Below are 115,343 nucleotides of genomic sequence, written 5' to 3' on the forward strand. Positions count from 1 at the left end.
CTGGAGGCACGACACATGACCGACACGCAGCAACCAGGTGACCAGGCGGTCACCGCCACCGACCCGACGGACGCCGCCACGGGCCTCCCGGTCGACGACGTGGACTGGGGCGTCCTGCGGGACGCCGCCACGGCCGCGATGCGGCGCGCCTACGCGCCGTACTCGTCGTTCCCGGTGGGCGCCGCGGCGCTCACCGACGACGGCCGGATCGTCTCCGGCTGCAACATCGAGAACGCGAGCTACGGGGTGACGCTCTGCGCGGAGTGCTCGCTCGTGTCGCAGCTGCACATGACCGGCGGCGGCAAGCTCGTCGCGTTCACGTGCGTCGACGGCGACGGGGCGACCCTGATGCCGTGCGGCCGCTGCCGCCAGCTGCTGTTCGAGCACTCGACCGAGGGCATGCTCCTCGAGACGCTCTCCGGCATCCGCACCATCGACGAGGTCCTGCCGGACGCCTTCGGGCCGCGGACCCTCGCCACCTACCAGCAGGAGCACTGATCCACATGGCCGTCGAGCCGTTCGACACCGTCGACCTCATCCGTACGAAGCGCTCCGGCGGGGCCCTCAGCACCGCCGAGGTGGACTGGCTCGTCGACGCGTACACCCGCGGCTACGTCGAGGACCCGCAGATGGCCGCGATGGCGATGGCGATCTTCCTGAACGGGATGGAGCGGCGCGAGATCAAGGACCTCACGCTCGCGATGATCGCGTCGGGGGAGCGGATGTCGTTCTCGTCGCTCGGCAAGACGACCGTGGACAAGCACTCCACCGGTGGCGTCGGCGACAAGATCACGCTGCCGCTCGCACCCCTGGTGGCGTCGTTCGGCGTCGCCGTGCCCCAGCTGTCCGGCCGCGGGCTCGGGCACACCGGCGGCACGCTCGACAAGCTCGAGTCGATCCCCGGGTGGCAGGCGTCCATCTCGAACGACCGCATGATGCAGGTGCTGCAGGACGTCGGCGCGGTCATCTGCGCCGCCGGGTCCGGCCTGGCACCCGCGGACAAGAAGCTCTACGCGCTCCGCGACATCACCGGCACGGTCGAGTGCATCCCGCTCATCGCGTCGAGCATCATGTCGAAGAAGATCGCCGAGGGCACCGGGGCGCTCGTGCTCGACGTCAAGTTCGGGTCCGGCGCGTTCATGCCGACGTACGAGGCGTCCCGGGAGCTCGCGCAGACCATGGTCGACCTCGGCAACGACGCCGGGGTCGCGACCTCGGCGCTGCTGACCGACATGGAGGTCCCGCTCGGGCTGACGATCGGCAACGCGCTCGAGGTGCGGGAGTCGGTCGAGGTGCTCGCCGGCGGCGGCCCCGCCGACGTCGTCGAGTTGACGGTTGCGCTCGCGACCGAGATGCTCACGCTGGCCGGACTGCCCGACGCCGACCCGGCCGCGGCGCTCGCGGACGGCCGCGCCATGGACACCTGGCGTCGGATGATCGAGGCGCAGGGCGGGGACCCGTCCGCCACGTTGCCCGTGGCCCGCGAACAGCACGTCGTCACCGCTCCGACGTCGGGGGTCCTCACGCAGCAGGACGCGCTGCCGTTCGGCGTCTCGGCCTGGCGGCTCGGGGCCGGTCGTGCCCGCGCGCAGGACCCGGTGCAGGCCGGTGCGGGCATCGAGCTCCACGTCAAGCCGGGGGACACCGTGACCGAGGGCCAGCCGCTCTGGACGCTGCACTCCGACGACGCGTCGCGGATCCCGCGTGCGCTGGAGTCGCTCGAGGGCGCGTGGACCATCGGCCCGGCGGGCTCCGCTGCCGCGGCACGTGGGTCGATCGTGCGCGAGCGCATCGGGTCCTGAACCCGGCCACCCGACGAACCGGAGGCTCCCTGCACACCTGTGGGGAGCCTCCAGTGTCTTCCGTCGTGGGTTGTGCACAGGTGCCTGCGCGGCGGCGGTGACCACCGATAGCCTGGGGGCATGAGCGCCGACGCCCCGACCTACCGCCTGCCCGACGCCGGGGCGGTCATCAACGACCTGCCGAAGGTCTCGCTGCACGACCACCTCGACGGCGGCCTGCGTCCCGCGACCATCATCGAGCTCGCGGCCTCGGCGGGTGTGTCGCTCCCCACCACCGACCCGGCCGAGCTCGGGCAGTGGTTCGCCGACCAGTCGAACTCCGGCTCCCTGGTCGAGTACCTGAAGACGTTCGACGTCACCACGTCGGTGATGCAGACCGCACCGCAGCTCACCCGGATCGCCCGCGAGTTCGTCGAGGACCTGGTCGCCGACGGCGTCGTCTACGGCGAGGTCCGCTGGGCGCCGGAGCAGCACCTGCAGGGCGGACTGACCCTCGACCAGACGGTCGAGGCGGTGCAGGCCGGCATCGAGGAAGCCGTCGACGCCGCCGGTGGGCGCATCCGCGTCGGCCAGCTCGTCACCGCTATGCGGCACGCCGACCGGTCGCTCGAGATCGCCGAACTCGCCGTCCGGCACCGTGACGCCGGGGTCGTCGGCTTCGACATCGCCGGTGCCGAAGCCGGGTTCCCCGCCTCGAACCACCGTGCCGCCTTCGACTACCTGGCGTCCGAACTGTTCCCCGTCACCGTGCACGCGGGCGAGGCCGACGGACTCGCCTCCATCCGGTCCGCCCTGGTCGACGGCCGGGCGCTCCGCCTCGGGCACGGCGTCCGCATCTTCGAGGACGTCGCCCTGTCCGACGCCGGGGATGGCTCGACGCTGGCCTCCCTGGGCGAGGTCGCCTCGTGGGTCCGCGACCGCGAGATCCCGCTCGAGGTCTCGCCGTCGTCCAACCTGCAGACCGGGGCGATCGCCGCGTGGGGCGACGACCTCGCCGACCACCCGTTCGACGTGCTCTACCAGCTCGGCTTCCGCGTCACGGTGAACACCGACAACCGCCTGATGAGCGGGACCTCGCTGTCCAAGGAGCTCGCACTGCTCGCCGGCACGTTCGGGTACGACCTCGACGACCTGGCGGCGTTCCAGATCAACGCCGCGCTCGGGTCGTTCCTGCCGCTCGAGGACCGCGAGGAGATCATCGCCACCATCACGGCCGGGTACCAGGAGGCCTGACGCATGGGACTGCCACCGCTGCCGGACACCGCCGTCCTCCTCGGTGCGGACGCGCCCGCGTGGCGTGACGCGATGCGCCTGGTCGGCGGTGCGCTCGTCGCGTCGGGCGCCACCACCGACGAGTACACCGACGCCATGATCGGCATGGTCGAGGAGCACGGGCCGTACATCGTCATCTCGCCGGGGCTCGCGTTCGCGCACGCCCGGCCGGGTGGTGCCGTCGTGCGGGACGGACTCGCGATCGTGACGCTCGCGACGCCGGTGGCGTTCGGCCACCCGCACAACGACCCCGTCCGTGTGGTGCTCGGGCTCGCGGTGGCCGAGGTCGGCACCCACCTGGAGTCGATCGGCGAGATCGCGAACCTGTTCAACGACGCCACCGTCACCGGACGGATCGCGGCGGCGACCACCGCGGACGAGGTCCGCGCGATCATGGGGGTCTCCGCGTGAAGATCGTGACCATCTGCGGCGCCGGCATCGGGTCGAGCGGCATCCTCAAGGTGAACGCCGAGAAGGCGCTCGACGCCCTCGGGCTGTCGGCGTCGGTCGTCGCGGCGGACGTCGCGTCCGTGCGGGACGTCTCCGACGACGCGAACGTGATCCTGACGAGTCAGGAGTTCGTCGAGGCGATCGGTGACACCTACGCCGAGGTCATCGTCATCGCGAACCACTTCGACCAGGGCGAGATCACGGCGGCGGTGGACCGGGCGCTCGGCGAGCACTGAGGCGGGTGCGGTGGCGGCCGCGGCGGCGGGCGCTGCGGCGGCGCTGCGGCGGGCGCTGCGGCGGGCGTCCGCCCTTTAGAGTTGGGGCATGAGCACCGAGAACCCGCTGAACGACCCCGCTGCCGACCCGTTCGAGGTCGCGCGGGCCGCCGCCGCCGCCATCGCCGAACAGTCCGGCATCGAGCGGCACGACATCGCCCTGACCCTCGGCTCGGGCTGGGGCAAGGCCGCCGACATCATCGGTGAGACCGTGTCCGAGATCCCGGCCGAGCAGGTCCCCGGGTTCAGCGCCTCGGCCGTCCCCGGACACTCCGGCACGATCCGGTCGATCCGCCTCGCCGACGGCCGCCACGCGCTCGTCATCGGTGCCCGCACCCACTACTACGAGGGCCACGGGGTCCGTCGGGTCGTGCACAGCGTCCGCACCGCGGCGGCGACCGGTGCTTCGATCATGGTGCTGACCAACGGCGCCGGCGGCATCAAGGAGCACTGGACCCCGGGCACCCCGGTGCTCATCAGCGACCACATCAACCTGACCGCGGACAGCCCGCTCGAGGGCGCGACGTTCATCGACCTCACCGACCTGTACTCGGCGCGGCTGCGCGAGCTGGCCCGGACGGTCGACCCGTCGCTCGACGAGGGCGTGTACACGCAGTTCCGCGGCCCGCACTACGAGACCCCGGCCGAGGTCCAGATGGCGAAGACCATCGGCGGGCACATCGTGGGCATGTCCACGGCGCTCGAGGCCATCGCCGCCCGTCAGGCCGGCATGGAGGTCCTCGGGTTCTCGCTCATCACGAACCTCGCCGCGGGCATCCAGAAGACCCCGTTGTCGCACACCGAGGTGCTCGAGGCCGGCAAGCAGGCCGAGCCGGTGATCGCCGACCTGCTCGCACGCGTGGTCGCCGCACTCGGGCAGCCGGCGTCGTGAAGCTCGACCTCGACCAGGTGCTCGGCACCGCGCGGGCGTGGCTGGCGCAGGACCCCGACCCGGAGACCCGTGACGAGCTGGCCGCGGCGATCGACGCGGCGGCCGACGGTGACGGTCCCGCTGTCCGGGCGCTCGCCGAGCGGTTCGACGGCCGGCTGCAGTTCGGCACCGCCGGACTCCGCGCGGAGCTCGGCTGGGGCCCGCTGCGGATGAACCGGGTCGTCGTGACCCAGGCCGCTGCAGGGCTCGCACGGTTCCTCATCGACACCGGGCGCTCGCGCAGCGTCGTGATCGGGTACGACGGCCGGGTGAACTCGGACGTCTTCGCACGTGACTCGGCCGAGGTCATGCGCGGCCTCGGGCTCGAGGTCACCCTGCTGCCCTCGGCCCTGCCGACGCCGGTGCTCGCGTTCGCCGTCCGGCACCTGGACGTCGGTGCCGGCGTCATGGTCACCGCGAGCCACAACCCGCCGCGGGACAACGGGTATAAGGTCTACCTCGGTCAGGACGACGACGGCTCGCAGATCGTGCCGCCCGTCGACGGTGAGATCGCGGACGCCATCGACGCCGTGGCCGCGGGCTCCGTCACCGACCTGCCGCGCGGCACGGACTACACCGTCGCGACGTCGGCCCTGGTCGACGCCTACGTGGCCGCCACGGCCGCGATCGTGCCCGCTCCGTCACTCGCGGTCGAGGAGCAGCCGAAGGTCGTCTACACGGCCATGCACGGCGTCGGGTGGGAGACCGCTCGCGCGGTGTTCGCCGCCGCCGGATTCGCGTCACCGACGGTGGTGCCGGAGCAGATCGAGCCAGACGGTGCATTCCCGACGGTCTCGTTCCCGAACCCCGAAGAGCCCGGCGCCATGGACCTGGCGATCGCCCGTGGTCTCGCCGTCGGCGCCGACCTGGTGATCGCGAACGACCCCGACGCCGACCGGCTCGCACTCGCGATCCCGACGGCCTCGGACGCCGGTGCGCCGTCGTACCGTCGGCTGTCGGGCAACGAGGTCGGCTGGTTGCTCGGGTGGCGGGCCGCTGCACGGGCGTCCGAGTCCGGCGCGACCGGGACCCTCGCAGCCTCGATCGTCTCGTCGCCGGCGTTGGCCCGGGTGGCGGCGCGCCACGGGCTGGAGTACCGCGACACCCTGACCGGCTTCAAGTGGGTCTCGCGGGTGCCCGAGCTGCTGTTCGGCTACGAAGAGGCCCTGGGCTACCTGGTCGACCCGTCGGTCGTCCGCGACAAGGACGGCATCTCGGCTGCGCTCGAACTGCTGTCCCTCGCCGACGAGCTCGCCGCATCGGGCTCGACCATCGCCGACCACCTCGAGGCCTTCGCCGCCGAGTTCGGTGCGTTCGCGTCAGGCCAGGTGGCGACCCGCGTCGACGACCTGTCGCGCATCGGCGAGATCATGGCGTCGCTCCGGTCCACGCCGCCGTCGACGCTCGGCGGGCTCGACGTGCACACGGTGACGGACTACGTCGACGGGGTGGCGGGCTTCCCGCCCTCGGACATCCTGCGCTACGACCTGTCCGGCGACGCCCGGGTGATCGTCCGCCCGAGCGGGACCGAGCCCAAGGTGAAGGTCTACATCGACACCGTCGCGGACACTCCCGCCGAGGCCCAGCGTCTGGTCGACGCCCTCGCCGACGCGGTGCGCCCCCTGGTGTCGTAGGGCGCGGTCCGCCCGAACCAGGTTCCGGACACAGCACCGCGCATCTTCGCGGTGCTGTGTCCATTCCGCAGTGTCGCGTAAGCCCGGTACCGCTCCACAATGACAACGGGTCGGCTGGTTCTCCACAGCGACCGGGTCATCGTGCCGTGAGCGGCCGCCGGGACGCCACGCTGTCCCGATGGAACGCCTCACGCTCATGACGACTCCGGTGGACAGCGCAACGGCTCGCAGCATGCGGCGCAGAACGGAGCGCGGCGAGTTCCTCCGCATCGGCCACGGCGTTTCGACCCCCGCCCAGGCGTTCCGGGATGCGTCGGAAGCGGCGCGTCACCGTGCCCGGATCGATGCCGTCCTCGCTGCCTCCGGTCCGGGGCTGATCGTGTCGCACGCGTCGGCCGTCGTCATGCACGAGCTGCCCTGGTTCGGGCCACTCCCGGATCGCGTGGCCCTCACCGACCCCACGCGCGACCGCGCGCAGCGCCTGCGTTTCAGCGACAAGGTGCCGGCACGTGGTCGAGACGTGGCAACCGTGCTCATCGACGGGGTCGAGACGACGGACCTGGTGACCACGGCCATCGACGTTGCGCTCCGATCCGACCGGGGCCATGCCCTGGTCGTCCTCGACGCGGTGCTCCGACGAGGGGTCGATCGTCACGACCTGCTGGCCGAACTCGAATCACGACCGACACGCCGCGGTGCCCAGCGGGTCCGAGCGCTCCTCGAGCTCGCGGATGGTCGGATCGAGTCCGCCGGAGAGAGCCTCGCGCTGTTGGTGATGCGCGATCTCGGGTTGCCACGGCCGGAGCTGCAACACGAGTTCTCCGTCGACGGCCGATGCATCGCACGGGTCGACTTCTGGTTTCCGGAGCAGGGGGTGGTCGTGGAGTTCGACGGACTCGTCAAGTACCGGGCCGGCGAGGTTCGCGGCGCGCGGACGGCAGAAGAAGTGGTGATCGCGGAGAAGTTCCGAGAGGACGCGGTACGTGCAGTCCCGGGGGTCCGGGGTCTCGCGAGGCTGATCTGGCGGGAAGTCCTTCCGGGAGGAGATGCTCCGTCCACGCTCCGGAGGTCCGGACTCCCGGTCCCACTGGCGAGCCGCACGACACCAATGTGGTGACGCACCGTGGAACGGACACAGCACCGTGTAGATGCACGGTGCTGTGTCCGGAACCTGGTTCCGGGGGAGAGCAAGAACCCCCGCGCTACGCGAGCTCGAGCAGCACGTGACCGGACGAGACCGTCTGGCCGACCGGGGCGTTCAGCCCGGTGACGACGCCGTCCTTGTGGGCCTGCACGGGCTGCTCCATCTTCATGGCCTCGAGCACGACGAGCAGGTCGCCCTTCACCACGGTGTCGCCCTCGGCGACCGCGAGCTTCACCACGGTGGCCTGCATCGGCGACGCGACGGACGACCCGGACTTCGCCAGGCCCCCGCGGACGGCCGACGAGCGGCGCTTCGGGGGAGCGGTGGGGCCGGCCGGACGACGACCGGCGACACCGCCGGCAGCACCGCCACCGACGATCGACGGCATGGTGACTTCGATGCGCTTGCCCTGCACCTCGACCACGACGCTGTCGCGCGCAGCCGGGGCCGGCAGTTCCTCGGGGGAGCCGCTCCACGCCGGGATGTCGTTCACGAAGTCGCTCTCGATCCACTGCGTGTAGATGCTGAACGGCGAGGAGTCGTCCGTCGCGAACGCCGGGTCGGACACCACGGCACGGTGGAAGGGGAGCACGGTCGGCAGGCCGGTGACCTCGAACTCGGCGAGTGCACGACGCGAACGCTCCAGCGCCTCGGCACGGGTGGCGCCGGTGACGATCAGCTTCGCGAGCATCGAGTCGAACGAGCCGGACACGACGTCGCCGGAGACGACACCCGAGTCGACACGGACGCCGGGGCCGGACGGTGCGTTGAACGCGTGCACGGGGCCGGGCGCGGGGAAGAAGTTGCGACCCGGGTCCTCGCCGTTGATGCGGAACTCGAACGAGTGTCCCCGCGGCGTGGGGTCCGAGTAGTCGAGCACGCCACCCTCGGCGATGCGGAACTGCTCGCGCACCAGGTCGATGCCGGTGACCTCTTCGGAGACGCAGTGCTCGACCTGCAGGCGGGTGTTGACCTCGAGGAAGGACACGGTGCCGTCGGCGCCGATGAGGAACTCGCAGGTGCCGGCGCCGACGTAGCCGACCTCGCGCAGGATCGCCTTGGACGACTCGTACAGCGCGGTCTGCTGCTCGGGCGTCAGGTAGGGCGCCGGGGCTTCCTCGACGAGCTTCTGGTGGCGACGCTGCAGCGAGCAGTCGCGGGTGGAGACCACGACGACGTTGCCGTGCTCGTCCGCCAGGCACTGGGTCTCGACGTGGCGCGGCTTGTCCAGGTACTTCTCGACGAAGCACTCGCCCCGACCGAACGCGGCGATCGCCTCACGCGTGGCGGACTCGAAGAGCTCCTCGACCGAGGCACGGTCGCGGACGACCTTCAGACCACGACCGCCACCGCCGAACGCCGCCTTGATCGCGACGGGCAGACCGACCTGGTCGACGAAGTCGAAGACCTCGGAGACGTCTTGCACGGGCTCGATGGTGCCGGGGGCGAGCGGTGCGCCGACCTTCTCGGCGACGTGGCGCGCGGAGACCTTGTCGCCGAGGCGCTCGATCGACTCCGGCGACGGGCCGATCCAGACGAGCCCGGCATCGATGACAGCGCGGGCGAAATCGGCGTTCTCGGCGAGGAACCCGTAACCCGGGTGCACGGCGTCCGCACCGGAGCGGCGGGCGACCGAGATGATCTTGTCGATGACGAGGTACGTGTCGGCGCTCGTGGTGCCGTTCAGCGCGTAGGCCTCGTCGGCGAGGCGGGCGTGCAGGGCATCGCGGTCCTGGTCGGCGTAGACCGCGACCGATGCCTTGCCCGCGTCGCGGGCCGCGCGGATGATGCGGACGGCGATCTCGCCGCGGTTCGCGATGAGGACCTTGCTGATACGGGGCATGACACAGCAGCGTATTCGTGCGGCGGGAGTGCGTTTTGACTGGCACCCACAAAGAACCACCCGGAACAGGTGTGGATGTCTACAGTGCGCCGCGTCTAATGAGCCCAGAGATCGTGCCAGGCGATGCCGAAGCCACGGAGGAGCATCGACCGCAGCACCGGCAGCGACATCCCGATCACGGCGGACGGTGCTCCGTCGATCCGCGTGATGTACGCGGCGGCCCGACCGTCGATGGTGAAGGCACCCGCCACCTCGAGCGGCTCGCCCGTCGCGACGTACGCGTCGATCTCGTCGACGGACACGTCGTCGGCGAAGGTCAGCACCGCGCTGTCGACCGCGACCACGCGGTCGCCGGCGGCGGCCAGCGCTGACCCGCCGGGCGCGACGTCACCCAGCTGCGGGACGCCGGCGGTGGACGTGACCAGGGACCGGATGGGAGGCACGGTGCGGGCCGGTGCCGCGCCTCCAGGCCGTCCCGTGGCCGGTTCCGGGTCCCGGTGCCGGTCGTCGCGTCGTCGATCGATCACGCAGTGTCCGCTCCACAGCGTCCCGCCGCCGGCGGCGAGCATCTGCCGCCAGCGCTCCCGGGCGACCGCGGGGTCGTGCGGCTTGCCGTACAGCTGTCCGTCGACCTCGAACGCGGAGTCCCCGCCGAACACGACCCCGTCGACCGGGGACCCGGCGACCGCGGAGTCGGCGACCGCGGACGCCTTCGCGACGGCGAGGAGCGAGACGAGCTCCGGACCGGTCAGGTCACGGCCGAGCGATGCCGCTGCTGCGGCGCCGACGGCGTCCTCGTCGACCCCGGGGGACACGAGCACGGGTTCGATCCCGGACTGGGCGAGCAGTGCTCGGCGGGCGGGGGATGTACTCGCGAGGTACAGACGCATGGGACCATCTCACCATGGGTGAATCCGTCGGCACGCTGCTCGAACTCGACGTCACCGGGATCGCCCACGGCGGCATCTCGGTGGCACGGCACGAAGGACGGGTGGTCTTCGTCTCGGACGCGATCCCCGGGGAGCGCGTCGTCGCCCGGGTGACCGAGGACCGCAAGAAGTCGTTCTGGCGCGCCGACACGGTGAGCGTCATCACGCCGAGCGAGTACCGCGTCGACCACGTCTGGCCCGAGGCCGCGCTCGAGCGTGACCCCGAGACGCGCCCGGGTGGTGCCGAGTTCGGTCACATCGCCCTCGCACACCAGCGCACGCTGAAGCACGACGTCCTCGTCGACTCGTTCGCGCGGTTCGCGCGGATGGACCTCGCCGAGGTGCTCGGCCACGACGTCGTCGTCGAGGCCGCGCCCGGCGACGACGCGGCGAACGGCCTCGGCTGGCGCACCCGCGTCCGGCTGCACGTCGACGAGCAGGGCACCGCCGGCCCCTTCGCCGCCCGCTCGCACTCCGTGATCCCCGTCGCCAGCCTGCCGCTCGCGACCGCCGTCGTGCAGCAGAGCGCCCCGCTCGGCCGTGGTGCGCTGCCGGGGTCCTCGGTCATCGACGTCCTCGCACCGAGCGGCTCCGAGGGCGCGCGGCTCGTCATCGACGACCAGAAGCCCACCGTGGTGACCGAGGTCGTGGGGGAGCGCACGTTCCAGGTCGACGACAACGGGTTCTGGCAGGTGCACCGCGCCGCGGCGACCGTGCTCACCGAGGCCGTGCAGGACCTGGTCGACCGCGACCGCCTCGACCCCGAGGGCACCCACCTGGACCTGTACGGCGGTGTCGGCCTGCTCGCCGCCGCCCTCGGCGACCTGGTCGGCCCGAAGGCGCGCATCACGAGCGTCGAGAGCGCCGCCCGTGCCACCGAGCACGCGCAGGAGAACCTGTCCGAGTGGCTCGGCGCCCGCGCGGAGACCGGCCGCGTGGACCGCTGGCTGACGAACACGGTGGCGAACGCCTCACGCGCCGAGAAGGACCGCTTCCGCGCCGGCACGATCGTGCTCGACCCGCCCCGCGCCGGTGCCGGTCGTGACGTGGTCGTGCAGATCGCTGCGCTCCAGCCCGAGCAGGTCGTCTACGTGGCGTGCGACCCGGTGGCACTGGCCCGCGACGTCGCGACGTTCGCCGGCCTCGGCTACCGGCTCGAAGCACTGCGGGCCTTCGACCTGTTCCCGCACACGCACCACCTGGAAGCCGTCGCGCGCCTGGTCCCCACGCGCTGAGGTCCGGGGGTCACTCGACCGCGGGTCCTTGCGTGTCGGGGTGTCCACCAATCGGCGGACCGGCCAGCGTGGCGCAGCGGAGAAGCCCCGCACCTGAGTCCGGGCTGGGTATCCTGGGTCGTTGATGGCACTCCGGTTTCAGGGGCCGGCGTCGCGCATCGGAACGAGAGGCCACTGTGGCAGCAGGAACGACAACCACCAGCACCGAGACGTCAGGGGCGGCCACCAGGCCGGTCCGGGTCGCGATCGTCGACGACCACGAGTCCGTCCGACTCGGGATCCAGGCGGCGTGCCAGAACGAGGGGTTCGAGGTGGTGCTCACCGCCGCCAGCGTCCCCGAGTACGTCCAGAACCTCGACGGGCGAGAGGTCGACGTCGTCGTCCTCGACCTGTCCCTCGGTGACGGTTCGACCGTGACCGAGAACGTCAAGGGCGTGCAGGGGACGGGATCGGCGGTGCTCGTGCACTCGATCGCGGACCGTGTCGCCAACGTGCGTGAGGCGCTTGCAGCAGGGGCTGCCGGCGTCATCCCGAAGTCCTCGGCCACCAAGACGGTGATGGCCGCGGTCGCCACCGTCGCACGCGGTGACGTGCTCAACAACCTCGAGTGGGCGAGCGCCATCGACGCCGACCGCGACTTCGCGAAGGCGCAGCTCGGCCGCCGCGAGCGCGAGATCCTGCACCTCTACGCCTCGGGTCTCCCGCTCAAGCTCGCCGCCCAGCAGCTCGGTATCGGCTACTCGACGGCCCGTGAGTACCTCGACCGGATCCGTGTGAAGTACGTCGAGGTCGGTCGCCCGGCCCCGACGAAGGTCGACCTGCTGCGTCGAGCCGTCGAGGACGGGATCCTCCCCGGGCTCGACTCGGGCATCGACCCCGACGGCGACGGTCGCTGACACGGATGGCGACCGCGGCTGAGTCGGCGCGGCCGGTCGTCGAACCGGCGCCCTTCGGCGCCGATCCGGCGCGCAGCGTCCGCGCCTCGATCACGCAGGCGTCGGTGGAGCGCGCGTTCGCGATCCTCCTCGCGATGGCGGCGATCGGCCTCGGCATCGTCGACGCGCCCGCGGTCCTGCAGCAGCTGCCGTACCTCGACCCGTTCTGGGGCCCGACGCTGATGCTCGCCCTCGCGGCGTCGTTCGTGTTCATCGGGGTCTCGGCCTTCGTGCAGCGGGTCGCGCAGCTGGCGCAGATCGTCTGTGCGCTGCTGTTCCTCGTCGTGCTCGTGACGTGGACGGCGACGGTGCAGGAGCCCATCCCGTCGGCGCAGCAGCCGTGGCCGTGGTGGTTCTGCACGGTCGGCTGCACGGCGGCGGCGATGGGCTTCGCCACGTGGCGTGCGACGGTCTACACGGCGCTCGTGCCGGCCGTCTACGTCGTCATCCGGCTCAGCCCGCTCGGCGGCGACGTCGGGGTGCTCGCGGTCCTGCTCGACGGCGTGTACACGGCGCTGCTCAGCGGTGCGGTGCTCGTCATCGCGGTGGTGCTGCGGCGTGCGGCCACGTCGGTCGACACGGCGCAGTCCACGGCGGTGCGGCGGTACTCGCTCGCCATCCGGGAACACGCGACCGAGGTCGAGCGGGTGCAGGTGGACGCCATCGTGCACGACAGCGTGCTCACGACGCTGCTCTCCGCCGCCCGTGCCGACACGCTCGAGGCCAAGACCCTCGCCGCGCGGATGGCCCGGAACGCGATCGACCACCTCGAGGCCGCCGCCACCGACGGTCCCGGTGACGTCGCGCCGGTCGCCCTCGGCGAACTCCGGGCGCGCATCCGCGAGGGGGTCGGTGCGTTGCCCGCCCCGGTCCGCCTCGTCCCGACGCCGACCGGGTCGGTCCGCCTGCCCGCGTCGGTCGCCGACGCGCTGGCCTCGGCGGCGCTGCAGGCAGCGGTGAACAGCGTGCAGCACGCAGGCGACGGCGACGTCTCCCGCTGGGTCCGCGTCGAGCAGCAGGGCCAGGGGGTGCTCGTCGAGGTCGGTGACGAGGGCCGCGGGTTCGACGTCGCGGCGATCCCCGCCGAACGGCTCGGTGTCCGCCGCTCCATCGTCGAGCGCGTCGCGACCGTCGACGGCCGCGCCGAGGTGCACACCGCCCCGGGCGAGGGCACCCGCATCGTGCTGACGTGGTCGCCGGCCGCGAGGACGACCGCATGAAGGTCTCCCTGCCGGCGAGCATCGCCCTCGGCCTGGCGTCGCTGTTCTCCCTCTACCACCTGGTCCTCGCCGCGGCCACGTTGCCGCGCGTCGACCAGGTCGCCCCGATCATCGCCTGCATGGTCCTGTACGCCGCGGCCACCGGCCTCGCACTGTTCGTCCCCGGCAGGGTCCTGCCGGTCTGGACGGCCTGCTTCTCCCTCGCCACCGCGATCGTGATGCCGGTGATCGCCGCCCCCGTCCTCGTCGATGGTCGTGGTCCGGGCTCCGCCACCTGGTGGATCGCGGCCATCGGCACGCTCATGGTGGTGCTCGTCGTGCGCGGCCGGGGCCCCTTCGCGTGGGCCGGCGTGCTGTTCCTGACCGTGTACACCGTCGCCTGGGCCGGCCTCGGCTCGCTCGGTGGGCTCGGCGTGGTCGGCAGCGTCGCCTGGGTCGCGATCGCCACGGTCTTCGCCGCCGCGATGAGCCGCGCCATCCGGAACACCCGTGAGCTCGTCCTCGCCGAGCAGGAGACCGCCGACTGGCAGGCCGCGCAGGACGCCCACGTGTTCGAGCGGCAGTTCCGGCTGAGCCAGACCACCCGGATGGCCCTGCCGATGCTGCAGCGCATCATCGACTCCTGCGGCGACCTCGACGACGCCGACCGCGCCGAGTGCCTCCACCTCGAGCAGGCCATCCGCGACGAGATCCGGGGCCGGTCCCTGTTGTCCGACGACGTCCGCGACGAGGTGATGCGCCTGCGTCGCCGCGGAGCGACCGTCCAGCTGCACGACGACGGTGGGCTCGACGACCTGGACGCCCCGGACATCCGGCGCATCCACGCCCGTGTCGCCGAGGCACTCCGGCAGGCCCGCGACGCCGACAACGTCATCGTCCGGACCGTGGGCGAAGGGTCCGACTCCGCGGTGACCGTCGTCGGACTCCGCCTCGACGGCGCGGCCAGCGAGTCCGCGGCGCTCGGAGCGGGGATGGACGACGACGACGGGGACGAGGACGACTCCGTCGCACTCTGGCTGGAGATCCCGCGGCACGAGCCCGCGTAGCGCGCGGCACGCTCGGTACAGCGCGCGGCAGCGCGTGCACGCGTGTCGCGACGACGCACCACGTGATCGACGCGTGAATCGTCGCGAACGTGGTGCGGACGGCGCTGCGGACGCGCGTGGTGCGCCGGGCGTGCGGGCGGCGGTGGACGCGATGGGGGACAGCCGGGAGGCCCGTGGCGGCCCCGCCACGGGCCTCCCGGCCGTCACATGGGTGCGCCGGGCGGGCGCGCGCTCGGAAGCGACCATGTCGTTGTCGTACGACGTCGACGGTGTCGTTCCGCGTCGGCCTCGGTACCGCCCCGCGCGCCGCACCGACGCCCGCCCGCACGCGCTGAACGCCCCGGAAACGGGGAACGGGCCGGTCGGATACCGACCGGCCCGTTCACGACCCGAGGCTGAGCGACAACCCGAATGTCGCCCTGCCTCGCAGCGGGCGGTGGCTTCGTACCCTAGTCGGCCACCGTCCTGCGATGTCTTTCGTTGAAGGACACCGAACACCAACTACTATGCCCACGCACGAGCCGCATGTCAGTCGTCATTATGGGGGACAATTCCGGCATTTCCGGTCCGTATCCGCTGAACGTGTCCCCCGAGTGAGGGGATACCGACCGGGAAGTGCGCCCTGCAACCGTTCCGGTCGCCAGTGCACCAGGGGTACATCAGCGGAGCGATCGGCCCCAGGCGCCCGGTCCGTGGTCGAGCGGGCGGCGGAGGCCGCGGGCCGCGGCGTCCCACCCGGTGCGGGGCTCGACGACCACGGCGGCGCGTCCGGCGGCAGCGGCCTCGTCGGCCTGGCGCTGCAGGACTGCCACGACGGCGGCGAGTTCCTCGGGGGTGGGGTCGCCGGAGACCACCCGGACGTCCGCCACCGAGGCGGGCTCGTCCGAGGGCACGGCTGCTGCGTGGCGACCCATCAGAGGGGGATGTTCCCGTGCTTCTTCGGGGGCAGCGTGGCGCGCTTGCCCCGCAGCGACCGGAGGGCCTTGATGACCGACACGCGCGTCGCGTGCGGCTGGATGATGCCGTCGAGCTCACCGCGCTCGGCCGCCAGGTACGGCGACGCGACGTTGTACGTGTACTCGTTCGCGAGCTTCGTGCGGACCGCGGCGACGTCCTCGCCGGACTCCTCGGCGCGCTTGATCTCGGCGCGGTACAGGATGTTCACGGCGCCCTGGCCGCCCATGACGGCGATCTCGGCGGTCGGCCACGCCAGGTTGATGTCGGCGCCGAGCTGCTTCGAGCCCATCACGATGTACGCGCCGCCGTAGGCCTTGCGGGTGATGACGGTGACGAGCGGGACGGTGGCCTCGGCGTAGGCGTACAGCAGCTTCGCGCCGCGGCGGATGACGCCGGTCCACTCCTGGTCGGTGCCGGGCAGGTAGCCGGGCACGTCCACCAGGGTCAGGATCGGGATGCCGAACGCGTCGCAGAACCGCACGAAGCGGGCGGCCTTCTCGCCGGCGTCGATGTTCAGCGTGCCGGCCATCGCCTGCGGCTGGTTCGCGATGATGCCGACCGTGCGGCCCTCGACCCGGCCGAAGCCGATCAGGATGTTCGGCGCGAAGAGCGGCTGGACCTCGAGGAACTCACCGTCGTCGACGATGTGCTCGATGATCGTGGTGACGTCGTACGGCTGGTTCGTCGAGTCCGGGATCACGAGGTCGAGCTCGTGGTCGGCGTCGGTGGTCTCGAGCTCCGGGGCGACGTCGTAGGCCGGCGGGTCGGACAGGTTGTTGTCCGGCAGGAACCCGATGAGCGAGCGCGCGTAGTCGAGCGCGTCGGTCTCGTCCTCGGCCAGGTAGTGGGCCACGCCGGAGACCGCGTTGTGCGTCTGGGCGCCGCCGAGCTCCTCGAAGCCGACGTCCTCGCCCGTGACGGTCTTGATCACGTCGGGGCCGGTGACGAACATGTGGCTGGTCTTGTCGACCATGATGACGAAGTCGGTGAGGGCGGGGGAGTACACCGCACCGCCGGCCGCCGGACCCATCACGATGGACAGCTGCGGGATGACGCCTGAGGCCTGGGTGTTCAGGCGGAAGATCTCGCCGTACTTGCCGAGCGCGACGACGCCTTCCTGGATGCGGGCGCCGCCGGAGTCGAGGATGCCGATGATCGGCACGCCCGTCTTCAGCGCGTGCTGCATGACCTTGATGATCTTCTCGCCGGCGACCTCGCCGAGCGACCCGCCGAAGACCGTGAAGTCCTGCGCGTAGACGGCGACGTTGCGACCGTGGATCGTGCCGACGCCGGTGACGACCGCGTCACCGTAGGGGCGCTTGGCGTCCATGCCGAACGACGTGGTGCGGTGCCGCACGAACTCGTCGAACTCCACGAAGGAGTTCTCGTCGAGCAGCTGCTCGATGCGTTCGCGCGCGGTGCCCTTGCCCTTCGCGTGCTGCTTGGCGATGGCGGATTCGCCCGCGGCGGTCACGGCCTCGTGGTACCGGTCGCGGAGGTCGGCCAGTCGGCCGGCCGTCGTCGACAGATCGGGGGTGTCTCCTGAAGTCACCCGCTCACCCTACCGGCGGGTGCCACGCTGCCGGTTGGAGGACCCCCACGGTTCCTGCCCGTACATTTGCGTGCATGTCCACATCCCCGTCGCCGTCGTTCCCCGCCACCAGCGCGGCTGTCCGGTCGGCGGGCGCGACGATCACCACTCCCGCCGAGACCGGGTCCACCAACGCGGACCTGCTCGCCGCCGCCCCCGGGCAGCAGCACGGCAGCGTCGTCGCGACCTTGCACCAGACCGCGGGCCGGGGTCGGCTGGACCGCACCTGGACCGCTCCGGCCGGTGAGACGCTGGCCGCCAGCGTGCTCGTCCGTGCGGACCTGGACGACCACGACCGCGGCTGGTTGCCGCTGGTCGCCGGGGCGGCGATGCGCGACGCGATCGCGTCGGTGCTCCCCGCCGGCGCGGACGTCGTCGTGAAGTGGCCGAACGACGTGCAGGTCGCCGGGGACAAGGTGTGCGGGATCCTCTGCCAGGTCGCCGCCGACGGCAGCGTCGTGGTCGGGGCCGGCGTGAACCTGACGATCCCGGCTGATCGGCTGCCCACTCCGACGTCCACCTCGCTCCTGCTCGCCGGCGCGGTCGACGACGCACCCGCCTTGGCCGACGCGGTCCTGTCCGCCTTCCTGCGGTCCGTCCTGGAGGCGGTGGCCGGCCTGGTCACCGGGGGTCCCGCCGCCGAGACGGTCCGGTCCCACGTCCGCGCCGCATGCGGCACCATCGGTCGCCGCATCCGCCTCGAGCTGCCGGACGGCACCGTCGAGGAGGCCGACGCGATCGGCATCGACGACGCCGGTCGCATCACGATCCGGGACCAGGCGGGCGGCACCAGGGGCGTCGCGGTGGGGGACGTCACCCACCTGCGGTATGCATGACGGCATGACCGCCGAGCCCCCGCCCGAACGTGTCGTCGCACGCCTGCGACCACACGCCCGTCGGCTGGTGCGCCCGGCGGTGTTCGTCGTGCTCGTCACCGCGGCCGGCGGGTTCGGCTTCGGCGTGTTCCAGGCGCAGCTGGCGTGGCTGAACGCCGTCGTCGCGCTCGTCGTCGTGGTGCTCGTCGTGTTCGGCGGCGCCGTCCCGCTGTTCCGCTGGATGTCGGAGCGGTACGTCGTCACCACGCGTCGCCTGGTCGTGGTCAACGGACTCGGCACGCGGACCCGACGGGAGCTCCTGCACTCCCGCGGCTACGACGTCACCGTGCGGCGCCGCGGGCTGCAGGGGCTGTTCCGCTCCGGTGACGTGCTCGTGTTCCCCGGCGACGACCCAGCGGTGGTCCTCGCCGACGTGCCGCACGCCGACCTCGTCGTCGCCGTCCTGCACGACCTGGTGGAGGCCTACGAGGCCAGACGCCGGCACCGTGAGCCGGACTGGGACGAGATCGTCGGCGGTCCGGACCGTCCGCCGTGGGGCGACGTGCGGGCCTGACCCGGCCGCTGCGAGCGTCGCCGCGGGCGCCGTGATGAGACTTCGGCGAGAAACCGGTACCTTCTTCGACGTGCGTATCTCTGTGATCGGCTGCGGCTACCTCGGTGCCGTGCACGCCGCCTCCATGGCCAAACTCGGACACGAGGTCGTCGCCGTGGACGTCGACCCCACCAAGATCGAGCGGCTCGCCGCGGGCGAGGCCCCCTTCTTCGAACCCGGCCTGCCCGAGATCCTGACCGAGGCCCTCGAGTCCGGTCGGATCCGCTTCACCACCGACATGGCCGAGGTCGCCGGTGCCCGCGTGCACTTCCTCGCCGTCGGCACCCCGCAGGGTCCCACCGGTGCCGCGGACCTGACCTACGTCAACGCCGCCGTCGCCGCGCTCACCCCGCACCTGTCCGCCGGCGAGTTCGTCGTCGGTAAGTCGACCGTTCCCGTCGGCACGGCCGCACGTCTGGCCGCCGAGGTCAGCGAGGCCGTCCCCGGTGCCACGCTCGTCTGGAACCCCGAGTTCCTGCGTGAGGGCTTCGCCGTGCAGGACACCATCGCGCCGGACCGCTTCGTCTACGGCGTGCCGGACGGCGAGGCCGGCGAACAGGCCGTCGCCGCCCTCGACGAGGTCTACGCCGAGGCGCTGTCCACCGGCACGCCCCGACTCGTCGTCAACCTGCCCACCGCCGAGCTCGTGAAGATCAGCGCGAACGCGTTCCTCGCCACGAAGATCTCGTTCATCAACTCGATGGCCGAGATCGCCGAGGTCGCCGGTGCCGACGTGACGGCGCTCGCCGACGCGATCGGCCACGACGCCCGCATCGGCCGGAAGTTCCTGAACGCCGGCCTCGGCTTCGGTGGCGGGTGCCTGCCGAAGGACATCCGTGCGTTCCAGGCACGGGCGAACGAGCTGGGCGTCGGGGAGTCCCTGGCGTTCCTGGCCGACGTCGACGCCACGAACCTGCGCCGTCGCGCCCACGTCGTCGAGCTGGCGCAGGAGCTGCTCGGCGGTGTCGTCAGCGGCAAGCGCGTCGCGGTGCTCGGCCTGGCGTTCAAGCCGAACTCCGACGACGTGCGTGACTCGCCGGCCCTGGACATCGCAGCCCGCCTGCAGGAACTCGGCGCCGTCGTCTCGGCGTACGACCCCGAGGCCGTCGTCACCGCGCGCCGCGTCCACCCGGAGCTCGACTACGTCGAGAGTGCGGCCGAGGCGCTGGGCGGGGCGGAGCTCGTGCTCGTGCTCACCGAGTGGACCGAGTTCCGGGAGCTCGACGCGACCGCCGCCGCCGCACTCGTGGCGTCGCCGGTCGTCATCGACGGCCGCAACTGCCTCGATCGTGACGCGTGGACCGCCGCCGGCTTCACGTACCGCGGCATGGGGCGCTAGGGCGACACACAGGAGGCCCGGTGCCGGTCCGTGGGACCGGCACCGGGCCTCCGGTGTGTCTGCCGCGTCGTCAGCCGATGGCTGCGCGCAGCACCGCCCGGTAGCGCTCGCCGATCCGTTCGGTGGAGAACTCCGCCGCCGAGACGACGGCCTGCTCCTGGTAGCGCGAGCGAGCTGCGTCGTCGGTGAGCACGCGCTGCAGTGCCGCGCGGAGCGCCGGGACGTCGCCCGGGGGCACGAGCACGCCGGACACGTCGTCCTGCACGACGTCCCGGATGCCCGGCAGGTCGCTCGCCACGATCGCGGCCCCGACCGCCGCGGCCTCGAGCAGGGTGACCGGCAGCCCTTCCTGGTCGCCGTTCGCCGCGGGGATCGACGGCACCGCGACGACGGTGGCCGACGCGAGGGTCTCGAGCACCTCGGTGCGGCCCCGCTGGCCCAGGAACGTCACCGGCAGATCCGCCGCCTGCTGCTCGAGCTGGGCGCGGTACGGGCCGTCGCCGACCACGGTGAGCCGCCAGGGCACGTCGTCGCCCAGGCCGCGGAGCGCCTCGATCAGGTTGCCGAAGCCCTTCTTCTCGACCAGACGACCGACGGCGACGACGTGGTGTTCCTGCGGCGCGACGCGCGCACGGGTGTCGCGGGCCGGACCGAGGTCGACACCCATCGGGATCACGGTCGAGCGCGACTCGGGGACGCCCCACTCGGTCAGGCGCTCGCGCATCTCGGAGTTCACGGTGGTGACGTGCGCCGACCGTCCGAAGATCCAGCGCTTGAGCCGGACCAGGGGAGCCGCACGGAGCGCGTAGATGTCCCCGCCGTGGGTGGTCACGACGACGGGTACACCCGGGGCGGCCAGCGTCGCGACGAGGGCTTGTGGGATGGCCCAGTGCGCGTGGATGACGTCGGGCTTCGCGGAGCGCACCATGCGCCGCACGGCCAGGTACTGCGCCAGCACCAGCGCGGGCACCTGCACGATGCGGGAGCGCCGCTCCTTGAGGTTGTCGAGGATCGCGCCGTCGGCCAGGTCCTCGAAGCGACGCGGGAAGTACGGGTACCGGCGCACCGCGACGTCGCCGATGCGCTCCTTCGCGGCACCGCCGGGCACGCGGGGGGTGAGCACGAGGGTGTCGAACTCGGTGGCCTCCTGGTGGGCGAGGTCGAGCACGAACGCCGGAACGCCGTCGTCCGGACGGGCCGGGAACGTCGAGCCCAGGACGAGCAGGCGGGGGCGGTCCTGGCGGGAACGGGCGGAGCGAGTGGTGCGGGACATCGTGCCTTTCCGGGGCTGGCGGGGGACGGTCCGGTAGGCTCTCACCCCGTGCGCGTACTGATCCACAATAGCGATTCGCCCCACAACCGCGGGGACCGGGCGATCCTCGCCGGCAACGTCGAGCTCGTCCGTCGCCGGTGGCCGGACGCCGAGATCGTGTCCCTGTCCCAGTACCCCGAGCGGGACGCCGCGTGGTTCGGGATCCGGTTCCTGCCGGTCTCCCCGTACAGCACCGGCATCGGTGACCTGTTCGCCCTGCTCCGTGCCGCCCGCGGCGCCGACGTGGTGCTCTGGGGTGGCGGCGAGATCCTGAAGGACTACACGAACAAGCTCGGCCTCGTGTACTGGTTCGGCAAGATGCTGCTCGTCCGTGCGGTCAACAAGAACCTCGTCGGGGCGTTCCAGGGCATCGGCCCGACCACCGCCGGGGTCAGCAAGCGCCTGATCCGCGCCACCGTCGACCTCTGCAGCGCCTTCGCCGTCCGCGACGACGAGTCCCGCGAGAAGCTCCTGTCCTGGGGCGTGAAGACGCCGATCGTGTCGTCCTTCGACCCTGCTGTCGTCGGGACGGTCACCCCGCCCGACGCGGACGTGCTCGAGCGGCTCGAGCGCACCACCGGCCTGACCGCCGAGCGCCTCGAGGGCTCGATCGGCTTCGGCGTCCGACGCTGGTTCCACTACAAGCGCAGCGGCTGGATCCCGTTCCGCTTCCTGCCGAAGCGCTTCCGCCAGACCGGTGTCGACAGCGACAAGCTCGTGACCTACCGGCAGGCCGTCGCCGATCTCGCCGACCGTGTGATCGACCGCTGGGACGCCGACGTGGTGTTCTACCCGATGCACATGGAGGCGTCCGAGGGTGACGCCGCCTTCGCCCGCGAGGTCATCGCCCTGATGCGGCACGCCGACCGCACCCACGTGGTCGAGGCCGACGAGTTCTCGCCGTCCGAGTACGCCGGACTGATGTCGCGCAGCCGCCTGTTCCTGGCGAGCCGCCTGCACTCGGCGATCGTCGCGACCATCGCCGGGGTCCCCGCCGCGGTGCTCTACTACGTCGACAAGGGCCGGCTGTTCTTCGAGCAGATGGGCCAGCAGGCCTACTCGAAGCCCATCGAGGCCGCACTCGAGCCCACGTTCGTCGACGACGTCACGGCGCAGCTCGAGGCGCTCGACGCGGACCGCGACGCGGTCCGCGCGCAGCTCGCGCAGGGCGTGGCCCGGATGGCGACCGCCCTCGACGCCGACTTCGCCGAGGCGACGCGCGACGTTCGCTGACACCGTGCGCTGACACGGCGGGTGCGAACGCGCGCCCGTGACGGACAGGAGGCCCGTGGCGACACCGCCACGGGCCTCCTGTCCGTTCGTGGTGGCCGAGCGCCGGGGGCGCGCGCCCCTAGGCTGACGACATGACCGAGCGTCGATCCCTCACCGTCGCCGGCGGCGTCACCGCCGCCATCGGCGGAGCCGTCTCCGGAACCGGGGCGCTGATCCTCACGGTTTACGCCGCGACCGGCGGGAGCTTCCCGTTCGGTGCGGCGTTCCTCGTCTTCGCGGGTGGGCCGTTCCTGCTCGTCGGCGCGGTGCTGTTCGCCGTCGGCTGGTGGCAGGGCCGTCGGTCGCAGCGCCGCCTCTGACGGGCGTCAGCTCGTCCGGGACGCGAAGCGCTTCAGGTACGTGATGTCGTTGCGGTAGACGTCCTGGTCGCCGGGGAGCGTGCCGCTGGCCGCCCACTGCCAGAAGGTCCACTTCGACCAGCTGCGTCCGAGGGTGCCGGGGGTGGTGAAGTTCTTCACCGGGTAGATCGCGACGAACAGCGGGTTCTTCGAGAACTGGTTGCTGTTGTTCGTGCAGCGCTTCCACCAGTCGGTCGTGGTGTAGATCGCGGGGTACCGACCCGTCTTGGCGACGACGGTCCGGTTGAAGTCCTTGATCCAGGTGCGCATCGCGCCCCACGACTTGCCGTAGCAGGTGCCCTGGGCGGCGCTGCCGTACTCGATGTCGAGCAGCGGCGGCAGGGTCTTGCCGTCCTTGCTCCACTGGCCGCCGTGGGCGAAGAAGTAGTTCGCGGTCGCAGCGCCGCTCGCCTGGCTCGGCTGGGCGTAGACGTAGCCGCCGCGGTACAGGTTGCGCTGCTTGGCGGTGGCGTACTGCTGCTTGTAGGTGGAGCTGACGTACGAGGTGCCTTCGGTCGCCTTGACGTACACGAACCGGGCGCCGTTGCGGTAGGCCTGCAGGAAGTTGACGCTCGGCTGCCACGCGCTGATGTCGAAGCCCTGCACGCGGCCGGGGGGTGGCCCGCCGGCGGTGGCGGCAGCGGCCGACGAGCTGAGGGACTGTGCGCTCACGCCGCCGCCCGAGGTCGCGTCGGGGGAGGTCGTCACGTGGGTCTCACCGGCGTGGGCGGCGATGCCGGCACCCATGGTGTGGTTGCCGGTGCGGTCCATCTCGGCGATGGAGAGCTGCTGCCCGGTGTCGGTGCCGGCGGGTTCGGTGGCGGTCGCGCCGACCGCCGGGCCACTGCCGAAGGTGATGACCCCGGCGACGGCGGCAGCGGTGCCGAGCCCGAGGATCCTGCTGATGGGTGCGCGCATGTGGTCTCGTCTTCCCTGTCGAGATGCCGTGGGCCTGATCACCCACGCCGCGGTCCGAGCGATGCTACCCGGACTCGGCGACACCTGTCCGTGAGGCGCACCCGGGCAGCGTCCGCTGCAGCGTCGGATGCGGTGTCCGCTGTCGGGGCTAGCGGGCGGTGCGCGCGCCCTCGTCGTCCGTCTCGACCTCGGGCAGGCGCCCGCGCGAGGAGACCTCGCGGGTGGCGTGCTTCTGCCGGCGGTTCAGGAAGTTGCGCTCCACGAGCCACCACATCCCGACGCAGATCGCCAGGGTGATCGGGATCACCACGAAGACCATCATCAGGAACTGCCACTTCGGGTACAGGCCCATCGGCAGGAGCAGCAGGTTGCCGAGTCCGAGCAACGGGCTGTGGAAGAGGTAGATCGTGTAGGACACGAGGCCGGCGAGCACGAACGGCTTCCACGCGAAGAAGCGTGCGAGCCAGGTGTGCTCCCCGGTGACCGCCTTGCGGCCCATCCAGGTCAGCAGGATGCCGGCGAAGATGCCGAGGACGACCTCGGACGGCCAGGTCTGGTGCTGCCAGTAGTCGCGGTTGCGGAAGAAGACGAGGAGCATGCCCACGAACATCGCGGCCACGAACACGCCGCTCTGCCACCGCGGCCCGCCGAGCTTCGAGGCGTTCAGCTTGCCGGTCAGGTGCTCGTCGCGGGCCTTCACGGTGAGCTCGGCGGCGAGCATGCCGACCGCGAAGAGGCCGACGAACCACGGGTGCATCCACGAGTAGCGGCTCTCGGAGCCCATCCACATGCCGATGAGGACCAGCGAGGACGCGGTCGCCCACCCGCCGAAGACCTTCCAGAGCGGCAGGATCAGCAGCGGCATGAGGAAGTAGATCTGCCACTCGACGGCGACCGTCCACATCGGGCCGTTGATCTTGCCGATGTACTGCGGGAAGAAGTCGTGCACCAGGAAGAAGTGCGTGAGGAACGTGCCCCAGCCCATCGGCAGCTTCGTGTCCCACTGGGTGCCGCCGGGCTGCCCCATCACCGGGACGAACAGGATGATGAGCGCGAAGACGACGAGCGACGCCCAGTACGGCGGGATGATCCGTCGGGCGCGGCGCCAGATGAACTTCCAGAAGCCGCCGGGCAACCGGTAGCGGTCGAACCGGGTCACGACGGGCAGCATCAGGACGTAGCCGGACAGGACGATGAACAGCGGGACGCCGAGGTAGCCCCACCCGATGAACGGTCGGAGCCACGGCAGTTCGGTCGGCCCGGTGCCGGTCGTCCCGGTGAAGAGGTACGCGTGGTAGAACACCACGGCCAGGGCGGCGAGACCACGGAGCCCGTCCAGGTACGGGAACTCGAGCCGGCCCCCTGCGCGGGGAGCGGCCGCCGTCGGTTCGGCTGCGGATTCGGCTGCGCGGGTTTCGGTGGCCAACGAACGTCCTCGAGGTGGTCGGAGCGGGGTCCCCGGCAGTCTCCCACACGCCGAGCGGGGCCCGCGATCCGCCTCGGTGCGGTCCGGCAAGCGAACGGATGTCATGATGAAGCACGTGACCGTGACGACGACCGCAGCACCGCAGAGCACCCACGAGCCCGCAGGACGGCGTTCGGGGGCGGGTGCGCGACGGTACCGGCACGTCGTCGCACCCCTGATCCTGGGCGTCCTCGTGGTGATCGGGGTCGCCCTGAGCGCCGCCGTGGCGTACCACAACCGCCTCGGCGTGACGAACGTCGACGGCATCTCCTACATGGGCATCGCGCGCGAGTACGCGAACGGCTGGCTGCCCGACGCGATCAACGCGTACTGGTCGCCGCTGGTCTCGTGGATGATGGCGCCGTTCATCGCCCTCGGCCTCGGCATGCAGACGGCCTTCGCCATCGTGAACTGCTTCGCCGTGGCCGTCGTGCTCGGCATCGGTGGGTGGCTCGTCTGGTCGCAGAACCACCGCATCGTCCCCGCCGTGCTCTTCATGGTCACCGCGATCCCCGCCCTGATGAGCGCCGTGTCGGTGCAGACCCCGGACCTGCTCGTCGTCGCGTGGATCGTCGGGTTCCTCTGGGCGCTCCGCTGGGCCGACCAGGCGCTGCACGGCTCGACGCGTGCGCGGGTCGCCTCCGGCGCGGTGCTCGGCGTCGTGGCCGCGCTCGGGTACTTCACCAAGCTCTTCCTGCTGCCCGTGGCCGTCGGTGCGGTGATCCTCTGGCTGCTGCTGCGCGTCTGGTCCGCCCGTCGCCGCCGTGAGCCCGTCCGGCACTGGTGGACGGCCCCGGTCGCCACGATCGTCGTGTTCGCCGTCGTCATCGCCCCGTGGGTCGGCGCACTGACCCTCAAGTACGGCACGGTGACGCTCGGGTCGTCGCTGTCGGTCAACATCGGATCGAAGTTCGACGACGGCGGCCGTGCCACGGACTGGCCGTTCCTGCCGGTCCCGCCCAACGACCACGCCTTCTCGCCCAACGAGGACTTCACCCCGTCGGTCTACAAGCAGGGCCCGATGGACAACCCGGACCCCGCCGTGGTGCCGCCGCCCACGCAGTCGACCACCGAGGACACCGCGCCGAAGGTCACGAAGGAGTCGGGCATCGCGGCCCGCGCCGGGTACTACCTGCACGAGCGCATGCTCGCCCTGCCGTACTACCTGCAGAAGATCAGCACCTTCGCCCCGTTCGCGGCACCCATCGCCCTGCTCTTCGCGGCGGCACTCGTCATCGGTGTCGTGCGGTTCCGCCGCTACGCGTTCACCTGCATCGTCGCGGCGACGACCCTGGTGTACTTCGTCGGCTACGGCATGATCACGTCGTCGTCGAGCGGCGGCGGCAACGCCCGGTACTACTGGCCGCTGTTCTACCTGACGGCGATGATCGGCGCGCTCATGCTGCCGGCCGTCTGGCGGCTGGTGCGCCGTCGGGGCGTGGTCCGGACGATCGTGGCGTGCGTCGCGATCGCCGTCGTGCCGATCGCCTCGTACACGCAGAACTGGTTCGGGTCCCCGGCGCCGTTCTACCCGTCGGTCAACCGCACCGAGGCGCTGCGCGTCTTCGGGCCGACCGACGTGCCGGAGATCGTCCGGCTCGCTGACCAGATCCGGGCGAGCGGCGCCCTGCCCGAGGACGCCACCGTCATCGGCTCGAACTACCGCTCGCTCTCCTCGCTCGCGTTCCTGACCGACACGCGTGTGTACGGTCGCTCAGGTCAGGGCTACACGTACCACTCGGACGCGATGCGCAACCTGTTCATCGACGAGGGCGTGCAGTACTTCGTGCAGTTCGACCCGGCGACCGCCCCGGCGCGTGACTACTCAGTGGCCGGCAAGCTGGTCGGCACGTACAACGCGACGATCTCGTGCAGCGCCGACCGCTCCACCGACCCGGAGATCCCCTGCCGCGTGCAGATCGTCAAGCTCGCCCGGTGACGCTCGACCGGTGACGTCCCCGGCACCCGCTCCCTGCGGCAGCACCGCAGGGAGCGGCCCGCCCCAGCGTCTACCATGACCTGAGCCCGTGACCTGAGCAGGAGACCCGTTTGTCCGCAAGCACCAGCGACACCCCCGCGCCCGAGGGGAAGCGTCCGTCGAAGCGACGACGGTTCCTCGGCAAGGCGATCCCCATCGCCTTCTACGTCCTGCTCGCGGTGTTCCTCGTGCTGTACGTCCGCAGCGTCGACTGGGGACAGCTCGCCGGGCTCGACTGGCAGTGGTCGTGGGTGATCCTCGCGACGGTGATCAGCCTCGGCTTCCGGTACTGGGGCGTCGGCATCTGGTTCTACCTGCTGCGACGGCTCGGTGCGACCGGGCTCAAGGGCAGCGGCGTGACCCTGACCTACGTGTACGCGAAGTCCTGGATGGGCCGCTACATCCCCGGTGCCGCGACCTGGATCATCGGCAAGGTCTACTTCGCCTCGAAGCACGGCGTCTCGAAGGCCCGGCTCGGTGTGAGCGGGTTGCTCGAGGGCGCCCTGCAGATCGCCGCGACCCTGGCCCTGGCGCTCGTGCTGCTGCTCATCGACCCGCGGACGCACAATCTCGACCCGTGGCTGATCGTCCTGATGATCGCGGCGTTCGTGGGCTGCGTCGTCTGCCTGATCCCGCGCGTGTTCGTGTTCCTGATCGGGATCGCGCTGAAGATCCTGCGTCGCAAGCCGCTCGAGGCCGACGTCCGTCCGAACCTCGGCACCGTCCTCGGCGGAGCCGGGCTCTACGTGGCCGGTGCGGTGCTGTCCGGCACGGCGTACTACTTCATCACCCTCGGCGTGTACCCGTCGCTGAAGATCACCGACGCGGCCTTCGTGATCGGTGCCGCGAGCATGGCCTCGGCGATCAGCATGCTGGCCGTCTTCGCCCCCGGCGGGCTCGGCGTCCGCGAGGGCGTGCAGGCCCTCCTGCTGGCGCTCGTGATGCCGGCGCCGATCGCGCTGGTCGTGGTCGTCGTCACCCGTGTCTGGAGCCTGGCGGTCGACGGACTCTTCCTGCTCTGCGCCGCGGCCCCGACGTGGTTCCGGCGCAACCGCCCGACCGACGACCCCTCCGCGGTCGAGGGCGGCGTCCCCGCCGCCTGACGCGCGTCGCGCGCGTTGCTTCGTGAGCAGGAATGGTCGGGTCCGGATGACGGACCCGACCATTCCTGCTCACGGAGTGGGGCACCGGTCGCGCGTGACGACGGACGGGAGGCCCGGTGCCAGCTGGCACCGGGCTCCCGTCCGTCTCGTGGGCGCGCCCACCGCATGCCGCGCGCCGTCCGCCGAGGGGTCACGACGTGTCGTCTGCGGCCGCGTCTGCCGACGGTTCGCGACCCCTCGGGGCCGCGCCTGCGGCACGTTGTGCCACCCCGGCGCTCCGCGGCCGGGCGTGTCAGCGGCCGGGAACCGTCGTCGACAGGGTCCGACGGTCGGCGCGCGCGACCTGCACGACCGACGCGATGAGCCCCACCGCGACCAGGGCCACGACGACGGCGAGCACCGCAGGCGGCACCGGGCCGATCTCGGAGTACCGCAGCAGCCCGCGGCCCGTCACCGGGAACAGCGCCGCGTTCCAGAACCAGGCCGACGCCACCGCGAACCCGTACACGCCCACCGCGGGCAGCACGACGGCCAGCGCCACCGCGGCCCAGGTGCGTGCCCGACCGGCGGGCACCAGTCGTCGCCACGCGAGCGCGCTCAGCACGATCAGGCAGACGATCGCGGGGAAGTAGTACCGGCCCTGGGTGGCGGCGACCTCGGTGGTGGTGAGGTACGAGTGCGCGCTCGTGCGGTTCTGGATCCCGATCAGCAGCGCCGGGAACACTGCGACGCACAGGGCCACCCGCAGGTCCGGGCCCCGGCGGAACGCCCAGCCGACGAGCACCACGAGGGCGACCAGGGTCAGGACGGCGGTGAGCAGGTCACCGATGGTCACCTGGGCCCGACCGCCGAAGCTGCCCCAGAACGTGCGCGACAGGGTGCCCCAGCTGACGTCGAGGAAGTGTCCGAGCGTCGGGCTCTCGCCCGGCGGGAAGTCCTTCGGGGGCCGCATCGCCGTGTAGCCGTTCGGCTGGATCCGGCCGTACGACACGAGGTTGTGCAGCCACCACCAGGCACCGATGCCGCCGGACACCGCCATCGTGACGATCGTGCGGACGATGCGTTGCCGCAGGGACAGCACCCCGGCACCGGCGAACAGCACCACCACCGCGACGAACGGCACCGCCGGCAACCCGGTGCCCTTGATCCAGACGAGGCCCCCGAGGACCACCGCCAGTGCGATCGTGGTGCGCCAGCGGGTGTCGCCGGTGAGCAGACGGGTGGCGAGCCAGACGACGATCCCGGCGACGAGCAGCACCGGGGCGTCGTTCGAGAACGACGAGCCGATGGACGCGAGCTCGGGCGTCGCGAACACGGCGAGGGCCCCGATCAGCGCGGCGCGGGGGCTGCGGGTCACGCGGCGCACCGACGCCCAGGCGAGCAGGGGGAGCGCGGTGACGGCCAGCACGTCGGCCAGGCGGAGGGCGATGAACGCGTGGTCCCAGCGGAGCTCGCCGAAGTCGACGGCCCGCAGCACGGCGGCTCCGGCCAGGTAGGCGGTCGGAGGGTGCTGGGTCATCTGGTTGACCGTCGCCGAGGGGCCTGGTGCGTTCTGGAGCAGCTCGCTCACCGTCGACCACTCGTCGGACGGCTTCGTCGCCTGTTCGACCTTCGCGGCCTGCACGGCGTTGGTGACGTGCAGCTCGCCGGGGGCCGCCCAGGCGTCACCGAGGGCGACGTGCACGGCGGCGTCGATGTGCGCGGTCTCGTCGGGGGCCTCGAACACCGGGACGAGCAATGCCCACGCCACGAGCCAGAGCCCGAAGGTCGCCGTGATCACCGCGATCGCGACACGTTCCCAGCGCGCGGTGCGGGGTGGGGCGGGGGTGGTGGTCGTCTCGGCCGTCACCCCACCGATCCTAGGTCAGACGTCGTGGGGGACCCGCGGGCCGTCCGACACCGACTCGTCCGCGGCGGCCGGCTGCGTGGCCGTGCGCTCGGGGTGGTAGACCCAGGCCTTGTAGAGCCAGAACCGGAAGACCGTGCCGAGCACGAGCCCGATGATGTTCGCGACGTTGTCGGCGAGCACCGAGGTGAGCCCCATCGCGTAGTGCGACACCCCGAGGCAGGCGAGTGCGATGACCATGCCGCCGAGCGACACGACGACGAACTCGATGCCCTCGCGGGTGGCCACGGCGCGACGCTGCTCGCGGAACGTCCAGTACCGGTTGCCCATCCAGTTCACGAAGATCGCCACGACGGTGGAGATGACCTTCGCCCAGAACGGCCCCGAGTGGACGTCCTCGGGGTTCAGGACGGTGATGCGCAGCACGTTGAACACCGTGGTGTCCACGACGAAGCCGACGGCACCGACGACGCCGAAGCGTGCCAGCTGGGCGATGAGGCGCCGCACGAGCCCTCCAGGATCCGTAGAGTTGTGACCGGTCGTGCAGAGCACGACCCGAACAGCGATTGTAGACAACGCGTTCCCACCGCACGGTGGGAGCGCCGGAAGGATCACACAGCATGGCGTTGCGCGTCGGGGTCATCGGTGGGGGACAGCTGGCACGGATGATGGTGCCGGCCGCGGTCGAACTGGGGATCGACATCCGGGTGCTCGCCGAGGGGCCGGGCATGTCCGCCGCGATCGCTGCCACCGCCGAGGGCGATTACCACGACGCCGCCACGGTGCTCGAGTTCGCCCGACAGGTCGACGTCGTGACCTTCGACCACGAGCACGTGCCGCAGGACGTCCTGCGCAGCCTGGTCGACGCGGGCGTGTCGGTCCACCCCGGACCGGACGCGCTGGCCGTCGCCCAGGACAAGATCACCATGCGTCGCCGGCTGAGCGAACTCGGGCTGCCGGTGCCCGACTGGGCCGCCGTGCAGGGGCCCGACGACCTCCGGGCGTTCCTGGCGGACCACGGTGGCCGTGCCGTCGTCAAGACGCCGCGGGGCGGGTACGACGGCAAGGGCGTCCGGGTCGTCTCCGACGCGTCCGACGTCGACGACTGGTTCATCGCCGTGGCCGAGGCCGGCGGCGACCAGGCCCTCCTGGTCGAGGAGCTCGTCCCCTTCACCCGCGAGCTCGCGCAGTCCGTGGCACGCCGTCCCTCCGGGCAGGTCGTCGCCTGGCCACTCGTCGAGACCGTGCAGCGCGACGGGGTCTGCGCCGAGGTCATCGCACCGGCCCCGGACAGTGCCGGCCGGATCGCGGACCTGACCGAGTCGATCGCCGTCCGCATCGCGGAAGAGCTCGGTGTGACCGGTGTGCTGGCGGTCGAGCTGTTCCAGACCGACGACGAGCGCATCCTCATCAACGAGCTTGCGATGCGTCCGCACAACACCGGGCACTGGACCATCGACGGCGCCACCACGAGCCAGTTCGAACAGCACCTGCGCGCCGTCCTCGACCTGCCGCTCGGTGCCACCGGCTCGTTCGCCCCCGCGTCCGTCATGGTGAACGTGCTCGGCGGACCCGCGGACGGCGACCTCGCCGCCCGGTACCCCGCAGCGCTCGAGGCCTTCCCCGAGGCGAAGTACCACTTCTACGGCAAGGCACCCCGGCCCGGCCGGAAGATCGGGCACGTCACGGTGCTCGGCGACGACGTCGACGACGTCGTCTACCGCGCCCGCGCGGCCGCGGCGCACTTCGACGACTGAGACGGTGTCCGCGACACCGGGTCGCGTCCTCGACGTGACCGGATGACGGACGGGAGGCCCGTGGCGACGCCGCCACGGGCCTCCCGTCCGTCACGGGTGCGGGACACACTTGTCGGTCGCTCTGCGGACACCCCCTCGGGTGGCACCCGCTCGGGAGGCTGGCGGGGGCTGGGAGCGCATGTTCCCCTGGTACAGTCCGTGCCCACCGTCCGGGAGCCCCCATGCGCCGCCGTCCGCGTCGTGCCGCCGTCTGCGGCGCAGCCATCGCCCTCGTCGCAGCCGTCGCCGGCCTGCTGCCGACCGCGACCGCGTCCGCAGCGACCTCGGCCTCGACCATCCGCTCGGCCACGTCCGCGTCGCTCTACGGCGCCGGGCCGTACCGGTCGCCGACGAGCGAGGCCGCGAAGGCGCAGGCCGCCCTGGCCGCCACCGACCCGGCCGGGGCCGCTGCGGCGGCGAAGATCGCCGGGTACCCCGTCGCGACCTGGCTCGGCGACTGGAGTCAGGGGACGCAGCTGACCAAGACCATCAGCACCGCCCTCACCGGTGCCGAACAGTCCGGCACCACCCCCGTGTTCGTGCTCTACGCGATCCCCGACCGTGACTGCGGCGGGTACTCCGCCGGCGGCTTCGACGAGGGGTCCTACGACGCCTGGGTCGACCAGGTCACCGCGGCGCTCGCCGGGCACCGTGCAGCCGTCATCGTCGAACCGGACTCGCTCGCGATGCTCAGCAACGCCAAGTGCAGCACCGCGCTCGACGAGCAGCGCTACCGGATCCTGTCCCGCACCGTCGCCGGGCTGACCGCCGCCGGGGTCCCCGCCTACCTGGACGCCGGCAACTCGAACTGGGTGCAGCCCGCGCTGATGGCGTCGCGGCTGAACAGCGCGGGCGTCCAGCAGGCCCGCGGGTTCTTCACGAACGTCGCGAACTACTACCCGACCGCCCAGGAGCAGGCGTACGCGCAGAAGGTGTCCGCCGCCACCGGGGGCTCGCACTACGTGATCGACACCTCACGCAACGGGCAGGGTTGGCGCGGCACCTGGTGCAACGGACCGGGGGCCGGGCTCGGCACCTCGCCCCGGGTGGTGTCCGACGGCACGGCGCTCGACGCCCTGCTGTGGGTGAAGACCCCCGGCGCGAGCGACGGCACCTGCAACGGGGCCCCGGCCGCCGGCAAGTGGTTCCCGACCTACGCCCAGGCCCTCGTCGCGAACGCACGCCTGGGTGTGCCCGCCGCCGACCTGACCCCCCGTGGCACGCTCGAGGCCGTCGCCGGTGCCGGCGGCGGCGTCCGCGTGTCCGGGTGGGCCTACGACGAGGACGACCCCACGCAGCCCGTGCGGGTCCGTGCCACCGTCGACGGCGTCTCCGCCGGCGTCACCACCGCCGGGCTCGACCGGCCGGACGTCGACACGCGCTTCGGGGTCGGCGCGACCCACGGCTTCGACGTCGTGGTGCCCACCGCGGCCGGCGCTCGCCGCGTCTGCGTCACCGCTGTGAACATCGGCGCGGGGTCGGACACCCCGCTCGGCTGCTCGACCGTCCGCGCCTACCGGCACGACCCGTACGCCGAACTGGAGTCCGCGAAGGCCGTGACCCGGGGCATCGCGGTGCGCGGCTGGGCGTTCGACGGCGACGCGGTGGCCTCGGCGAGCCGGGTGGCGATCACCGTCGACGGCAAGCGGGTGACGTCGCTGGACGCCGGTCGGAAGCGCGCCGACGTGGACGCGACCTGGGGCTCCGGTGGGTCGCACGGCTTCGCGGGCACCGTCCGGGCTGCGGTGGGCAAGCACACCGTCTGCGCGATCGTCCACAACACCGGGAGCGGAGCGGACCGCAGGGCGTCGCCGTGCCGGACGGTGACTGTGCGCTGAGGGGGTCTTCTCCGTGCGGCGTTCGCCGTGCGGTGTCCGTCGTGCGGTGCGAGGTTCCGTCGTCGGTGGGAGGCGCTGCGGCTCGCACCGCGCACGGAACCCCGCACCGTTCGTGACTGACCTCGCACGGTGCGAGGTGCCAGGTGCCAGGTGCGAGAGGATGGCCGCATGCCGCGTGATCTCGTCCGCCGGGCCGCCGGACGCCTGCGCCGCGCCGTCGCAGGTGCCCCGCCACAGCCGGCGCCCCTGCCCGTCCTCGGGTACGTCGTCGCGGGCGGTGGCGGCGCCCACCCGGCCTCGGCACACGTCCGTGTCGTCCGCCGCACCGAGCACCTGGCCGCGAGCGGCACCGCCGAGGTGCGCCAGGTGGACCCGGCAGCGTTCGTCGACGGCTCCGACCAGGCGCCCTACGCCGCACTCCTGGTGCAGCGGCACATCCTTCCCCGTGCCGACGTGCAGCCCTTCCTGGCGGCAGCCGCCTCCCGGGGCATCCGCGTCGTGGCCGAGGTCGACGACGACTTCTTCACCGAGTCCGGACGCGCACGTCTGGCCCGCGCCGAGTACGACCCCGACCGGCTCGCCTCGATCGACGCCCTGGTGCGCGGTGCCGACACCGTCGTCGTGAGCACGCCCGAACTCGCCGACGTGGTCCGTCCGGTGGCGCGGGACGTCGTCGTCGTGCCGAACGCCCTCGACCCGACGATCTGGACTGCCGGCCCCACCGCGGACGACGACGAACGGCCCGCGGGGGAGCACCGGGTGCTGTACATGGGCACGCTCACCCACGCCGCGGACCTCGAGCTCGTGCGTGACGTCTTCGCCGACCTCACCACCGCCGACGGCACCCCGATCCGGCTCGAGGTCATCGGGGTGACCGAGGAGGGCGGTGCCGACTGGTTCCGCCGGGTCGAGGTCCCCGACGGGCACTACCCGGCGTTCTCCCGATGGCTCGTGGCGCACCGGGAGCGCTGGCGGGCGGGCGTCGCACCGCTCCGAGACGAGGAGTTCAACCGCGCGAAGAGCGACCTGAAGTTCCTCGAGTACACCGCGCTCGGGCTGCCCGCCGTGGTGTCCGACCGTCCGTCCTACGCCGTCGCACGGGCCCACGGGGCCGTGGCCGTGCCGGACGACGTCCAGGCGTGGCGGGATGCCGTCCGGACCGCCGTCGACCGTGGCCGGGCGGATGAGGGGGCGGCCCGCTGGGTCGCCGAGGAGCGCACGATCGGCCGTGACGGCGACACCTGGCGACGCGTGCTGCTCGGCTAGGCTCGTCGCGTGACCGACACCGCCGCACCCGCACAGCCGCTCGTCTCGATCATCATGGGGTCGGACTCCGACTGGCCGACCATGCGTGCCGCGGCGGACATCCTCACCGAACTCGGCATCGCGTTCGAGGCGGACGTCGTGTCGGCGCACCGCACGCCGGACAAGATGACCCGCTTCGCCCGCGGCGCCGCTGCTCGTGGCATCCGGGTCGTCATCGCCGGGGCCGGTGGCGCGGCACACCTGCCGGGCATGGTGGCCTCGATGACGACGCTCCCGGTGATCGGTGTCCCGGTGCAGCTCGCGCGTCTCGACGGCCTCGACTCGCTGCTCTCGATCGTGCAGATGCCGGCGGGGATCCCGGTCGCGACGATGGCGATCAACGGTGCCGCCAACGCCGGTCTGCTGGCCGCGCGCATCATCGGTTCCTCGGAGCCGGCCGTCGCCGCTCGCCTGGCCGAGTACGCCGACGGGCTCGAGCGCCTGGTCGAGGAGAAGGCGGCGCGCCTCCGCGACTCGCTCTGAGGCCGCCGCTGCGGGTTCCGAGCCGCGCTACGGTAGCGGGATGCGCCGTGCCGTCCCCGTCCTCGTCCTCTCCGCGGTCGGCGTCGTCGCCGCGGTGGTCTGCGTGGTCGCTGCGGGCGCGGCCGGACCGGTGAACCCCGTGGCGGGGTGGTTCCGTGGCGCGGGCCAGGACGTCGTGGCGACGAAGTCGCAGTTCGACTCGTGGTTCGCGGCACTCCACGTCGCCGAGGCCGCAGCGGTCGTCGCCGTCCTCGCCGTGGTGGCCACCGTCGTGCTCGCCGTGGTCGCTCGGCGCCGTCGCGCACGGCCCTGACCTCACCACGCGACGTCGGCGCGCAGCTGATCCGAACGATGCCGATGCCACGCCACGCGCACTGACCAGGGCTTCTTGCCCGACGGCAGATCCTCGCGCAAGCCCCGTGTACTGGGGGTGCTCTGTCGTGTCAACCCCCGGGCGCAGATTGTGGACAGCAACTACCGTGAACGCCGGGTAGCCGAGATCCGGCGTCCGGCATCCACGGGAACGGGTGCGAACAGTCACGTCAGGGAGTGACCGACCTCATGCAGAAGCGCACCACCAGGAGGGCCGCACTCGCCGTCGTGCTCCTCGGAGCAGCACTCGTCGCCGGACCGCTCGGTCAGGGGACCGCAGCGACCGCCAGCTCGGCACCGCTCGGCGACGTCGGGAACTTCAAGCAGACCTTCCGCGAGCAGTTCAGCACCGCGGCCGGCGCCAAGGGCGCCTTCGCCAAGAAGTACGCCAACTCGTGGCAGCCGTACCCGGACGGGACCGGCGGCATGTACTACTCGGGCTCGCAGATCAGCTCGCACAACGGGTACATGGACGTCAAGCTCGACGGCAAGCACGGCGCCGCCGGCACCTTCGGCACGCCGACGGGAGCCTGGGGCCACAAGGGCGGCAAGTTCATCGTCCGCGCCAAGGCCACGGGCGGTGCCGGCAACGGCGCGGCCTTCATGCTCTGGCCGTCGTCCGACCGTTGGGCCGACGGGGAGATCGACTACCCGGAGGCCAACTTCGACCAGCAGCCGATGCTGCACCACCACTCGATGATCGCGGGCCAGGAGGCCAACGCGACGAGCCTGAGCACCGGCGTCTCGTGGCGTTCGTGGCACACGTACTCGATCGAGTGGATCCCCGGGAAGTCCGTGCGGTACCGGCTCGACGGCAAGGTGATCAAGACGATCACCTACGACGTGCCGAAGACCGCACACCGCTACATGTTCCAGGTGGGCGACTGGGGCGACCCGGGGCACCTGTACATCGACTGGGTCAGCACCTACACGTACAAGGGCTGACGCGCTCCGGCCGTCAGAGGTCGGCGTGCAGCTGCCAGGTCTCCGCGGCGGAGTCGGACCAGTCGTACATGCGTGCGCGGTCCGGCCCCGCCACGGCCAGCCGGCTGGAGAGCTGCGGGTCGTTCACGACCTGGTAGACGGCCTGTGCGAGCCGTGCGGGGTAGGACTCCCGCGGTGACCGGGCGACGGTGACGCCGGCGTCCGACGCGACCTCGGCCACGGCGGGGTCGTCGGAGTGGATCACCGGGGTGCCGAAGCTCATCGCCTCGATCACGGGCAGGCCGAAGCCCTCGGCGAGGCTGGGGAACACGAACACCGTCGCACGGTCGTAGACCACCGCGAGGTCCGCGTCGTCGATGCGGCCGAGGACCTTCACCCGGTCGCGCGACAGTCCCGCGCGCTCCGCGGTGCCGTACACGTCGACGTCGCCCCAGCCGTCCGGACCGGAGATGACGAGGGGCACGTCGGCGGGGGCGTCCGGGTGGGCCATCGCCTCGATCAGGGACGCGAGGGCCTTGCGCGGCTCGAGCGTGCCGACCGCGAGCACGTAGCGGTCGGGCAGGCCGAGGCGCTCGGCGCGCAGGTCGGCGTCGACGGGCAGGCGGAGGCGACCGCTCGGGGCACCGCCGATCACGCGGAGCCGGTCGTCGAACCGGTGGATCTCGTTCAGCGCCCCCGCCACGGCGTGGGTCGGCACCACGACGGCGTCGGCGTGCTTCCACGCCCGCTTCACCATCGCCTTGTGGAAGTGGACGCCGCGCGGCGTGAGGGTCTCGGGGTTGGTCCACGGCACCACGTCGTGCACGGTCACCACGGTCTGCCGGCCCGGGTCCTGGAAACGGTCGTGCTTGACCAGTGGTGCGAGCACGCTCGGCGCGTGCACCATGCCCTTCGCGATGCCGCCCACGAACCCGCCCTGCCAGGCGAGCGACAGCTCACGACGTGGCAGCGGCAGTCGCTGCAGGTCGGACAGTCCGGGCAGGAGCGTCCGCAGGTGCGCCATCTCGTCGGACCCGACGGCGGAGACCACACCCGCGACCTCGCAGCCGCTCGGCGCGTGCTCGACGAGGTGTCGCGCGAGCTCCTCGGCGTAGCGCCCGATGCCGCCCGGCACGGGCGCGACGATCTGGTCGACGATGACGTGGAGGGTGGTCATGGTGCTGTGCTCCTCGTCGTGGTTCGTGGACCCGTGGTCAGGGGGCCGAGGGCCGGCCCCGCGCTCGGCTGCCCGACACTACCAGGGTGGTCCCGGCGCCCCCTGGGCGCGGTCGGTGGTCGGACAGGAGGCGCGGGTCGGGTCCGCGGTGTGCGGAACCCGACCCGCGCCTCCCGGTCGAGAGCCGTGCCTACGCCGTCAGCGCACCCGCCGCGACCGCAGCGTGCAACGCGTCGCGCCAGTCGCGCATCGGCGCGAGTCCGGCACGCGACCAGCCGTCGTGGCCGAGCACGCTGTACGCCGGGCGCGGCGCCGGCCGGACGAAGGCGGCGCTGTCGGTGGGCAGCACGCGCTCCGGGTCGAGCCCGAGTTCGCGGTAGATGGCCTGCGTGAAGTCGAACCAGGAACCCTGGCCGGCGTTCGTCCCGTGGTAGATGCCTGCGGGGGCGTCCCCGTCGACGAGCTCGACGATCCGCGCGGCGAGGTCGCCCGTCCACGTCGGCTGGCCGACCTGGTCGGTGACGACGCTGACGGTGTCGTGCGACCCCGCGAGCCGGAGCATCGTCGCGGCGAAGTTCGGCCCGTGCGCGCCGTAGATCCACGCGGTGCGGACGACGTACGAGGTGTCCGGGGCGATCGCGCGCACGAACGCCTCGCCGGCGGCCTTCGTGCGGCCGTAGGCGTTGATCGGGTCGGTCGGCGCATCCTCGGCGTACGGCGCGGTGCCGTTGCCGTCGAAGACGTAGTCGGTCGACACGGTGACGAGCTTCGCACCGTGGCGGACCGCGGCCTCGGCCAGGAGCTTCGGCCCCGTCGCGTTGACCGCGTGGGCGTCGTCCTCGTGGTCTTCCGCGTCGTCGACCTTCGTGTAGGCGGCCGAGTTGATCACGACGTCGTGCCCGGCGACGGCGGCGTCCACCGCGGCCGGGTCGGTGATGTCGAGGTCCGCCCGCGACAGCGCGGTGACGTCGCGGCCGGCGAGTGCGGCCTGGAGGTCCTGGCCGAGCATGCCGGCGGCGCCGGTGATGAGGTACCTGGTCACGGTGTGCCGGTTCAGCTCAGGGCCGCACGCTGCTTGAGCGGCTCCCACCAGGCGCGGTTGTCGCGGTACCACTGCACGACGTCGGCCAGGCCCTGCTCGAACGGCACGAGCGGCTCGTAGCCGAGCTCGGCCTGGATCTTCGAGATGTCGACCGAGTAGCGCAGGTCGTGGCCGAGACGGTCGGCGACGCGGTCGACGTACGACCAGTCCTTGCCGGTCGCGTCGAGCAGCAGCTGCGTGAGCTCCTTGTTGGTCAGCTCGGTGCCGCCGCCGATGTTGTAGATCTCGCCGGCGCGGCCACGGGTCAGGACCATCGCGATCCCACGGGTGTGGTCGTCGACGTGCAGCCAGTCGCGGATGTTGTTGCCCTCGCCGTACAGCGGCACGTGCACGTCGTCGATGAGGTTGGTGACGAAGAGCGGGATGACCTTCTCGGGGAAGTGGTACGGCCCGTAGTTGTTCGAGCAGCGCGTGATCGAGAGGTTCAGCCCGTGCGTGCGGTGGTAGCTGCGGGCGAGCAGGTCGCTGCCGGCCTTCGACGCCGAGTACGGCGAGTTCGGCTCGAGCGGGCGCTCCTCGTCCCACGAGCCCTCGCTGATGGAGCCGTAGACCTCGTCGGTGGAGACGTGCACGAAGCGTTCGGTGCCGTGGCGGAGCGCGGCGTCGAGCAGGCGCTGGGTGCCCACGACGTTGGTCTCGACGAAGATGCCGGAGTCGCGGACCGAGCGGTCGACGTGGGACTCGGCGGCGAAGTGCACGATGGCGTCGACGGTCGGGACGACCTCGTCGAGCTTCGCGGCGTCGCGGATGTCGCCGTGCACGAAGGTGTAGCGGGGGGAGTCGGCGACCGGGGCGAGGTTCGCTTCGTTGCCGGAGTAGGTCAGTGCGTCGTAGACGACGACCTCGGCGCCCTCGAGGCCGGGGTACGCGTCCTCCAGCGTGCGGCGGACGAAGTTCGAGCCGATGAAGCCGGCTCCTCCGGTGACGAGGATCTTCACGAGTTCTCTTTCCTGACGGTCGGTTCGTGGGTCGGCGGCGATTCTAGCGGGCCGCTGGTGGGGTCGGCGGAGGTGCGCCACACCAGGACGACAGTCGAGACGGCGGCGGCCGCGAACACGATGGCCACCAGCAGGATCGCGAACGGCCCGGCGACTGCGCCGCCGGCCATCGCGGAGATCCCGCCGGGCGTGATGCGGAACTGCGTGTTCTCCCACCCGCCGCGGTAGGTCAGGCCGATGCCGTACGTGCCGATCGCGAGCGAGCCGACGACCGCCAGCCGGGCCAGGCGTCGGCGGAGCTCCGGACGGACGACGAGGGCGTGCCACGCGACCGCCTGGGCGAGCACGAGCGCGACGACCGCGACGAACAGGAACCGGCCCTGCAGCCCGTTGCCCTGGTGCGTGCCGAGGTAGTTCCGCCAGTTGTAGGCGAGGGTGGCGACGAGGACCACCGTCGGCCAGACGAGCAGGATCGTGGTCACCCGGCGGCCCGGAGCCCGGCGGGCGTACGACCACCCGATGACGGCCAGTCCGACGACCGCGAGCGTGTCGATGACCATCGACGGCAACGGCCACTGGTTCGCACCGAGTGCGCCGAAGAACGAGGCGGTCAGGCCGTCCCACTGGCGCCCGGCGAACGCCCCGGGGTTCGCACCGCCCGCCGGGTACGGCTGCACGGTCGTGACGGCGCGCAGGGCGTCGGGCAGGAGCGTCCCGCTCACGAGCAGCGTCCGCACCCACCACCAGCCGGACACGGCGACGGCAGCGAGGACGACCACGCCGGCGTGCAGGGCCCGGCGACCCCACGTCCGGCCCGGTGCCAGGGCGGACACGAGGACGACGAACGGGATCGCCAGGAGCCCGAGCGCGTTCAGGGCCGCCAGTCCGGTGACGGCGACGGCGAGCCCGGCGGTGGTCCACCACGAACGGTCGCCGGTGAGCACGCGTGCGCTCAGCCAGACGAGCACGGCGCCGAGCAGGACGACCGGTGCCCACACCGTGACGCCGGAGGTGACCTGCGCCAGCTGCGGGACGGCGAAGAGCAGGACCGGGGCGACGAGTGCGGTGCGGGGCGAGCGGGTCACCCGACGGACCGTCGCCCAGACCAGGACCGGCAGCGCGGTGACGAGCAGCACGTCGAACACGCGGAGCACGAGCACCGACGTCGCCCAGTCGTGGGAGCCGAACCGGATGACGCGCAGGATCCCGGCGGCCACCAACCAGTACGTCGGCGGGTTCTGGGACATCGGGTCGATCGCGGGGGAGTCCCCGGGCACGGCCGCCAGCAGCGCGTCGACCGTGGGGCGGTCGACGGCCGGCGCCGGGTGCTCGACGATCTGGCGCACGGCGGCGAGGTAGTGCATCTCGCCGCCGTGCGGCCAGCCGAGTCCGAGCGCGAGGCGGAACGCGGCGTCGACGTGCGCGGGCTCGTCGGGTGTCCCGAAGGCCGGGGTGACCAGGGCGAAGATCAGCAGGAACGCGAGCCAGGCCAGCGTCACGGTGCCGAGCAGGACCCACTCGTGCCGGCCGACGAGCGGTCGCGGGGCGCTCACGCGGGCACCTCCGGACGGCGCATGAACCGGACGAGCAGCACGGCGGTGACGGTCAGTGCGACCGCGGCGACGGCGACGAGGGTGAAGTTCGTGCCGGCGGGGACCATGCCGTAGCGGTCGAACCGGCCGACCGCGAACTCGTCGACCCAGAAGGCGGCGTCGCGCCCGAAGGCCCGCAGCGCGTAGACGACGCCGTACAGCGCGATGGCCATCGCCGCGATCGACATCCCGACGGCGAGCCGGGTGGTGCCGGCTGCCGTCACGGTGACCCGGCGCCAGGCGAGGGCGCTCAGGGCGATGAGGGCGATGAGCGTGGGGTAGTAGTAGCGCCCCTGGGTGCCGGCGACGATGGTGCTCCGGACGTACCCGCCCCACCCGCTCTGCAGGTGCAGGGCGATGAGGATCACGGGGAACGACGCCAGCACGATCGCCGGGCGGAGCGACGGACCGCGGCGGAAGCCCCAGACGACGATGCCGACGAGCGACGCGATGGTCAGCCCGTCGATCAGGACCTGGGCGAGCTGGAACTGGGTGAGACCACCGACGCTGCCCCAGAATGTCCGGGTGACGCCGTTCCAGTAGTCGCGGAGGAACACCTCGGGGCTGGCGGCGGTGCCGGCCGGGAACGGCATCGGCGGACGTGCGCCCGCCATGCCGTCCGGCTGGATGTCGCGGTACACGAGGATGTTGCGCAGCCACCACCAGCCACCGACGGCGGCGGCGAGCCCCAGGGTCCACAGCGTCCGGAGCGCGTTCCGCCAGACGGTCGCCCGGGTGCAGCCGGCGGCCATCACGGCGATGCCCACGAACGGGATCGCGGGCAGTGCGGTGCCCTTGACGAGCAGCATCGCCCCGAGCAGCAGCCCGATCCAGATGGTCGTGCGCACACGCAGGTCGCCGGTGAGCAGCCGCACCACGAAGTACACGAGCGCCCCGGCCAGCGGCAGCATGAGCGCGTCGTTCGTGACCGAGGTGCCGATCGAAGCGACCTCGGGCAGGGCGAACACCGCTGCACCGCCGACCAGGGCGGCCCGTGGTGAGCGGGTCAGCCGACGCACGGTCGCCCACGCGAGGAACGGCAGCGGCAGGACGAGCAGGGCGTCGAACAGTCGCAACACCATGACGGCGAGGTCCCAGCGGAGGTCCTCGAAGTGCACCAGCTGCAGGACCCCGGCGGCCAGGGCGTAGTACGTGGCGGGGTGCTGCGACATCTGGTCGATGCTCGTCGGGTGCACGCCCGGGAACTCGCGGAGCAGCTCGCCCCACGTCTGGTTCACGTCGGTCGACTGCCGCATGTTGCTGATCTGGGTGTCGTGCACCGCGTTGAGGTAGTGCATCGCCCCGGGCGCGGGCCAGCCGTCACCGATCGCCAGGTGCAGCACGGCGTCGACGTGGGTCGGCTCGTCCGGGGCCTTGTACGTCGTGGTGACGACGGCCCAGACCGCGAGGACGGCGGCGAACGCCACCGTCAACGCGATCACGAGGATGCGCTCGCGCCGCCCGACCGCGGGTCGGACGTCGGAGCGCGACACGGCCGGGGCCGTGTCAGTCGCCATACCGCTGCAGTTTCTGCAGGTCGAGCTGCTCCTCGGCCAGCGTGCGGTTGAGGCGGGTGAGATCGGCCACGACGCCGATGACTATGGACAGGAGCGCCGTGATGAGCAGGACGACACCGAGGATGATCGACTGCAGGTGGTTGCCGCCCGTCTGCATCGCCAGGAGCACCAGGTAGCGGATGAGCGGCCAGAGTCCGAGTGCACCGAGCACCGCGGCGACCCAGAGGAACAGTGCCATGGGCCGGTACATCAGGTAGACGCGGGCGATCGCCGAGCCGGACTCGAACATGTGCTGGAAGATGTTGTTGAAGAGCCGCGACTCGCGGGTCTTCGGGTTCGTCGTGATCGGCACCGACGCGATCGCCAGGCGCTTGTAGCCGGCCTGCACGATGGTCTCCATGCAGTAGCTGAAGCGCGTCACGATGTTCAGGCGGATGAGCGAGTACTTCGAGTACGCGCGGAACCCGCTCGCCGCGTCGGGCAGGTCGAGCCCGGCAGCGCGGCTGGCGACCCACGAGCCGAAGCGCTGCATGACCTTCTTGAAGCCGGAGAAGTGCTCGATGGTGCGCGTCTGCCGGTCGCCGATGACGATCTCGGCTTCCTTCCGGAGGATCGGCTGCACGAGCTCGGCGATCTGTGCCTGCGGGTACTGGTTGTCCCCGTCGGTGTTCACGACGATGTCCGCACCGTGCAGCAGCGCGTAGTCGACCCCGTCACGGAACGAGCGGGCGAGGCCCATGTTCGTGGTGTGGTGCACGAAGTGCTTGACGCCGTGCTCCTTGGCGACCTCGACGGTGCGGTCGGTGCTGCCGTCGTTGATCACGAGGATCTCGATCTCGTCGATGCCGTCGATCTCCCGCGGGATGGAGTCGATGACGCTGGCGAGGGTGTTCTCCTCGTTGAGGCAGGGGATCTGGACGAATAGCTTCACGGGCTCGCTTGGTCTCGTTTCGGGAGTCGCAGCGCGCGGGGCGCGGGGCACAGAACCAGGACAGCCTATGCGAACTCACGGCTTGCTAGGCTTCCCCGGTGCAGATCCGCGAACTGAAGATCCCTGGCGCGTGGGAGTTCACGCCCGTCCAGCACGGCGACGCACGAGGAGCATTCCTCGAGGCGTACCGCGCCGACGTGGTCGAGGAGACCGTCGGTCACCCGCTCGACCTCCGCCAGGTGAACATGTCGATCTCCGCGGCCGGCGTCGCCCGCGGCATCCACTACGCCCTCGTCGCGCCGAGCCAGGCGAAGTACGTCACCGCCGTGCGCGGGGCGTTCATCGACTACATCGTCGACATCCGCGTCGGGTCACCGACGTTCGGCCAGTGGGACTCCGTCCGGATCGACGACGTCGACCGCAAGGCCGTCTACCTGTCCGAGGGGCTCGGCCACGCGATCGTCGCGCTCGAGGACCAGTCGACCGTGAACTACCTGGTCAGCGCGCACTACGACCCCGAGCGCGAGAAGGGGATCACGATCCTCGACCCGACGGTCGGGCTCGACCTGCCCGAGGGCCTCGGCGAGCTGGTGCTGTCCGAGAAGGACACCAGCGCCCCCACCCTCGAGGAAGCCGCGGCACAGGGCCTGCTGCCGACGTACGAGGAGTGCGTCGCGTACACCGAGTCGCTCCGGACGAAGAAGTAAGGGGAAAGCGATGAAGGGCATCATCCTCGCCGGCGGTTCCGGCACGCGCCTCTGGCCGATCACCAAGGGCATCAGCAAGCAGCTCATGCCGATCTACGACAAGCCGATGGTCTACTACCCCCTGTCGACCCTGATGATGGCGGGCGTCCGAGAGGTGTTGGTCATCACGACGCCGGAGTACAACGACCAGTTCCGGGCCCTGCTCGGCGACGGCTCGGCGCTCGGCATGGAGATCCAGTACGCCGTGCAGCCGTCCCCGGACGGTCTGGCGCAGGCCTTCGTCATCGGTGAGGAGTTCATCGGCGACGACAGCGTCGCCCTCGTCCTCGGCGACAACATCTTCCACGGCACCGGCCTCGGCACGAACCTCCGGAAGAACACCGACGTCCAGGGTGCGACGATCTTCGCGTACCACGTGGCCGACCCGAAGGCGTACGGCGTCGTGGAGTTCGACGACGACTTCACCGCCGTCTCCATCGAGGAGAAGCCGGCCGAGCCGAAGTCCAACTACGCCGTCCCCGGCCTGTACTTCTACGACAACAAGGTCATCGAGATCGCCAAGACGATCGAGCCGAGCGCCCGCGGCGAGCTCGAGATCTCCACGGTCAACGAGCGCTACCTCGAGGCCGGCGAGCTCGGCGTCCAGGTCCTCGACCGCGGCACCGCGTGGCTCGACACCGGCACGTTCGAGTCGATGATGCAGGCGTCGGAGTACGTGAAGGTCATCGAGGACCGTCAGGGCTTCAAGATCGGCTGCATCGAGGAGATCGCCTGGCGGAACGGCTGGATCGACGACGCGCGGCTCGCCGAGCTCGCCGCGCCGCTGGTCAAGGGCGGCTACGGCGTCTACCTGCAGCGACTCCTCGGCGTCTAGCTCCGCACGTGACCCCCGCCCCCGGTTGGTTCGGTCGCCGACGTCGCGACACGACGGCTCCCGACCACCCCGACCGGGAGGCCCGTCCCGTGCCCGCAGCGCCGGCTGACGTCGTGCGCGTGGCCGGCTTCGACCGTCCCCTGCCGCGGCTGGACCACGACGTGACGGTGCTCGTCACGACCCGTTCGGACCGGCACGCCGAGGTCGCCCGGCTCGTGTCGGTCGCCCGTGACGCCTTCGGCCGCGGGGTCGACGTCCGGGCCGTGAGCTACGTCGCGGACGCCTCGCCGGTCGACCCGTTCGGCCGTCGCCTGCCGTGGGTCCGACCGGAACCCGTCGACGGCCTCGGCTCGGCGATCAACGCCGGTGTCGCAGCCGGTGTGGGCCGGACGCTCGTGGTGGTCGACACCTCGGTGTCGGTCGACGTGCCTGCACTGCACGCGCTGGCGGCGGCGGGCTCGGTCGCGCAGGCCCGGGTCCGGATGCCGGACGGGACGCTCCGCTCCGGGGCCCGGCTGCTGCGCCCCGGTGCCCTGCCATGGTCGGACGACCGCGCCGACGCCGTGACCGACGTCGACACCGTCTTCGCGGCGGACCAGCCGGTGCTCTCGGTGCCGGGGGCGGCGCTGGTGCCGGCACCGTGCCTCCCGGACGAACGCATGACCCTGACGGCCTGGAGCCGCGCGGTCGCCGATGCCGATGGCGGAGCCGTGCGCGTCGTCGGCGAGGCGACCCGTTCGGTCGAGGCCGGCCGCACCGTCGACGCCGCGACCGTCGACGCGTTCACCGCCTGGCGTGACCGCGCGTCCGAGGGCGACGGTGTCGTCGCCGGACCGCCCCTGCCGCCCTGGGGTGCCCGGCCGGTGGCCCCGGCCGCGCGCGTGACCGGTGGCGACGCCGAACACCTCACCTGGTCGCTCAAGATCGCTGCGCCCGCCGGGCCGGAGGGCGACGGCTGGGGCGACGTGCACTTCGCCGCCGAGCTCGCCGGGGCTCTCGAGCGGCTGGGGCAGCGCGTCCGGATCGACCGACGCGACGCCCACGTGCGGGTCGACGATGCCTCGGACGCCGTCACGCTGGTGATCCGGGGCCTCGACCGGGTGCCGCCGAACCCGGCGTCGGTGAACCTGCTCTGGGTGATCAGCCACCCCGATGACGTCGCCGACACCGAACTGCGGTCGTTCGACGCGGCCTTCGCGGCCGGGCCGGTGTGGGCAGCCGCAGCCGCTGCGCGTGCGGGCGTGCCGGTCCGGACCCTGCTGCAGGCGACCGAGCCGGCGGTGTTCCACCCGGGCGCGCGCACGGCGACGAGCCCCGATGCCGACCACGTGGTGTTCGTCGGCTCGACCCGCGGTGCCGCGCGACCCATCGTGTCCGACGCGGTCGCGCTCGGTGCCGATCTGCGCGTGCACGGTCCGGGGTGGGACGAGGTCGTCCCGGCAGAGTCGCTCGGCGAACCGTCGCTGACCCGGGCCGAGGTCGCGGCGGCCTACGCCTCGGCGCGTGCGGTGCTCAACGACCACTGGCCCGACATGGCCGCCGGGGGCTTCGTGTCGAACCGGGTGTTCGACGTGCTGGCGTCCGGGGGAGTCGTCGTGACCGACCCGGTGGCCGGGCTGCCCGACGTGCTCGACGTCCCGACGCTCGCGGTCGCGGGCTCCCGCGACGAGCTGGCCGACCTGCTCGAACCGGCGCGCGCGTGGCCGTCGGCTGCCGAGCGGGCCGCCGTGGCAGAGCGCATCGCCGCCGAGCACTCCTTCGACGCCCGCGCCGCGGTGCTGCTGGCGGCGGCCCGCGCCGAGCGCGCCCGCCTGCACCCGCGCCGCACCTGACGCCGTCCGGCCCGCCGCGGTGGACGCGTGCGCGTGCCGGCGCACAACCAAAGTGTGTTCGAGCCGCGCAATCCCGCGGTTCGCGTGGACTTCGGTTGTGCGGAACGCGATCGAACCGGGGCCTCCGAGGCCGCGACCGATGTGCGCACCCCGCTGCGGGCGTTGCGCCCCGAAGCGTCGGGGCGCGATGCCCGTGCGGGGGCGCGACGGCAGACCCCGCGCGCAGACCCCGCGCGCAGCGTCCCGCGAGCGGGAGCTACTTGCGCGTGACCCAGCGGGCGCGGAGCGACAGGCCCGCGTGCAGCACGACGCGCAGGGGCCAGAGCCACCACGCCCGGTACTTCCGCGACAGGAACCGGTAGGCGCTGCGGTGGTGCTCGATCTCCATCCGGCGTCGGTTGGACGACGTCGAGTGGGCTCCGGTGTGGGTGACGACCGCCGAGGGCACGTACACGTTCGCTCGTCCCGACCGACCGACGCGCTGCCCGAGGTCGACGTCCTCGAAGTACATGAAGTACGACTCGTCGAACCCGTCGAGTTCGCGGAAGAGCGACGTCCGGATGAGGAAGCACGCACCGGAGAGCCAGCCGGCCTCGCGCTCGACGACCTTCGTGGTGGACCAGTACCGCTGGCTCCACGGATTCGCCGGCCAGAACCGCGAGAACGCCGCGTGGCCGAGGCCGGTCCGGAGCGAGGGGAGCTGCCGGGCGGACGGGTAGGTCTCGCCCTGGTCGTCGAGGATCCGGGGCCCGAACGACCCACCGGACGGCAACCGGTCGGCGGCGGCCACGAGTTCGTCGATCGAGCCCTCACCGAGCACGACGTCGGGGTTCGTCACGAGCAGGAACTCCGGGCGGACGTCCGGCAGCACGTCGTCGAGGGCGCTCAGGGCCGCGTCGATCCCACCGCCGTAGCCGCGGTTGCCGCCGGAGGACACCACGACGGCGCCGTAGGACTCACCGATCGCCCGGAGTGCGTCGATGTCGGCCGAACCGTTGTCCGCGATGACGACGGCAACCGGGTCCTTCGAGGCACCGGCGACGCTCGCCAGGAACGGCCGGATGGTCTCGCCGGTGTTGTAGGTGACCGTCAGCACCGCGACCCGGATCACCGCGCACCCCCGGCGACGGACTCGTAGGCCTCGACGTGCACGGCTGCCGTGGCCTCCCAGGTGAACGAGGAGGCCCGCGTCATCGCCGCCGCACGGTGCGAGGCCACCAGCGCGGGATCGTCCAGCAGCGCCGTCATCGCGGACGCCAGCGCGGTCGCGTCGGGCTCGCTGTAGACGGCCGCGTCACCGCCGACCTCGGGCAGCGACAGCCGCCGGGTGGTCAGGACGCACGCGCCGGAGGCCATGGCCTCGACCACCGGCAGCCCGAAGCCCTCGCCGAGGGACGGGTAGACGACGAACTCGGCACCGCCGAGGAACCCGGCGAGGTCCTCGAGCGGCAGGTAGCCGGCCTCGATGACGTGGTCGGTGGGCTGCAGGGCGTCGAGCCGTGCGATGGCCGACTCGTCCCAGCCGCGGGCCCCGGACAGCACGAGCCACGGGGTCTCCGGGCCCGGACCGCCGTCCGACCCGGCAGCCGCACGTGCCGCGCGCACCGAGGCGTACGCGTCGAGCAGCGCCGTGACGTTCTTCCGCGGTTCGATGGTGCCGAGGAACGCGATCCACGGAGCACCCTCGGGCAGGGTGGCGGCGATCCGGGCGTCCTCGACCGCGGCGACATCGGGCTCGTGGAACACCGTGCGGTCGACGCCGAGCGGTGCGACCCGGACGTCGGCGCGGATGCCGGTCACGACCCGGGCGGCCTCGGTCGCGGTCGCGGCGCTCGGCACGATGACAACGGGTCGGGTGCGGAGGGACCGGCGGCTCCACCAGGTGAAGAAGGTGCGCTTCAGGCGCGAGTGCCATTCGGGGTTGGAGAAGAACGTGGCGTCGTGCAGCGTGACGACGGAACCGCCGCGCCAGCCGAACGGGAACGTGTAGTGCGGGGAGTGCAGCACCTGCGCCCCGAGCCGACGGCCGAGCGCCGGCAGCCCGGTCTGCTCCCACAGGAACCGCAGCGGCACCGAGTCGGTCCAGCCCGGCGCCGTGTGCACGGTCGCGTACGGCGCGACGGCGGCGAAGTGCGGGGCGTGCACGGGGCGGACGACCAGGTGGACGTCGAGCGACGGGTCGGTCAGGTGCGAGACGACCCCCTCGACGTAGCGTCCGACGCCGCCGAGCGCCTGCGGTACCGCGGTCCCGTCGACGAGGACGGTGAGCTGCGGCACGCGTGGTTCCTTCCGGGCGGGGACGTCGTGGCCGGGGCCGTCGACGGGGGAGTGTCCAGGATAGCCCGCTGCGCTCATGCGCCCGGGTCCACGCTGCGGCGCGGGACGGACGCGCGCCGGGTCTCGCGCAGCCGGCGCGCGAGGTGGACCGGCAGGGTCCCCGCGACGTCCGCGAACGCCGTCAGGACGAGCCGCGCCTCCCGGCGGGTGCGACCGGAGGCCAGCCCACGCAGGCCGCGCACCAGGGTGCGGACGCTCGCCCGCGCGACGGTCGGCCACGGAGCGTGCCAGAGCGCGACGACGATGCGGTTGCGCGCGTTCCGGAAGACGAACAGGTCGCTCTGCACGCCGGACGACGCCGAGTGGTCGTGCTCGACGACCGCGTCGGCCGCGTGCTCGACGCGCCAGCCGCGGCGGCGCAGCCGCCAGGCGAGCTCGGTGTCCTCGTAGTACATGAACAGGGACTCGTCGAGCAGGCCGACGTCGTCCAGCGCCGTGCGGCGCAGCGCGGACGCGCCGCCGGAGAACCCGAAGACGTCGACGTCGGCGACCCGGTCGACGGGCGCGAACCAGTCGCGGTCCATCCCGTTGCCGTCGCGGTCGACACGGACGCCGGTCGAGTTGAGCCGCACCTCGCCGTCCGCCGACGGCGTCCAGCGACGACCGTCGTGGTCGCGCAGCACGCGCTGGCCGGGTGCTGGCTCCACCCCGGCCGGGAGGCTCGTCCAGCGTCCGGCGAGCACGATGCGGCCCGTCACGGCGGCGACCTCGGGCCCGGCGTGCGCCAGGTGGTCGCGGAGCGCCGCGACGAAGCCCGGTGCGGGCACGGCGTCGTTGTTCAGGAGCACGACGACGTCGGCGTCCGTGTGCCGGATGCCGGTGTTGGCCCCGGCCGCGAAGCCGCCGTTGTCGCCGCGTGCGATGACGGTGGCGTCCGGCAGGGCACGGCCGAGCACCGCGACGGAGTCGTCGGACGACCCGTTGTCGATGACGATGACGTCGTCGGCCGTGCCCTCGTCGAGCACGGCGCGGACGGCCGCGGTGGTCAGGTCGGCGCGGTTCCAGTTGACGACGACGACCGCGGTGCGGAGCGTGCCGTCGGCCCGGGGCGCGGAGCCGGCACGGGTCGTGCCGTCGGCGCGGGACCCGGTGTCGCCGTCGTCCGGGGTCAGTCGAGCTCCTCGATCGAGGGTTCGGCGTAGACCGTGCCCACGGCGTGCTCGAACCCGGGGACCTCGAACGAGTCGCACTCCGGCATGTCGTGCAGGTGGCGCCCGGCCGAGTCCATCATCGACACGTTGATGAAGTACTTGCCGGTGCCGAACGCGGTGTCGGCGATCCGCAGGCGGAGCTTCCGGCGACCGTGCAGCGGCTGCAGTTCGAGGCCCATGATGCCGGTGGTGGTGCCGTAGACGACCTGGCCACCGGCGTTGTTGATCTGGACCGCGGCCTCCCAGTCGGCGATGCCGTCCAGGTGCTCGAACTCCATGTCCACGACGAGGTCGTCGCCCGGCATGACCTCCGCGCGGGGCTCCTTGCCGTCGACGTGCACGCTCGCGCCGATGACCTTGCCCCGGCCCACGGCGACGTCGGTGCTGAGCTCGCCCTGACGGCGTTCCTCGAGCACCTCGCGGAACATGCTCACGGCCTGGACGGGGTCACCGTCGTGCAGCACCTTGCCCTTGTTGAGCAGGACGACGCGGTCGCACATCTCCTGCACCTGGCTGAGGGAGTGCGTGACGATGATGATCGTCTTGCCGGCCTCCTGGAAGGTGCGGATGCGGTCGAGGCACTTGCGCTGGAAGGCCTCGTCACCGACGGCCAGGACCTCGTCGACGAGCAGGACGTCGGGGTCGGTGTGCACGGCGACGGCGAACGCGAGCCGCACGTACATGCCCGATGAGTAGAACTTCACCTGGGTGTCGATGAAGTCCCCGATGCCCGAGAACGCCAGGATGTCGTCGAACTTCTCATCGGTCTGCTTGCGGCTCAGGCCGAGCAGGCTCGCGTTGAGGTAGACGTTCTCGCGGCCGGACAGGTCGGGGTGGAACCCGGCGCCGAGCTCGAGCAGGGCGGCGAGGCGACCGCGGCGGGACACCGTGCCGGAGGTCGGCTGGATGATGCCGCCGATGGCCTTGAGCAGGGTCGACTTGCCGGAGCCGTTCTGGCCGATGAGCCCGACGGTCGAGCCGGCCTGGATCGACACGGTGACGTCGTCGAGGGCCCAGAAGTCCTGGCGGTGCTTCCGCCCGGCGCGGCCGAGCGTGACGATGCGCTCGCGCAGGGTGTTGTCCTTGCGGACCGTGAAGCGCTTGCGGACGTGGTCGATGACGATGACGTCGGGACGCTCGGCGGTCTCGCCGGCGGTCGTCGGGGCGACGGGGGTGCTGATGGCCATGGTCTAGAGCTCCTGCGCGAAGTTGCCCTGCAGGCGGGAGAAGATCCGCTGCGCACCGATGAGGCAGAGGAGGCCGATCACGAACGCGATCCCCAGCCGCAGCATCAGGTGGTCCGGGTACGTGACGTCGGCCGGGTCGTGCAGCCAGATCGCGTTCTGCAGGCCCAGCACCGACAGGGTCAGCGGGTTGTTCGTGTAGAGGGTGAGGAGCCAGTCCGCGTTCACGGTCGCGACCACCCGCGAGTACGAGTAGACGATCGGCGAGGCCCAGAGCAGGACCATCAGGCCGACGTCGATGACGAACTGCACGTCGCGCAGGTACACGTTGAGCGCGGACAGCACCAGGCCGATGGCGGCGCCGTAGACCAGGATCACCGCGAGCGAGGGGATCAGGTAGACCAGACCTTCGTGCCACGGGAAGACGCCGATGACGACCGTCGCGGCCAGCAGGATCGCGAACTGGATGGTGAAGTTCACCAGGGCCGCGCCCACGCTGGCGAGCGGGAAGACCTCGCGCGGGACGTAGACCTTCTTGATCAGCCCGGAGTTGCCGACGATCGACCCGGTCGACCCGGCGACGATCTCGCTGAAGAGCGTGTAGGCGGTCAGGCCGGTGAAGACGTAGATCGCGAAGTTGTCGATGCCGTTGGCGGCGCCGAGGACCTTGCCGATGACGAAGTAGTAGATGAGCAGCTGGGTCAGCGGGCGCACCAGCGTCCACACGAACCCGAGTGCCGAGTCCTTGTACCGGGCCTTCAGGTCACGCCGGACGAGCATGCCGAGCATCTCGCGCTGCCGGAAGACGTCGCGCAGCTCACGGAAGGTCCCGCGGAAGGCGCTCGTCGGAGCGCCGATCACGACGAGGGGTTCCTTCGCGAGCGCGGTCATGCGGGCTTGGTCGACCATACGTCTCTTCGTTCGTGGGGGCAGGACCGGAACAGCATACTCACCGGGCCCGCGGGACGGGGTTGGGCGACGGCCGTCGTGCACCCCGAGTGGGGGTGATTCCGGCCGATCCAACCCTCAACCTTCACTTTCGAGTTACCGTTGTTGCAACCCGGACCCTTGTCAACATCCACAGGACGGCCCGTCAGCATGCTCCTCGCATCCAGGCCGATCGCTGCGTTCGCGGTGGTCGGTGCACTCAGTCTCCTCTTGGCCGGTTGTTCCGGTGGTGGCGACGACGCCACCCCGTCGCCGTCCGCGTCCGTCTCGCGCACCCCGAGTGCGACCCCGACCGACGACGACTCGGCGACCTCGGCCCCCACCGACGCGGCCTCGACGCCGACCGACGGTGGGTCCGACGACGGTGACGGCGACGACGCCGGCGCCGGCGCCTCCGACGACGACACCCCCGGTGCGTTCCCGGGCAGCGGCGCGACGAACCAGCCGGACACCGACCCGTCGGAGTACCCGGCCACGTCCGTCGTCACGTTCGCCGGCTGGGACACCGGATCGAAGACCCTCCAGGCCGGTGGCCTGGTCTCCGGCACGACCGACACGAGCGGGAAGTGCACCTTCACCGCGACGAAGGACGGCGTCACGCGCACCGCCACGAGCACCGCACAGGCGAGTGCCTCGTCGGTGAACTGCGCGCAGGTGTCGTTCCCCGCGGCGAAGGTGTCGAGCGGCACCTGGTCCGTCACCCTGACCTACGCCGTCGGCTCCGCGTCGACGACGTCCGACCCCCTGACCGCCGAGGTCCCGTGATGCGCAACCCCCGCACCCCCCGCACCACCCGTTCCCCCCGAGCAGCACGCTCCCGTCGTTCCCTGCGGAGCTCCCTCGCCCTGGTGGCGGCCTTCGCCGTCGCGGTGAGCGGCCTGACCTTCGGCACGGTGCTCGCGGAGCAGACCACGACCCAGTCGGCCTCGGCCGCGGTCGCCTCGGACTTCGACCCGGGCAACATCATCAGCGACGCGAACTTCTACAACGGCTCGGCGATGAACGCGGCCGCCGTGCAGTCGTTCCTGACGAGCGTCGCGCCGAACTGCCGGAAGTCGTCGAGCGGCCCCGCCTGCCTGAAGGACTTCTCGCAGAAGATGAGCTCGATCGGTGCCGTCTCCGGCCGGTGCGCGGCCATCGCGGGAGGCACCAAGTCGGCCGCGACGATGATCGCCCAGGTCGGTGCGGCGTGCGGCATCAGCCAGAAGGTGCTCCTCGTGCTCCTGCAGAAGGAGCAGGGCATCGTCACGACGTCCTCGCCGACGTCCTACATGTACCTGCACGCCACCGGCTTCGCGTGCCCGGACACCGCCCCGTGCGACCCGGCGTACTTCGGCTTCGGCCAGCAGGTCTACGCCGCGGCCCTGCAGTTCAAGCGGTACCAGGCGTCGCCGACCTCGTGGGCGTACCAGGCGGGGCGGACGAACTCGATCCTGCTCAACCCGAACGCGGCCTGCGGTCGGAAGTCCGTCTACATCCAGAACCAGGCCACGGCGAGCCTGTACATCTACACCCCGTACACCCCGAACGCCGCGGCCATGTCGAACCTCTACGGCTCCGGCGACAGCTGCTCCGCCTACGGCAACCGCAACTTCTGGCGCATGTACACCGACTGGTTCGGTGCTGCGGCCGGCGGCGGCAACCCCTACGGCGACGTCGACTCCGTGACCGCGACCTCCACCTCGTCGATCACGGTCACCGGCTGGGCGGCCGACCCGGACACCACCAACGCCCTGCGCGTCGCGTTCTACGTCGACGGCGCCGGCGCGAAGACCGTCACGGCGGACAAGACCCGGAGCGACCTCGCCGGCACCCTCGGCGCGAACAACACCCGCCACGGGTTCTCGGCCGAACTGACCGGGCTGAGCCTCGGCAAGCACTCCGTCTGCAGCTACGCCATCAACCAGGGCCGCGGGGCGAACACCCTGCTCGGCTGCTACACCCGGACCATCACGAGCGCGGCACCCAAGGGCGTCCTCGACTCGGTGACCGGTGGCGTCGGCACGATCTCGGCCACCGGCTGGGTCCTCGACCCCGACTCGTCCAAGCCCGGCTCGTGGAAGATCCTCGTCGACGGCGTGAGCAAGGCGACCGGCACGGCGGACAAGACCCGCACCGACGTGGCGAAGGTCTACCCGGGCGTCGGCAGCACCCTCGGCTTCTCGAAGACGATCGGCGGCATCAGCGCGGGCTCGCGCGCCGTGACGCTGTACGTGATGGACAAGCCCGGCACGAAGTACGTGAAGGTCGCGTCGAAGTCGGTCGTCGTGGACGCCCCGACCACCGGCAAGACCGGCAAGACCGGTGCCGTGCGCGGGTCGTACGACTCCGTCACCGGCGGCGTCGGCACGGCCACCGTGCGCGGCTGGGCGATCGACCCGGACGTGTGGGACCCGGTCAAGTACAAGATCCACGTCGACGGCGTGAGCACGAACAGCGGGGTCGCGGACGCGACCCGCACCGACGTCGAGGCCACGCACCCGACGTGGGGCTCCGACGTCGGTCTGACGCTCCGGCTCACCGGCCTGAAGGCGGGCAAGCACACCGTGCGCGTCTACTTCCAGGACCTGCAGGGCGGCAAGTACGTCAGCTTCGGCACCAAGTCCGTGACCGTGACCGCCGCGTCGACCGCCGAACCCGACGCGTCGGGGACGACCGGCAAGACGGGCAAGACCGGCTCGGTCAAGGGTGCGTTCGAGTCCGTGGTCGGTGGCGTGAACAGCGCCACGGTGCGCGGCTGGGCGATCGACCCCGACGTCTGGGACCCCGTCGCCTACAAGATCCACGTCGACGGTGTCGCCATCGCCCCCGGGACCGCGAACGCGAAGCGGACCGACGTCGAGGCCGTGCACCCCGCGTGGGGCTCCGACGTCGGCCTCTCGCTGAAGATCCCCGGGCTGACCGCCGGCACGCACACCGTGCGCGTGTACTTCCGGGAGCTGCCGAGCGGCGCGTACAAGAGCTTCGGCACGAAGAGCGTGACGGTCACCGACCCGCCGACCACCGGCAAGACGGGCAAGACCGGCTCGGTCAAGGGCCTGTACGAGTCCGTCACCGGCGGCACGGGCACCATCACCGTGGCCGGCTGGGCGATCGACCCGGACGTCTGCGACCCGGTCAAGTACAAGATCCACCTGGACGGCGTGGCCGTCTCGCCGGGCACCGTCAACGCGACCCGCACCGACGTGCGGGCCGTGCACCCGGACTGGGGTTCGGACGTCGGGCTGTCGCGGAAGCTCACCGGGGTGAAGAAGGGCACGCACACCGTGCGCGTCTACTTCCAGGACCTGCCGAGCGGCACCTACAAGAGCTTCGGTACGAAGACCGTCACCGTGCAGTAGACGGTCACCACACGACGGACGGGAGGCCCGGTACCAGCTGGTACCGGGCCTCCCGTCCGTCGTGGGTCGCGTCGACCGCCGTCAGCGGCGCGCGCGCCGCGCCATCAGGCCCACGCCGTGCAGCAGCCGGTACTCGGGGGAGCGCGTGAGGCCCTCGAAGCGGGCCGCGATCTGGTCGCGCTCCGCTTCGGCCAGGCGGCGGGCGGTGTCGTACGCGCCGACCTTCTGCTCCGACTCGACCAGGCGAGCGTTGATGTCGTGCACGCCGGCCAGGTGGACGTCGCGGTCGTGCTCGGTCTGCCGGAGCGTCTCGCGCTGGGCGGTGGCCCACCGCAGGAACGCGCCACGCTCGCCGCTCCGGCCCGAGGCGGCGGCGACGGCGGCGTCGAGCGACGGACCGACCTGTTCGGCGCGGCTGCGGAACGAGTGCCGCTCGACCACGACGGCGCGGAGCCGGGCGACCAGGGCGGTGCGCTCGTCGCGGGGCATCGCGAGCACGCGCTCGAGCGAGTCGGCGTCGTCGAACACCGGCACGTCGGACAGGCCGAGCTCGTCGAGCCCGAGCGCGCAGTCGGTGACCGGCAGTGCACCGGACGCGAGCGACTCGTACAGGCGGGAGTTCAGGGTGCCGTACTCGGCGGCCGGCTCGATGACGTCGTCGACGACGAAGCCGGCGGCGCGGTAGACCTCGGGCAGGGCGAAGTAGGACACGGCCGGTCGGAGCTCGACGCCCGCGGAGGCCTCGACGTGGTCGACGTTCGCGGCGAACCAGACGATCGGTTCGGCCGGGGCGACCTCGGCGAGGACGTGCTGCACCCGGCGGCGGACGCCCCAGAAGTTGACGGTGGTCACGGCGCGGTCCGTGCGCTCGCGCGGTGCGGGGGCGTCGGTCGTGAACAGCTCGGTGTCGACGCCGATCGGCACCACCTCGACGGGGCCGGAGTACGCGGCCGCGATCGCGTCGCGGGCGATCCCGGACGAGGTCCAGACCGCGTCGAACTCGTCGAGGTAGGGCAGGGCGGCCCACTTGGCGGTCCAGTTCCGCACCCACGCCACCAGGGCGGTGCCGGCTGGGACGTACCCGGGCACGAAGGACTCGATCATGCTGACCACGACGGCGGTGTCGGCGGGGAGCTCCTCACCCCAGCGCTCGAGCGGCCACATCGCGACGCCCCAACCCTCGGCCCGGAGCGCCCGCGCCAGCCCGAGCGCGACGAACAGGTCGCCCTTGCCCTCGGACGGATCGGCGGTCGACACCGCGAAGCGGATCGTGCCACGGGGGCCCTCGGCGTGCTCGTCGGCCGCGAGGGCCGCGTAGTCCTCGCGGAGGGGAGAGGACATGGGGGTGCTCGGGATCACTGCGGTCACGCACGCCATTCTGCACGAATCCGCAGCGGCGGCAGGGAGTCCCTGGGCGCGCCTTGTAGGGTGTCATCGGCCCGCGGCACCCCGTCGGCCGACCCATCGACCCGCGCCCGGTGCGCGGCAGCTGCTGGAGGAACTCGCGTGACAGAGCGCAAGCCGGGAGTCGTGTCCGTCATCCTCGTGAACTACAAGGGTACGGACGACACCCTGACGAGCATCGCGGAACTCCGCAAGCAGGACTGGCCGCAGGACAAGCTCGAGTTGATCGTCGTCGAGAACGGTTCGGGCCCCGAGCACCTCGGGCGTCTCAAGGCCTCGAGCCTCGACTTCACCCTGATCGACGCGGGCGCGAACCTCGGGTTCACCGGTGGCTGCAACCTCGGCGTCGAGAAGTCCTCCGGCGAGGTCGTGGCGTTCCTCAACAACGACGCCCGCCCGGACACCGGCTGGGTGCGCGAGGCGATGGCCACCTTCGCCTCCGGTGCCGACATCGGCGCCGTCGCCTCGAAGGTCCTCGACTGGGAAGGCGTCAACGTCGACTTCACCGAGGCCGCGATGACCTGGTACGGCATGGGCTACAAGCCCTTCGCCGGGTCGCCGGACACCGGCCGGTGGGAGAGCGAGACCGACGTCCTGTTCGGCACCGGCGCCGCGATGTTCATCCGCGCCGAGCTCTTCGAGCAGCTCGACGGCTTCGACGACCGCTACTTCATGTTCTACGAGGACGTCGACCTCGGCTGGCGGCTCAACCTGCTCGGCTGGCGCTTCCGGTACCAGCCGAAGTCCGTCGCGTTCCACAAGCACCACGCGTCGATGAACAAGTTCGGCGACTTCCGCGAGACCTACCTGCTCGAGCGGAACGCGCTGTTCACGCTCTACAAGAACCTCGGTGACGAGCAGCTCGCCGCGGCGCTGCCCGGTTCCCTGGCACTCGCCGTCCGCCGTGCCGTGGGCCGCGGGGAGCTCGACTCCACCGAGCTCGACCTGCGCAACCCCGGCGACGACAGCGTCCCGACCATCCCGGTGCCGAAGACGAGCATGGCGGGGATCTACGGCGTCGACCAGTTCGTCGAGCAGCTGCCGTCGATGACCGAGTCCCGCCGCCAGATCCAGGCGACCCGCGTCCGGTCCGACCGCGAGCTCCTCCGCCTGTTCGGCAACCGCGACGAGCCCGCGTACCCGATCGAGAACTACCTGGCCGGCTACGACAAGATCGTGCACTCCCTCGGCGTGCTCGAGGTCGGCACCCGTCGCCGTGTCCTCATCATCACGGGCGACTCGATCGGCGCGAAGATGGCCGGTCCGGCGATCCGTGCCACCCAGATGGCCAAGCAGCTGGCGTCCGAGCACGACGTCCGCGTGGTCAGCCTGACCCGTTCGTCGCCGATCGACCCGTCGTACGAGGTCGTCACGGTGCCGCATCGTCACCCGCGCCAGATGGTCGAACACGAGGGCTGGGCCGACGTCATCATCGTGCAGGGCCACGCGCTCCGGCTGTTCCCGGTGCTCGAGTCGACGAGCAAGATCCTGGTCGTCGACGTCTACGACCCGCTGCACCTCGAGCAGCTGGAACAGGGCCGTAGCGACGACGTCGACAAGTGGAACCGCCAGATCCTCGACGCCTCGGACACGCTGAACCACCAGCTCGAGCTCGGCGACTACTTCATCTGCGCCTCGGAGCGCCAGCGGATGTTCTGGCTCGGGCAGCTCGCCGGCTCCGGCCGCGTGAACGCCCGCACCTACTCGCGCGACGCCGACCTGCGCTCGCTCATCGGCGTCGTGCCGTTCGGCCTGTCCTCGACGCCGCCGGTCCACGACCAGCAGCGTGTCAAGGGCGTCGTGCCGGGCATCGGCAAGAACGACAAGCTCGTCGTCTGGGGTGGTGGGATCTACGACTGGTTCGACCCGATCACCCTGGTCCGCTCGATCGCCCAGCTCGCCGAGCGCCGTCCGTCGGTGAAGCTCTTCTTCATGGGCGTGCAGCACCCGAACCCCGACGTCCCCGAGATGGACATCGTCGCGAAGGTCCGCGCCGAGGCCGACGCCCTCGGTCTCACCGGCAAGCACGTGTTCTTCAACGACCAGTGGATCCCCTACGAGGAGCGCGGCGCCTACCTGCTCGAGGCCGACGCCGGCGTCTCGACGCACTACGAGCACCTCGAGACCACCTTCTCGTTCCGGACCCGCATCCTCGACTACCTGTGGGCACGCCTGCCGATCGTCACGACGGCCGGCGACTCGTTCGGTGACCTCGTCGCAGAAGAGAAGCTCGGCATCGCGGTGCACGAGCAGGACATCGACGGTCTGGCCACCGCGCTCGAGACGGCGCTCTTCGACAAGAAGGCCCGCACGGAGTTCATCGGCAACGTCGACCGCGTGCGCGAGCAGTTCACGTGGGAGAACGTCCTCGCCCCCCTCGTCGAGTTCTGCCGGAACCCGATCCGCGCTGCGGACAAGTCGGTGCGCGACACCGCGTCGTCGATCGAGCCGCACAAGATGCGCGTCCGCGTCCCGGAGCGCAAGAAGCTCTCCGGCGTCCGCTACGACCTCGGCCGTGCCGTGCACTACCTGCGCACCGAGGGTCCCCGGAGCGTCGCCGGCAAGGTGAAGCGGCGCCTGAACCGGTGACCCCGGGGGAGACCACCGCCCTCGTCATCGTCCCGACGTACGACGAGGCCGAGAACATCCGTGCGATCACCGCCGCCGTGCTGGCGGCGGTGCCCGGTGCCCACGTGCTCGTCGTCGACGACGGCAGCCCGGACGGCACCGGGGACATCGTGCGGTCCCTGGCCGCCGCGGACGACCGCGTGCACCTGCTGCAGCGCTCCGGCAAGCTCGGGCTCGGCACGGCGTACGTCGCCGGGTTCCGGTGGGGTCTGGAGCGCGGGTACCCGCTGCTGGTCGAGATGGACGCGGACGGCTCGCACCCGGCCGACCGGTTGCCGGCTCTGGTCGACGCCGTGACCGCATCCGACGACGTCCTGCTCGCCATCGGGTCCCGCTGGGTCCCCGGTGGGTCGGTCGTCGACTGGCCGCTCCGGCGCCAGGCGCTCAGCCGCGGGGCCAACACCTACGCCCGCCTGGTGCTCGGGCTCGACGTGCGGGACATCACCGCCGGCTACCGCGTGTACCGCTCGTCGGCGATCGCGCGGATGGACCTCGGGTCGGTGGACTCGAAGGGGTACTGCTTCCAGGTGGACATGACGCTGCGCGTGGACGCCCTCGGCGGCCGCATCGTCGAGGTGCCCATCCGCTTCCGTGACCGCGTGCACGGCGTCTCCAAGATGAGCCGGTCCATCGTCGTCGAGGCGATGCTCCGCGTCACCCAGTGGGGCGTGCAGCGCCGCCTCGGTCGCCGCACGCGCCCGTAGGGCGCCCGCTCGCGCGCTTCGTGAGCAGGAACGGTCGGGTCGCCTTCGCGGAGGCGACCGTTCCTGCTCACGATGCGCGGGCACGGAACGCTCGGCGCGACGGCCTGGAGGCGCGGTGCGGGGCCGCCACGGGCCTCCCGTCCGGCGGTGGGTCGCGCCGTACCGCCGCTTCGTGAGCAGCAACGGTCGGGTCGCCTCCGCGGAGGCGACCATTCCTGCTCACGAAGCGCCACGGCGCACGGCGCGAAACGCCCGCGCTACACCCGCGGCAGGTGCCGACGCCACGAGCGGCGCCGCGCGGCGATCACGAGGACCGTCACGAAGAACATCAGCCCCGCACCGTGCAGCAGGTAGCTCTCCGCCGTGCTGGTGACGGCGAGCAGCACGAGCACGGCGGCCGGCCACACGTACGCCACCCCGGGGAACGTCGTCGCCGTCACCCAGGCGCGCGCGAACGCGAGCAGCGCCGTGATGCCGAGGATGAGCGTGCCCGCGAAGCCGATCTGCAGCCAGGCGTCCACGAAGGCGTTGAGGCCCGAGGTGAACCGGACGCCGGCGGGGTCGATGAGCGTGACGTAGGGCACGACGGGCTCGGTCGGCCACGTGCCCACCCAACCCCAGCCCTGGATCGGGTAGCGCTCCACCAGGACCCGGATCTGCGACCACAGGTCCGTCCGGGTGGCCGTGCCGCCGGCCGCCCCGATCTCGGCGAGCAGGCGGTGCCGGGCGAGCACCCCGACGGCCAGCGTCAGCAGGACGACCGCGCCGAGGACGCCGTTGACCACCGGTCTGGTCGCCGGTCGCGCGTGCCGGAGCGACCAGAGCGCCAGCGCCGTGACGGCGAGCGCGATCATCGCGAGGCCGGTGATGGGGGACTGCACGAGCATCAGGGCGATGACGGCGAGCGACGTCGAGGCGATCGCGCGCCAGACCGTGACCGACCGGGTGAGGAACTCGACCACGAAGGTGACCAGGGCCATCGCTGCGATGAAGCCCATGAAGTTGCGGGTGCCGCCGATGCCCTGGATCGGGCCGCCGTACGCGATGTCGCCGCGGATCCCGAACGCCGGGAACGGGACGTCGAGGACCAGGCCGGACAGGACCTCGAGTCCGAGGGCCGTCACGAGCAGGATCCGGAAGGCGTCGCCCGAGGCCCGGATCACCTGCACCAGGTCGCGGCCGAGGGCCAGGTACAGCCCGAGGCCGATGAAGCACACGGTCTGCACCAGTCCGCGGAGCGCCACCCAGGAGTACTCGCTCCAGAGCACGCTCAACGCGCAGTAGCCGACGAAGGCCAGCAGCGAGAGGGGGAGGACCCCGTGCCACTCGATCCGGTAGCGCTGGCCGAGCAGGCTCAGCCCCGCCAGCACGAACAGCGTCACGAGCACCGCCCAGGTCCCCGCCCGGCCGACCAGGGCCTCGACGGTGGGCTGCCCGAACCCGAACAGCACGATGACCGTCGCGAGCGCCTGGCTGAACCGTCCACCGGCCGAGAAGCCGATCCAGGCGGAGAGGTACCGGCGCCCGAGCACCTGTCTGCTCACCCGGCCGTCCGTCACGCGTCCATCTTGGCGCACGACCTTGTGACGAGCACACCGCATCGCGGTGTGGCTGTATCGACGATGCGCGATGACCGAACTATCCTCACCGGATGGACCTCGCGCGCAGGGTCGCCGGCGTCCCCCTCGTCGCGGTCGTCGTCGGCCTGCTCACGACCGCCCTGGCCTGGTACCGGCTCGGCCCGGTGCCGCGGAACACCGTCTGGGCCGAGGACGGTGGCGTGTTCCTGCGCGAACGGATCGCGATGGGTCCCGTCGACACCCTGCTGCACCCCTACGCCGGGTACGTGCACCTGCTGCCCCGGCTCATCGTCGACCTCGGGTACGCGCTGCCGCCCGAGCGGTACGCGCAGGTGGTGGCGCTCGCCGCGTGCACGGTCGTCGGCGGGGTCTGCGCCCTGGTGTTCGTGCTGTCCCGCGACGTCGTCCGCCCGTGGCCGTTGCGGCTGGTGCTCGCCGCCGTCCCCGTCGTCCTGCCGCTCGCCCCGTACGAGATCAGCGGCAACGCGGCGAACCTGCACTGGTTCCTGCTCGTCCTGGTGCCGTGGGTCTTCGCGTGGCGCGCTCGGTCGTGGTGGGCGGCCGGGGCACTCGCCGTGGTCGCGGGGGCGGCCGTGCTCACCGAACCGCTCACCGCCCTGTTCGCGCCCCTGCTGCTCCTCGCCTGGACGCCCCGTGGCCGGACGCCCGGACCGGCCGGCCGGTGGACCGCGCTGCCGGTCACGCTCGTCGTGGTCGTCGCCCTGGCGGTGCAGGGCATCACGACCCTGACGAGCCCACGGGCCCTCGCCACGGGGTCGCCGGCGGCGCGCGACGTGCTCGCGGGGTATTTGCTGCGTCCCGTGGCGGGTGCCTGGGACCCGGACCTCGGTGCTGTGCTGACGGCGGTGGTCGAGCACGGCTGGGCGGTGGTCGTGGTGCCCGCAGCCCTGCTGCTCGTCGTCCTGGTGGCGGCCGTCGTGGTCGGGCCGGCACGCACCCGGTGGATGGTCGCAGCCCTCGCCGTCGGCTCCGTCGCGGTGTGGTGGGTGGCCCTGCTCGCGAACGGCGGCGACGGCATCCGCTGGTCGGCGCCGGTCGCCGCGATGGCCGCCGTGCCGCCGCAGCGCTACGCCGCGGCCGCCGGCCTGCTGCTGGTGAGCGCCGCGGTGGTCGCCGCCGCCACGCTCGTGGACGCCCGCAGCTGGTCGCGTGCTGCCGGACGGACGGGAGGCCCGGGTTGCCTCGTCGGCGCGCTGGCCGGTTGGTGCGTGGTCACCGCCGTCGTCGCGTCGGCGGTCCTGCACGTCGCGCCGACGGACACGCGGCGGAGCGGCGGCCCGGTGTGGGCGGGGCAGCTGCCGGCGGCGGTGGCGGCGTGCGACGCGGACCCGACGCTCGAGGTCGCCCGGGTGAAGTCGAACCCGTGGTCGTCCCCGGTGTCGTGCTCGTGGCTGTCGCGCTGAGGGAGCGTCCGGGTCAGCGCGTGCCGGCCCAGCGGAACTCGCGCTTGGCGGGCGGCGTGCGCGGGCCGTCGCCGGTCGAGACCGGTTCCTCGCCGGTCAGCACGATGCGCGTCTTGATCGCGAGCAGGGCGAAGAGCACCCAGTTCCCCTGGTAGAGCAGGCGGGACTCGGCGACGGACTGCACGAGCAGGGCGACGACGACCAGGAGCGGCAGGAGCGACACCGGGTCGAAGGCCCGCGGACGCAGCACGGCGTCGTACCCGATGCGGGTCGCGCAGGCCCACGAGCGGGACAGCGTCGTGACCACGTAGATCGCGAAGAGCACCAGGCCGATGATCCCGGTCTGCATCCAGACGTCGAGGTAGGCGTCGTGGGCCTGCAGGTACGTGACACCCTTGCGCTGCGCCAGGTCGGCGAGGGTCGGGATGCCCGGCCACCAGTACCCGATCCAGCCCCAGCCGCCCACGGGGTGCTGGTCGATCAGGCCGAGGACCTTGGCCCAGATCTCCCCGCGCCCCGTGGCGTCCGAACCCTTGCCGAGCAGCTCGGACACCGGGCCGCGCAGCACGAACGCGGCGACGGCGACCACGACGGCACCCACCGCCAGCAGCAGGTAGCGCGGGGTCCGGCGCTCGGTCGGGACACGGCGCATCCAGACGGCGGCCAGTGCGACCACGGCGACCACGAGTGCAGCGGCGATGACCGTCGACGAGCGGGTGAGGACGAAGCCGAGTGCCGCGACGACGAGCCAGCCGATCGCCTGGTTCCGGCGGATCCGGCCCTCGGCGAACTGCACGGCGACCACGATCGCGACCAGCAGGGCCACCATCGCGAGCAGGTTGGCGTTGCCGGGCAGCCCCTGGATCCGACCACCGGTGAAGAGCTCGGCGCGCGAGAAGTAGAAGGCGTCGGGGACGTCGCGGTCGCCGTAGTCCGTCCAGATCGGGGCGATCGGGTGCCGGACGAACACCGCGACGGCGGCCTCGAACAGGAGCGAGAGCATGAGGACCCAGCGGAGCGCGAGGCTCAGGGCATCGGTGATCCGGCGCCACGTCAGGGTCGAGGCGATCGTGAACGCCACGGCCGCGCAGATCACCTGCACGGTCAGGCTCGAGATCGTCGCGAAGCGCCAGTGCGACCAGACCAGGGTCACCAGGCACCAGCCGAGGAACGCCCAGAGCGCCCAGGGGGTGCGGACGAGCGGTGGCTTCGCCCGGACCAGGATCGTGATGCCCCATGCCGCGACGAGGGCCCAGAGGACACCGGCCCCGACCCAGGTCAGGGTGTTCGGCACGGCGTCGCCCGCGAACAGCACGAACAGCGTCGTCGCCCCGAAGGCGAACGCCTCGCGCTCCGGTACGGTCCCGCGCGCCAGCGGCCAGGTGTTCGTCACGACGCCAGGCTACCGGCCGGTCGCCGTCCGCAGGACTCCACCGGCAGCGCCGGTAGGCTCTGGCCCATGTTCCTCGGCATCACGAACACCCCCCGCGACTACGCCTGGGGCTCGGTCACCGCGATCCCGGAGCTCCTCGGCCGCACCGTCACGGGTGCCCCGCAGGCGGAGCTCTGGCTCGGCGCCCACGCCGGCAGCCCCAGCGTCGTCGTCAACCCGGCCATGGTCGGCGGGGCCGACACGCTCCGCGACTGGATCGCCGACGAGCCGGAGACCGCACTCGGTCCGGACCGCACCGGCCTGCCCTTCCTGCTCAAGGTGCTCGCCGCTGCGGCACCGCTCTCGCTGCAGGCGCACCCGACCCCGCAGCAGGCAGAAGCGGGCTTCGCCCGCGAGGAGCGCGAGGGGATCCCGCTCGACGACCCGGCCCGCAACTACAAGGACCCGTTCCCGAAGCCCGAGCTCGTCGTCGCGCTGAGCGAGCGGTTCGAGGCGCTGAGCGGCTTCCGCCCGGTCGAGGAGACCCTGGCCGAGGTCCGCGTGCTCGACGCCGGCACCGGACGCCTCGGTCCGCTCGAGGTGCACCTGCTGCACGGGCTCGAGGACACCGTCCGCTGGCTCGAGACCGCCGACGAGTCCGCGCTCGCCGTGGTGCAGGCCGCGAGCGACCTGGCCGTCTCGCTCGACGACGACCTGCTCACCCCGAACACCGCGACCGTCCGCGACCTGGCGACCAGCTGGCCCGGTGACCCCGGCATCGTCGTCTCCCTGCTCATGCACCGGGTGACGCTCACCGCGGGGCAGGCCATGTACCTGCCCGCCGGCAACATCCACGCGTACCTGGACGGGCTCGGCATCGAGCTGATGGCGCCGTCGGACAACGTGCTGCGCGGCGGGCTGACGCCGAAGCACGTCGACGTGCCGGAGCTCCTGCGGGTGCTCGACTTCACCGCGTACCCGGCGCCGGTGCTCGAGGCCGAGCGCATCGCCCCGGGCGTCGACCGGTTCGCGCCGGACGGTGTCGGCTTCGCACTGCTGCGGGTGGACGGCGACGGTCGCCCGGTGGGACTGAGCACCGGCGGGGTCGCCCCGCTCGTGGGGCCGTCGATCGCGATCTGCACCGAGGGCGTCGTCACGCTCGTCGGCGCGCAGTCGGCGACCCTGCTCCGCAAAGGCGAGGCGTGCTTCATCACCCCGGACGAGGGCGACGTGACGGTCGAGGCGGACTCCTCCGACGGCATCACGTCGACCGTGTTCATCGCGACCGGCGCCTAGGGGCGCGGACCGGCACCGGGACCGGCGCGGGGCCGCACGCCGTGGCGTGGACCCGCACACCGCCACCGGGGCGTCGCCGACGTCCGCTAGCGTGGCGAGCATGAGTTGGCTGGTCACCGGCGGTGCCGGGTACATCGGGTCCCACGTCGTCCGAGCACTGCGCTCGGCCGGCATCGACACGGTCGCGTTCGACGATCTGTCGAGCGGCTTCCGCGCGTTCGTCCCGGACGACGTGCCGTTCGTCGAGGGCACGATCCTCGACGGCGAGCTCGTCGCACGCACGCTGCGCGAGCACGAGGTCACCGGCGTGGTCCACGTCGCGGGGTTCAAGTACGCCGGCGTCTCGGTCGAGCGCCCGCTGCACACCTACGAGCAGAACGTCACCGGCATGGCGACCCTGCTGCGCGCGATGGCGGAGACCGGCGTCACCAAGGCGGTCTTCTCGTCCAGCGCGGCGGTCTACGGCACGCCGGACGTCGAGACCGTGGTCGAGTCCACCCCGAAGAACCCGGAGTCGCCGTACGGCGAGTCGAAGCTCATCGGCGAGTGGCTGCTGCGCGACATGGAGGTCGCCGCGGGCTTCACCACCACGTCGCTCCGGTACTTCAACGTCGTCGGTTCGGGGGAGCCCGACCTGTACGACGCCAGCCCGCACAACCTGTTCCCGCTGGTCTTCGACGCGCTGCTCGCCGGCCGGACCCCGCGGATCAACGGCGACGACTACGCCACCCCGGACGGCACCTGCGTCCGCGACTACGTGCACGTGGCCGACCTGGCGCACTCGCACGCGGTGGCCGCGCGGAAGCTCGAGGCGGGGGAGCCGCTCGAGCGTGCCTACAACCTCGGCAGCGGCGACGGCGTGAGCGTCCGGCAGATCATGGACGCGATGGCGTCGGGCACCGGGATCGCCTTCGACCCCGAGATCGCACCGCGGCGCCCCGGCGACCCGGCCCGCATCGTCGCGACCGGCGAAGCCGCCGCCCGTGACCTCGAGTGGGCCATGCGGCACTCCCTGGACGAGATGGTGTCGAGCGCCTGGGAGGCCCGTCGCAGCGCCTCCTGAGCGCCTGAGGACGAGTCAGTTGTCCCCCGGAAGGCCCACCCGAGCGGTGCGACACGCCCAAACGGGGGACATGACACGCTGGAGCGGTCAGTGCCTTCTATGATCCGCGACTTGACTCAGGCGAATGACACCGCTGTAATTACAGGCAACGGCCGCAAGAGTTGGGGTTCGTTGTCGAGGCGGCAGGGGTGATCAGGGTGAACGGTTCCGAGTTCCACGCCGGAGTTCCGGAGGACTGGCACGTCGATCCCGTGGCGCTCGGCGTCCCGGGTGTCCGACGTCCGGAGACCGACGACGAGGAGAACCCGCTCGCCTGGCAGGTCGACTCGCTCTGCGCGCAGACCGACCCCGAGGCGTTCTTCCCCGAGAAGGGCGGCTCCACGCGCGAGGCGAAGAAGATCTGCACCTCGTGCGAGGTCCGGGCGCAGTGCCTCGAGTACGCGCTCGAGAACGACGAACGCTTCGGCATCTGGGGCGGCCTCTCCGAGCGCGAACGCCGCAAGTTGCGGAAAAGGGCGTAGCCGCCCCACCCCGTCCGGGAGGCGCGTGGAGCGCCCGGCCCGCACCGCGCAGTGAGCGCGCCCACAGGTTCACGGCGCGCCGCCGTCCGCAGCCGACACCGCGCCTCCAGACCGTAGAGTGACGCCCGTCATGCAGCCCAGAGTCACCGCGATCCTCGTCGCCGCCAACGGGGCGGCCCACCTCGACCGGACCCTGGACGCGCTCGCCGCCCAGACCCGCCACCCCGAGAACCTGGTGGTCGTCGACGTCGGCACGACCGACGGATCGACCGCCGAACTGTCCTTCGGCGGGTCCGCGCAGCTCGTCCGGCTTCCCGCCGGTACCGCGTTCGGTGACGCCGTCCGCCAGGGCGAGCGCAGCGCGCCCCCCGCGGCGACCGACGAGCCGGTCGACGAGTGGCTGTGGGTCCTCGGCCACGACAACGCGCCGGCACCGACCGCGCTCGCCGACCTGCTGTCCGCCGTCGAGATCGCGCCGTCGGTCGTCGTCGCCGGTCCCAAGCTCGTCGCCGACGACGACCCCTCGCTCATCCGCGCCTTCGGCGAGAGCATGACCCGCTTCGGCCGGTCGATCGTGCTGGTGCAGGACGAGCTCGACCAGGGCCAGCACGACCGCAACACCGACGTCCTCGGTGTCGCCGCGGGCGGCATGCTCGTGCGCCGCTCGGTCTGGAACGAACTCGGCGGCTTCGACCCGGCGCTGCCGGACGTCGACGCGGCCCTCGACTTCTCGGTGCGGGTCCGTCTCGCCGGACACCGCGTCGCACTCGTGCCGGAGGCCAAGGTCACCAGCGCCGGGCCGATCGAGGAGTTCGGCCGCAAGCGCGTGTCCGAGGCGCGACGGGTCCGAATGCACCGGCAGGCGCAGCTGCACCGCCGGATGACGTACGCGCCCGCGGCGCTGGTCTGGCTGCACTGGCTCACGCTCGTGCCGTTCGCGATCGGCCGCGCGCTCGGACACCTGGTCGCGAAGCACCCCGCCGCCGTGGTCCCCGAGCTCTCCGCCGCGTTCGCCGTCGCGTTCGGCGGCGGCACGGGACGTGCGCGCAAGAACCTCGCCCGCACGAAGAAGCTCGGCTGGGCTGCCGTCGAACCGCTCCGCGTGAGCTGGCGTCGGGTGCACGAGCACCGCACGACCTCACGCGACGTCGAACTCGCCCGGGCGGAGGACGCCCCGATCGCCCGGGCGTCGTTCCTCAGCGACGGGGGCATCTGGGTGGTCCTGGCCGCCGCGGTCCTCAGCGTCGTCACGCTCTACCCGCTGCTCGGGTCGCCGGCCCTGACCGGCGGGGGACTCCTGCCGCTCTCCGCGACGCCGGGACAGCTCTGGCAGAACGTCGGGTACGGCTTCCACTCGCTCGGCACGGGCTTCACCGGCCCGTCCGACCCCTTCGCCGCGGTGCTCGCCGTGCTCGGCTCGATCGTGTTCTGGTCGCCGTCCACCGCGGTCGTGCTCGTCATGCTCGTCGCGTTCCCGCTGTCCGCACTCGGCGCCTGGTTCGCGGTCCGCAAGGTCACGACCCGCACCTGGGTGCCGGTCATCGGTGCGTCGCTCTACGCGATCGCCCCGTCGCTCGTCGGAGCCGTGACGACCGGTCACCTCGGCGCCGTGATCGCGCACCTGGTGCTGCCGTGGCTGTTCGTCGCCGTGCTCGAGGCACACCGCTCGTGGGCCTGGGCCTCGGGAGCGTCGCTCCTGTTCGCCGTCGTCGCCGCCTCGGCGCCGTCGCTGCTGCCGGTCCTGCTGGTCGGCTGGCTCGTGGCGCTCCTGGTCGGCTGGCGCCGGGCCCACCGTCGTCTGTTCATCCCGGTGCCGACCGCGGTGCTCTTCCTGCCGCTGATCCTGGCGCAGGCCGCACGCGGCAACCTGCTCGCGGTGTTCGCCGACCCGGGTGCGCCGTCCGCGACCCGGGCGCCGTCCGCACTCCAGCTGGCCATCGGACAGCCCCTGCCCGACTGGAGCGGCTGGCTCCCCGCGACGTCCGGACTCGCACTGGTCGCCACGGTCCTGCCGATCGTGATGGCCGTCCTCGCGCTCCCCGTGGCCGCCGCCGCGATCGGGGCGATGCTCGGCCACCGCTGGGCGGTCGCGGGCTCGGCGCTCGTCATCGCGCTCCTCGGCTTCGCCACGGCCTTCGCCGCCACCCACGTCACGGTCACCGGTGTCGGGTCGACCACCACCATCGTCTGGCCCGGCAGCGGCTTGTCCGTGTACTGGCTCGCCCTCGTGGTCGCAGCCTGCATCGGCATCGACGTGCTGCCGAAGGCCGCCCCGGTCACCGGGCTCGTCGCGACCGTGCTCGCCGGCGTGGCCGTGGCTCCGGCCTTCGCGGCGTTCTACCTCGGCACCGCCACGATCGAGCCGACCACCGGCCGGGTGCTCAGCGCCTACGTGAACGCCGAGGCCCAGGCGAACCCCGACGTCGGGACGCTCGTGGTCGTCCCGCAGGACGACGGTTCGCTCGCCGTCACGCTCGAGCGCGGGCAGGGTTCCACCCTCGACGACCAGTCGACGCTCGACGCGACCGCACTCCGGCTGAGCGAGTCCGGCGCACGGCTGACGACGCTCGCCGGCAACCTGTCGAGCCGCAGCGGGTACGACCCCCGGCCGGCGCTCCGCGAGCTCGGCGTGAGCTTCGTGCTCATCGACGACGCCGGTGACGACCCCGAGGCGCAGACCGTGCACGACCGGGCCGCCGGCGCGATCGGTCAGAACGCGCTCTTCACGAGCATCGGCGAGACCACGAACGGCCAGCTGTTCCACTACGAGGGCGAGGTCGACCGCACCCGCTCCGGCTCCGCGGCGACCCAGGCCACGCACGTGCTGTACCTCGTCGTGCTCGGCGTGGTCTTCGGCGCCGCGGCACTCCTCGCGGTCCCGACGGCCCCGCGCCGCCGCCGTGCCACCTCGAACGTCATCGAGGCCGAGGAACCCGCCACCACCTTCGACGAGGAGCGCGACGAATGAGCACCAACCCCTCCTCGGTCCGGCGCTGGATCGTCCGCGGCACCGCCACGGCCGTCGCCGTCGTCGTCGCCGCGGGTGCCGTCACCGCGGCCCACGCCATCGGCACCGAGTCCGAACCGGGTCGACCGGCCGGGCGCACCGTCACGCCGGTCCCCGCGGCTGCCGAGCGTGTCTGCGCCGGCAGCGCGCTGCGCCTGTCCGACGACGCCGGCAACGACGCGACGCAGGCGAGCACCGTCGGCACCGCGACCGTCGCGACCGCGACGACCGGTTCGACGGTCGAGCGCTCCTCGCTCGACCCCTCGACCACCGGCGGCAGCGACCCCCGGCTCCTGACGGCCCCCGCTGGCGAGACGACCCCGCAGGTCGCGGGCAGCAGCTTCCAGAGTGTCTCGAGCGGCGACCTGGTGGGGGCGGGCGCCGCCTCGTGCGACGACCCGACCCAGTCCACGTGGCTCGTCGGCGGCTCGACGGAGACCGGTCGGACGAGCCTCGTCACGCTCTCGAACCCGACCGACGTGAACGCCACCGTCGACCTGACGATCTTCGACGGCTCGGGGACGGTCAGCGCACCCGGGACCACCGGCATCGTCGTCGCGCCGAACACGCAGAAGGTCGTCCCGCTGTCGGGCTTCGTGTCCGACGCCGCCTCGACCGTCGTGCACGTCACGTCGTCCGGCGGCCAGATCGTCGCGCACATGCAGGAGTCCGTCGTCCGCACCCTCACCCCGGGCGGCTACGACATCGTCTCCGGTGGAGCCGCGCCGTCCCGCTCGCAGGTGATCCCCGCCGTCGCCCTCGCCGACGCGCAGGCCGCCCAGCGCGGCGACGACACGGCCGACGCGGCGCCGATCGTCCGGCTGTTCGTCCCCGGCACGAAGTCGGCCCGCGTCACCCTCGGCATCAGCACGGCCGACGGCGGCGGCACGACCGTCAACGCCACCGCCGAGCCCGGGGTCGTCACCGACGTCCCGCTCGACGACTTCCCGGACGGCCGGTACTCGTTCACCGTCACCTCGACCGAGCCGGTCGTCACCGGTGCACGCACCACGACGCCGACCGACGGTGCCAGCAGCGGCACCGACCTCGGGTGGTTCGCCTCGGCCGAGCCGCTGGGGGACCGGACGATCACCGCCATCGCCCCGGGCGAGGGCGTGCGGCTGAACTTCGTGAACCCCACCCGCCAGGACCGCTCCGTCACGGTGCGGTCGGGCGACGAGCGGCGCACGCTGAAGATCCTGTCCGGTGCGACCGTGACGCTCCCGGTGCAGACCGCGAAGCAGCTCACGCTGACCGGGACGGAGGGCATCGTCGCGGGCGTGACCTACCGCGGGGCCGACGGCATCGCCGGGTTCCCGGTGCGTCCGGCGACCGACGTCTCCACCCCGGTCCGCGTCTACCCCTGACGCCCGGCGCGGGCCGCCCGGCTCACCAGTGCCGGTAGCGGTCCGGCGCCAGGTCCCAGGGGTCCTTGCCGATCAGCTCGCCGACGGCGCGGAACACCGCGGTCTCGATGATGATGCGGCGGTCCGAGTCGTCCTTCTCGGGGCTCCGGTTCACCCGCTCGACGGGGATCCGGAAGACGGTCACGCGGCGGGTGTCGCGGTCGATCCGCCAGCGCGGCATCTCGTCCGGCAGGGTCGTGTCGCTCGGCATGTCCGCCACCTGGAACACGACGCCGGAGAGCTCCTCGGGCCAGAGTCCGAGCAGGTAGTGCGCGCTGTCGCCGACGATCCGGTCGAACGCCTCGGCGCGGGTGATGATCGGCGCGAGCTCGGGGCCGGTGACGCTCGAGCGCCCATCGCGGCCGTGCCGGGAGCGCCCCCGACCGCGGTCGACCGGGGTGACGAGGCGAGGCTTCCGACGCATCCCCACATCGTACGCGGGGACGGGTGCGCGCCGGACGCTCCGCTAGGCTCCCTGTCGAGATGGACGTGCGGATCTGCAGCAAGGTGGCGTGTGCCAACAGCGCTTCGTCGACCCTGACGTACGACTACGGCGACTCCATGGTGGTCGTCGGTCCGCTGTCGACCCGGGTCGAGCCGCACGGCTACGACCTCTGCGCCCGGCACGCTGCCGCCCTGCGCGTCCCGCGCGGCTGGCAGGTGGTGCGGCGCGAGCCGCTGCCGCGCGACGTCGACTGACGGCTCGCGTCCGCGACGTGGGTGCGGGGGTCGACCTGGAGGCCCGGGGAACGTGACCGGGATCGGCTGGTGATCCGCGCCTCCCGGCATGGAAGACTGGTGGGCATGCCCACCGAAACCCGCACCGCTGCTGCGTTCCGCGTCGCCGACCTGTCCCTCGCCGAGGCCGGCCGGCACCAGATCCGCCTCGCCGAGAACGAGATGCCGGGCCTGATGTCCCTGCGTGACGAGTTCGCCGCGGCGCAGCCGCTCGCCGGCGCGCGCATCGCCGGGTCCCTGCACATGACGGTGCAGACCGCGGTGCTCATCGAGACGCTCGTCGCCCTCGGCGCGCAGGTGCGCTGGGCCAGCTGCAACATCTTCTCCACCCAGGACGAAGCCGCGGCCGCCGTCGCCGTCGGACCCACCGGCACCCCGGACGCCCCCGCCGGCGTCCCGGTGTTCGCGTGGAAGGGCGAGACGCTCGAGGAGTACTGGTGGTGCACCAGCCGCATCTTCGACTGGAGCGACGAGGCCGCCGCGGCGGGTGCCGACTGGACCGGGCCGAACCTGATCCTCGACGACGGCGGCGACGCCACGATGCTCGTGCACACCGGCGCGGACGCCGAGGCGGCCGGTGCCGCTCCGGTCGCCGAGCCGGACGCGAGCACCGAGTGGAAGATCGTGCTCGACACCGTCGCGCGGTCGCTCGAGACGTCGTCGGACCGCTGGACCCGCATCGCGGCCGACATCCAGGGTGTCACCGAGGAGACCACCACGGGCGTCCACCGTCTGTACGAGCTGTTCCGGAACGGCGAGCTGAAGTTCCCGGCGATCAACGTCAACGACTCGGTGACGAAGTCGAAGTTCGACAACAAGTACGGCATCCGGCACTCGCTGCCCGACGGCCTGAACCGGGCCACCGACGTGCTCATCGGCGGCAAGGTCGCCTTCGTCGTCGGCTACGGCGACGTCGGCAAGGGTGCGGCCGAGGCGCTCCGTGGGCAGGGTGCCCGTGTCATCGTCAGCGAGGTCGACCCGATCTGCGCGCTGCAGGCGGCGATGGACGGCTACCAGGTCGCGCGCCTGGCGGACGTCGTCGACACCGTCGACATGGTCATCACGTGCACCGGCAACCTGGGCGTGGTCGGTGTCGACGAGATGCTCGGGCTGAAGCACCTGGCGATCGTGGCGAACGTGGGGCACTTCGACAACGAGATCGACATGGCGGGGCTCGAGGCGCTGCCCGGCGTCTCGAAGGTCGAGATCAAGCCGCAGGTGCACGAGTGGCGGCTGCCGACCGGGCGGTCGATCCTGGTGCTGTCCGAGGGACGGCTCATGAACCTCGGCAACGCGACCGGGCACCCGTCGTTCGTGATGAGCAACTCGTTCACGAACCAGGTGCTCGCACAGATCGAGCTGCACACCCGGCGCGAGGAGTACCCGACCGGCGTGTACGTGCTGCCGAAGCACCTGGACGAGAAGGTCGCGCGGCTGCACCTCGACGCCCTCGGGGTGCAGCTGACGTCGCTGCGACCGGAGCAGGCGGCGTACATCGGCGTCCCCGTCGAGGGCCCGTTCAAGCCGGACCACTACCGCTACTGAGCGCGGCGGGGCGGCCTGGGGCCGGCGGAACCTGGTTCCGGACACAGCACCGTGGATCTCCGCGGTGCTGTGTCCGTTCCGTGGTGTTGCGCGGGGGCAGTCAGCGCGGCTCCGCGCGTCAGCGCGGGAAGCCGGGCGGGGGTGCCGCCGCGGTCGCCCCCGCGGCGGTCAGCAGTTCGGCGCGGGCACCCAGCGCCCGGACGTCCCGACGACGCCGCAGCACGACGACCCCGGCCAGGAAGACCTCCGGCGGGACGGGCGGCACCGGGTGCGCGAACGCGGACACCTCGGCCGCCAGGGTCTGCGCCGCGGCCTCGCGCAGTTCGGGGCGCATCAGCGCAGCCCCGCGGAAGAACGCACCGAGGCGGTTCTCCAACCGCTGCGGCAGCGCCGAGACGTCCGCGACACCGGCCCAGGCCGTCAGCTCCGGGGGCAGCAGCACCTCGGGGTCCCGCTGCTTCGGCAGGCGCTCGTGCTGCACGATCGTCCCCGCCAGCAGGTCGCCGAGGCGCCGCGGCCGACTGCCGAACAGCGCGACGAGCAGGGCGACCGAGCCGAACGTCATCCAGAGCTCGAACAGGCCGACGAGCGACCGCGTGAAGGCGTGCCGGAAGCCGATCGCGCCGCCGTCGAGCCGGACGACGCGGGTGCCGGTGGCGAACCGTCCGACGCTCCGCCCCTTCGTCACGGTCTCGACCGCCGCGGGCACCAGCACGAGCACGACGACGAGCAGCACGATGTTGAGGGCAGCACCCCAGGCCGGCTCGAGCCCCCTCGGCCAGAGCCGCCAGACGCCGAACAGCGCCAGCACGAACAGGACGAGGACGCACAGGCCGTCCAGCAGCGCGGCCGCGAGCCGCAGCACGAGTCCGGCGGGCTGGACGTCGAGCGCGACGCCCTCGCCCACCACCAGCTCGTCGGCGGTCTCGTCGAGGTCGCGCGAGAACCGGGCGTCGGCGAGGTCACGCGGCGTGCGGGGCTTCGGCATGGGATCATTCTGTCGGAGATCGCGCGACCTGAGGGGGAACACGTGGACCTGGATGCCTACACCGAGGTGCACCGTGACCGGTGGCAGGAGCTCGACCGTCTGGCGCGTGCCCGGCACCGGTCCGGCGCGGACGTCGACCGGCTCGTCGCCGGCTACCAGGAGGCCGCGACCGACCTCGCCCGCATCCGCGGCGCCGCACCGCGCACCGTGACCGGCGACCGGCTCTCGCTCACGCTGTTCCGCGCCCGCCTGCGCTTCACCGGCACCCCCGTCGACCCGTTGACCGCCGTCGCCCTGTTCTTCACGCGGCAGCTGCCCGCGGCGCTCTACCGGATCCGCTGGGTCACCATCTGGGTCGCGCTCGCCACGGTGGCGATCGGGGCGATCGTCGCCGTCTGGATCACGACCACCCCGGGTGCGACGGCGACGTTCGGCAGCGACGAGGCCCTGCGCCGGTACGCCACGCAGGACTTCGTCGACTACTACTCCGACCGTGGCCTGGGGGCCTTCACCGCGCAGGTCTGGACGAACAACGCCTACATCGCCGCGACGATGGTGGCGTTCGGCATCACCGGGGTCTTCGTGCCGTTCTCGATCATGCAGAACGCCGTCAGCCTCGGGGTCTCCGCCGCGATCATGCACTCCCAGGGGCGCCTGGCCGACTTCTTCCTCTACATCTCCCCGCACGGGCAGCTCGAGCTCTACTCGGTGTTCCTCGCGGGCGGTGCGGGATTGATGATCTTCTGGTCGTGGGTGGCACCGGGGCCCGGACGCACGCGTGCCCAGGCCCTCGCCGAGGACGGCCGCGCACTCATCACCATCGCGATCGGCCTGACCCTGACCCTGCTGCTGTCCGGCATCGTCGAGGGCGTGGTGACGCGGCAGGACTGGCCGTGGCCGATCAAGATCGGCATCGGCACGGTGGCCCTGGTCGCGGTGCTCGCCTACCAGTGGGTGCTCGGCGGCCGCGCGTACCGAGCGGGGGAGCGCGGCGACCTCGAGGAGTTCGAGCGCGGCTCCACCGCCCTGGTGGCCGGCTGACGTCCGTCCCGGTTCAGAGCCGGCCGGTGGCCTTCGCCCGGATGTAGGCGTCGGCGACGAGCGGCGGGACGTCCGCTGGTGCGCCGCGCACGACCTCGGCGCCGGAGCGCCGTGCGACGTCGGCCGCACCGTCCGCGTCGAGCAGGGTGCGTTCGGCGGCCGCGCGTCGGTAGACGTCGCGCTCCGCGCCGGTCGGGAGGCCCGGAACCCGTCCGCCTCGCACCGTGCGGATCGCCGTGGTCGGGTCCACCCCGCCGCGCGCCATCCGCTGGACGGCCGGGTCCTCGATGCTCGTCACGACGACGGCGTGCCGTCGGGACAGCCGGGGGAGCACGGCGAGCAGGTCGCCCGAGGCGCCGACGGAGTCGAGGCTCGAGGCGAGGACGACCATGGCGCGCGAGGTCGTGATCGAGTCGACGAGCGCGGGGACGGATGCCCAGTCGGTCGCGGCGAGCCCGGGCTCGGCCATCGCGAGGGCCTCGCCGAAGCGCTGCACGACGTCGGTGCGGGTGGCGCCGTGCACGCGGTCGTGTGCGGTGTCGTCCAGGACCACCAGGTCGACGCGGTCACCGGCGGCTGCCGCGAGGGCACCGAGGAGCAGCGCCGACTCGATGAAGGTGTCGAGCCGGGGTTCGTCGGCGACGCGGCCGGCCCCCGCCCGGCCCGCGTCGACCACGACGACGACGCGCCGGTCGCGTTCCGGACGCCAGGTGCGGACGACGAGGTCCTGCCGCCGCGCGGTGGCGCGCCAGTCGATGGAGCGCACGTCGTCGCCGCGCACGTAGTCGCGCAGCGAGTCGAACTCGGTGCCGTGCCCGCGGAGCTGCAGCGTGGTCTCGCCGTCGAGCTCGCGGAGCCGTGCCAACCGTGACGGCAGGTGCCGCCGGGAGCGGAACGGCGGCGTCACGACGAGTTCGCCCGGTGCCGCGACGACCCGCTGCCGTGCGGCGAGGCCCAGGGGACCGAAGGCCCGCACGGCGACCCCGGTGGTGCGGCGTCGACCACGACGGAACGGTGTGAAGCGCATCCGGGCCGTCCGTCGCTCCCCGGCGGGGACGACCATCCGGATCCGACGGGGACGGTGGCCGGCCGACGGCTCCCACATGTCGCGGACCACACCGCGGACCGTCCGGGAGCCGTCGTTGGCGAGCACGAGGGTGCCGTCTGCGGTGCTGTCGCGTCGAGCGAGCCGGGGCATCCGCCGCTCCACGCGGACTCGTCGCAGGTCGGCGGCGAGCACGACGTCGAGTGCCGCGGCGAGCAGCACCACCCCGACCCACGCCAGACCGGCCCACCCGCTGCCGAGCAGCACGGTGGGCACGAGGGCGACGGCGAGGAGCGCGACGAACCGGCCGGAGACCGCCACTAGATCGGCACCCGCACCTGCTCGAGCACCTGCTGGAGCACGCCGTCGGCGCCGACGCCCTCGAGCTCGGCGTCGGCGGCGACCCGCAGGCGGTGCCGCCAGACCGGCAGGGCCATGGCCTGCACGTGGTCCGGGGTGATCGCGTCGTAGCCGGTGAGCCAGGCCCAGGCCTTGGCGGCCGCGAGCAGTGCCGTCGCTCCGCGGGGGCTCACCCCGACGCGGACGGACGGTGCCTGCCGGGTGGCCCGGGCGAGGTCGACGATGTACGCGAGCACGTCGTCGCGGGCCCCGACGCCGCGGACGGCACGCTGCGCACGGACGACCTCGTCGACGCCGACCACCGGGGTGATGCCGGCGGACCGGACGTCGCGCGGGACGAACCCGTCGGCGTGGCGCCGGAGCACCTGCCACTCGACGTCGCGCGGCGGGACGTCGAGCGTCAGCTTCATCAGGAACCGGTCGAGCTGCGCCTCGGGCAGCGTGTACGTGCCCTCGAACTCGATCGGGTTCATCGTCGCGGCGACGAAGAAGGGGTCTGGAAGCGCCCGGGCGTCGCCGTCGACGCTCACCTGGCGTTCCTCCATGGCCTCGAGCAGGGCCGACTGGGTCTTCGGCGGCGTGCGGTTGACCTCGTCGGCGAGCAGGACGTTCGTGAAGACGGGGCCCTCGCGGAACGGGAACGTGCCGGTCGAGGCGTCGTAGACGAGCGACCCGGTGACGTCGCCGGGCATCAGATCCGGCGTGAACTGGATGCGCTTCGTGTCGAGCGTCATCGCGGCGGCGAGGCTGCGGACGAGCAGGGTCTTCGCGACACCGGGGACGCCCTCGAGCAGCACGTGCCCCTGTGCGAGGAGTCCGACGATCATGCCGGAGACCGCGCCCTCCTGGCCGACGACGGCCTTGGCGACCTCGGTGCGGACCCGGCCGAACGCGTCGCGCAGGTCGGAGCCGGCCGCGGTCGTGGGGTCGTGCTCCGGTGCGGTGTGCTCGGTGGTGGCAGGGGGCAGGTCGGTCACGGTCGTGCTCCTGGTCGGTCGGGGTCGGAGGTCGGTCGGTCACCGGAGGTCGCCCGGCGGACAGCGCGTTCGAGGTCGTCGAGCGCGGCGGTGCCGTCGACGAGCGCACGGTCGTCGACGGTGGTCCCGCCGACGAGCACGGCACCGACACGGGTGTGCGGGATGCCGGTGGCCTGGGCCGCGGTCCGGACGACCTCGTCGACGTGTGCCGAGCGGGGCAGACCGAGCATCCGGCCGATGCGGCGGACGGCGGCGACGCGCAGGGTGTCGAGGGCGTGGGTGCGGTCACGGGTGCGGGCGTACATCCGGGCGCGCCCCTCGGTGGTCTCCGCAGCACGGACGACGACGGGCAACCGCTCGACGACGAGCGGGCCGAGCCGTCGGCCGCGCCAGACGCCGGCCGCGACGGCGACGAGGGCGAGCAGTGCGAGGGCGCTCGGGACCCACGGCGGTGCGAGCTCGCCGAGGGTCGGTGCGGCGTCGGGGGTGCCGACGGCCGGGGTGTACCAGACGAGTCGCTCGTCGGCGCCGAGCAGCCCGAGGGCGAGCGCGGCGTTCCCGGCGGTGGCGATCGTGTCGTTCCGGAACGCCGAGGTCGTGCCGAGCAGGGTGACGTCACCGCCCGGGGTCGTGGTGCGCACGAGGCCCCAGACCCGGGAGGCGCCCTCGCCGGTCGGCGCACACCGCTCGGCGGTCGCGTCCTGCACGGTGTACCCGGAGCCGGCGGTCGTCACCCGCGCAGCCGAGGCCGCCGCCGGGATCCCGCACGAGGCCGTCGAGACGGTGGCGTCACCGTCGATCTGGGCGGGCGGGTCGACCGGGAACCCGAGCAGCGCGTCGAGGCCTGCGCCGCTCGTCCCGACGACCACGACGTGCCGGGCCGTGCGGGCGATGCGTTCCGCGACGGCGGGGTCGAGCGCCCCGTCGGAGTCGTCGATGAACACCGTGCCGCCGTCGATCCCGCCGACGCCGTCGACGGTGTCGGTGACGGCGACCGCGGTGCCCCGCTGCTCGAGCACCCGGACGAGCGCGGCCGAACCACTGGCCGTCGTCGAGGTCGGGTCGAGTGCGCGCGGTGCGTCCGGGTCGGTGCCCTGCACGACGGCGGTCAGCGCGGCGAGCAGGACGCCGACCAGGACGATCGCGACCCAGAACCCGATGCGGAACCGGCGTCCCTCGGCCGGAGCAAGAGCCGGAGCCCGAGCAGGAGTCGGTCCGGCGCTCGTCCGTGTGGCGGTGTCGGTCGTCATGCCGGCACCACCGGTCCCTCGGCCCGGGCGGGCCGGGCCTGCCGGACGGTCCGCTCGGTGTCGAGCACGCGCAGGGCCGCGGCTTCGTCGGCCTCGGCACCGAGGTACCGGACCGCGTCGAAGGTGGTCGCTGCCGCGTCGAGTGCCCCGGCCGACGCGGGGAACGGCACGGCACCCCGCGTGGCGATCGTCCGCGCGGTGGCTCCGGGCACGTCGGGCACCAGGTCGCGTTCGCCGAGCCCCCTGGCGATCGCGCGGAACCCGTCGAGCACCGCTGCCGACCAGTCGGCGCGACGGACGGCGGCCTGGGCCGCTTCGAGGAGTTCCCGGGCGGAGCGCAGGTCGTCGGCGTCGAACACCCCGCCGGTGTCACCGTCGCCGGCCCGGGCGCGCCGGCGGGGGAGTCCGCGGGCGACGACGACGAGCACGACGACCGCGACGAGCACGACGATCGCGATCACCAGTGCGGTGCGGGCCGCAGCGGGGGAGTCGATGCCGTCGGCGCGGAGCGACCCGAGCCAGTCGAGGAAGGAGCGCGAGACACGGTCCCACCACGTCGGCCGGGCACCGTCGTACGCGGACCGTTCGAGCTCGCGCTCGAGCAGGCGACGCGCCTCGTCCGGGTCGACCGCCGTCACGCGGAGCCGTTCGGCGGCGCCTGGCCCGGACCCTGCTGCCACGGCTGTTGCTGCTGACCGGGCTGCCACTGCTGCTGACCGGGCTGCCACTGCTGCTGCTGCTGGCCGGGCTGCCACGGCTGCTGCTGGGCCGGCTGCCACTGCTGCTGCCCAGGCCACTGCTGCTGCTGCGCCTGCCACTGCTGGCCACCCCACTGCTGCTGCGGCGGCCACGGCGGGCGTGCGACGGGCTCGGACGGTGCGAACGGGTCGGTCGGCTGCCCGGAGTCCAGGTGCGACGCGATCCGCTGGTCGAGCGCCTCGGTGCGGATCCGCCGGTCGATGGCGAGGAACGTGGTGATCGAGGCGCTCAGCACGTCGGTGATGCACTGCACCGCAATCGCGAGCAGGCTCCCGACGACGATGGCGATGACGGCACCGGTGCCGGCTCCCGACGTGCCACCCGTCTGCCCGAGCGGGTCGAACGTGCCCCCGACGAGCACGGCGCCGATGGTGAGCGGGATCGACGCGATGGACGCCGCGAACCCGAACATGAGCTGGACGAGCAGCAGGATGCCGAAGGTCCGCCAGAAGGCCCCGCGGGTCAGGCGCCACGACTGTGCGGCTGCGGCGAAGACCGGCCGGCCCTCGAGCGCGATGGTCGGGACGGTGAGCACGAAGCGCGTGGCGAGCCACACGACGACGACACCGATGCCGAGCACGAACAGCACGAGCGCCAGCACGAACCACCCGGTGCCGGAGTCGGCGGCACCCATGGCCGCGAACACCCCGAAGAACACGAGTCCGGCCAGGAGCGCGAGGACCACGCCGGCCCCGATCTGCACGAGCATCCACGCGACGACGGACCACCGGCGGCCGGCGAGCAGCGCCCACAGCCCCCGGAACGTGGCGCGACGGCCGAGTACCCGCTGCCCGGTGTCCGCGGCGACCGGCGCCACCAGGAACCCGCGACCGAGGTAGGCGAGGAACGGCAGCACGACCGAGAGCAGTGCCGTGAGCGTCAGCGTGCCCGCGACCACCGAGTCGGCACCGCTGCCGCCGTCGAGGGCCGAGAACATCCGCGACTGCAGCGCCTGCTGCCCGAACGTGCTGGCCAGCGTCGAGAGCAGGCCGAGCACACCGCTCAGCAGCACGCTCCAGAGCAGCAGCACGCGGGCGTTCCGGCGGAAGACCGTGAACGCCCCGGCCAGGATGTCCCCGAGACCGAGCGGGCGCAGCGGGATCACCGGACGCGAGCCACCGGACGGACCGGCCGGTCGCCCCGGACCCGGCCCCGGGGCGGGCTGCGGCGGCACGGAGAAGCGGGGCGGGCCTCCAGGCTGGGGTCCTGGTCCCTGCGCCGATCCGGACGCCGGCGGCGTCGGCGCACCCTGCTGCCCACCGCCCGGTGTGTGCCAATCGGACATGACTCCAGCCCCCTCGTCGTGTCGGACCGAGCCAGCGATGCACGGTCCACCCCCATCCTGGCGGAAAACCCGGCGCGGCGGGGCCTCGGCTATCGTGTGGGGACACGTGCCGACCACGGCACCCGCACGCCACACGGAGTCCAGATCACATGACACCGCGCATCCTCGTCGTCGACGACGACCAGGCCCTCTCCGAGATGATCGGCATCGTGCTCCGCTCCGAGGGGTACGAACCCGAGTTCAGCGCCGACGGCAACGACGCCGTCGACGCGTTCCACGCCACCAAGCCGGACCTCGTCCTGCTCGACGTCATGCTGCCCGGCATCGACGGCATCGAGGTGTGCAAGCGCATCCGTGCCGAGAGCGGCACGCCGATCATCATGCTCACGGCGAAGAGCGACACCGCCGACGTGGTCCTCGGGCTCGAGAACGGTGCCGACGACTACGTCGTGAAGCCCTTCAACCCGAAGGAGCTCGTCGCGCGCATCCGGACCCGCCTGCGGCCGAGCGCGTCCGACGCCACCGTCCTGCACGTCGGCGACGTCACGGTCGACGTCGCCGGGCACGAGGTGCGCCGCGGTGACACCGTGATCGCGCTCACGCCGCTCGAGTTCGACCTGCTCCGGGCGCTCGCCGAGAAGCCGAACCAGGTGTTCACCCGCGAGATGCTGCTCGAGCAGGTCTGGGGTTACCACTACAAGGCGGACACCCGCCTGGTCAACGTGCACGTGCAGCGGCTCCGCGCGAAGATCGAGCACGACCCGGACAACCCGAAGACCGTCACCACGGTCCGCGGCGTCGGGTACCGCGCCGGAGGAGCCTGAGCACCGTGCCGCCCTCGACGCGCCCGTCGGGCTCGGCACGCTCGGGCCGGGCCGGCGGGGCCGGCCGTGCCAGCGGCGCCGGTGGGGCCGGCGGCGCCGGTGGGTCCGGCAGCACCACCGTCTCGATCGGCGTCGTCGACCGCAGCCGTCGCCGGATGCGGCGCTGGCTCCGACGCGCCTGGCGTCCGATCGCCTACCTGTGGCGGCGCTCGCTCATGTTCCGCTCGGTCGCCATCACCGTGATGACGACCGGGCTCGCGGTGGGGATCATCGGCACCGCGGTCATGGTGAGCATCTCGACGAACGTCTACTCACAGCGCCGCGACCAGATCGAGTCCGAGTCCGCACGGGCCACCATCGTCGCCCAGGGGATCTTCGACGCGGCGACGGCGGCCGAGGACAACAACCAGTCCGAGCTCGAGACCCTGCAGAACGAGGCGCAGCAGGCGATCCTGTCGAACACGACGAGCCCGGGCGGCACGAGCATCGCCATCGAGCGGAGCCCGGACCAGTCCACCCCGCAGACGCTGCAGACCATCGCCAGCCAGGACTTCCCGGACGCGGTGATCACCGACGCCCTGCGCAAGGAGGTCGCGCAGAACACCGGTCGGCTCAGCCTGCAGCCCGTCGAACTCGACGACGACGGGCGCCGGGTGCCGGGCCTCGCCGTCGGCTCCACGCTGCAGATCCCGAGCGCCGGCCAGTACGAGCTGTACCTGGTCTACGACCTCTCCGACGCGCAGCAGACCCTGGACTTCGTCTCCCAGACCCTCTCCATCGGCGGTGTGGCCCTGATGGTGCTCATCGCCCTGGTCACCTCGCTCGTCGTCCGGCTCGTCGTCGTACCGATCCGCGGTGCCGCCGAGACGAGCCGGAAGATCGCCGCGGGCCGCCTCGACGAACGCATCCCGGTGCGCGGCCAGGACGACCTGGCGACCCTGGCGCGGAGCTTCAACGGGATGGCCGAGGCGGTCAGCCGCCAGATCACCCAGCTCGCCGAGCTCTCCCGCGTGCAGCAGCGGTTCGTGTCCGACGTGTCGCACGAGCTCCGCACCCCGCTCACCACGATTCGGCTCGCCGGCGACATGCTCTACGACTCCCGGCACGCGTTCGAACCGTCGGTCGGCCGGTCCGCCGAGCTCCTGCACGCCCAGGTGGAGCGCTTCGAGATGCTCCTCGCCGACCTGCTCGAGATCTCCCGGTACGACGCCCAGGCGGTGCAGCTCGACACCGCACCCGTCGTGCCGGCCTCCCTCGCCGCGGACATCGTCGAGGAGTTCCGCCCGCTGGCCGAGCGCGCCGGCATCGACCTGCAGCTCGCGACCCCCGGCGGCCACACCACGATGCGGCTCGACGCCAAGCGGGTCCGACGGATCCTGCGCAACCTCGTCGGCAACGCCATCGAGCACGGCGACGCGAAGCCCGTGCAGGTCGTCGTCGACAGCGACGCACGCACCGTCGCCATCGCCGTCCGCGACCAGGGCGTCGGCATGCCGCCGGAGGACGCCGCACGGGTGTTCGACCGCTTCTGGCGGGCCGACCCGAGCCGCAAGCGCACCATCGGCGGCACCGGCCTCGGCCTCGCGATCAGCCTCGGCGACGCGAAGCTCCACGGCGGGCGCATCGACGTGTGGTCCCGGCCGGGCGCGGGATCGACGTTCGTGCTCACCCTGCCCCGCAACGAGCAGGGCACCACCGCCACCTCGGCCATCCCGCTGCCCGAGCTCGACGAGTCGTACGACGGCCCCCGCGCCGTGCGAGAGGAGTCCTGATGCGCCACCGGATCCGCCACGTCCTCGCCGTCGCGCTCGCCGCGGTCAGCCTGCTCGCGGTCACCGCCTGCGCGGCCATCCCGACCGACGGTGCCGTGCGCACCGGGCAGACGATCAAGGACGAGTCGCTCTCGGGCGTCGACTTCCGGCCGGACAAGCCGATCACCGGGTCCGACCAGACGGCGATCCTCCGTGGGTTCATCGCCGCCGCCACCGGCGCCCAGGACAACTACGCGATCGCCCGGCAGTTCCTGGCCGCCGACTTCGCCCAGCGGTGGAACCCCCGGCAGGGCGTCACGATCCGGGACGGCAGCGGCACCGTCGAGCGCGCCGACGACCGCGAGCTCACCTACACGATGACGGCCAGTGCCACGGTCGACTCCGACGGGGAGTACACCCAGGCGGTCCGCCCGACCTCGTCGACGCTGACGTTCCAGTTCGTCCGCGAGGACGGCGAGTGGCGCATCGCCTACGCCCCGGACGGCATCATCCTGTCGCCGGTCAGCTTCGAGTCGGTGTTCCAGGCGCACGCCCTGTACTTCTACGACCCGACCTACCGCTTCCTGGTGCCCGACCAGCGCTGGTTCCTCGCTCGGTCCTCCACCAGCACCCGCATCGCCAGCGCCCTGCTCGCCGGCCCCGCCGACTGGCTGAAGGGCGCCGTCGTCTCGTCGTTCCCGGAGGGCACCCAGCTGTCCCTCAACGCGGTGACGATCGACAGCGGCACCGCCCTGGTCGACCTGTCGAGCGACGCCCTGCGCGCCAGCACCGTCGACAAGGTCCGGATGCGCGAACAGCTCAGCAAGTCCCTCGCATCGGTCGCCACCATCTCGTCGGTCTCGATGACGATCGAGGGCGCGACGCTGTCGGTGCCGGACTCCGGGGGAGCGGACGCCCAGCAGAACCCCGACGTCGACCCCCGACCCCTGGTCGACGAGGACGGCGTCGTCGGCTACGCCGCCTCGGGCACCGGCAAGGTCGCCGAACTCGGCAGCGGCGTCGGGGCCGCGATCGCCGGCCTCGACCCGACCTCGATCGCCCTGTCGGCGTCCGGCACCACCGCCGCCGTCGGCAACCGGGACGGCGTCGTCGTCGTGCGCGGCAAGGACCGCCTGCGCGTCGACGCCCGCGAGGACCTCGTCGCCCCCGCCGTCGACGACCTCGGCTTCGTCTGGGTGGGGCAGCAGTCCGACACCCGTCACATCACCGCCTACGGCCTCGGCGGTGACCCCCACCAGGTGCGCACCACCCTGCCGCGCGGCGACCTCGTGTCGTTCCAGGTGTCCCGCGACTCCACCAGGGCCCTCGCACTCATCGAGACCGCGGACGGCCCCGGCCTGTACGTGATGGCGATCATCCGCGGTTCCGACCGGTCACCGACCTCGTTCGGTGCCCCGGTCCGGGTGCAGGCCGCCAGCGGCACCGCGGTCGACGCCACGTGGGTGAACGACACCGACGTCGCCTCGGTCGGGCAGACGCCGACCGGTCCGAACATCGTCCGCACCACCATCGGCGGCAAGTCGAGCACCCTGCCGAAGCCCGACGGGCGCGCCACGGCGATCAGCGGCGGCAGCGGCGGCGCGCTGCTGCTCCGGATGTCGAGCGGCGACGTCCTGCAGTCCACCGGGGGCGGCTGGGACTCGACGGGCGTCACCGCCGACGTGCTCGGCGTCCAGCGCTGACACACGGTCCTCCACACCCCACCCGGCCTGGAGGCCCGTCCACCGTCCGGCATGCCGGCCCAGCGCCGTCGTCCGGTCACCACCACAGTCGTGGCATGCCCCCTGACGACGCCCCCACCCCGTGGCGCGACGCAGTGCTCGCCGTGCTCGCGCTCTTCCTGCCCGTCGCCTGCCTGGGCTGCGGCCGCCCGGACCGCGCGCTCTGCCCGCCCTGCCGCGCGGCGCTCGACGCACGGCCCCGGCGTGTCCGGCTGGTCGCCGGCGTCCGGCTCGACGCGGCCTTCGAGTACGAGGGGCTGGTCCGCACCCTGGTGCTCGAACTCAAGCTCCGGGGCCGGGTCGACGTCGCCCGTCCGCTCGGCGTCCGCTTCGGTGCCCTCGTCCGTGCGGCGCTCGCCGCGGCCCCGGACGGCACCGTGGTGCTAAGGGTGCCGCCGTCCCGCGCGGGTGCCCGACGCCGTGGGTTCGACCCGGTGGTGCTGCTGCTCGCCCGTGGTGGTGTCCGGCACACGGGGCGCCTCGGCCGGACCCCTGCCGGACGACGGCGATCCGGACCGGGGCAGAAGGAGCGGTCGGCGGTGGAACGCGTCGCCGCGACCGTCGGGACCCTGCGGGCGACCGGTGTCGACGGCCGCGACGTCGTGCTCGTCGACGACGTCGTGACGACGGGCGTCACGATGGCCGAGGGCGTCCGAGCGGTGCGGGCGGCGGGCGGTCGGGTGGTGCGCTGCGTCGCCGTGGCGAGCGTCGACGACTGATGATCGGTGAACACCCGGTGGCCGCTGTGTGTCCGGTGAGTGTCCGACGGACTCGCCGCCTCCCCGTGACGCCGAGGGTGCGCCGGGTCTAGCCTCGCGACAAGGCGTTCGGGTCGCCGGACGGAGGCGACGCGCCGACACTGGATGGGAGCCGCCACATGGACGTGACGATCACGGGCCGGAACGTCGGGGTCACCGACCGTTTCCGCACCTACGTCGAACAGAAGTCCGAGAAGATCGACGTGCTCGCCGACCGCGCCCTCGCCTTCGAGGTGCGCATCAGCCGCCACCACGAGAAGTCGAGCGGCAGCCAGGGCGAGGACCGCGTGGAGCTCACGCTGATCGGACCGGGGCCGCTCGTACGGGCCGAGTCCGCGGCGTCGGACAAGTACGCCGCCTTCGACCTCGCCTTCGCGCGGATCATGGAACGCCTCCGTCGGGCGCGTGACCGCCGCAAGGTGCACCACGGCCGGCACCGCCCCACCTCGGTCGCCGAGGCCGCCGGCAGCGGCTTCGACGGCATGGGCGTCGTCCCGGCCGACGGCAAGCTCATCGAGGACGTCGCGACCGGTGCCGTCCCGGTCGTCGATCAAGAGGCCGCCGAGGACGAGAACGAGGTCTACAGCCCGGTCGTCATCCGGCACAAGGTCTTCGAGGCCGCCCCGATGACGGTCGACGACGCCCTGTACTACATGGAACTCGTCGGGCACGACTTCTACCTGTTCCTCGACGCCGAGACCCGCCGTCCGAGTGTGGTGTACCGACGCAAGGGCTGGGACTACGGCGTGATCGGCATCGACGAGGTGCCCGCCGGCCAGGCGCCGGCCGCGGTCGACTCCGACGCGGAGCGCGCAGCCGCGATCGCCTGATCCGACTCGGGACCTCCGGTCCCGCACCGTGTGCGCGGTCCGTTCGCGGGCCGCGCACACCCGTGTCCGCGACAGCCGCGCCGCTCACAGCGCCGGGGGTTCGCGGGTTGCTAGCATGACTGGTCGATCGGGCGTGCAGGTCGCGCGCGACGACCTCGTAAGGAGTTCACGTGGCAAACGTGCTGGAGAAGGTCCTCCGCATCGGCGAAGGACGAACCCTCCGCCGGCTGAAGGCGTACGCCTCGGCCATCAACGACCTCGAGGACGACTTCTCGAGCCTCACCGACGAGGAACTCCACGACGAGACCAAGGAGCTGCGCGAGCGGTACGCCAACGGCGAGACCCTCGACGACCTCCTGCCCGAGGCGTTCGCCGCCGTGCGTGAAGCCGCGAAGCGGACCCTGGGCATGCGGCACTTCGACGTGCAGCTCATGGGTGGCGCGGCACTGCACCTCGGCAACATCGCCGAGATGAAGACCGGTGAGGGCAAGACCCTCGTCGCGACGACCGCCGCGTACCTCAACGCGATCCCGTCGCGCGGCGTGCACGTCATCACGGTCAACGACTACCTGGCGTCGTACCAGTCCGAGATCATGGGCCGCGTCTTCCGCGCGCTGGGCATGACCACCGGCTGCATCATCGCGAACCAGACCCCGGCTGAGCGCCGCGAGCAGTACGCCGCCGACATCACGTACGGCACGAACAACGAGTTCGGCTTCGACTACCTGCGCGACAACATGGCGTGGCAAGCCTCCGACATGGTGCAGCGCGGCCACTTCTTCGCCGTCGTGGACGAGGTCGACTCGATCCTCATCGACGAGGCCCGCACGCCGCTCATCATCTCCGGTCCGTCCTCGGGCGAGGCCAACCGCTGGTTCACCGAGTTCGCCTCGATCGCCAAGCGCCTCACCCCGGGCGAGGACTACGAGGTCGACGAGAAGAAGCGCACCGTCGGTGTCCTCGAGCCCGGCATCGAGAAGGTCGAGGACTACCTCGGCATCGAGAACCTGTACGAGTCGGCGAACACCCCGCTCATCTCGTTCCTGAACAACTCCATCAAGGCCGTCGCCCTGTTCAAGAAGGACAAGGACTACGTCGTGATGAACGGCGAGGTGCTCATCGTCGACGAGCACACCGGCCGCATCCTGATGGGCCGCCGCTACAACGAGGGGATCCACCAGGCGATCGAGGCGAAGGAAGGTGTCGAGGTCAAGGCCGAGAACCAGACCCTCGCCACCGTCACGCTGCAGAACTACTTCCGCCTCTACCAGAAGCTCTCCGGCATGACCGGTACCGCCGAGACCGAGGCGGCCGAGTTCATGTCGACCTACAAGCTCGGCGTCGTCCCCATCCCGACGAACAAGCCGATGCAGCGCATCGACCAGACCGACCTCGTCTACAAGAACGAGAAGGCGAAGTTCGAGCAGGTCGCCGAGGACATCGCGGAGCGCCACGAGAAGGGCCAGCCCGTCCTCGTCGGCACCACGAGCGTCGAGAAGTCCGAGTACCTGTCGAAGCTCCTCGCCAAGCAGGGCGTCAAGCACGAGGTCCTCAACGCGAAGAACCACGCACGTGAAGCCGCGATCGTCGCCCAGGCCGGTCGCTTCGGCGCCGTGACCGTCGCGACGAACATGGCCGGTCGTGGTACCGACATCATGCTCGGCGGCAACGCGGAGTTCCTCGCCGTGCAGGAGATGCACGCCAAGGGCCTGTCGCCGACCGAGACCCCCGACGAGTACGAGGCCGAGTGGGACGACGTGTTCGCCCGCGTCAAGGCCGAGGTCGAGGAAGAGGGCGACAAGGTCCGCGCCGTCGGCGGCCTGTACGTGCTCGGCACCGAGCGCCACGAGTCGCGCCGCATCGACAACCAGCTGCGTGGTCGTTCCGGCCGCCAGGGTGACCCGGGCGAGAGCCGCTTCTACCTGTCGCTGACCGACGACCTGATGCGCCTGTTCAACTCCGGTGCCGCCGAGAGCCTGATGGGCCGCTCGAACGTGCCGGACGACCTGGCGATCGAGAACAAGCTCGTCGGCCGTGCGATCCGGTCCGCCCAGGCGCAGGTCGAGGGCCGCAACGCCGAGATCCGCAAGAACGTCCTGAAGTACGACGACGTCCTGAACCGCCAGCGCGAGGCGATCTACAGCGACCGCCGCCACATCCTCGAGGGCGACGACCTGCACGACCGCGCGCAGTCGTTCCTCAAGGCCGTCATCGACGACGTGATCGACAGCCACACCGGCGAAGGCTCCCCGGACGACTGGGACCTCGACGCCATGTGGACCGAGCTCGGCACGCTCTACCCGATCTCGATCTCCATCGACGAGGTGATCACCGAGGCCGGCTCGAAGGGCAAGGCGTCGCGTGACTTCCTGGCCCGCGAGATCCTCTCCGACGCCAAGCTGGCTTACCAGCAGCGCGAGGAGCTCCTCGGCGACGAGGCGATGCGTGAGCTCGAGCGTCGCGTGGTGCTCTCGGTGATCGACCGCCGCTGGCGCGACCACCTGTACGAGATGGACTACCTGAAGGACGGCATCGGCCTCCGCGCGATGGCGCAGCGCGACCCGCTGGTCGAGTACCAGCGCGAGGGCTACGCCCTGTTCCAGACGATGATGGGGCAGATCCGCGAGGAGTCCGTGGGCTACCTCTTCAACCTCGAGGTCCAGGTGCAGTCCGACGGCGAGAACGCGGTGATCGAGGCCAAGGGTCTCGGCGAGGACGAGGTCTCCGGCCTCGAGTACTCGGCACCGTCGATCGACGGCGAGGTCGAGGTCCGCGACGAGAAGGGTCGCCTCGAGCAGGCCGCGACCGCTCGTGCGCAGCGCGCCCAGGCCGAGGCCGAAGCGGCCGCCGAGCCGGAGCAGGGCTCCGCGTTCGGCAACGCGGCCACCGCCTCCGGTCAGGCCGCGGCGAGCAACCGCGCCGAGCGTCGCCAGGCGGCCAAGAAGAACTAGCGTCCGCGCGCGAGCGCATCGTGAGCAGGAATGGTCGGGTCCCACGTCGGGACCCGACCATTCCTGCTCACCGAGCGTGACCGACGACGGACGGGAGGCCCGGTGCCAGCTGGCACCGGGCCTCCCGTCCGTCCGCCACCCGGCTACAGGACGCCGATCGCGGTCGCCTGCCACCTTCCGTGTCGCTCTTCGAGCCGCATGGCGACCGCTCGCGCATGACTGCGCGTGTGCACGACCACCGTCGCCTCGGCGACGCCCGCCGCGGGGCGGCAGACCAGGACGCTACCGACCCGGAGCACCGGTCGTCCGCGTGCCCGCCGACCGGAGCCCCGGGCGTGCGCGGCCACCGCGGCCCGCTGCTGCAGGTGGCGCTGCACGTCGTCGCTGATCCACCGGGCGATGCTGTCGACCTCCCGCGCGCCGGTGAGCACCTCGGCGACGCAGAGCCCGAGCGCGCGTGCAGTCGTCGCCGGGTCCGGGGGACCGGTCGCCACGGCGGGCTCCGGTGCCGGTTCGACGATCCGCAGCGGCGGCGGGTGCGCCGTCGTCGTCTCGTGATCGATGCGGCGTGCCTGCTCTGCCACCCCTGCCCCTTCCGTCGTTGGAGCGAGCGTATGGGGCGTGCGACATACGAAATACACACTGGTCTGCCCTGTGGAGAGGGCGACGTTCTCCACAAGGCGGCGGACCTAGACTGGCTGGGTGTCGACCCTCAGTGACCTCGTCCTCGCGCAAGGCCGTTCCTCGGAAGCAGACGTGGAGTGGCTCCACCTGCTCGTGGGAGACTGGCAGCTCCTCGCCGACCTGTCCTTCGCCGACATGGTGCTCTGGGTCCCGACCGCCGAGGACGGCTCGTTCGTGGCCGTCGCCCACGCCCGCCCGAGCTCCGCGGCGACGCTGTTCTACCGGGACATCGTCGGCCAGGAGATCCGCGAGGAGTGGCGCGGCCAGGTGACCGAGAGCTTCGCCGGGTCACGCGTCGTCGACTCCGCCGAGCCGGACTGGTACGAGGACACCCCGACCCGTGTCCGCGCGATCCCGGTGCTCCGCCGCCTGAGCGCGAAGAGCGCCGAGACCACCGAGCGACCGATCGCCGTCGTCACCCGGCACTCCAACCAGGACGAGATGCGGACCCCGAGCCGCCAGGAGCTCAACTTCACCGCGAGCGCGAACGACCTGTTCGGCATGATCGCCACCGGGGACTTCCCCGACCTCGGAGCACCGGCCGGCCCCCGTCGTGGTGCGCCCCGTGCCAGCGACGGCCTGCTGCGCCTCGACACCGCCGGCATCGTCACGTTCGCGAGCCCGAACGGCCTGAGCGCGTTCAACCGGATGGGGTTCGAGGGCGAGCTCGAGCGGAAGTCCCTCGCCGAGGTCACCACCGAGCTGATCGGTGCCCAGCTCGACGTCGACGAGTCCCTGCCGCTCGTCGTCACCGGCCGCGCACCGTGGCGAGCGGACATCGAGTCGAAGGGCGTCACGGTGTCGCTCCGCTCGATCCCGCTCCGCGACCACGGTGAGCGCATCGGTGCCATCGTGCTCTGCCGCGACGTGTCCGAGCTGCGGCACCAGGAGCGCGAGCTCATCACCAAGGACGCCACGATCCGCGAGATCCACCACCGCGTGAAGAACAACCTGCAGACGGTGGCGTCCCTGCTGCGGATCCAGGCGCGTCGCACGCACTCGGACGAAGCGCGGACCTCGCTGCAGAACGCGATGCGCCGCGTCGCCGCCATCGCCGTCGTGCACGACACCCTGTCGAGCGGGCTCAGCCAGACGGTGGACTTCGACGAGGTGTTCGACTCGGTGCTCAAGCTGGTGACCGAGGTCGCCGCGTCGCACAACACCACCGTGCACCCGAAGAAGACCGGCGAGTTCGGGGTGCTGCCGTCGGAGGCCGCGACGCCGCTCGCCCTCGGCCTCACCGAGCTCGTGACGAACGCCGTCGAGCACGGGCTGGACGGCCGTGACGGCGAGGTCGAGATCGTCGCCCGCCGCTTCGACGACCACCTGGAGATCGAGGTCCGTGACAACGGTGTGGGGCTCCCCGAGGGCAAGGTCGGCTCGGGCCTCGGCACGCAGATCGTCCGCACGCTCATCCAGGGTGAGCTCGGCGGCACCATCGACTGGCACACCCTGACGGGCAGCGGCACCGAGGTGACGATCACCATCCCGTTCCGCTGGCTGACCGCCCCCGCCGCCTAGTCTCTGCGCCGCCGGAACCAGGTTCCGGACACAGCACCACGGAGATCCACGGTGTCGTGTCCGGAACCTGGTTCCTCCGGTCGCCGCCGCCCCGCGCGCACGACGACGCCCGCCGCCCCCGAGGGGACGACGGGCGTCGTGGTGTCAGACGACCGGGGTCAGGACGCGCGGCGAGCGCGGGCGGCGCGACGCTTCAGCGCACGACGCTCGTCCTCGCTGAGACCACCCCAGACACCCGAGTCCTGGTTGTTCTCGAGTGCGTACTGCAGGCACATCTCGGTGACCGTGCAACGCGCACAGACCGACTTGGCCTTCTCGATCTGGTCGACGGCGGGCCCGGTGTTCCCGACGGGGAAGAAGAGCTCGGGGTCTGCGGTGAGGCAGGCAGCCTTGTCACGCCAGTCCATGTGTGGTGCTCCTTGATGTCGATGCTCGAACGGCAGGCCGGGGCCGTGGCTCGGGGGATCGGACCGCTGACCATGCATGCGGCATGGAGGGGACAACTGTGGGGAGGAGTCCGCAGGAAGCGTGTCTGACGCCCGCGAGACGCTCGGGGGAGGAGCGATGAACCACGGGAGACGCACACCACATCGTGCCGTCCAAACGACCTCCAATATCGTTCCATACTGGTAGGGCCAAATCAAGGGTTCCGATGCTGGAGGATCACTGTGCACGACGACACCCCGAACGACACCGAACCCTCCGCACCCGTGGCGCGCCGGTCGCCGGCGATGCTGGGGCTGCTCGCCGTGGTCGGCCTCGAGTTCCTCGCGGTGGTGGTCGTGACCGTCGTCCTGGTCGTCGAACTGCTCGTCGCCCCGGCCGCGAGCATCGCGTCCGGCATCGCCCTCACCGTCCTCGTCGCCATCGCTGCGCTCTGGCTCGGTGCGCTGCTGAACGGTCTGTGGCAGGGCCGGGCGTGGGTGCGCTCCGGCATCATCGTCTGGCAGGTCCTGCAGGGCGCCATCGCGATCGGGGCGTTCCAGGGCGTCTTCCGCGTCGCCGCGGTCGGCTGGGTGCTGCTCGTCCCGGCCCTGCTCGGCATCACGCTGGTGCTGTCGCGGTCGGTGACGGCCGCGCTCGCGCGTCCGGCCGAGTAGACGGTCTGGTCCGCCACGCACTGGAGGCCCGGTGCCGGTTCTCGGAACCGGCACCGGGCCTCCAGTGCGTGGCCGGCCCTCAGACCAGGCCGAGCTTCTTCCGCAGGCTCGCGACGTGCCCGGTGGCCTTGACGTTGTAGAGCGGCAGCTGGACTGCGCCGTCCTCGTCGACCACGATCGTGGACCGGATCGTGCCGGTGACGATCTTGCCGTAGTTGTTCTTCTCGCCCCAGGCCGCGTACGCCTTGTGCACGGCGAGGTCGGGGTCGCTCAGCAGCGGGAAGGTCAGCGCCTGCTCGTGCTGGAACGTCTTGAGCTTCGCCTGCTCGTCCTTCGAGACGCCGAGGACCTCGTAGCCGGCGGCCTGCAGCGAGGACATGTTGTCGCGGAAGTCGCAGGCCTCGGTGGTGCAGCCCGGGGTGGACGCCGCCGGGTAGAAGTACACGATGACCTTCTTGCCACGGAGGGCAGCGAGGGAGTGCTCGACGCCGTCCTGGTCGGGCAGCGTGAAGTCGGGGGCGGTGTCGCCGGGGACGAGACGGTCGGTCATGGTGCTCCTGTTCGCGTCGTGCGCCCGCGAGTGGTCGTGGGCGCGCGAAACCCATGCTATTGTTGATTCCCGTTGCGGCACGGAAGCCGGAACATGCACCTCTAGCTCAATTGGCAGAGCAACTGACTCTTAATCAGTGGGTTCTCGGTTCAAGTCCGAGGGGGTGCACCGCAGGACGAACGCCCCGGCTCATCGAGTCGGGGCGTTCGTGCGTTCCCGGCAGGTTTCCACGCCGATGCGGAGACACGCCCGAGGTGTGCAGGAACCGCGAATTCAGTCGGCGCGGACGTCGACGATCCGCTCCTCGCCGATGACGGGTTCGAGCGAACCGGCCGACGCGGCGGCGAGGTCGGCGGTCAGGGCGCCGAGCGCCTCGTGGGGGACCCACACCTCGAAGGTCGCCGCCTGCCCGTACTCGGTCGGACCGAGCGTCGCGTGGTGGTGCCGCACCCAGTCGCGCAGCACGTTGTCGAGCCGCCCGGCGTCGGCGTGGTCGACGTCGAAGCGCACCTGCGTCAGGGCCTCGCGACGGACGAGGACCGCCGTGTCGAGCGCCTCGGACACCGAGGTCGAGTAGGCCCGGACCAGTCCGCCGGCACCGAGCTTGACCCCGCCGAAGTACCGCGTGACGACCGCGACGACGTCGGTCAGCCCGCGGCGTCGCAGGACCTCGAGCATCGGGACGCCCGCGGTGCCGGAGGGCTCCCCGTCGTCCGAGGAACGGGCCTGGTCGCCGAGCACGCCGGTGACCATCGCCGTGCAGTTGTGCCGGGCGTCCCAGTACCGACGGCGGACCTCGGCGATCACGCGGTCGGCGTCCTCGACGCCGGAGACCGGTGCCACGGTCGTGATGAACCGCGACTTCGTGATGACGATCTCGTGCTCGACCGGTGCCGCGACGGTGGCGGGGAATCGGCGGGGCATGCCCACGAGGGTAGCGGCGCGCGTGCCGGGCACCCGCGCTAGCATGGCGTCCACGCGCCGGACCCACAGGTCGCGCGGACACGGCTGGGGAGGAGTCCGAGATGGACACGGGTGATCTGAAGGGCGGGGCGCTCGACGCCGCCGAGCTCGCGCGCCGCCTCAACCTGCTCCTCGACTTCGAGGAGTCGCAGCGTGGTGCTCCGGTGCCGTTCTCCTCGATCGAGGAGTACGTCGCGGCGCACGGCGGGTCGCTGTCGCGGGCGAAGTGGACCTACATGCTCTCCGGCGACGGCCGCCGCAACCGCGACACCGAGCTCCTGCGCCTGCTGGCCGGGTACTTCGAGGTCGACGAACGCTTCCTGCTCGAGGACAGCGAGGTGCCGGAACGGATCGGTGCCCAGCTCGCACTCGTCCGGTCCCTGCGCTCCGCCCGCGTGAGCGGCTTCGCGGCCCGGACCTTCCCCGGTGAGCTCTCACCCGACGCGCTGCGGCGCATCGCCGAGGTGCTCGAGGAGGAATCGCAGCGGGGGAGCGTCGCATGACCGACGCCCTCGTCGAGGCGTTCTGGGCTCGCGGTGCCGCCGAGGGGTGGTCGGACGTCGACCAGGCCGTCGCCGCCGCCGCTGACGTCGTCGGCAAGCCGATCGTGGTGCGCGAGGAGTCGTTCCTCGCCGCCGAACCGGTGTGTGGCTTCGTGGCCACCCTCGAGCACGCGCACCTCGTGATGATCTCGCCGACGACCTCGCCGACGTTCCGCTCGTTCGTGATCGGGCACGAGCTCGGACACGTCCTGCACCGGCACCAGGAGCACGCCCCGCAGAGCGCCTACATCCGTGACGTCATCCCCGACCTGCCCGAGTACAAGGTCGAGCGGGCACTCGCCCGTGGGCTGTTCTCGAACACCTACGAGCACGAGGCCGAGGTCTTCGCCGACCGCCTGGCCACCGTGATCCGCCAGCACCGCGGCCGCCCGAGCGCCTTCCGCGGGGTCTTCGGGTGATCATCGCCGTCGTCCAGGCGGTGCTGCTCATCGTCGGGACGATCGTGCTGTTGGTCCTGCAACGCGGGCAGGACCGCACCCTGGCGTTCACGTTCCTGCTCTTCGCCGCCACCATCGTGACGAACGTCGACCCGCTGTACCGGTGGCTCGACCCGCTGCTCGGCGGGTTCAACGTCGTCACCGTCATCAGCGACTGCCTCATGGTGGCCGGCACGAGCACGCTGCTGTGGGGCGTGGCGAAGGCGGTCGGCGCGGCGCGGCCCTGGCTCCGGAACGCGGTCGTGGTGTCCTTCGCCGTGGTCGTCGTGGTGGTCGTCGTCGCGTTCACCGTGCTCGACAAGCCCGCGACGACGACGACCTTCATGCTCGACGCCGGCTCGCACCCGGCTGCCACCGTCTACTCGATCGCGCAGACCGTGTACCTCGGCGTGGCCCTCGGCGCCACGGGCTTCATCTGCGTGCTCCGGCTGCGCGAAGCCCGGACGACCACCGACCTGGTGGGGCTGTGGGTCCTGGTCCTCGGTGGGGTGCTCGGGGTCGTCCGCATGGTCGTGGTCGTCGTGATGGACGTCGCCCACGTCGCCGGCGACCTGGACGTCACGCACGCGCTCTCGCTGCCCTACGACATCACCACGCCGGGGGCCGTGCTGTGCGTGGCGTCCGGCATGCTCCTGCTCGTCGTCGGGCACCGGATCTCCCGCCGCCGCCGTGCCCGCCGTGTGGACGATGCGCTCCGCCGCCTGGCACCGCTGCACGAACGGATCGGCGTGGACAACGCCTACCCGCCGACCGACGACCCCGCGACCCGGCTCAGCCGCCGCATCGTCGAGATCAACGACGGCGTCCGGGGTGCACGGGCGTCCCTGACCGCCGCCGAGCGTGCCGCCCTCGCCGACGCCGAGGCCGCGCTCGAGACGGCGTAGTCCCTCGACGCTGCCGAACAGGCCGTGTACAGTCTGTAGCAAGTGCTACAGATCCTGTGGCCTGCCGGGTCGGGACTCGGCCGCGTTGGGGGCGGCCGAGCACCACCCGCCCGGCGTCGACGTACCGGCATCGTCGCCGCGAACGTTCACTAGGATCGTCCCGTGCTCGTCTTCGCCGCAGTCGTCCTGTTCATCGGCGCCGTCTTCAACGTCGTCACCTGGCCGCGCTTCTTCCAGCGCGTCGCGAAGGACTCGCGTGCCCGCGACGCCGCCGGCAAGCCGACGACGTTCTACACGGTGCACCTCGTGCTCCTGCTCATCGCGCTCGCGATCGCCGTCGCGTCCGTGATCGCCGGGATCCTGCTGCTGGTCTGAGCCCGCCGGGTCGGCGCGGCCCTGGTCCGGACCACCGCCGGACGGGAGGCCCGTGGCGGCGCCGCCACGGGCCTCCCGTCCGCCCCGGGCACCGTCGCGAGCCGCGCTGGCGGGCCGCTTCAGCCCTGCTTCAGCGGGGCACGGCAGGATCGACCCCATGCGGGTGCTGGTGGTCGACGACGAGGTCCGGCTCGCCGACGGCGTGCGCCGCGGCCTCGAGGCCGAGGGGTGGGCGGTCGACGTCGCGAACGACGGCGTGGACGGTCTGTGGCACGCGCGTGAGTTCCGCTACGACGCGATCGTGCTCGACCTGATGATGCCCGGCCTGAGCGGCTGGGCCGTGTGCGCGCAGCTCCGCGCCGACGGTGACTGGACCCCCGTGCTCATGCTGACGGCCAAGGACGGCGAGTGGGACCAGGTCGAGGCGCTCGACGCGGGGGCCGACGACTACGTCACCAAGCCGTTCTCGCACCCGGTGCTCGTCGCACGGCTGCGGGCGCTCGTCCGACGGGGTGCCCGTGAGCGCCCCACCGTGCTGACCCTCGGCGACCTGGTGGTCGACCCCGCTGCGCGCACCGTGGCCCGCGGCGAGACCCCCGTCGAACTGACCAGCCGAGAGTTCGCCGTGCTCGAGTACCTCGCACGGCACCCGGGACAGGTCCGGTCGAAGCGCGACGTCATCGAGAACGTCTGGGACGTCGACTTCGAGGGCGACCCGAACATCGTCGAGGTGTACGTCGGGCACCTGCGCCGGAAGCTCGACCGACCGTTCGGGCGCGCCGCGATCGAGACGGTCCGTGGTGCCGGGTACCGCTTGGCGGCGGACGGTGGCTGAGCGGCCGAAGCCCCGTGCGAGCGGAGTCGCGCGAAGCAGGCCACGGCGCGCCCGGTCGGTCCGGGCCCGCACCACGCTCGGCGCCGGGATCGTCGTCCTCGCGGCGCTGGTGATCGGTGCCGTCGCCTTCGTCGTCGTGCTGCGGCTCGTGCTGCTCGACGGCGTGCGGACCTCGGCCGAGGCTGGTCTCGAGCAGGTGTCCTCCCGGGTCGAGGCGGACGGTGCGGCCGCGGTGACCGGCTACGAGGACGTCCTGGTGCAGGTGATCGGCGACGGCGGTGCGGTGCTCGCACACGGCGAGGACGCCGACGGGGACGCCCTCCCGACCGCCGACGAGTCCCGGTGGACCCACGACGGCGAACGCTGGCTGCTCGTGGCGGACGACGTGGACCTGCCCGGCGGCGGCGAGGCGACGCTCGTCTACGGCGCCACGCTCGACCAGGCCGACACCGCGGTCCGCACCGCCGTCGTGCTCCTCGCCGTCGGGGTGCCCGTGCTGGTGCTCCTGCTGGTCGCGGTCACCTGGGCCGTCACCGGGCGCTCGCTGCGGCCGGTGGAGCGGATGCGCACCGAGGTCGAGACGATCCGGTCGGCCCGTCCCGACGCCCGGGTGGAGGTCCCGGACACCGGCGACGAGGTCGCCCGGCTCGCGAGCACCATGAACGCCATGCTCGACCGCCTCGAACGGTCCGCCGAGAGCCAGCGGCGCTTCGTGTCCGACGCCTCGCACGAACTCCGGTCGCCGATCGCGTCGATCCGGCAGCACGCCGAGGTCGCCGTCGCGCACCCGGAACGGACCGAGGTGGCGGACCTCGCTGACGTCGTCCGCTCCGAGGCGGTGCGCCTGCAGGACCTGGTGACCGGGCTGCTCGAGCTCTCCCGCCTCGACGAGGGCGGGATCCGCACGCGGCGCCCCGTCGACCTCGACGACCTGGCGCTCGACGCGGTGGCTCGGGCTCGGGCGCGGTCGACGGCCGGTGTCGCGCCGGCGCGGGACGGCGACGCCCCGACGGTGCGGGTTGACGGCTCGGCGATCTCGGCAGCGCGCGTCCTCGGTGACGAGCGCGTGCTGGCGGGGGTGGTCCGGAACCTCGTCGACAACGCCGTCCGGCACGCGAGCACACGCGTCGCCGTGTCGCTCACCGAGCACGACGGGTCCGCGGTGCTCACGGTCGACGACGACGGCACCGGCGTCCCCGAGGACGAGCGCGAGCGCGTCTTCGAGCGGTTCGTCCGTCTCGACGAGGCCCGCAGCCGCGATGCCGGCGGCGCGGGGCTCGGCCTCGCCATCGTCCGCGACGCCGTGCGGGCGCACGGCGGGGACACGACCGTGGTCGCGTCCCCGCTCGGTGGCGCACGGTTCGTCGTCCGCATCGCACTCGGCGGCTGAACAGGCGGCTTCAGGGCTGCTTCAGCACCCCGCCGCGATGCTCGTCCACATGAACTCCCGTACCCAGCACCAGAAGCCCTCCGCCCGCCGCATCGCCGCGTTCGCCGCCCTGCCGATCGTCGCGGCGCTCGCACTCACCGGGTGCGCCAGTGACGACTCCGACGACGACAACGGCTCGGCCGGTTCCGGCTCCGGCTCGGTCGGTTCGTCGGCGACGGACTCGGCCGGCACCGGCACCGGCACCGGCACGTCGTCGTCCGGCTCGGCGTCCTCCGGCTCGAACAAGGCCCTGCTCGCCGCCGTCGCCACCGCACGCGGCGAGGTCGGCTCGGGCACCGTCATCTCGGTCGAGCAGGAGCAGGGTGCTTCCGCCTACGAGGTCCTCGTCGTCACGAAGGACGGCACCGAGCACGAGGTGCACACGGACGCCGACGGTTCCGCGGTCGCCGGCACCCCGCGGACCGAGGCCGCCGACGCCGATGACAAGGCCGAGCACGAGCGCTTCGTCGCCGCCGCCGACCTGAGCGTCAAGCAGGCCGTCGACGCCCTGCAGGACCTGCACGCGGGGACCGTGACCGAACTCGGACTCGACGACCACGTCGGCACGGTCGTCTGGGAGGGCGACGTGCTCGACTCGTCCGGAACCAAGCACAGCGTGCGCATCGACGCCGGCTCCGGTGACGTCGTCACCGACCGCGTCGACACCGACGACTGAGCCGGCCCCCGGGCAACCGGGGCCCGGCACCCGCGCCCTCAGGACTCCAGCGGCGGGCCGAGGACCTTCCGGATCGCCAGCGCAGCGAGCTGCTCGTCCGGGGTGTCGAGCAGCACCCGGTAGGTGTCCTGCCCGGCGATGAACTCGACGCAGACGGCGTCCTCGTCGCACGGTCCGAGGCGCCACCCCTGCACCGCGTCCATCGGCACCACGGTGCGGGTCTCGCGCTGGTAGTCGGTCTCGGCCTCGAGACGATCCGCGAACACCCGGAGGCGTCCGTAGGCACCTCGCCAGCTGAGCTGCAGGTCGAGGGTGGGAGAAGGAGAGCGGTCCGGCACCCGCTGATGGTAGCGACGGGTGCCGGACCGCTCGTGTTCGGCGCCGGGGGCCTTGCGTTCCGGGGACAAGCGGAGCGCTAGCTCCTGTCGCCGTCGCGTCGCACCGAGGCAGCGGGGTCGCGGACGCCGATCGGGTAGGGGCCCGTGACGCCCTCGCGCAGGGCGGCGATGCGCAGGATGCGGTCACGCTGCAGGAACCAGCCGACGACGAGCAGCGGGATGATGATGACGAGCGACGCGATCGTGTACGTGCCGACGGGGTAGTCGATCGCCATCAGGACGATGACCGAGGCGAGGAACGCCAGGGTCAGCCAGGCGGTGACCGGAGCACCGGGCAGCTTGAACGAGGGTTCCTTCGCGAGCCCCTGCTTGGCCCACTGGCGCAGTCGCATCTGGCACAGGATGATCGTGCCCCACGCGGTGATGATGCCGAGGCTGGCGATGTTCAGCGCGATCTCGAACGCCTGCTTCGGGACGAAGTAGTTCAGCACGACGCCCGCGACGGTGAACGCCGCGGTGAGCAGGATGCCGGCGTAGGGGACGCCGCCCTTCGACATCTTCGTGGTCCACTTCGGCGCCGAACCGTTCATGCCCATCGAGTGGAGCGCGCGTCCGGTGGAGTACAGGCCGGCGTTCAGCGACGACAACGCGGCGGTGAGCACGACGAAGTTCATGATGCCGCCGACGATCGCACCGATGTGCGGGTTGCCGAGCGACGAGAAGAACGTCACGAAGGGGCTCTCGCCCTCCTTGTAGGCCGTGTACGGCAGCAGCAGGGAGAGCAGGATGATCGATCCGACGTAGAAGACCGCGATGCGGAAGACGACGGAGTTGATCGCGCGCGGGATGACCTTCTCGGCGTTCTGCGTCTCACCCGACGCCGTGCCGACGAGTTCGATCGCGGCGTAGGCGAAGACGACACCCTGGATCACGATGACCGCGGGGAGCAGCCCGTTCGGGAACAGCCCGCCGTTGTCGCCCCAGATCGTGAAGCCGGTCCGGACGGCCTCGCCACCGGCCTCGACGGGGAACGCGAAGACGAGCCAGATGATCGCGACGACGAGGAACGCCACGAGCGCGGCGACCTTGATCAGGGCGAACCAGAACTCGAGCTCGCCGAACACCTTCACGGCGACCATGTTCGCCGCGAGGACGACGATCAGGGCGATCAGCGCGAGCAGCCACTGCGGCGCCGCGGTGAAGGCCGACCAGTACTGCAGGTAGATCGCGACGGCGGTGGTGTCGACGATCGAGGTCATCGCCCAGTTCAGGAAGTACATCCAGCCGGCGGCGTACGCGAACTTCTCGCCGTAGAACTCGCGGGCGTACGAGATGAACGACCCCGAGGACGGGCGGTGCAGCACCAGCTCGCCCAGGGCCCGCAGGATGAAGAAGGCGAAGATCCCGGCGACCAGGTAGGTCAGCGCGAGCGCGGGGCCCGCGGTGTGCAGGCGTCCACCGGCACCGAGGAAGAGGCCGGTGCCGATCGCGCCGCCGATCGCGATCATCTGCAGTTGCCGGGGCTTCAGACCGTGCTGGTAGCCCTCCTGCTCGTGCGAGAAGTCGTTCGCCGGCGCTCGGTTGCCACCCGTGTCGTTCTGCGCTGTCATGCGAGAGAACCTACATGCGCACCGGACCGGGGCGTCACGCAAACCCCGGTTCGGTCGAACCGCAGCTGCTGAACGTCCGCACAGCCGGCGGCGGCCCGAACCTGAACGACGACCGTCGTCCGTTGCTTGCATGGAGGGATGGACATCCTCCTCCGACTCCTCGTCGCGATCGGGTTCGCCCTGCTCGTGACCGCCGTCGTCGCCCTCGTCCTGCACCTGGTCCTCCGGGCGATCGCGCGCCGGGAACGGTGGGCCGGCGTGCTCTCACGCCGGACGAAGCACCCCTTCCGCACCGTGCTGCTGGTGGTCCTGCTCTGGATCGCGTTCACGTCGAGCATCCCGCGGGACCCCGACGCCTACCCGTGGCGCGACGAGGTCGTGCACGGCTTCCTCATCGTCACGATCGCTGTCGGCTGCTGGCTCGCGTGCCACGTCGCGATCTTCCTCGAGGACCTCGGGCTGCACCGCTTCCGCATCGACGTCCCCGACAACCGGCAGGCGCGTCGCATCCGCACCCAGGTGCTCATCATCCGGCGCCTCACCGTCGCCCTGCTCGTCATCATCGCGGTCGGCGCGATCCTGCTGACCTTCGACGGTGTCGAGGCCGCGGGCGCGAGCGTGCTCGCCAGCGCCGGCCTCATCTCCGTGGTCGCGGGCCTCGCCGCGCAGTCCACGCTCGGCAACGTGTTCGCCGGCATGCAGCTGGCGTTCTCCGGGTCGATCCGCGTCGACGACGTCGTCGTGGTCGAGCAGCAGTGGGGACGGATCGAGGAGATCACGCTGACCTACGTCGTCGTGCACCTGTGGGACGACCGTCGGTTCGTGCTGCCGTCGACGTACTTCACGAGCACGCCGTTCGAGAACTGGACCCGGACCGGCAGCGAACTGCTCGGTGCCGTCGAGTTCGACCTCGACTGGCGGGTGAGCCCGGCCGACATGCGTGCGGAGCTCGACCGGATCCTCGACACCTCGACGATCTGGGACCGCCGGGTCAAGGTGCTCCAGGTCACGGACGCCGTCGGGGGACTGGTCCGGGTCCGCATCCTCGTGACGGCACCCGACGCCGGCGGCCTGTTCGACCTCCGCTGCTACGTCCGCGAGGAGATGGTCGAGTGGATCCAGCGCACCCACCCGGACGCCCTGCCGGTCCAGCGGGTGCAGCTCACCGAGCCGGGTGCGGCGGCACCGCGCCGACGCGGACGCCCGGCAGAGGGGGACTCGCAGCTGTTCGGTGACGACGAGCGCGGCGCCCTCTTCACCGGACCGATCCAGACGTCCGGCATCCCGGAGTCCGAGCGCTGACCCGGTGACGTGACCGCGTGCCGTGCACGGGACGGACGACGGACGGGAGGCCCGGTGCCAGCTGGCACCGGGCCTCCCGTCCGTCAGCCGGGTCGCGTCCGCGACCCCCTGCCGCGTCTCGAGCTACTGGCGCGCCTTGACCGCGCGGTCGTCCTCGACGACCGTGCCGATCGCCACGATCGTCGTGGCGAGCCACGCGACCCAGGTCAGCGTGAGCCGCCAGTCACGCGGTCCCTGGCGGGTGGTCTGCAGCACGCTGTAGCCGCTGATGAGCGAACTCCACACCGCACCGTTGAACATGAACTTGCGCACAGAGGCCTCCTGTCGTCGTGCTGACAACGCTACCGGCCCGTACATTGGAGCGCCGCCGGTCACCCTGCCGCGGTGTCTTCCGGAGGAGTGTTCGTGCGTCAAGCGGTCATCGGAGCGGCCCTGCTCGTGGTCGGCGCGGTCTGCGTCGTGTTCGGGCTGCTGCCCCTCGACGACCTCGCCGTGCTCGCCGACCGTGTCCTGCCGGTCCTCGGGTTCGTGCTCGGGCTGACCGTCGTCGCCGAGCTCGCCGCGGACGCCGGGGTGTTCGACCGCCTCGCCGACGTCGCCGCCCGGGTCGGTGGCGGGCGCACCATCGGCCTCTGGGGCGCGGTCGTCGTGCTCGCCGTGCTCTGCACCGTCTTCCTGTCGATCGACACCACCGCGGTGCTCCTCACCCCCATCGTCATCTCGCTCGCACGGCGCGTGGGGCTGCCCCCGATGCCGTTCGCCCTGACCACGGTCTGGCTCGCGAACACGGCCTCGATGCTGCTGCCGGTGTCGAACCTGACGAACCTGCTCGCCGTCGACCGGATGGGGCTCGGCGGCCCGCTGCCGTTCGCCGGGCTGATGGCCTGGCCCGCGGTCGCCGGGGTGGTCGTGCCGTGCGTCGTCCTGCTCGTGGTGTTCCGCGGCAAGCTGTTCGGCCGGTACTCGCCGGTGTCCGTCCGCACGCCGAAGGACCCGGTGTTCTTCTGGGCGGCCTCCGCCGTGCTCGTCGCGCTCGTCGTCGCCCTGACGGCCGGGGTGACCGTGTGGATCGCCGCGGTCCTGGCCGCCGTGGTGCTCGTCGTGGTCGCGGCGTTCCGGTCACCGTCCGAACTCCGGGTGTCCCGCGTGCCGTGGTCGACCCTGCTGTTCGCCGCCGGGCTCTTCGTGGTGGTCGAGGCGCTGCACACGACGGGCATCACCGACCCGATCGTGCACGCGCTGCAGGGCGGCACCGGGACCGGCCCGCTGCTGCTGCTCGGCGGTGCGGGCGCGGTCGCCGCGAACGGCATCGACAACCTGCCGGCGTACCTTGTGCTCGAACCGGCCGCCGGGCACGAGGCCGTCCGGTACGCGGCGCTGCTCATCGGCGTCAACGCCGGCTGCCTCATCACGCCGTGGGCCTCGCTCGCGACGCTGCTGTGGCACGCACGGCTGTCTGCCGAGGGCGTGCACCTGTCCTGGGGCCGGTACATGGCGCTCGGGTGCGTCGTCGCGCCGCTCACCGTCGTCGCCGGGGTCCTGGCGCTCGCGCTCTGACGCCGGCGGAGCCCGGTGCCGAGGCGGTGCCGGTGCCGGTGCCGGTGCCGGCGCCGTGCGCGGTCAGAGCCAGTCGCGGGTCTTGAAGACGCGGTAGAGCACGAGCGACGACGCGGTGATGATCGCGAGCGAGGCCCAGAGACCACTCCAGGCGCCCTCGCCCGGGAACTTCACGTTCTGCCCGTAGAAGCTCGTCACACCGGTCGGGATCGCGATGATCGCCGCCCAGCTCGTGACCTTCTTCATGACGGTGTTCTGCCGGTTCGACGCCAGGTTCAGGGTCGTGTCGAGCACGCTCGACACGGCGTCACGGAGCTGTTCGACGGAGTCGGCGATCGAGACCAGGTGGTCCTCGACGTCGCGGAAGTACGGCCGGATGCCGTTCGAGATCGTCTCCGCGTCACCGTGCAGCAACGAGGCGACGCTGTCCCGCGTCGGGACGACCAGCCGCCGGAGCACCCCGAGGGTCTTGCGGAGCCGGAACGACCGCCGCTGGATCTGCTGCTCGCGGGGGTCGCCCGGTTCGAACAGGTCGTCCTCGAGCGCATCGATCTGCCGCTCGAGGTCCTCGACGGTGTCGGTGGCCCGGTCGACGACCGCGTCGAGCAGCGCCCAGACGAGCCAGGGCACGCCGTGTTCGGCGATGTCGGAGTTCGCCGTGAGCCGATGTTCCATCGGGGTGGTGTCGACGTCGGACCCGTGGATGGTGACGAGCGCCCGTTCGGTCACGAAGGCCTTGACCTCGTGCGTGATCAGGTCACCCTCGTCGTCCGTGCCGCCCACGTCGTAGACGACCAGGAACAGGCTGTCCCGGTACCGGTCGAGCTTCGGCCGCTGTCCGTGCTCGACGGCGTCCTCGACCGCGAGCGCGTGGATGCCGAGCTCCTCCTCGATCTGCTCGAGGTCGGCCGCCGTCGGGTCGGTGTAGTCGATCCAGACGAAGGTGTCCGGGTCGGCGACGAGGTCGGAGATCCGGTCGACGGGGAAGTCCCGTTCGACCGTGTCGCCCTTGCACCACGCCCGTGTCCTGACCATGCTCGTCAGCCTACTGAGACGGCCGACCCGGGATCTCCCGGGTCGGCCGTCGTGGTGCTGCGGCGCCGTCAGCCGGCTCCTGCTCAGCCGGCTCCTGCTCAGCCGGCTCCTGCTCAGTAGGCGGAGACGAGCTTGCCGTCCTCCACCTTCAGGTACTGGTTCACATCGAACGAGTCCTCGCCGCGCTTCTTGTCACCGAGGTACGAGGTGTAGCTGTACGAGACGCTCCCGTCCTTCGTGCTCGTCACCATCACGGTGCCGGCGCGGGACGCCTCGACCTCCAGCTCGGGCATCGACGTGACGTCGTACTGCACGCCGCCGTCGGCGTCGTAGGGCCCGTACCAGGGGCAGCCGCTCAGGGCCCGGAGTTCGGTCTTCTCGGCGCAGTCGTCGATGAGGTCGGTCACGTACTGCTCGGCGTCCTGCTCGAGTGCCTTGGTCGCCTTCGGCGCGAAGTCGACGTAGCCCGACATGACCGCACCCACGGCGACCTTCTCGGTGCCGCCGGTGAAGTACTTCGTCCCGCCGACCGAGACCTGGTAGGTGCCGGGGTAGGCGAGGGACGTGAACTTGCCGTCGCTGATCTTCCCGATCTCCTTGCCGCCGACGGTCACCGGAGCGCCCTCGAGGACGTCGGAGGCCGTCAGGGTGACCTGCTGCGCCAGCGGCTGCGTGACACGCCACTCGTCCTTCACCAGGAACGAGGTGCCCGTGCGCCGCAGCGACACCTGGCCGGAGCGGTTCTTGCCGTCCTGGGTGTAGCTCAGGGTGGCGATGGCGGTGTCACCGGTCCGGGCGACCCGGCCGACGCGGATGTCCGACGGGCGGTCCTTCGCGCTCCCGAGCACCTTCGAGTCGAGCATCGCCGCGTCGTCGGGGATCTCGCTCAGGTCGGCGGCGGTGTCGGCGTCACCGCTGGCGATGGCCTGCACGTAGGACTTCACGGTCGGTGCCGGACCCCAGACGTTGGCGCGGAGGACGCTCGTCGTGACCGCACCGGCGATGACGACGACGATGACGGCGCCACCGGCGATGAGCGAACGGACCAGGATCTTCTTGGCCCGCGGGGACATCGGTGCCGGAGCGGGGGCACCACCGCCGATGAACGGCTGCGACCCGTCGGCCGGTGGTGCGCCGTACGGGGGCTGCGTGCCGTAGGGCGGCTGCGACCCGGCCGCCGGCTGCGCGCCGGAGATCGACTGCACGCCGTACGCGGGTTCCTGGGCAGGCCCGGCCGGCGGGTACGGCACGTGCTGGTCAGCGGCCGGGGGAGTGTTCCACGCGGCGGCGGCCGGCGCGTCCGCGGCGACAGGCGCGCCGGGTGCAACGGGAGCGCCGGGCGCACCGGGCGCGGCCGGGTCGACGGTCGCGGTGGGCGCGACGGGCGCACCCTGGGCCGCGGCGGGCCCGGCCTGGCCGGCTGCGGGCCCGGCCGGGAACGCCGGCGGCACGACGGGGCGGGGGTCCGCTCCGACCAGGCGGGACGTCCGGAGCACCACGGCTCCGCCGAGGCGGGGCAGGAGCACCGGGGCGAGGTACCGGGCGACGACCTCGATCGCGCCGCCCCACAGGGCGAAGACGATCGGCGTCCACGGCGTGATGCCGATCGACCCCGAGCCGTCCACGGAGCTCGTGCTGCTCACCTGGTACGAGACGACGCCGGTGCCGAGGACGAAGCAGAGCAGACCGAGTGCGAACCACACCAGCGGCGTGACGACCCAGTCGAGCGTGGTGCGGATCCGGTCGTTGCGACGGACGGCGAGGGCGAGCCCGGCCGCGACCGAGGTCACGACGACGAACAGCACGACGAGCCAGGTCCAGCCGCCAGCTCCGCCGAACACCGAGGCGGTGTCGCTGGCGGACCCGAAGCCGGACGTCCCCACACCACCGAAGAACCCGAGCGCGGTCAGTCCGATCGCGACGTTCCCGAGCAGCAGCGGCAACGCGGAGCCGTAGGACGGCTGGGCGATCAGGGCGACGACGATGACGACGAGGGCGACCAGCACGACGAGGACCGTGAGCTGCGACGCGGCGACCCGGAGCGTGCCGAGCAGGCGGGCGGTGAAGACGTTGCGCCCGGCGAGGACGGAGGGCCGGGCGAGGAGTGCCGCCAGGGCCCCGATGACGAACGCACCGATGATGCTGCCGAGACCGACGGCGTGCACCGGCTCGATGACCGCGCCGGACACCGACGGGAACCGGATCGCGAAGAGGCCGGCGGCGACGTTCGTGAGCACGGTGGTGACGAGGCCGGAGGCCACCGCGGTGACGAGCACCTGCGTGCGGCCGAGGCCACGCGTGCGGATCCGGCGGGTGAGCAAGACGGCCAGGACGACCTGCGCGGCGAGCACCAGCGCAGGCACCACGGCGAGCGAGCCCGAGCCGGAACCGAGGAACCCGATCGACCCGGACAGGTGCAGTCGGCCGAGGTCGGCGAGGGCCACGAGCTGCGCCGGCGCGCCGAGCAGGACGCTCACGCCGGAGAGCAGGGACTCCACGTCGGGAGCCGAGCCCGCGCCGAGGTCGGTGCCGGACCCGGTGGACGGAGCGGCCGACCCGCTGCCGCCCGACGCGAGCAGTCCGACGGTGATGAGCAGCGAGAGCCCGGCGACGACGTACGCCGCGACCCAGCCGCCGACGGCGGCGAGCACGGCCGCCAGCCAGTCGCGACCGGACACGGACCGCAGGAAGCGACCGAACGCATCGGACGGCTGCGCGGCGGGGGCGGGCTGACCCGACCACTGCTGCGGGCCTCCAGGCTGCTGCTGCCAGGCGGGCTGGCCGTTCCAGGCAGGCTGGCCGAAAGCGGGCTGGCCGTTCCAGGCGGGCTGGCCGGAAGCGGGCTGGCCCGATCCGGGCTGGCCGGTACCGGGCTGGCCCGGACCGGGCTGCGACGGCGGGACGGGCTGGTTGGGCGGGTTCTCGCTCACGGCTGGGGGTCCTCTCCGACCGGGAGGCCGGCGCCGCACTCCAGCACCCGTGTCCCCCCGACACGTGCCTGCAGCGTAGCGGACCCGCCGATCCGCCGTGAATACGCTGTCCCCACGCTGGTAACTTCGGCAGCGCACCCGGCGCAGCACGCCGGACCACCCGGCGCACCACGCCGGCCGTCGCACCCGACGCACCCGACGCACGACGCACCCGACGCACCCGGCCCCGGCCGGGCGGAACGGAGATCACACCACCCCATGCCTGCAGACCGCACCGAACAGACCCGCTACTCGTTCGTCGTCGCCTCCAACCGACTCCCGGTGGACCGCGTCGTCGACCAGGACGGCAACGAGGGCTGGCGGCACTCGCCGGGTGGCCTCGTGACCGCCCTCGAACCCGTGATGCGCGCGAACGACGGAGCCTGGGTCGGCTGGGTGGGGCAGGCCGAGGTCGAGGTCGCACCGTTCGACAACGAGGGCATCCACATCGTCCCCGTCCCGCTCTCCGACGACGACGTCGAGGAGTACTACGAGGGCTTCAGCAACGACACGCTCTGGCCGCTGTACCACGACGTCATCGAGCACCCGAGCTACCACCGCGACTGGTGGAACGCGTACAAGCGCGTGAACGAGCGCTTCGCCGCGCAGATCGCCGAGATCGTCGAGCAGGACGGCATCGTCTGGGTACAGGACTACCAGCTGCAGCTCGTGCCGGCCCTGCTCCGCGCCAAGCGCCCCGACCTGACGATCGGCTTCTTCAACCACATCCCGTTCCCGCCGGTCGGCATCTACGCGCAGCTGCCGTGGCGTGCGCAGATCCTCGACGGGCTGCTCGGCGCCGACGTCATCGGCTTCCAGCGCCACGACGACGCCAGCGACTTCCTCCGAGCGGTCCGGCACATCAAGGGCTACACGACCAAGGGCACCACGATCGACGTCCCGGTGGACGACCCGGCAGCGCCGCGCAGCCGCAAGGGCATCACGGTCCGCCACGTCGAGGCCAGGCACTTCCCGATCTCCATCGACGCCGAGAGCTTCGAGGCGATCGCCCGCAAGCCCGAGGTGCAGGAGCGTGCGCGCGAGATCCGCGAGAGCCTCGGCAACCCGAAGACGGTGCTGCTCGGCGTCGACCGGCTCGACTACACCAAGGGCATCCGCCACCGCATCAAGGCGTTCGGCGAGCTGGTGGAGGACGGCCGCATCGCGGTCGAGGACGCCACCCTGATCCAGGTCGCGAGCCCGAGCCGCGAGCGTGTCGACTCGTACGCTGCGCTCCGTGACGAGATCGAGCTGAGCGTCGGCCGCATCAACGGCGACCTCGGCGTCATCGGCCACCAGCCGATCTCGTACCTGCACCACGGCTACCCACGCGAGGAGATGGTGGCGCTCTACCTGGCCGCCGACATCATGCTCGTCACCGCATTGCGCGACGGCATGAACCTCGTCGCGAAGGAGTACGTCGCCGCCCGCTTCGACAACGACGGGGTGCTCATCCTGTCCGAGTTCGCCGGTGCCGCCGACGAGCTCAAGCAGGCTGTGATCGTCAACCCGCACGACATCGGTGCGCTGAAGGACTCGATCGAGCGCGCGATCCAGATGCCGCGTCGCGAGCGGTCGACGCGCATGCGCGCGCTCCGCAAGCGCGTCCGCGACAACGACGTGGCGCGCTGGTCGCGCTCGTTCCTCGAGGCGCTCGACCGGCACGCGCCGCGGAACGCCCAGATCGACCCGTCCGCCGCCGACCCGCGCGAGCAGCACCGTGAGGCGCAGACCGACAACATGTCGATCTTCGACCAGGACGCCCAGTCCGCCAGGGCTGCCGAGGACACCCGGGAGGCACGTGATGACTGAGACCACCACCGACCAGTCCGCCATCGACGCGGCCCTCGAGACGCTCGCGGCTGCGCCGCGACTGATCGTCGCCCTCGACTTCGACGGCACGCTGGCCCCGTTCGCGGACGACCCCTCGCAGGTCGGGGCGCTGCCCGGGTCGTGGGCCGCGGTCCTGACCCTGCACCGTGCGAAGGACACCGAGGTGGTGCTCGTGTCGGGGCGTCCCCTCGGCAGCCTGGCCGCGGTGACCCACGCACCCGAGGACATGGCGCTCGTCGGCTCGCACGGCGTCGAGTGGCGCGTGGGCGGCCACGACGAGGCCGCGCTGTCCGATGACGAGGTCGAGCGTGTGGCACGGATCGGTGCCGCGCTCGACGCGGTCGGCGAACGGTTCCCGGGCGTCGTCATCGAGCACAAGCCCGCCGGGCACGGGGTGCACACGCGCCGTGTCTCCGCCGAGGTCGCGGCCGAGGCGAACGCGGCGGCGAGCCGCGCGGCGCACGAGGCCGACCCCGAGGTGCTCGAGCGCGGTGGCAAGGACATCGTCGAGTTCGCGGTGCGCCACGTCACGAAGGGCGACGCGATCGCCCGGCTCCGCGAGCTGCACGGTGCCGACGCGGTGTTCTTCGCCGGCGACGACGTCACCGACGAGGACGCCTTCCGCGTGCTCGGCGACGGCGACGTCGGGGTGAAGGTGGGGCCGGGGGAGACCCGGGCCGGGTACCGCATCGCCGACCCGGCGGCCCTGACCGGGGTCCTGAAGCAGCTGGCGAGGCTCCGAGCCACCCGCTGATCGCGGCCCCGGAGCATGAGAATGCACGGGGGTGCACGGCTGGTATCCCAAAGCGTCCTAGACTCATCCCATGCCTGATATCGACGTCAAGCCGCGCAGCCGGGTCGTCACCGACGGGATCGAAGCAACCACCTCGCGTGGCATGCTGCGGGCCGTCGGTATGGGAGACGAGGACTGGAGCAAGCCGCAGATCGGCATCGCGTCCTCGTGGAACGAGATCACGCCGTGCAACCTGTCGCTCGACCGCCTCGCACAGGGTGCGAAGGAGGGCGTGCACTCCGGTGGCGGCTACCCGCTGCAGTTCGGCACCATCTCCGTCTCGGACGGCATCTCGATGGGCCACGAGGGCATGCACTTCTCCCTCGTCTCGCGTGAGGTCATCGCGGACAGCGTCGAGACCGTCGTCAACGCCGAACGCCTCGACGGCACCGTCCTGCTCGCCGGCTGCGACAAGTCGCTCCCCGGCATGCTGATGGCCGCCGCGCGCCTCGACCTGGCGAGCGTGTTCCTCTACGCGGGTTCGGTCATGCCGGGCTACGTGAAGCAGGCCGACGGCACGATGAAGGAAGTCACGATCATCGACTCCTTCGAGGGCGTCGGCGCCTGCAAGGCCGGCACCATGAGCGAGGAAGAGCTCAAGAAGATCGAGTGCGCCATCGTCCCGGGCGAGGGCGCCTGCGGTGGCATGTACACGGCGAACACGATGGCCTCCGTCGCCGAGGCCCTCGGGATGTCGCTCCCGGGCTCCGCCGCCCCGCCGAGCGCCGACCGTCGCCGTGACTACTACGCGCACCGCTCCGGCGAGGCCGTGGTGAACATGCTCGAGCACGGCATCACCGCGCGGCAGATCCTCACCAAGGAAGCCTTCGAGAACGCGATCGCCGTCGCGATGGCCCTCGGCGGTTCGACCAACGTCATCCTGCACCTGCTCGCGATCGCCTACGAGGCCGAGGTCGAGCTGTCGCTGGACGACTTCAACCGCATCGGTTCCAAGGTCCCGCACCTGGCCGACATGAAGCCCTTCGGCAAGTACGTCATGGTCGACGTCGACCGCAACGGCGGCATCCCCGTGATCATGAAGGCGCTGCTCGACGCGGGCCTGCTGCACGGCGACTGCATGACCGTGACCGGCAAGACCGTCGCCGAGAACCTGGCCGAGATCGACCCGCCGGCACTCGACGGCGAGGTCTTCCGCACGCTCGACAACCCGATCCACGAGACCGGTGGCCTGACCGTCCTGCAGGGCTCCTTCGCTCCCGAGGGTGCCGTGGTGAAGACCGCGGGCTTCGACGCCTCCGTCTTCGAGGGCCCCGCCCGCGTGTTCGACCGCGAACGTGCGGCGATGGACGCCCTGACCGAGGGCGGGATCGAGAAGGGCGACGTCGTCGTCATCCGCTACGAGGGCCCCAAGGGCGGCCCGGGCATGCGCGAGATGCTCGCCATCACCGCGGCCATCAAGGGCGCGGGCCTCGGCAAGGATGTACTACTCTTGACCGACGGTCGATTCTCAGGCGGCACAACCGGCCTCTGCATCGGCCACATCGCACCGGAAGCGGTGGACGCAGGTCCAGTCGCTTTCGTTCGTGATGGCGACCGCATCCGTGTCGACATCGCGGCTCGCTCGCTCGACCTACTGGTCGACCCGGCCGAGCTGGAGGCCCGCCGTGACGGCTGGGCCCCGCTGCCCCCGCGCTACACCCGCGGAGTCCTCGCGAAGTACGCCAAGCTCGTGAAGTCCGCCGCCCAGGGCGCGGTCACGGGCTAGCGTCCGACACCCGCACCACCGCCACCACTCAGGCAAGGACCACTCATGCCCACGGAAGCAACTCCGTTGTCCGCGGCCGCCGGTGCACGCCGGTCGCCGGAGATCCTCACCGGCTCGGGAGCCGTCCTCCGGACGCTCGAGCACCTCGGGATCACCGACGTCTTCGGCCTGCCGGGCGGCGCGATCATCCCGTTCTACGACGAGCTGATGGCGTCGACCACGATCCGCCACATCCTCGTCCGTCACGAGCAGGGTGCCGGCCACGCCGCCGAGGGGTACGC

Annotated in this window: 101 protein-coding genes and 1 tRNA gene (1 of these 102 cut by a window edge); 63 read left to right on the plus strand and 39 right to left on the minus strand. The window is 72.0% G+C overall.

Annotated elements, in window-relative coordinates:
* Nucleotides 1-15: 15 nt before the first annotated feature.
* The 8 genes from QRN49_RS12765 to QRN49_RS12800 all read left to right on the plus strand — a co-directional run bounded on the left by QRN49_RS12765 (nucleotide 16) and on the right by QRN49_RS12800 (nucleotide 7,481).
* Nucleotides 16-498, plus strand: a complete 483-nt coding sequence (locus QRN49_RS12765) for a cytidine deaminase (protein WP_071244268.1) — start codon at nucleotides 16-18, stop codon at nucleotides 496-498.
* 5 nt (nucleotides 499-503) lie between these two features.
* On the plus strand, nucleotides 504-1,802 hold the full coding sequence (locus tag QRN49_RS12770) for a thymidine phosphorylase (RefSeq protein ID WP_284756258.1): 1,299 nt from the start codon (nucleotides 504-506) through the stop codon (nucleotides 1,800-1,802).
* 120 nt (nucleotides 1,803-1,922) lie between these two features.
* Nucleotides 1,923-3,035, plus strand: coding sequence for an adenosine deaminase (locus tag QRN49_RS12775; RefSeq protein WP_111022313.1), 1,113 nt, complete (start codon nucleotides 1,923-1,925; stop codon nucleotides 3,033-3,035).
* A gap of 3 nt (nucleotides 3,036-3,038) precedes the next feature.
* Complete coding sequence (locus QRN49_RS12780; RefSeq protein WP_111029446.1) at nucleotides 3,039-3,485, plus strand: PTS sugar transporter subunit IIA; 447 nt, start codon at nucleotides 3,039-3,041, stop codon at nucleotides 3,483-3,485.
* The gene (locus tag QRN49_RS12785; RefSeq protein WP_027466460.1) at nucleotides 3,482-3,760 is read left to right on the plus strand and encodes a PTS sugar transporter subunit IIB; all 279 of its coding nucleotides are present in this window, start codon (nucleotides 3,482-3,484) and stop codon (nucleotides 3,758-3,760) included. Before QRN49_RS12780 ends, QRN49_RS12785 begins: the two co-directional genes overlap by 4 nt.
* An 88-nt stretch (nucleotides 3,761-3,848) precedes the next feature.
* Nucleotides 3,849-4,691, plus strand: coding sequence for a purine-nucleoside phosphorylase (locus tag QRN49_RS12790; protein WP_071244261.1), 843 nt, complete (start codon nucleotides 3,849-3,851; stop codon nucleotides 4,689-4,691).
* On the plus strand, nucleotides 4,688-6,364 hold the full coding sequence (locus QRN49_RS12795; RefSeq protein WP_284756262.1) for a phospho-sugar mutase: 1,677 nt from the start codon (nucleotides 4,688-4,690) through the stop codon (nucleotides 6,362-6,364). Before QRN49_RS12790 ends, QRN49_RS12795 begins: the two co-directional genes overlap by 4 nt.
* A gap of 442 nt (nucleotides 6,365-6,806) precedes the next feature.
* Nucleotides 6,807-7,481: a type IV toxin-antitoxin system AbiEi family antitoxin gene (locus QRN49_RS12800; protein WP_284756264.1), complete on the plus strand. Its 675-nt coding sequence runs from the start codon at nucleotides 6,807-6,809 to the stop codon at nucleotides 7,479-7,481.
* Nucleotides 7,482-7,566: 85 nt separating this feature from the next.
* Here the strand turns inward: QRN49_RS12800 and QRN49_RS12805 are convergent, their stop codons facing one another.
* A complete protein-coding gene (locus QRN49_RS12805) occupies nucleotides 7,567-9,351 on the minus strand; it encodes an acetyl/propionyl/methylcrotonyl-CoA carboxylase subunit alpha (protein WP_111022317.1) in 1,785 nt (594 codons plus the stop codon).
* 95 nt (nucleotides 9,352-9,446) lie between these two features.
* Nucleotides 9,447-10,241 carry a Maf family protein gene (locus QRN49_RS12810; protein ID WP_284756267.1) on the minus strand — a complete coding sequence of 265 codons (795 nt, stop codon included), beginning with the start codon at nucleotides 10,239-10,241 and terminating at the stop codon, nucleotides 9,447-9,449.
* A gap of 14 nt (nucleotides 10,242-10,255) precedes the next feature.
* On the opposite strand from QRN49_RS12810, the gene QRN49_RS12815 reads away from it, so the two are divergent.
* From QRN49_RS12815 to QRN49_RS12830, 4 genes are all read left to right on the plus strand, one after another.
* Nucleotides 10,256-11,515 (plus strand): class I SAM-dependent RNA methyltransferase, encoded by a 1,260-nt coding sequence (locus QRN49_RS12815; protein WP_284756269.1) that lies wholly within the window; start codon nucleotides 10,256-10,258, stop codon nucleotides 11,513-11,515.
* A gap of 176 nt (nucleotides 11,516-11,691) precedes the next feature.
* Nucleotides 11,692-12,411, plus strand: coding sequence for a response regulator transcription factor (locus QRN49_RS12820; protein ID WP_017888757.1), 720 nt, complete (start codon nucleotides 11,692-11,694; stop codon nucleotides 12,409-12,411).
* A gap of 5 nt (nucleotides 12,412-12,416) precedes the next feature.
* Nucleotides 12,417-13,670, plus strand: coding sequence for a sensor histidine kinase (locus tag QRN49_RS12825; protein ID WP_262133309.1), 1,254 nt, complete (start codon nucleotides 12,417-12,419; stop codon nucleotides 13,668-13,670).
* Nucleotides 13,667-14,716: a DUF8320 family protein gene (locus QRN49_RS12830; RefSeq protein ID WP_071406459.1), complete on the plus strand. Its 1,050-nt coding sequence runs from the start codon at nucleotides 13,667-13,669 to the stop codon at nucleotides 14,714-14,716. Before QRN49_RS12825 ends, QRN49_RS12830 begins: the two co-directional genes overlap by 4 nt.
* A 659-nt stretch (nucleotides 14,717-15,375) precedes the next feature.
* Here QRN49_RS12830 and QRN49_RS12835 read toward each other — a convergent pair.
* Both QRN49_RS12835 and QRN49_RS12840 read right to left on the minus strand, forming a co-directional pair.
* Entirely contained in the window at nucleotides 15,376-15,630 is a 255-nt protein-coding gene (locus tag QRN49_RS12835) for an acyl-CoA carboxylase subunit epsilon (protein ID WP_051596908.1), read from the minus strand.
* Complete coding sequence (locus QRN49_RS12840; RefSeq protein WP_071406413.1) at nucleotides 15,630-17,225, minus strand: acyl-CoA carboxylase subunit beta; 1,596 nt, start codon at nucleotides 17,223-17,225, stop codon at nucleotides 15,630-15,632. Before QRN49_RS12840 ends, QRN49_RS12835 begins: the two co-directional genes overlap by 1 nt.
* Before the next feature lie 74 nt (nucleotides 17,226-17,299).
* Here QRN49_RS12840 and QRN49_RS12845 point away from each other — a divergent pair, with 74 nt between their 5' ends.
* The 3 genes from QRN49_RS12845 (at nucleotide 17,300) to QRN49_RS12855 (ending at nucleotide 20,031) form a co-directional block, all read left to right on the plus strand.
* On the plus strand, nucleotides 17,300-18,100 hold the full coding sequence (locus QRN49_RS12845; RefSeq protein ID WP_284756276.1) for a biotin--[acetyl-CoA-carboxylase] ligase: 801 nt from the start codon (nucleotides 17,300-17,302) through the stop codon (nucleotides 18,098-18,100).
* Between the two features lie 4 nt (nucleotides 18,101-18,104).
* Nucleotides 18,105-18,653, plus strand: a complete 549-nt coding sequence (locus QRN49_RS12850; RefSeq protein ID WP_071244247.1) for a PH domain-containing protein — start codon at nucleotides 18,105-18,107, stop codon at nucleotides 18,651-18,653.
* Nucleotides 18,654-18,723: 70 nt separating this feature from the next.
* Entirely contained in the window at nucleotides 18,724-20,031 is a 1,308-nt protein-coding gene (locus QRN49_RS12855; RefSeq protein ID WP_071406414.1) for a UDP-glucose dehydrogenase family protein, read from the plus strand.
* A 70-nt stretch (nucleotides 20,032-20,101) separates the two neighbouring features.
* On the opposite strand, the gene QRN49_RS12860 is transcribed toward QRN49_RS12855, so the two are convergent.
* Entirely contained in the window at nucleotides 20,102-21,304 is a 1,203-nt protein-coding gene (locus QRN49_RS12860) for a glycosyltransferase (protein WP_284756279.1), read from the minus strand.
* Nucleotides 21,305-21,352: 48 nt separating this feature from the next.
* Between QRN49_RS12860 and QRN49_RS12865 the strand changes: the two genes are divergently transcribed.
* The gene (locus tag QRN49_RS12865) at nucleotides 21,353-22,576 is read left to right on the plus strand and encodes a polysaccharide pyruvyl transferase family protein (RefSeq protein ID WP_209050749.1); all 1,224 of its coding nucleotides are present in this window, start codon (nucleotides 21,353-21,355) and stop codon (nucleotides 22,574-22,576) included.
* 131 nt (nucleotides 22,577-22,707) lie between these two features.
* Nucleotides 22,708-22,935: a hypothetical protein gene (locus tag QRN49_RS12870; protein WP_259515857.1), complete on the plus strand. Its 228-nt coding sequence runs from the start codon at nucleotides 22,708-22,710 to the stop codon at nucleotides 22,933-22,935.
* Between the two features lie 6 nt (nucleotides 22,936-22,941).
* On the opposite strand, the gene QRN49_RS12875 is transcribed toward QRN49_RS12870, so the two are convergent.
* Nucleotides 22,942-23,892: a GH25 family lysozyme gene (locus QRN49_RS12875; protein ID WP_110863324.1), complete on the minus strand. Its 951-nt coding sequence runs from the start codon at nucleotides 23,890-23,892 to the stop codon at nucleotides 22,942-22,944.
* A gap of 148 nt (nucleotides 23,893-24,040) precedes the next feature.
* The gene (locus QRN49_RS12880) at nucleotides 24,041-25,318 is read right to left on the minus strand and encodes an acyltransferase family protein (protein WP_209050751.1); all 1,278 of its coding nucleotides are present in this window, start codon (nucleotides 25,316-25,318) and stop codon (nucleotides 24,041-24,043) included.
* Nucleotides 25,319-25,424: 106 nt separating this feature from the next.
* Here QRN49_RS12880 and QRN49_RS12885 point away from each other — a divergent pair, with 106 nt between their 5' ends.
* Both QRN49_RS12885 and QRN49_RS12890 read left to right on the plus strand, forming a co-directional pair.
* Nucleotides 25,425-27,296 carry an ArnT family glycosyltransferase gene (locus tag QRN49_RS12885; RefSeq protein WP_181440257.1) on the plus strand — a complete coding sequence of 624 codons (1,872 nt, stop codon included), beginning with the start codon at nucleotides 25,425-25,427 and terminating at the stop codon, nucleotides 27,294-27,296.
* A 110-nt stretch (nucleotides 27,297-27,406) separates the two neighbouring features.
* On the plus strand, nucleotides 27,407-28,438 hold the full coding sequence (locus QRN49_RS12890; protein WP_284756285.1) for a lysylphosphatidylglycerol synthase domain-containing protein: 1,032 nt from the start codon (nucleotides 27,407-27,409) through the stop codon (nucleotides 28,436-28,438).
* A 292-nt stretch (nucleotides 28,439-28,730) separates the two neighbouring features.
* Here the strand turns inward: QRN49_RS12890 and QRN49_RS12895 are convergent, their stop codons facing one another.
* Complete coding sequence (locus tag QRN49_RS12895) at nucleotides 28,731-30,287, minus strand: DUF2142 domain-containing protein (protein ID WP_284756287.1); 1,557 nt, start codon at nucleotides 30,285-30,287, stop codon at nucleotides 28,731-28,733.
* A 15-nt stretch (nucleotides 30,288-30,302) separates the two neighbouring features.
* Nucleotides 30,303-30,791, minus strand: coding sequence for a GtrA family protein (locus tag QRN49_RS12900; RefSeq protein ID WP_284756289.1), 489 nt, complete (start codon nucleotides 30,789-30,791; stop codon nucleotides 30,303-30,305).
* Nucleotides 30,792-30,904: 113 nt separating this feature from the next.
* Here QRN49_RS12900 and QRN49_RS12905 point away from each other — a divergent pair, with 113 nt between their 5' ends.
* The 6 genes from QRN49_RS12905 (at nucleotide 30,905) to QRN49_RS12930 (ending at nucleotide 37,023) form a co-directional block, all read left to right on the plus strand.
* On the plus strand, nucleotides 30,905-32,041 hold the full coding sequence (locus QRN49_RS12905; RefSeq protein ID WP_111022330.1) for a 5-(carboxyamino)imidazole ribonucleotide synthase: 1,137 nt from the start codon (nucleotides 30,905-30,907) through the stop codon (nucleotides 32,039-32,041).
* A gap of 221 nt (nucleotides 32,042-32,262) precedes the next feature.
* Nucleotides 32,263-33,918, plus strand: a complete 1,656-nt coding sequence (locus tag QRN49_RS12910) for a glycoside hydrolase family 6 protein (protein WP_284756291.1) — start codon at nucleotides 32,263-32,265, stop codon at nucleotides 33,916-33,918.
* Nucleotides 33,919-34,086: 168 nt separating this feature from the next.
* Nucleotides 34,087-35,184 (plus strand): glycosyltransferase family protein, encoded by a 1,098-nt coding sequence (locus QRN49_RS12915; protein WP_284756294.1) that lies wholly within the window; start codon nucleotides 34,087-34,089, stop codon nucleotides 35,182-35,184.
* Nucleotides 35,185-35,193: 9 nt separating this feature from the next.
* Nucleotides 35,194-35,706, plus strand: a complete 513-nt coding sequence (purE, locus tag QRN49_RS12920; RefSeq protein ID WP_284756295.1) for a 5-(carboxyamino)imidazole ribonucleotide mutase — start codon at nucleotides 35,194-35,196, stop codon at nucleotides 35,704-35,706.
* Between the two features lie 40 nt (nucleotides 35,707-35,746).
* Complete coding sequence (locus QRN49_RS12925; RefSeq protein WP_284756297.1) at nucleotides 35,747-36,019, plus strand: hypothetical protein; 273 nt, start codon at nucleotides 35,747-35,749, stop codon at nucleotides 36,017-36,019.
* Nucleotides 36,020-36,255: 236 nt separating this feature from the next.
* The gene (locus QRN49_RS12930) at nucleotides 36,256-37,023 is read left to right on the plus strand and encodes a glycoside hydrolase family 16 protein (RefSeq protein WP_284756298.1); all 768 of its coding nucleotides are present in this window, start codon (nucleotides 36,256-36,258) and stop codon (nucleotides 37,021-37,023) included.
* Between the two features lie 13 nt (nucleotides 37,024-37,036).
* Here the strand turns inward: QRN49_RS12930 and QRN49_RS12935 are convergent, their stop codons facing one another.
* From QRN49_RS12935 to QRN49_RS12960, 6 genes are all read right to left on the minus strand, one after another.
* Nucleotides 37,037-38,179 (minus strand): glycosyltransferase family 4 protein, encoded by a 1,143-nt coding sequence (locus tag QRN49_RS12935; protein ID WP_194622819.1) that lies wholly within the window; start codon nucleotides 38,177-38,179, stop codon nucleotides 37,037-37,039.
* 190 nt (nucleotides 38,180-38,369) lie between these two features.
* Nucleotides 38,370-39,221, minus strand: a complete 852-nt coding sequence (rfbD, locus tag QRN49_RS12940; RefSeq protein ID WP_111088169.1) for a dTDP-4-dehydrorhamnose reductase — start codon at nucleotides 39,219-39,221, stop codon at nucleotides 38,370-38,372.
* 11 nt (nucleotides 39,222-39,232) lie between these two features.
* Nucleotides 39,233-40,219, minus strand: coding sequence for a dTDP-glucose 4,6-dehydratase (gene rfbB / locus QRN49_RS12945; protein WP_071406432.1), 987 nt, complete (start codon nucleotides 40,217-40,219; stop codon nucleotides 39,233-39,235).
* Complete coding sequence (locus tag QRN49_RS12950) at nucleotides 40,216-41,772, minus strand: glycosyltransferase family 39 protein (RefSeq protein ID WP_284756306.1); 1,557 nt, start codon at nucleotides 41,770-41,772, stop codon at nucleotides 40,216-40,218. Before QRN49_RS12950 ends, rfbB begins: the two co-directional genes overlap by 4 nt.
* Nucleotides 41,769-43,328: an ArnT family glycosyltransferase gene (locus tag QRN49_RS12955; RefSeq protein WP_163342612.1), complete on the minus strand. Its 1,560-nt coding sequence runs from the start codon at nucleotides 43,326-43,328 to the stop codon at nucleotides 41,769-41,771. The genes QRN49_RS12950 and QRN49_RS12955 overlap by 4 nt, the downstream gene beginning before the upstream one ends.
* The gene (locus tag QRN49_RS12960; RefSeq protein ID WP_071406435.1) at nucleotides 43,318-44,259 is read right to left on the minus strand and encodes a glycosyltransferase family 2 protein; all 942 of its coding nucleotides are present in this window, start codon (nucleotides 44,257-44,259) and stop codon (nucleotides 43,318-43,320) included. The genes QRN49_RS12955 and QRN49_RS12960 overlap by 11 nt, the downstream gene beginning before the upstream one ends.
* 98 nt (nucleotides 44,260-44,357) lie before the next feature.
* Here QRN49_RS12960 and QRN49_RS12965 point away from each other — a divergent pair, with 98 nt between their 5' ends.
* The 3 genes from QRN49_RS12965 to QRN49_RS12975 all read left to right on the plus strand — a co-directional run bounded on the left by QRN49_RS12965 (nucleotide 44,358) and on the right by QRN49_RS12975 (nucleotide 47,672).
* The gene (locus tag QRN49_RS12965) at nucleotides 44,358-44,966 is read left to right on the plus strand and encodes a dTDP-4-dehydrorhamnose 3,5-epimerase family protein (protein ID WP_110892675.1); all 609 of its coding nucleotides are present in this window, start codon (nucleotides 44,358-44,360) and stop codon (nucleotides 44,964-44,966) included.
* 10 nt (nucleotides 44,967-44,976) lie between these two features.
* On the plus strand, nucleotides 44,977-45,840 hold the full coding sequence (gene rfbA / locus QRN49_RS12970) for a glucose-1-phosphate thymidylyltransferase RfbA (protein ID WP_284756312.1): 864 nt from the start codon (nucleotides 44,977-44,979) through the stop codon (nucleotides 45,838-45,840).
* An 89-nt stretch (nucleotides 45,841-45,929) separates the two neighbouring features.
* Entirely contained in the window at nucleotides 45,930-47,672 is a 1,743-nt protein-coding gene (locus QRN49_RS12975) for a glycosyltransferase family protein (RefSeq protein ID WP_284756314.1), read from the plus strand.
* A 256-nt stretch (nucleotides 47,673-47,928) separates the two neighbouring features.
* On the opposite strand, the gene QRN49_RS12980 is transcribed toward QRN49_RS12975, so the two are convergent.
* From QRN49_RS12980 to QRN49_RS13000, 5 genes are all read right to left on the minus strand, one after another.
* On the minus strand, nucleotides 47,929-48,783 hold the full coding sequence (locus tag QRN49_RS12980) for a glycosyltransferase family 2 protein (protein WP_071406439.1): 855 nt from the start codon (nucleotides 48,781-48,783) through the stop codon (nucleotides 47,929-47,931).
* A complete protein-coding gene (locus tag QRN49_RS12985; RefSeq protein ID WP_284756317.1) occupies nucleotides 48,780-49,949 on the minus strand; it encodes a glycosyltransferase family 4 protein in 1,170 nt (389 codons plus the stop codon). The genes QRN49_RS12980 and QRN49_RS12985 overlap by 4 nt, the downstream gene beginning before the upstream one ends.
* A 74-nt stretch (nucleotides 49,950-50,023) precedes the next feature.
* The gene (locus QRN49_RS12990; RefSeq protein WP_284756320.1) at nucleotides 50,024-51,199 is read right to left on the minus strand and encodes a glycosyltransferase family 2 protein; all 1,176 of its coding nucleotides are present in this window, start codon (nucleotides 51,197-51,199) and stop codon (nucleotides 50,024-50,026) included.
* Entirely contained in the window at nucleotides 51,118-52,347 is a 1,230-nt protein-coding gene (locus QRN49_RS12995; protein WP_163342609.1) for an ABC transporter ATP-binding protein, read from the minus strand. Before QRN49_RS12995 ends, QRN49_RS12990 begins: the two co-directional genes overlap by 82 nt.
* A 3-nt stretch (nucleotides 52,348-52,350) precedes the next feature.
* Nucleotides 52,351-53,253: an ABC transporter permease gene (locus QRN49_RS13000; protein WP_111022341.1), complete on the minus strand. Its 903-nt coding sequence runs from the start codon at nucleotides 53,251-53,253 to the stop codon at nucleotides 52,351-52,353.
* Between the two features lie 189 nt (nucleotides 53,254-53,442).
* Between QRN49_RS13000 and QRN49_RS13005 the strand changes: the two genes are divergently transcribed.
* On the plus strand, nucleotides 53,443-54,057 hold the full coding sequence (locus tag QRN49_RS13005; protein WP_284756324.1) for a hypothetical protein: 615 nt from the start codon (nucleotides 53,443-53,445) through the stop codon (nucleotides 54,055-54,057).
* On the plus strand, nucleotides 54,057-56,633 hold the full coding sequence (locus QRN49_RS13010) for a hypothetical protein (RefSeq protein WP_284756327.1): 2,577 nt from the start codon (nucleotides 54,057-54,059) through the stop codon (nucleotides 56,631-56,633). Before QRN49_RS13005 ends, QRN49_RS13010 begins: the two co-directional genes overlap by 1 nt.
* A gap of 81 nt (nucleotides 56,634-56,714) precedes the next feature.
* On the opposite strand, the gene QRN49_RS13015 is transcribed toward QRN49_RS13010, so the two are convergent.
* On the minus strand, nucleotides 56,715-58,001 hold the full coding sequence (locus QRN49_RS13015; protein ID WP_284756328.1) for a glycosyltransferase family protein: 1,287 nt from the start codon (nucleotides 57,999-58,001) through the stop codon (nucleotides 56,715-56,717).
* Nucleotides 58,002-58,139: 138 nt separating this feature from the next.
* Here QRN49_RS13015 and QRN49_RS13020 point away from each other — a divergent pair, with 138 nt between their 5' ends.
* Together QRN49_RS13020 and QRN49_RS13025 are read left to right on the plus strand one after the other, a co-directional pair.
* Nucleotides 58,140-60,626 (plus strand): glycosyltransferase, encoded by a 2,487-nt coding sequence (locus QRN49_RS13020; RefSeq protein ID WP_284756331.1) that lies wholly within the window; start codon nucleotides 58,140-58,142, stop codon nucleotides 60,624-60,626.
* Nucleotides 60,623-61,369: a polyprenol monophosphomannose synthase gene (locus tag QRN49_RS13025; RefSeq protein ID WP_209050767.1), complete on the plus strand. Its 747-nt coding sequence runs from the start codon at nucleotides 60,623-60,625 to the stop codon at nucleotides 61,367-61,369. Before QRN49_RS13020 ends, QRN49_RS13025 begins: the two co-directional genes overlap by 4 nt.
* A gap of 257 nt (nucleotides 61,370-61,626) precedes the next feature.
* On the opposite strand, the gene QRN49_RS13030 is transcribed toward QRN49_RS13025, so the two are convergent.
* The gene (locus QRN49_RS13030; protein ID WP_128780653.1) at nucleotides 61,627-62,913 is read right to left on the minus strand and encodes an O-antigen ligase family protein; all 1,287 of its coding nucleotides are present in this window, start codon (nucleotides 62,911-62,913) and stop codon (nucleotides 61,627-61,629) included.
* A gap of 107 nt (nucleotides 62,914-63,020) precedes the next feature.
* Here QRN49_RS13030 and QRN49_RS13035 point away from each other — a divergent pair, with 107 nt between their 5' ends.
* The gene (locus QRN49_RS13035) at nucleotides 63,021-64,373 is read left to right on the plus strand and encodes a hypothetical protein (RefSeq protein WP_284756335.1); all 1,353 of its coding nucleotides are present in this window, start codon (nucleotides 63,021-63,023) and stop codon (nucleotides 64,371-64,373) included.
* 13 nt (nucleotides 64,374-64,386) lie between these two features.
* On the opposite strand, the gene QRN49_RS13040 is transcribed toward QRN49_RS13035, so the two are convergent.
* Nucleotides 64,387-65,766, minus strand: coding sequence for an O-antigen ligase family protein (locus tag QRN49_RS13040; RefSeq protein WP_209082298.1), 1,380 nt, complete (start codon nucleotides 65,764-65,766; stop codon nucleotides 64,387-64,389).
* 66 nt (nucleotides 65,767-65,832) lie between these two features.
* Between QRN49_RS13040 and manA the strand changes: the two genes are divergently transcribed.
* From manA to QRN49_RS13065, 5 genes are all read left to right on the plus strand, one after another.
* Nucleotides 65,833-67,041, plus strand: a complete 1,209-nt coding sequence (manA, locus tag QRN49_RS13045) for a mannose-6-phosphate isomerase, class I (protein WP_284756337.1) — start codon at nucleotides 65,833-65,835, stop codon at nucleotides 67,039-67,041.
* 100 nt (nucleotides 67,042-67,141) lie between these two features.
* Entirely contained in the window at nucleotides 67,142-68,104 is a 963-nt protein-coding gene (gene galE, locus QRN49_RS13050) for a UDP-glucose 4-epimerase GalE (RefSeq protein WP_071405789.1), read from the plus strand.
* A gap of 188 nt (nucleotides 68,105-68,292) precedes the next feature.
* Nucleotides 68,293-68,625 (plus strand): WhiB family transcriptional regulator, encoded by a 333-nt coding sequence (locus QRN49_RS13055; RefSeq protein WP_081827389.1) that lies wholly within the window; start codon nucleotides 68,293-68,295, stop codon nucleotides 68,623-68,625.
* Between the two features lie 130 nt (nucleotides 68,626-68,755).
* Entirely contained in the window at nucleotides 68,756-71,593 is a 2,838-nt protein-coding gene (locus tag QRN49_RS13060) for a glycosyltransferase (protein WP_284756339.1), read from the plus strand.
* The gene (locus QRN49_RS13065) at nucleotides 71,590-72,999 is read left to right on the plus strand and encodes a DUF5719 family protein (protein WP_111031894.1); all 1,410 of its coding nucleotides are present in this window, start codon (nucleotides 71,590-71,592) and stop codon (nucleotides 72,997-72,999) included. The genes QRN49_RS13060 and QRN49_RS13065 overlap by 4 nt, the downstream gene beginning before the upstream one ends.
* A 22-nt stretch (nucleotides 73,000-73,021) precedes the next feature.
* Here the strand turns inward: QRN49_RS13065 and QRN49_RS13070 are convergent, their stop codons facing one another.
* Complete coding sequence (locus tag QRN49_RS13070) at nucleotides 73,022-73,462, minus strand: metallopeptidase family protein (RefSeq protein ID WP_284756341.1); 441 nt, start codon at nucleotides 73,460-73,462, stop codon at nucleotides 73,022-73,024.
* Between the two features lie 59 nt (nucleotides 73,463-73,521).
* On the opposite strand from QRN49_RS13070, the gene QRN49_RS13075 reads away from it, so the two are divergent.
* Complete coding sequence (locus QRN49_RS13075) at nucleotides 73,522-73,737, plus strand: DUF3499 family protein (protein ID WP_071405769.1); 216 nt, start codon at nucleotides 73,522-73,524, stop codon at nucleotides 73,735-73,737.
* A 105-nt stretch (nucleotides 73,738-73,842) separates the two neighbouring features.
* Nucleotides 73,843-75,321 carry an adenosylhomocysteinase gene (gene ahcY / locus QRN49_RS13080; RefSeq protein ID WP_111029518.1) on the plus strand — a complete coding sequence of 493 codons (1,479 nt, stop codon included), beginning with the start codon at nucleotides 73,843-73,845 and terminating at the stop codon, nucleotides 75,319-75,321.
* Nucleotides 75,322-75,439: 118 nt separating this feature from the next.
* Here ahcY and QRN49_RS13085 read toward each other — a convergent pair whose 3' ends face one another.
* Nucleotides 75,440-76,309, minus strand: a complete 870-nt coding sequence (locus tag QRN49_RS13085; RefSeq protein WP_111039894.1) for an RDD family protein — start codon at nucleotides 76,307-76,309, stop codon at nucleotides 75,440-75,442.
* 42 nt (nucleotides 76,310-76,351) lie between these two features.
* Between QRN49_RS13085 and QRN49_RS13090 the strand changes: the two genes are divergently transcribed.
* On the plus strand, nucleotides 76,352-77,350 hold the full coding sequence (locus QRN49_RS13090; RefSeq protein WP_111031892.1) for a stage II sporulation protein M: 999 nt from the start codon (nucleotides 76,352-76,354) through the stop codon (nucleotides 77,348-77,350).
* 13 nt (nucleotides 77,351-77,363) lie between these two features.
* On the opposite strand, the gene QRN49_RS13095 is transcribed toward QRN49_RS13090, so the two are convergent.
* Genes QRN49_RS13095 through QRN49_RS13115 form a run of 5 tightly spaced genes read right to left on the minus strand, consistent with a single transcriptional unit; the run spans nucleotide 77,364 to nucleotide 82,846 of the window.
* Complete coding sequence (locus tag QRN49_RS13095) at nucleotides 77,364-78,716, minus strand: DUF58 domain-containing protein (protein ID WP_284756346.1); 1,353 nt, start codon at nucleotides 78,714-78,716, stop codon at nucleotides 77,364-77,366.
* On the minus strand, nucleotides 78,716-79,723 hold the full coding sequence (locus QRN49_RS13100; RefSeq protein ID WP_395821939.1) for an AAA family ATPase: 1,008 nt from the start codon (nucleotides 79,721-79,723) through the stop codon (nucleotides 78,716-78,718). Before QRN49_RS13100 ends, QRN49_RS13095 begins: the two co-directional genes overlap by 1 nt.
* A gap of 5 nt (nucleotides 79,724-79,728) precedes the next feature.
* The gene (locus tag QRN49_RS13105) at nucleotides 79,729-80,982 is read right to left on the minus strand and encodes a DUF4350 domain-containing protein (protein WP_284756348.1); all 1,254 of its coding nucleotides are present in this window, start codon (nucleotides 80,980-80,982) and stop codon (nucleotides 79,729-79,731) included.
* Nucleotides 80,979-81,662 carry a DUF4129 domain-containing protein gene (locus QRN49_RS13110; RefSeq protein ID WP_284756350.1) on the minus strand — a complete coding sequence of 228 codons (684 nt, stop codon included), beginning with the start codon at nucleotides 81,660-81,662 and terminating at the stop codon, nucleotides 80,979-80,981. Before QRN49_RS13110 ends, QRN49_RS13105 begins: the two co-directional genes overlap by 4 nt.
* Nucleotides 81,617-82,846: a glycerophosphoryl diester phosphodiesterase membrane domain-containing protein gene (locus QRN49_RS13115; protein WP_284756352.1), complete on the minus strand. Its 1,230-nt coding sequence runs from the start codon at nucleotides 82,844-82,846 to the stop codon at nucleotides 81,617-81,619. The genes QRN49_RS13110 and QRN49_RS13115 overlap by 46 nt, the downstream gene beginning before the upstream one ends.
* Nucleotides 82,847-83,175: 329 nt before the next feature.
* Here QRN49_RS13115 and mtrA point away from each other — a divergent pair, with 329 nt between their 5' ends.
* The 6 genes from mtrA to secA all read left to right on the plus strand — a co-directional run bounded on the left by mtrA (nucleotide 83,176) and on the right by secA (nucleotide 91,882).
* A complete protein-coding gene (mtrA, locus tag QRN49_RS13120; protein WP_017888813.1) occupies nucleotides 83,176-83,850 on the plus strand; it encodes an MtrAB system response regulator MtrA in 675 nt (224 codons plus the stop codon).
* A gap of 5 nt (nucleotides 83,851-83,855) precedes the next feature.
* Nucleotides 83,856-85,622 carry an MtrAB system histidine kinase MtrB gene (gene mtrB / locus QRN49_RS13125; protein WP_284756355.1) on the plus strand — a complete coding sequence of 589 codons (1,767 nt, stop codon included), beginning with the start codon at nucleotides 83,856-83,858 and terminating at the stop codon, nucleotides 85,620-85,622.
* On the plus strand, nucleotides 85,622-87,304 hold the full coding sequence (locus tag QRN49_RS13130; RefSeq protein ID WP_111031887.1) for an LpqB family beta-propeller domain-containing protein: 1,683 nt from the start codon (nucleotides 85,622-85,624) through the stop codon (nucleotides 87,302-87,304). Before mtrB ends, QRN49_RS13130 begins: the two co-directional genes overlap by 1 nt.
* Nucleotides 87,305-87,399: 95 nt before the next feature.
* Entirely contained in the window at nucleotides 87,400-88,062 is a 663-nt protein-coding gene (locus QRN49_RS13135; RefSeq protein ID WP_209082288.1) for a ComF family protein, read from the plus strand.
* A 158-nt stretch (nucleotides 88,063-88,220) separates the two neighbouring features.
* Entirely contained in the window at nucleotides 88,221-88,931 is a 711-nt protein-coding gene (gene hpf / locus QRN49_RS13140) for a ribosome hibernation-promoting factor, HPF/YfiA family (RefSeq protein WP_111101265.1), read from the plus strand.
* Between the two features lie 170 nt (nucleotides 88,932-89,101).
* The gene (gene secA / locus QRN49_RS13145; RefSeq protein WP_111024364.1) at nucleotides 89,102-91,882 is read left to right on the plus strand and encodes a preprotein translocase subunit SecA; all 2,781 of its coding nucleotides are present in this window, start codon (nucleotides 89,102-89,104) and stop codon (nucleotides 91,880-91,882) included.
* Between the two features lie 143 nt (nucleotides 91,883-92,025).
* On the opposite strand, the gene QRN49_RS13150 is transcribed toward secA, so the two are convergent.
* Nucleotides 92,026-92,466: an Rv3235 family protein gene (locus QRN49_RS13150; protein WP_259532097.1), complete on the minus strand. Its 441-nt coding sequence runs from the start codon at nucleotides 92,464-92,466 to the stop codon at nucleotides 92,026-92,028.
* A 118-nt stretch (nucleotides 92,467-92,584) separates the two neighbouring features.
* Between QRN49_RS13150 and QRN49_RS13155 the strand changes: the two genes are divergently transcribed.
* Nucleotides 92,585-94,087 carry a sensor histidine kinase gene (locus QRN49_RS13155; protein WP_110865382.1) on the plus strand — a complete coding sequence of 501 codons (1,503 nt, stop codon included), beginning with the start codon at nucleotides 92,585-92,587 and terminating at the stop codon, nucleotides 94,085-94,087.
* Nucleotides 94,088-94,245: 158 nt separating this feature from the next.
* Here QRN49_RS13155 and QRN49_RS13160 read toward each other — a convergent pair whose 3' ends face one another.
* Nucleotides 94,246-94,494, minus strand: coding sequence for a WhiB family transcriptional regulator (locus tag QRN49_RS13160; protein ID WP_017888820.1), 249 nt, complete (start codon nucleotides 94,492-94,494; stop codon nucleotides 94,246-94,248).
* Nucleotides 94,495-94,755: 261 nt separating this feature from the next.
* Between QRN49_RS13160 and QRN49_RS13165 the strand changes: the two genes are divergently transcribed.
* A complete protein-coding gene (locus QRN49_RS13165; RefSeq protein ID WP_284756356.1) occupies nucleotides 94,756-95,187 on the plus strand; it encodes a hypothetical protein in 432 nt (143 codons plus the stop codon).
* A 79-nt stretch (nucleotides 95,188-95,266) separates the two neighbouring features.
* Here the strand turns inward: QRN49_RS13165 and bcp are convergent, their stop codons facing one another.
* Nucleotides 95,267-95,737, minus strand: coding sequence for a thioredoxin-dependent thiol peroxidase (bcp, locus tag QRN49_RS13170; protein WP_111029495.1), 471 nt, complete (start codon nucleotides 95,735-95,737; stop codon nucleotides 95,267-95,269).
* A gap of 95 nt (nucleotides 95,738-95,832) precedes the next feature.
* On the opposite strand from bcp, the gene QRN49_RS13175 reads away from it, so the two are divergent.
* Nucleotides 95,833-95,905, plus strand: a tRNA-Lys gene (locus QRN49_RS13175).
* Nucleotides 95,906-96,010: 105 nt separating this feature from the next.
* On the opposite strand, the gene QRN49_RS13180 is transcribed toward QRN49_RS13175, so the two are convergent.
* The gene (locus QRN49_RS13180) at nucleotides 96,011-96,661 is read right to left on the minus strand and encodes a YigZ family protein (RefSeq protein ID WP_245166361.1); all 651 of its coding nucleotides are present in this window, start codon (nucleotides 96,659-96,661) and stop codon (nucleotides 96,011-96,013) included.
* 101 nt (nucleotides 96,662-96,762) lie between these two features.
* Between QRN49_RS13180 and QRN49_RS13185 the strand changes: the two genes are divergently transcribed.
* The 7 genes from QRN49_RS13185 (at nucleotide 96,763) to QRN49_RS13215 (ending at nucleotide 101,899) form a co-directional block, all read left to right on the plus strand.
* Complete coding sequence (locus tag QRN49_RS13185) at nucleotides 96,763-97,203, plus strand: hypothetical protein (RefSeq protein ID WP_051596928.1); 441 nt, start codon at nucleotides 96,763-96,765, stop codon at nucleotides 97,201-97,203.
* Entirely contained in the window at nucleotides 97,200-97,661 is a 462-nt protein-coding gene (locus QRN49_RS13190; protein ID WP_111024367.1) for an ImmA/IrrE family metallo-endopeptidase, read from the plus strand. The genes QRN49_RS13185 and QRN49_RS13190 overlap by 4 nt, the downstream gene beginning before the upstream one ends.
* A complete protein-coding gene (locus tag QRN49_RS13195; protein ID WP_284756357.1) occupies nucleotides 97,658-98,584 on the plus strand; it encodes a hypothetical protein in 927 nt (308 codons plus the stop codon). Before QRN49_RS13190 ends, QRN49_RS13195 begins: the two co-directional genes overlap by 4 nt.
* 162 nt (nucleotides 98,585-98,746) lie before the next feature.
* Complete coding sequence (locus tag QRN49_RS13200) at nucleotides 98,747-98,959, plus strand: SCO4848 family membrane protein (RefSeq protein WP_027466517.1); 213 nt, start codon at nucleotides 98,747-98,749, stop codon at nucleotides 98,957-98,959.
* Between the two features lie 157 nt (nucleotides 98,960-99,116).
* Nucleotides 99,117-99,794, plus strand: a complete 678-nt coding sequence (locus QRN49_RS13205; RefSeq protein WP_110865386.1) for a response regulator transcription factor — start codon at nucleotides 99,117-99,119, stop codon at nucleotides 99,792-99,794.
* Nucleotides 99,787-101,184, plus strand: coding sequence for a sensor histidine kinase (locus QRN49_RS13210; protein WP_284756358.1), 1,398 nt, complete (start codon nucleotides 99,787-99,789; stop codon nucleotides 101,182-101,184). Before QRN49_RS13205 ends, QRN49_RS13210 begins: the two co-directional genes overlap by 8 nt.
* Before the next feature lie 49 nt (nucleotides 101,185-101,233).
* Nucleotides 101,234-101,899 carry a PepSY domain-containing protein gene (locus tag QRN49_RS13215; RefSeq protein ID WP_284756359.1) on the plus strand — a complete coding sequence of 222 codons (666 nt, stop codon included), beginning with the start codon at nucleotides 101,234-101,236 and terminating at the stop codon, nucleotides 101,897-101,899.
* Nucleotides 101,900-101,937: 38 nt separating this feature from the next.
* On the opposite strand, the gene QRN49_RS13220 is transcribed toward QRN49_RS13215, so the two are convergent.
* Together QRN49_RS13220 and QRN49_RS13225 are read right to left on the minus strand one after the other, a co-directional pair.
* On the minus strand, nucleotides 101,938-102,237 hold the full coding sequence (locus QRN49_RS13220; RefSeq protein WP_128780676.1) for a hypothetical protein: 300 nt from the start codon (nucleotides 102,235-102,237) through the stop codon (nucleotides 101,938-101,940).
* 77 nt (nucleotides 102,238-102,314) lie between these two features.
* Nucleotides 102,315-103,847, minus strand: a complete 1,533-nt coding sequence (locus QRN49_RS13225; protein WP_284756360.1) for an amino acid permease — start codon at nucleotides 103,845-103,847, stop codon at nucleotides 102,315-102,317.
* A 138-nt stretch (nucleotides 103,848-103,985) separates the two neighbouring features.
* Here QRN49_RS13225 and QRN49_RS13230 point away from each other — a divergent pair, with 138 nt between their 5' ends.
* A complete protein-coding gene (locus QRN49_RS13230; RefSeq protein WP_194622759.1) occupies nucleotides 103,986-105,149 on the plus strand; it encodes a mechanosensitive ion channel family protein in 1,164 nt (387 codons plus the stop codon).
* A 123-nt stretch (nucleotides 105,150-105,272) separates the two neighbouring features.
* On the opposite strand, the gene QRN49_RS13235 is transcribed toward QRN49_RS13230, so the two are convergent.
* Nucleotides 105,273-105,461 carry a hypothetical protein gene (locus QRN49_RS13235; RefSeq protein WP_284756361.1) on the minus strand — a complete coding sequence of 63 codons (189 nt, stop codon included), beginning with the start codon at nucleotides 105,459-105,461 and terminating at the stop codon, nucleotides 105,273-105,275.
* A 93-nt stretch (nucleotides 105,462-105,554) separates the two neighbouring features.
* Between QRN49_RS13235 and QRN49_RS13240 the strand changes: the two genes are divergently transcribed.
* Complete coding sequence (locus QRN49_RS13240; RefSeq protein ID WP_110865404.1) at nucleotides 105,555-106,706, plus strand: SLC13 family permease; 1,152 nt, start codon at nucleotides 105,555-105,557, stop codon at nucleotides 106,704-106,706.
* Nucleotides 106,707-106,769: 63 nt separating this feature from the next.
* Here the strand turns inward: QRN49_RS13240 and QRN49_RS13245 are convergent, their stop codons facing one another.
* Together QRN49_RS13245 and QRN49_RS13250 are read right to left on the minus strand one after the other, a co-directional pair.
* The gene (locus QRN49_RS13245) at nucleotides 106,770-107,741 is read right to left on the minus strand and encodes a magnesium transporter CorA family protein (RefSeq protein ID WP_284756362.1); all 972 of its coding nucleotides are present in this window, start codon (nucleotides 107,739-107,741) and stop codon (nucleotides 106,770-106,772) included.
* A 113-nt stretch (nucleotides 107,742-107,854) separates the two neighbouring features.
* The gene (locus tag QRN49_RS13250) at nucleotides 107,855-110,671 is read right to left on the minus strand and encodes a hypothetical protein (RefSeq protein ID WP_284756363.1); all 2,817 of its coding nucleotides are present in this window, start codon (nucleotides 110,669-110,671) and stop codon (nucleotides 107,855-107,857) included.
* Between the two features lie 258 nt (nucleotides 110,672-110,929).
* Between QRN49_RS13250 and otsA the strand changes: the two genes are divergently transcribed.
* The 4 genes from otsA to QRN49_RS13270 all read left to right on the plus strand — a co-directional run.
* Nucleotides 110,930-112,522 (plus strand): alpha,alpha-trehalose-phosphate synthase (UDP-forming), encoded by a 1,593-nt coding sequence (gene otsA, locus QRN49_RS13255; protein WP_071405817.1) that lies wholly within the window; start codon nucleotides 110,930-110,932, stop codon nucleotides 112,520-112,522.
* On the plus strand, nucleotides 112,515-113,297 hold the full coding sequence (otsB, locus tag QRN49_RS13260; RefSeq protein ID WP_284756364.1) for a trehalose-phosphatase: 783 nt from the start codon (nucleotides 112,515-112,517) through the stop codon (nucleotides 113,295-113,297). The genes otsA and otsB overlap by 8 nt, the downstream gene beginning before the upstream one ends.
* Before the next feature lie 70 nt (nucleotides 113,298-113,367).
* Complete coding sequence (gene ilvD / locus QRN49_RS13265) at nucleotides 113,368-115,062, plus strand: dihydroxy-acid dehydratase (protein ID WP_111024377.1); 1,695 nt, start codon at nucleotides 113,368-113,370, stop codon at nucleotides 115,060-115,062.
* Nucleotides 115,063-115,107: 45 nt separating this feature from the next.
* Nucleotides 115,108-115,343, plus strand: the start of a protein-coding gene (locus tag QRN49_RS13270) for an acetolactate synthase large subunit (RefSeq protein ID WP_027466529.1). 1,588 nt of this gene lie beyond the right edge of the window; 236 of the gene's 1,824 nt are visible here — the first part of the coding sequence; it begins with the start codon at nucleotides 115,108-115,110; the stop codon falls past the right edge of the window.

The organism is Curtobacterium sp. ME-Dv--P-122a (assembly GCF_030209645.1).
GTDB lineage: Bacteria > Actinomycetota > Actinomycetes > Actinomycetales > Microbacteriaceae > Curtobacterium > Curtobacterium flaccumfaciens.

Bases quoted from the DNA above. Each gene is read 5' to 3' on its own strand.
- QRN49_RS13225 (WP_284756360.1), bottom strand. From the start codon at position 103,847: ATGACAGCGCAGAACGACACGGGTGGCAACCGAGCGCCGGCGAACGAC.
- QRN49_RS12910 (WP_284756291.1), top strand. From the start codon at position 32,263: ATGCGCCGCCGTCCGCGTCGTGCCGCCGTCTGCGGCGCAGCCATCGCC.
- QRN49_RS12790 (WP_071244261.1), top strand. From the start codon at position 3,849: ATGAGCACCGAGAACCCGCTGAACGACCCCGCTGCCGACCCGTTCGAG.
- QRN49_RS13215 (WP_284756359.1), top strand. From the start codon at position 101,234: ATGAACTCCCGTACCCAGCACCAGAAGCCCTCCGCCCGCCGCATCGCC.
- QRN49_RS13060 (WP_284756339.1), top strand. From the start codon at position 68,756: ATGCAGCCCAGAGTCACCGCGATCCTCGTCGCCGCCAACGGGGCGGCC.
- bcp (WP_111029495.1), bottom strand. From the start codon at position 95,737: ATGACCGACCGTCTCGTCCCCGGCGACACCGCCCCCGACTTCACGCTG.
- QRN49_RS13205 (WP_110865386.1), top strand. From the start codon at position 99,117: ATGCGGGTGCTGGTGGTCGACGACGAGGTCCGGCTCGCCGACGGCGTG.
- QRN49_RS12860 (WP_284756279.1), bottom strand. From the start codon at position 21,304: ATGTCCCGCACCACTCGCTCCGCCCGTTCCCGCCAGGACCGCCCCCGC.
- QRN49_RS13035 (WP_284756335.1), top strand. From the start codon at position 63,021: ATGGACCTCGCGCGCAGGGTCGCCGGCGTCCCCCTCGTCGCGGTCGTC.
- otsB (WP_284756364.1), top strand. From the start codon at position 112,515: ATGACTGAGACCACCACCGACCAGTCCGCCATCGACGCGGCCCTCGAG.
- QRN49_RS12765 (WP_071244268.1), top strand. From the start codon at position 16: ATGACCGACACGCAGCAACCAGGTGACCAGGCGGTCACCGCCACCGAC.
- QRN49_RS12875 (WP_110863324.1), bottom strand. From the start codon at position 23,892: ATGCGCGCACCCATCAGCAGGATCCTCGGGCTCGGCACCGCTGCCGCC.
- QRN49_RS13245 (WP_284756362.1), bottom strand. From the start codon at position 107,741: ATGGTCAGGACACGGGCGTGGTGCAAGGGCGACACGGTCGAACGGGAC.
- QRN49_RS13005 (WP_284756324.1), top strand. From the start codon at position 53,443: ATGCTCCTCGCATCCAGGCCGATCGCTGCGTTCGCGGTGGTCGGTGCA.
- QRN49_RS12780 (WP_111029446.1), top strand. From the start codon at position 3,039: ATGGGACTGCCACCGCTGCCGGACACCGCCGTCCTCCTCGGTGCGGAC.
- QRN49_RS12845 (WP_284756276.1), top strand. From the start codon at position 17,300: ATGTCCACATCCCCGTCGCCGTCGTTCCCCGCCACCAGCGCGGCTGTC.
- QRN49_RS12935 (WP_194622819.1), bottom strand. From the start codon at position 38,179: ATGACCACCCTCCACGTCATCGTCGACCAGATCGTCGCGCCCGTGCCG.
- QRN49_RS13190 (WP_111024367.1), top strand. From the start codon at position 97,200: ATGACCGACGCCCTCGTCGAGGCGTTCTGGGCTCGCGGTGCCGCCGAG.
- otsA (WP_071405817.1), top strand. From the start codon at position 110,930: ATGCCTGCAGACCGCACCGAACAGACCCGCTACTCGTTCGTCGTCGCC.
- QRN49_RS13075 (WP_071405769.1), top strand. From the start codon at position 73,522: ATGGACGTGCGGATCTGCAGCAAGGTGGCGTGTGCCAACAGCGCTTCG.
- QRN49_RS12850 (WP_071244247.1), top strand. From the start codon at position 18,105: ATGACCGCCGAGCCCCCGCCCGAACGTGTCGTCGCACGCCTGCGACCA.
- QRN49_RS13230 (WP_194622759.1), top strand. From the start codon at position 103,986: ATGGACATCCTCCTCCGACTCCTCGTCGCGATCGGGTTCGCCCTGCTC.
- QRN49_RS12775 (WP_111022313.1), top strand. From the start codon at position 1,923: ATGAGCGCCGACGCCCCGACCTACCGCCTGCCCGACGCCGGGGCGGTC.
- QRN49_RS12830 (WP_071406459.1), top strand. From the start codon at position 13,667: ATGAAGGTCTCCCTGCCGGCGAGCATCGCCCTCGGCCTGGCGTCGCTG.
- QRN49_RS13135 (WP_209082288.1), top strand. From the start codon at position 87,400: ATGCCCCCTGACGACGCCCCCACCCCGTGGCGCGACGCAGTGCTCGCC.
- QRN49_RS12805 (WP_111022317.1), bottom strand. From the start codon at position 9,351: ATGCCCCGTATCAGCAAGGTCCTCATCGCGAACCGCGGCGAGATCGCC.
- QRN49_RS13010 (WP_284756327.1), top strand. From the start codon at position 54,057: ATGCGCAACCCCCGCACCCCCCGCACCACCCGTTCCCCCCGAGCAGCA.
- QRN49_RS12915 (WP_284756294.1), top strand. From the start codon at position 34,087: ATGCCGCGTGATCTCGTCCGCCGGGCCGCCGGACGCCTGCGCCGCGCC.
- QRN49_RS12925 (WP_284756297.1), top strand. From the start codon at position 35,747: ATGCGCCGTGCCGTCCCCGTCCTCGTCCTCTCCGCGGTCGGCGTCGTC.
- QRN49_RS12885 (WP_181440257.1), top strand. From the start codon at position 25,425: ATGAAGCACGTGACCGTGACGACGACCGCAGCACCGCAGAGCACCCAC.
- QRN49_RS13070 (WP_284756341.1), bottom strand. From the start codon at position 73,462: ATGCGTCGGAAGCCTCGCCTCGTCACCCCGGTCGACCGCGGTCGGGGG.
- QRN49_RS12810 (WP_284756267.1), bottom strand. From the start codon at position 10,241: ATGCGTCTGTACCTCGCGAGTACATCCCCCGCCCGCCGAGCACTGCTC.
- mtrA (WP_017888813.1), top strand. From the start codon at position 83,176: ATGACACCGCGCATCCTCGTCGTCGACGACGACCAGGCCCTCTCCGAG.
- QRN49_RS13185 (WP_051596928.1), top strand. From the start codon at position 96,763: ATGGACACGGGTGATCTGAAGGGCGGGGCGCTCGACGCCGCCGAGCTC.
- QRN49_RS12870 (WP_259515857.1), top strand. From the start codon at position 22,708: ATGACCGAGCGTCGATCCCTCACCGTCGCCGGCGGCGTCACCGCCGCC.
- QRN49_RS12825 (WP_262133309.1), top strand. From the start codon at position 12,417: ATGGCGACCGCGGCTGAGTCGGCGCGGCCGGTCGTCGAACCGGCGCCC.
- QRN49_RS13105 (WP_284756348.1), bottom strand. From the start codon at position 80,982: ATGACGACCGACACCGCCACACGGACGAGCGCCGGACCGACTCCTGCT.
- QRN49_RS12815 (WP_284756269.1), top strand. From the start codon at position 10,256: ATGGGTGAATCCGTCGGCACGCTGCTCGAACTCGACGTCACCGGGATC.
- manA (WP_284756337.1), top strand. From the start codon at position 65,833: ATGTTCCTCGGCATCACGAACACCCCCCGCGACTACGCCTGGGGCTCG.
- rfbA (WP_284756312.1), top strand. From the start codon at position 44,977: ATGAAGGGCATCATCCTCGCCGGCGGTTCCGGCACGCGCCTCTGGCCG.
- QRN49_RS13130 (WP_111031887.1), top strand. From the start codon at position 85,622: ATGCGCCACCGGATCCGCCACGTCCTCGCCGTCGCGCTCGCCGCGGTC.
- QRN49_RS12770 (WP_284756258.1), top strand. From the start codon at position 504: ATGGCCGTCGAGCCGTTCGACACCGTCGACCTCATCCGTACGAAGCGC.
- QRN49_RS13085 (WP_111039894.1), bottom strand. From the start codon at position 76,309: ATGCCGAAGCCCCGCACGCCGCGTGACCTCGCCGACGCCCGGTTCTCG.
- QRN49_RS12995 (WP_163342609.1), bottom strand. From the start codon at position 52,347: ATGGCCATCAGCACCCCCGTCGCCCCGACGACCGCCGGCGAGACCGCC.
- ilvD (WP_111024377.1), top strand. From the start codon at position 113,368: ATGCCTGATATCGACGTCAAGCCGCGCAGCCGGGTCGTCACCGACGGG.
- hpf (WP_111101265.1), top strand. From the start codon at position 88,221: ATGGACGTGACGATCACGGGCCGGAACGTCGGGGTCACCGACCGTTTC.
- QRN49_RS13000 (WP_111022341.1), bottom strand. From the start codon at position 53,253: ATGGTCGACCAAGCCCGCATGACCGCGCTCGCGAAGGAACCCCTCGTC.
- QRN49_RS12835 (WP_051596908.1), bottom strand. From the start codon at position 15,630: ATGGGTCGCCACGCAGCAGCCGTGCCCTCGGACGAGCCCGCCTCGGTG.
- QRN49_RS13065 (WP_111031894.1), top strand. From the start codon at position 71,590: ATGAGCACCAACCCCTCCTCGGTCCGGCGCTGGATCGTCCGCGGCACC.
- galE (WP_071405789.1), top strand. From the start codon at position 67,142: ATGAGTTGGCTGGTCACCGGCGGTGCCGGGTACATCGGGTCCCACGTC.
- QRN49_RS12955 (WP_163342612.1), bottom strand. From the start codon at position 43,328: ATGGCGACTGACACGGCCCCGGCCGTGTCGCGCTCCGACGTCCGACCC.
- QRN49_RS13180 (WP_245166361.1), bottom strand. From the start codon at position 96,661: ATGCCCCGCCGATTCCCCGCCACCGTCGCGGCACCGGTCGAGCACGAG.
- QRN49_RS12905 (WP_111022330.1), top strand. From the start codon at position 30,905: ATGGCGTTGCGCGTCGGGGTCATCGGTGGGGGACAGCTGGCACGGATG.
- ahcY (WP_111029518.1), top strand. From the start codon at position 73,843: ATGCCCACCGAAACCCGCACCGCTGCTGCGTTCCGCGTCGCCGACCTG.
- QRN49_RS13160 (WP_017888820.1), bottom strand. From the start codon at position 94,494: ATGGACTGGCGTGACAAGGCTGCCTGCCTCACCGCAGACCCCGAGCTC.